This is a genomic window from Pseudomonas sp. GW821-FHT07F01, from assembly GCF_059418825.1.
The window spans coordinates 280631-393856 of the sequence record NZ_JBWKQO010000003.1 but is presented as its reverse complement, the minus strand read 5'-3'; the positions used below and the strand labels follow the sequence as shown (position 1 = coordinate 393856).

Here is a 113226-nt window from a genome sequence, read left to right as displayed (position 1 = left end):
CAGCAACTTCTTCATGCGCAGGGTCTTGCCCATGCCGATCAGCTGGCTGAACAGCTTGCCCACGTCCTCGCACAAGGCATCGTCGGAGGTCAGCAGACTGTAGTCGGTGTACAGACGGGCGTTGGCCGCGTGGTAGTTGCCGGTGCCCAGGTGCGCATAACGCACGATCTCGCCGGCTTCGCGACGCAGGATCAGCATCATCTTGGCGTGGGTCTTGAACCCCACCACGCCGTAGATCACCACCGCACCGGCCGCCTGCAGACGGCTGGCCATCTGCAGGTTGGACTCTTCGTCAAACCGCGCACGCAATTCGATCACCGCGGTGACCTCCTTGCCGTTGCGCGCCGCGTCCACCAGGGCGTCGACGATCTCCGAGTTGGCACCACTGCGGTACAGGGTCTGGCGCACTGCCAGCACATGCGGGTCCTTGGCAGCCTGGCGCAGCAGGTCGACCACCGGGGTGAAGGATTCGAACGGGTGCAGCAGCAGGATGTCCTGCTTGCTGATGACGCTGAAGATGTTCTCGCTGTTCTGCAGCAGCTTGGGGATCTGCGGAGTGAACGGGGTGTATTGCAGCTCCGGGTGGCTGTCCAGGCCGGTGATGCTGAACAGCCGCGTCAGGTTCACCGGGCCGTTGACCTGGTACAGCTCGGTCTCGTGCAGGTTGAACTGCTTGAGCAGGTAGTCCGACAGGTGCTTGGGGCAGGTGTCGGCCACTTCCAGGCGCACCGCGTCACCGTAGCGACGGGAGAACAGCTCGCCGCGCAGCGCACGGGCCAGGTCTTCGACGTCCTCGGTGTCCACTGCCAGGTCGGCGTTTCGGGTCAGGCGGAACTGATAGCAGCCTTTTACCTTCATGCCCTGGAACAGGTCATCGGCGTGGGCGTGGATCATCGACGAGAGGAACACATAGTTGTCGCCAGGGCCGCCGACTTCTTCCGGCACCTTGATGATCCGCGGCAGCAGGCGCGGCGCGGGGATGATCGCCAGGCCCGAATCGCGCCCGAAGGCGTCGATGCCTTCCAGCTCGACGATGAAGTTCAGGCTCTTGTTCACCAGCAATGGGAACGGGTGCGTCGGGTCCAGGCCGATGGGGGTGATGATCGGCGCGATCTCGTCGCGGAAATAGCGGCGAACCCAGGTCTTGAGCTTGGTGGTCCAGTAGCGGCGACGGATGAAACGGATCTGATGTTTTTCCAGTTCCGGCAACAGGATGTCGTTGAGGATCGCGTACTGGCGGTCGACATGCCCGTGCACCAGTTCGCTGATGCGCGCCAGCGCCTGGTGCGGCTGCAGACCGTCGGCACCGGCCTGTTCGCGAGCGAAGGTGATCTGCTTCTTCAGGCCCGCCACGCGGATCTCGAAGAACTCGTCCAGGTTGCTGGAGAAGATCAGCAGGAACTTCAGGCGCTCCAGCAACGGATAGGACTCATCCAGTGCCTGCTCCAGCACGCGGATGTTGAATTGCAGCTGCGACAGCTCGCGGTGGATGTACAGGCTGCTGTCATCCAGGTTGGGAATGACGATGGCCGGTGCCGGTTGCGTCTCGGCCACCGCGGCCGGGGCCACTGGCTCCAGTTCCGGCGGGGTCTCCACCACTTGCTCGACCACCGGCTGAGCTTCTTTTACGGCAACTTCTGAGAGTCCTTCAGTATTCATCGCGTGTTCCTGGGAGGGCTATTTTTGCTCTCGTAACAATTGAGCAGCACGAACGGCAAAGTAAGTCAGGATGCCATCGGCACCTGCACGTTTAAAAGCGGTCAGGGATTCAAGAATAACCCCCTCACCCAACCAACCATTCTGGATTGCTGCCATGTGCATGGCGTATTCGCCGCTGACCTGATAGACAAAGGTCGGCACCTTGAATTCATCTTTGACCCGCCAGAGGATGTCCAGGTACGGCATGCCCGGCTTGACCATGACCATGTCCGCGCCTTCGGCGAGGTCCGCCGCCACTTCATGCAGGGCTTCCTGGCCGTTGGCCGGGTCCATCTGGTACGAGGCCTTGTCGGCCTTGCCCAGGTTCAGCGCCGAGCCCACCGCATCGCGGAAGGGGCCGTAGTAGGCGCTGGCGTACTTGGCCGAGTAAGCCATGATGCGCACGTTGGCATGCCCGGCCAGTTCCAGGGCCTCGCGGATCGCCTGGACCCGCCCGTCCATCATGTCCGACGGTGCCACCACCTGGGCGCCGGCCTCGGCATGGGACAGGGCCTGGCGCACCAGGGCGTCGACGGTGATGTCGTTCTGCACATAACCCTGTTCGTCGAGGATGCCGTCCTGGCCATGGGTGGTGAACGGGTCCAGGGCCACGTCGGTGATGACGCCCAGCGCCGGGAAGCGTTCGCGCAAGGCGCGGGTGGCGCGCTGGGCAATACCTTCAGGGTTCCAGGCCTCGGCCGCATCCAGGGACTTGAGCCCGGCCGGCGTCACCGGGAACAGCGCCAGGGCCGGAATCCCCAGATCGACCCAGAGCGCCGCCTCTTCCAGCAGCAGGTCGATGGTCAGGCGCTCGACCCCGGGCATCGAAGCCACCGCCTCGCGGCGATTCTCACCCTCGAGCACGAACACCGGCAGGATCAGGTCATCCACGCTCAGGCGGTTTTCCCGCACCAGACGGCGGGAAAAGTCATCGCGACGGTTGCGCCGCAGACGAGTGGCTGGAAACAGACGGTTGGCGGGGGTAAAGCTCACGGCGGACTCCAGGGCTCGCGCTGGCGGACGAGCGGGACAGTTATAAGCGGGCATTATGACGAACAGATGACAGTTGTGCTCAAGCTGTTGACCGGCAGCAACACTCATTGTCATTGGCCGGATTGTTCACGTCGAGACACATTTCGATACTTTCCCGAACGTCGTTGAAGGGGTAGGCTGCGCGTTCATTTCGCCAGCATCCAGACAATGCTCCAACAATTTCTTCAGGATTTCGGCTACTTCGCCCTCTTTCTCGGCACGTTTTTCGAAGGCGAAACCATTCTGGTTCTTGCCGGATTTCTCGCGTTCCGCGGATACATGGATATCAACCTGGTGATGGTGGTTGCCTTCTTCGGCAGCTACGCCGGTGACCAGCTGTGGTACTTCCTGGGGCGCAAGCATGGCCGCAAGCTGCTGGCGCGCAAACCGCGCTGGCAAATGATGGGTGACCGGGCGCTGGAGCATATCCGCAAGCACCCGGATATCTGGGTACTGAGCTTTCGCTTCGTCTACGGGCTGCGCACCGTGATGCCGGTGGCCATCGGCCTGTCCGGCTATCCGCCGGGCCGCTACCTGCTGCTCAACGGTATCGGCGCAGCGATCTGGGCCATAGCCCTGGCCCAGGCGGCCTACCATTTCGGCGCAGTCATGGAAGGCATGCTCGGCAGCATCAAGAAGTACGAGCTGTGGGTGCTGGGCGCCCTGCTGGTCCTGGGCTTCGGCCTGTGGCTGCGCCGGCGCTTCAAGAACGCACGCCTGGCCAAGCAGATCTACGAAGCCGAACAGGCCTCCGCCCGGGAACCTAAGACGCCAGCCGAGTAACACGCGAGCCGCAGCAATACAGCCCGCAGACACTCAGCAGGCTGTAGCTGCCCAGCGCCACCCAGGCCAGGGGGCTGGCCGGCCACAGACCGACCAGCGGCGCCAGCCATACCAGGGGCAGATTCAGCAGCAGCCGCGCCCCTTCCAGTTTCAGGCTCCAGGGCCGATCCTCCAGAGCCGCGCCCAGTACGAACAGACCCAAGGCCATCGCGCCCCAGCCCAGCAGCAGTGCCTGGACCGACAGGCTGCTCTGGGCATTCATCAGGTAGCTGCCCAGGGCTACATACACCGCGAACTGCAGCACCACGTACACCTGACGCCGCACATCCAGGGCCACCTCGAATTTGCGAAACTGGCTCAGCTCCGTCTTGGCCAGGGGATAACGGGCCTGCACATCCGCCGGGCGCCAGCCGGTGCGCATGAACCAGATCCGCAGCTTGTCCCGCATATGCTCGGTGCGCCGGGCATCATTCCAGAGCTGGGCATAGAACTGCAGATTGGCCCACAGCGGGTTCCAACTGGCCAGCGGGGTCGTCACGCCGAACACCACGGGCTCGTTGTCGTCCTCTTCCTGGTAGGTGCCGAACAGCCGGTCCCAGAGAATGAACACCCCGCCGTAGTTGCGATCCATATAAAGAGCGTTCTGCGCGTGATGGGCCCGGTGATTGGAGGGAGTCACGAAGAACCATTCGTACCAGCCCAGCTTGCCGATGTGCCGGGTATGCACCCAGAACTGATACAGCAGATTGAGGGCTGCCACCGTGACGAACACCACCAGCGGCACCCCGAGTACCGCCAGGGGCAGGTAGAAGATCCAGCTCAACAGGAAGCCGGTGCTGGTCTGGCGCAGAGCCGTGGAGAGGTTGTAGTCCTCGCTCTGGTGATGCACCGAGTGAGCGGCCCAGAGGATATTGCGTTCATGACCGCAGCGATGCAGCCAGTAGTAGCAGAAGTCGTACAGGACAAAGGCCCCGATCCACACCCAGAGGCTGTGCGCCGACAGCTCGAACAGCCCCCAGTGCTGGAGGGCGAAGGTATAAGTGACCAGGCCCAGCCCCTTGGTCAGCAGGCCCGTGGTGGTGGACAACACGCCGGTGCTGATGCTATTGACCGCATCGGCAACCCGGTAGTTATTCACTCCCCGCCAGCGATCGGCCAACAATTCAGCAACAATCAACACAAAGAAAAACGGCACCGCATAGAGGATGAGGTTCATGGCACGACCCGATCGATATCGATAACCAAGATTAGGTCCGGCAACTCCATCCCCCTATGGCCAGGTGTGACAAACAGGCGGACATTTAGCGCCATGAATCTGGAGAAAAACCCATGAGCAAAAAAGTTGCAGTGATCCTTTCCGGTTGCGGCGTGTTCGACGGCGCCGAAATCCACGAAAGCGTGATCACCCTGCTGCGCCTCGACCAACGCGGCGCCCAGGTGCAGTGCTTCGCCCCGAACATCCCCCAGATGCATGTGCTCAACCACCTGACCGGCGAAACCATGACCGAGACCCGCAACGTGCTGGTGGAATCGGCGCGCATCGCCCGGGGTGAGGTCAAGGACCTGCGCGAAGCCCGCGTCGAAGACTTCGATGCGCTGATCATTCCCGGTGGCTTCGGGGCAGCCAAGAACCTCTCCAGCTTCGCCACCGAAGGCGCTGCCTGCACAGTCCAGGCCGACGTCCTGGCCCTGGCCGAAGCCTTTGCCGAAGCCGGCAAGCCGGTGGGCCTGATGTGCATCGCCCCGGCCATGGCCGCGAAGATCTACGGCCCCGGCGTGACCTGCACCATCGGCAACGATGCCGACACCGCAGCCGCCCTGGGCAAGATGGGCGCCACCCACGCCGAATGCGCAGTGGGCGAGATCATCGAAGACAAGGCGCGCAAACTGGTGAGCACCCCCGCCTACATGCTGGCGAAATCCATCAGCGAAGCGGCCTCGGGCATCAACAAGCTGGTGGACCGGGTGCTGGAGCTGACCCACGAAGGCGACAAGTGAGCCTCTAGCGAGCGCCCCTCAGGCCTGGCGCGCCAAGCGCGTCAGGATGCGGTCCAGGGCGTTGGCGAAGGCCTGTTTTTCCCGGTCGCCATAGGGCGCTTGCCCACCACTGACCTGCCCCTGTTCACGCAGGTCGGTAAACAGGTTGCGCACCGCCAGGCGCTCGCCCATGTTCTGTGCGTCGAACTCCTTGCCCCGCGGGTCCAGGGCCGCCACGCCCTTTTTCACCAGGCGGTCGGCCAGCGGCACGTCACTGCAGATCACCAGTTCACCGGGCACTGCGTGCTCCACCAGGTAATCGTCGGCGGCATCCAGGCCGCTGGGCACCACGATCAGCCTGACGCAGGCGAAGGCCGGCTTGATCTGCGCCTGTCCGGCCACCAGCACCACTTCAAACTGGCGCTTCAGGGCGAAGCGCACTACTTGATCCTTGGCCGCCTTGGGGCAGGCATCGGCATCGATCCAGACACGCATTGAATGTTCTCCCTCCAGAATGCAGAACGGGCAAGCCGCCCCTTCAGGAGCGGGCTTGCCCGCAATCAACTACGCCGGCTCAGGAAGCCTGCACGCGGCGCTTCTCACTCATGCGGCTGCGGCTGTAGAGCACCACGATCGCCAGGATCGCCACCGCCTGGGCACCCAGCGAGTAGGCGTCGGCATGAATACCCAGCCAGTCGAAGTCGAAGAACGGCACTGGCCGCGTACCGAAGATACCCGCTTCCTGCAACGCCTTGACGCCGTGCCCGGCGAACACCACCGACAAGGCGCAGAGCAGTGCCGCGTTGATGCCGAAGAACAGCGCCAGGGGCAGCTTGGCCGAGCCCCGCAGGATCACCCAGGCCAGCCCCACCAGCAGCACCAGGGCGGTGGCGCCACCGGCCAGTACCGCGTTGTGCCCGGCAGGGCCGGCCTGCAGCCACAGGGTTTCGTAGAACAGAATCACTTCGAACAGCTCGCGATAGACCGAGAAGAACGCCAGCACCGCAAAGCCGAAACGCCCGCCGCCGCCCACCAGGCTGCTCTTGATGTAGTCCTGCCAGGCCGCCGCATGCCGGCGGTCATGCATCCACACCCCGAGCCACAGCACCATGACACTGGCGAACAGCGCGGTAGCGCCTTCGAGCAGTTCACGCTGGGAACCGCTGACATCGATCACGTAGGCCGCCAAGGCCCAGGTACCCAGGCCGGCCAGCAAGGCCAGGCCCCAGCCGACGTTGACACTGCGCACCGCCGATTGCTGGCCGGTGTTACGCAGGAAGGCGAGGATGGCCGCCAGCACCAGGATCGCTTCCAGGCCTTCGCGCAGCAGGATCAGCAGGCCGGAAATAAAGCTCAGAGACCAGCTCAGGCTGTCGCCGCCCAGAAGCTCGGCGGACTCCTTGAGTTTGGCCTTGGCCGCGTCCAGACGCTGTTCGGCCTGGGCCACCGGCAAACCGTCCTGCAACGACTGCCGGTAGGCCATCAGGGCCTTTTCGGTGTCTTTGCGGACGTTGGCATCGACGTTGTCCAGGGAGCTTTCTACCAGCTCGAAACCTTCCAGGTACGCCGCTACCGACAGATCGTAGGCCTGTTCGTGATCACCGCTGCGATAGGCCGCCAGGCTCTTGTCCAGGGTCGATGCGGTGTAGTCCAGCAACTGCGCCGGCCCCCGCTTGACCTGAGGCGGCTGGGCACGCTGGGCACGGAAAGTCGCGGCTGCCTGCGGTCCCTGGGCGGCCAGTACTTCACCCGGTGTCTGCCGGGCCAGGTCGGCCAGATTGAAGCTCTGCTCGCCCTTGGCGGCCGCAGGGTCGGCGCTGAAACTGGCGATGTAGGTGGCCAGGTCCCAACGCTGGCGATCATCCAGTTGATCAGCGAAGGACGGCATGTCGGTGCCTTCCACGCCCAACCCCAGGGTGTTGTAGATGGCATACAGGCTCAGGCGGTCGAGACGTTCGACATCCCGCAGGTTGGCCGGTGGCGGGGTCATGCCCACGCCCGCCGGACCATCGCCGGCGCCCTGCTCGCCATGGCATACCGAGCAGTGCTGGGCGTACAACGGCGCGCCACGGGTCGGATCCGGGGTGATGATCGGCGCCTGGCTGACCTCATAGGCTACCGCCAGCCGGGCCCCCATCTGCCGCGCCTGGCGAGCTACCTGATTGCCATCGACGCGGTCATCCACCGCTTTGCGCAGGCTGACAACGCCTTGCTCCAGTTCAGCCTTTTCCGGTTTGGCCGGCAGATCGGCGATCAACCCCTGCAGGACGCCGAGAAACTCCACCTGCTCACGGTACTCGGACTCGTCAATGACCTTGCCCCCCTCGACCGTGGCGGGATAGTCCGCGCCAATGTAATCCAGCAGATGCAGGGCCTTGGGCGCGCCGTCGACGGTATCGGCCAGCAGGTTGAAGCTGAAAAGCGCCAGCACCGGCAACACTAGCAACGCCAGTAAACGGGAAGGGGCAATCATGAATAAATCTCAAAGGGAAATAAGAAGTAACATATTGTTCCCTCCCAACGAGTTTCACTCAAGGCTTATCAGCCCCGCTGAAACATCTTCGCTCACAGGCCACCAGCCTCACGCCCAGCTAGCACCCGCTCCCCTGCGTGCGCAAAGTGTCCAAGCCCCTGGGCGAAGACGTCACCCGGCAGTTGGGTCGTGACAGCTGCGAGCAACCGCGCCAAGCGCCGATGCGCAACAACCAGCCGCCGGACACGGCGCCAGTGACCCTGCGCTAAACCGCACGCAAACGAAAAAGGCGACCCGGTGGGTCGCCTTTTCTTGTTCCTGCAAACCTAGGCCGCCGCTTTGCGGATAGTTGCCAGAAAACCCGCGGCGCCGAGGAACAGGCCGGCGAAGGTGCGGTTCATCCGCCGCTGCTGGACCGGGGTGCGCAACAGGCGCAGGACCTTGGACGCCAGCCCCGTATAGCCGGCCATGACGATCAGGTCGACCACGATCATGGTGGCGCCGAGAATCAGGTACTGCTTGACCAGGGGGGCATGGGGATCGATGAACTGCGGCAACACCGCCAGCATGAACACCAGCGCCTTGGGGTTGCTGATGTTTACCAGGAAACCGCGAAACACCAGGGCCAGGGGCTTGCCGATGGGGCGAATGGCGGCGTCATCACTGAGGTCGCTGGGCAGCGCGCGCCACTGCTTGACCGCCAGGTACACCAGGTAGGCCACACCGAACCACTTGATGGCATAGAAGGCCGTGGCAGAGGCCGCGAGAATGGCCCCGACACCGGCCGCGACAATGGCAATCTGCATGGCCAGGCCCAGTTGCAGCCCCAGGGCGTTCCAGTAGCCGCGCCAGAAACCGTATTGCAGGCCGCAGGACATCGACGCAATGGCGCCGGCGCCCGGGGAAAGACTGATTACCCAACTGGCGGCAAAGAACGCCAGCCATGTCTCAAGCACCATCGCACACCTCGGATCGAATTGGTCGTGACTGCCTAAGCTAATCCTCCGCTTGGCGGCTGACCATATTTTTTTCGCCCAAAGGTGATGCAACGGCTACAGAGGAAGGGGTTACTTTTCGCCGCTGCCCACGGGCAGCACATCAGTGCCACGCCAGCGGCGCACCGAGCGCTGGAAGAACAGGCTGTTGGGCACCTGGACCATGGCGCTGCCGGTGCCGGCTTCCTCGGCTTCGATCAGGGTGGTGTACAGCAGGTTGATCGCCACGACCCGGCCCTTGACCCCAGGCTTGTCGACGGTGTCCACCAGCTCCACCACGTCACCCAGGCGGAACGGGCCAACCGTGAAGATCAGGATCGCGCAGAGCAGGTTGGAGAGCACGCTCCACATGGCGAAGAAGGCCACCGCCGCCACGGCGACGAAGCCTGAAAGGGCGGTCCACAGCACCGTGGCGGAAACCCCCAGGCGCTCCAGCACGAAGATCACCGCGCTGCCCATGATCAGCCAGCGCAGGCCGCCCCGCAGGGGCATCAGCAACTGCGGCGGGAACGGGTAGCGCTCGCCCAGGCGGGTCAGGCCACGAGCCACGAAGCGCTGGGCCAGGTAGCCCGCCAGGAGGATCAGCAGGATCTGCACGCCAATCCACAACGGGCCGATCCACTGGGCCGGCAACGGTAATTGCAGCGCCTCCATCAGGACAGCGCCTCCAGCTCGGCCTGCATGCTTTCCAGCAGTTCCAGGGCCTCCATCCAGGCTTCTTCCAGCTCGGACTCACGGGTCTTGAGCTTGGCCTGCTCGGCCAGCAGATCCCGCAACTCATCCTTGCGCGCAGCCTCGTACAAACCGCTGTCGCCCAGGCTGGCCTCGATCTTGGCCAGGCGCTCATGCACCTTGCCCAACTCGGCTTCCAGCTTGTCGGCCTCGCGCTTGTGCGGTGCCAGTTGCTGACGCAACGCCGCGGCGGCCTGGCGCTGGGCCTTCTTGTCGGTCTTGTCCGGGTTCACCGGCGTGTTGCTGACCGGGGCATTGCGCTGGCGGTAATCCACCAGCCAACGGGTGTAGTCGTCCAGGTCGCCGTCGAACTCTTCGACCTTGCCGTCGGCCACCAGGAAGAAGTTGTCGGTGGTGCTCTTGAGCAGATGGCGATCGTGGGAGACCACCAGCACCGCACCACTGAACTCTTGCAGGGCCATGGTCAGGGCCAGGCGCATCTCCAGGTCCAGGTGGTTGGTGGGTTCGTCGAGCAGCAGCAGATTGGGCCGCTCCCAGGCGATCAGCGCCAGGGCCAAACGGGCTTTTTCACCGCCGGAGAAGTTCAGCACCGGCTCGTCGATCCGTGCGCCGCGGAAGTCGAAGCCGCCGAGGAAGTCGCGCAGGGTCTGCTCGCGCTCGGTGGGCGCCAGGCGCTGCAGATGCAGCAAGGGGCTGGCCTTGGAGTCCAGGGAATCGAGCTGATGCTGGGCGAAGTAACCGACAACGGTGTTCTCGCCCCGGGTCAGGCGCCCGGACAGCGGCTGGAGTTCGCCGGAGAGGTTCTTGATCAGGGTCGACTTGCCGGCGCCGTTGGGCCCCAGCAGGCCGATCCGCGCGCCCGGAGTCAGCTGCAGCTTGACCTTCTCCAGGACCGCACGCTCGCCATAGCCCAGGCGGGCATCGGAGAGGTCGATCAGCGGGCTGGAGATCTTCGTCGACTCACGGAAGGTGAAATCGAAGGGCGAATCGACGTGGGCCGCCGACAGCTCCTCCATGCGTTCCAGGGCCTTGATCCGGCTCTGTGCCTGCCGGGCCTTGGTGGCCTGGGCCTTGAAGCGGGCGATGTAGCTTTCCATGTGCGCGCGCTGCGCCTGCTGCTTCTCGTAGGCTTGCTGCTGCTGGGCCAGACGCTCGGCACGGGCGCGTTCGAAGGCGCTGTAGCCACCGCGATAGAGGGTGATCTTGCGCTGGTCGACGTGGGCCACGTGATCGACCACGGCATCGAGGAAGTCCCGGTCGTGGGAGATCAGGAGCAAGGTGCCGGGGTAACCCTTGAGCCACTCTTCGAGCCAGATGATGGCGTCGAGATCCAAGTGGTTGGTAGGTTCGTCGAGCAGCAGCAGGTCCGAGGGACACATCAGCGCCTGCGCCAGGTTCAGGCGCATCCGCCAGCCCCCGGAGAAGTCGCCGACCTGACGGTCCATCTGCTCGTTGGTGAAACCCAGGCCAGCCAGCAGCTTGCGCGCCCGCGCATCGGCGGTGTAACCGTCGGCGCTGTCCAGCTCGGCATGCAAGCGCGCTTGCGCGGCGCCGTCCTGGGCCGCTTCTGCAGCGGCCAGGTCACGCTGCACCTGGCGCAGGCGCAAGTCGCCGTCGAGCACATAGTCCACCGCCAGGCGCTCGAGGGTATCGACCTCCTGGCGCATGTGGGCGATGCGCCAGTCGGCCGGCAGGAAGCAGTCACCCGAGTCCGGGTGCAGCTCACCGCGCAGCAAGGCAAAGAGGCTGGATTTGCCGGCGCCGTTGGCACCGATCAGGCCGGCTTTCTGGCCGGCGTGCAGGGTTAGCTCGGCGTCTTCTAGCAGACGTTGCGGGCCACGCTGTAAAGTCAGGTTCTGAAGTCGAATCATAATGGCGGCGGAGTCTACCAGCTTCGTTAGCAACTGGCGCGAGTAGCAATATGTCCCCTGACCTGTGGAGCTTTGCCCTGAAGACTTACGCCCTGCCCGGTGTGCAGGAGGCCTGCCTGCAACTGCAGGATGGCGGGGCCAATGTCTGTCTGTTGCTCTGTGGCGCCTGGCTTGGCCAAAGGGGGGTCGACTGCGATAAACAGCGCCTGCAAGCGCTCGAAGAGTTGGCTGCGCCCTGGTATCAGGAGGTGGTCGAACCCCTGCGCAAACTGCGGATTGAGTGGCGAGCCGCCGCGGCCAGCGACGTGCAACTGAGCACCTTGCGCGAACAACTCAAGGCCCTGGAACTGGATGCCGAACGGCAGTTGCTGCTGCGTCTGCAGGAAGGGGCACGAAAGTGGCCCGAAGCTCAGGCCCGGAGCCTGAATGACTGGCTGGAAGGACTGGCGGCCGAAGCCGCCGTCCGGAACCGCAATGCGCTGCAGGTACTGCGCATCGCGGTGGCCGGCGCTTAGGAAGCGCTGGAAGGGTTGCTGGCTGGAGCCGACGCAGGAACAGCGGGTGCACTTGCAGCTGGTGCCGGCGAGGCAGCCGGAGCAGGAGTTGCAGGCTTGGCCGCTGCGGGCGCGGGAGCTGCAGGTTTGGCAACTGGAGCAGTTGGCTTGGCTACAGCAGGCTTGGCGGCTGCGGGCTTGGCGGCTGCGGGCTTGGCAGCAGGCTTTTTCGCGGCCGGCTTGGCAGCGGGTTTTGCTGCGGGTTTGGCGGCAGCAGGCTTGGCGGCAGGCTTGGCCGCCGATGCCGCGGCTGGCTTGGCAGCTGCAGGTTTGCTCGCGGGTTTGGCCGGAGCTTTTGTAGCGGCGGGTTTCGCTGCTGGTTTAGCGGCCGGTTTGGCGGCAGCCGGTTTAGCCGCAGCGGTCTTGGTGGCAGCAGGTTTCGCTGCTGGCTTGGCGGCTACGGGCTTAGCGGCAGGTTTAGCAGCTGGCTTGGCCGCAGCGGCTTTGGTCGCAGGCTTCGCAGCGGGCTTGGCGGCTGGCTTGGCAGCTACCGGTTTGGCAGCCGCCGCTTTGCCGGCCACAGGCTTGGCCGCTGGTTTGGCAGCAGGCTTGACGGCTGCGGTTTTGGCCGCGGCGGGCTTGGCTGCACTGGCAGCAACAGGTTTTTTCGCCGCCGGCTTGGCAACAGCTTTGGCCGGTGCCTTGGCAGCAGGCTTGGCCGCTGGTTTTTTAGCTGCTACCGCTGCCGGCTTGGCATCACGAGAGCTCAATGCCTTGCCTACCGCTTCCTTCACACGACCCACGCCTTGAGCCAGTTTCAGGCTCTCCTGGGCATCGCGCTTGAGTTGCAGAATGTAGCTGCGGGTTTGTGCCTGACGCTCTTTCAGGGCGTCCAGCAAGTCTTCGAGTTCCTTGACCGCGGTCTTCGCCTTGGCTTGTGCCTTGGCCTTGCCGGCCGCCGCAGCGTCCTGCAGTTTGGTGCGCGATTTGTGCAGTTTTTCCTGCGCCTTGCCCCGTTGTTTTTCCAGCTTGGCGAGCAGTTTTTCAGCATCAGCCAAGGCTTGGGAACAAGCGTTTTCCAAATGTTCGAGCAAGCTGCCCGACAGCTGTTGGAGCAAATGCAACGGAGTATTTACAGGCTTCTTATTGGCCGACATGGTTTACCTCCTGGCTGACGTGAGTTGCGGCTCATACTAGACCTCTGCTGCTACCGCCGCTAGGGCATGTTGACAGTATCGAAAGCCTGGCGTTGCAGCCGAACGAAAATGTTCTTCGCCCCCATCGAAGTTGCTCACCAACGAGCGCTTTGTCGCTGGCATAATCCACCGCAACTCAGGCCGGAGAGTGCCCATGTCGCGTTACCTGTTTTTATCCTTGAGCCTGTTCTTGCCACTGGCTCAGGCGGCTGCCGAAGCACCATCCAACAACGCTCACGATCTTGCCTACAGCCTGGGGGCAAGCCTCGGTGAGCGCCTGCGCGATGAGGTGCCCGACCTGCAGATCCAGGCCCTGGTCGAAGGCTTGAGGGCCGCCTATCAAGGCAAGCCTCTGGCGCTGAAAAGCGAACGCATCGAACAGATCCTTGCCGAGCACGACGCACAGATCAGCGAACAGTCGGCCAAGTCTCAGACAGAGATCGCGCTGAAAAACGAACAGCGCTTTCTCGATGAAGAAAAGGCCAAGCCCGGGGTCCGCCAACTGGCAGACGGCATCCTGCTGACCGAGTTGAGCCCTGGCAGCGGCAACAAGGCCAGCCCCAACGGCTCGGTCCAGGTGCGCTACACCGGGCGCCTGCCAGACGGCACCGTGTTCGATCAGACCCAGCAGCCGCAATGGTTCCGCCTCGACAGCGTGATCGCCGGCTGGCGTAGCGCACTGTCGCAGATGCCCACTGGAGCCCGGTGGCGCCTGGTAATCCCGTCGAACCAGGCCTATGGCACCGAAGGCGCCGGGGACCTGATCGCGCCCTACACCCCACTGGTGTTCGACATCGAATTGCTCGGTGTCGCTGGCTGAAGCACCACAACGAAAAACGGCACGCCGAGGCGTGCCGTTTTTCCTGGTAGGTTCCTGTGCTCAGGCCTGAGCCACAGCTTCCTGCTTGTGGGCGTTGTGCAGCACTTCGATCAGGCAGTCTTCCAGCTCGAAGCGTTCATGCAGCAGGCCACCGAGTTCCTTGAACTTCTGCGCCACGCACTGGCCGGCGTCGCACAGGTCATTGAACGCCAGGAGCTTTTCGGTGATCACGTCGATGCGTGGGTAGAGGGTGTCGGCCAACTCCAGCCCGCGCTTGTCGCCAAACGCCTTGGCTTCGCTGGTCAGCTGTTCGTAGATTTCAAAATGGCCGGCGGAGACGTAGTCCACCAGGATCCCGCAGAATTCCTGCAGCGGCTTCTTGCTCTCACTCAGTGCCTCGGGCTCCGCGCCCAACGCATCATAGGCTCGAACCAGTTCGTGACGCTCCTGCAACCAGCGGTCGATCAGCAGATGCACTCCACCCCAGCGTTCCTGAGCATTCTGACAACTTTCGAGCATGGTGATCTCTCTTCCCTTATGGGTCATGCCGCTTGCCCGCCGCTCCTTTCTGGAGACTCTGGATCCGGTCAGGCACAACAGCATCGAGCAACATAATTCCAGTGACAGGTGCGGGCCAGATTATGCCCGCTCGACTACAGCATCAAGGTACGCAGGAGATAAAGTTCATACAAGCGTTTAATCCCCGCCCTCCTGCCAAACACTGACTCAGGGCAACGCCACGGCCTTGCGCGCGCCCCGTAGCTGACGCCACAGGCGGTAGCCGCTAAAGATCAGCATGATCACGAAAAACAGCAGGCTCCACTCCGGCAAGCTCATGTCCAGCAGGGTCCAGGTGACCTCAGCGCAATCGGAGGTGCCCATGAAAGTCAGCTTCAACGCCTGCCACCAGGACAACTGGCGGAGCATGAAGGACATGTCCGGCAGGCAGGCCAGCAACTGTTCGGAAGGAATGTTCTGCAACAGCACATGGCGTCCCGCGGTGACCACCCCCAGCAGGCCCAACAGCAGGTTGAGCCCCCAGTAGACCGCCCGCCCCACGCGCCCTGGCCCCTGGATCACGGCCAGCAGATTGACCCCACCCAATGCCAGCAACAGCAGGCGCTGCACGCCCCACAGCGAACAGGACTCGAGGCCGCCACCCGTTTGCAGGTTGAACGCCGCCCACGAGGCCAAAGCCCCCACCAGGAACACCAGGGAGAACAGCAAGCGGGAGCCGGCCAGCGACATGAGATATCCGTAACGGGAGAAACAGGCAGCCACGGTAGAGAAAGCGCTCGCTGCTTTCAAGAAGCGCTATGTCGCAACCGATCGACAACAGCGCCGCAGGTACAGCAGCAAAAGGGCCGGTTGCCTGAAACAGGCAACCGGCCCCGGGACACCTCAGGCCCGCACCGGGACCGGCAGCGGTGAGGCCAGCAGGCGCTCATCGAGCATGCCCAGACCTTCCTGGAACAGCTGGTTACTGCGTTCGGTATCCCCCAGTTGAGCCAGCAGGCGCGCCAGTTCCGCACAGGCTTCGGGGTTGCGTTGCAAGCGCAGGCTGCTTTCCAGATAGTCCCGGGCCTTGCCCCACAAGCTGTTCTGCAGGCACAGGCGGCCCAGGGTCAGCAGCAGGCTCGGATCGTCCGCATGCTCCTTCAGCCAGTGCTCGGCGGTCTGCAACTGGCGCGACGGATCGCTGCCACGCACCAGGCCATAGAGCCGTGCCAGGTGGCTTTCGTACTTACGCTTGATTGCCGTGCGCAGGGCCTCTTCCGCCTCGGCCCCCGCGCCCAGTTGACGCAGTTGTTCGGCATAGGCCAGCACCAACTGCGGCTCCTGGCGCTGTGCCGAGGTCAACTGTTGCCAGGCACGATTGAGAGATTGCAGGCCGGCAACCTCATCTTCTTCATGACGCGCGGCCAGGGACAGGTTTTCACCCCAGGCCCGACGTTCCAGTTCCTGCAGTTCGCTGGCCGGCAGCGCCTTGTCCTTGCGCAACTCGGGCAACAGACGGATCAGGGCCGACCAGTCGCCACGCTGCTGATGCAGGCGCTGCAACTGGCGCAGCACCTGGACACTATGGGGATGGCGCTCATGCATGGCCTGCAGGGTGCTCAGGGCTCCCTCGGTATCGCCGCGATCCGTCTGCAGTTGGGCGTGGCTCAGGGCCACGGCCAGCTCTGCCTGGGGCTGGCGGGTCAGCGCCCGCTCCAGCAACCGGTCGCATTCTTCATAGTGGCCCTGCTCGTTGGCCGCCCGGGCAGCGCCGAGGTAGTAGAGCAGCGGCTGGCGCTCGGCCTCGGCGGCACGCTGCAGGTGCTTTTGCGCGCTGGCCCAGCGCCCTTCGGCGAGGTCCATCTGGCCCTGCTCGATGGCGATCTGCACCCGGCGGCTGCGATTGCGCCGTGACCAGGGATTGACTACACCACCGGACACCATCACCAACTCGATCAGCAGCTTGATGCCCCAGACCACCAGCCAGACCAGCGCCACCAGGGCCAGGGTTGCCCACAGGCTCGATTCGTAACGGAAGTTGCTGTAGGCGATCAGTACGTACCCGGGATGCTCGGCAATGGCCAGACCCAGCAGGCCGATGGCCGCAATGACCAGCAGGACGATCACATAGGTACGCTTCATGGGCTCGTCTCCTGGGCGTTGTTCGCCGCAGGTTTGGCCAGAGGCTTGACCGACTCTTCGACATTCAGGTTACGCCGCTCCAGGTAGGCCTGGACCGTACTCAAGGTCTTGGCCAGGTCCGGGGTGACGACCGTCACCGGCTGCTTGCTCAGCTCGGCCAGGCGCTCGAGCATGATCTTGCTTTGCGGGTTGTCCTGATTGAAGTTGCCGGTGAGCACGTCGCGGGCTTCGGTCAACGCCTGGGTATAGACCGCGGCCTGGCCGTTCAGGGCAGCCCACTGCGCCTGCTCCAGCGCCAGGCTCAGGGCCAGGCGCACTTGGGTCAGGCCCTGACCGGCCAGCAAGGGACGGATGTTCTTGTCGGCGTTGAAGTCGATGCGGAAATAGCGCGAGATCTGATCCCACCACTGGGCCCAGCGGCTGGCGCCGTCACCATCGGCTGTCAGGCCGAGCAGCGATTCACCGCGGTCCTTGTACTCCGGAGCCACGGCGCTCAGTTCCAGCACCTGGTCACGCAAAGCCCCCAGTTGCAGGAACAGCCCGGTGCGGTCCGGCTGCTCGGTGCTGCGCAGGGCCGCCAGACTCTTGGCCAACTGCTCGCGGGCTGCGAAGGCTCCCGGATCGTTTTGTTCCCGCAGGATATCGTCGGCGCCCTGGACCAGGGCCCTAGCGCTGCTGATGTCCTGCAGCGCCGAAAGACGCAGGCTGGCCAGGCGCAACAGGTGCTCGGCTTCCGCCAGGCGCCAGTCCTTGCGGCTGGCGCCCAGTACTGTTTCCAGGCGCTGGTTCAGGCGCTGCTGGTCACCCTGCAACTGGGCCACCAGACGCCGCCGGTCTTCCAGCTCATCGGCCGCGGGCAGTTGTTCCAGGCGTTCGCTCAAGCGCTGTTCGCTGAGCTTGAGACTCTGGGCCTGATCCCCCAGGGCCTGCAACTGACTGAACTGCTGCTGGTTATTGGCTTGCAGGTGGCGCACCTGCCAGATCCCCCAGCCACCAACGGCGACGCCCGCCGCCCCCAGCAGCAGGGCCAGAATTGCCAACCCGTTGCCACGACGCTCAACGGTTGGTTTCGTGGGTTCAGCAGGTGTCTCGGGCACCGGCTGGGCTTCATCTTTAGGCAAGGCTGTTTCGCTCACGTATCCATCCTTTGCGTTTAGAGAACGGGCACGGGTTGCTCCCGTAACGCCGTTAGCAAAGCCGCGGCACTGGCGCCGCGACAATCCACAACTTTTTCCGCCCCTGCGGCGTGCGCCATGTCGGCGACCCGGGGGCTTGGAACAAACAACGGCATCTTCGCCAGTTGCGGCCAGGCGGGCCCCGCCAGCTGCCGCAAGTGGCTGAAACCTTGTCCACTGCTGACCACCAGCCCGTTCAAGCGTTCCACTTCAATCCGCTGGAGCAACGCGCCTTCGGCGTAGTGCGGCAGGCAGCGGCGGTAGAGTTCCAGATAATCGACACTAGCACCTAGGGCGCGCAAGCGCTCAGAGAGCAGCTCGCGCCCCCCCTCCCCGCGCACGATCAACACCCGTGGATCAGGCCGGCGGATAGCCTCGCGCAATTGGGGAAGTTCAAGCAAGGCTTCACTGTCATCGCCCTGCTGGGGATAGGCCACTGGCAAGCCGGCATCCGCAAGGATCTGCGCGGTAGCGGCGCCTACGGTGAACCAGGCCTGGTCTGGTGGTTGCGGCCAATACTGGCGCAACAGCTCCAGGCCAAGATGCGCCGCCGGCTTGCTGACCACAATCACCGCACAGTACTGGTCGAATGCCAGCAGGGTAGCCCGCTGCGAGTCACTGACCGGCAACGCCTGGATTTCCAGCAATGGCAGGCTGCTGCTCAAAATCTCGGACTGCGCCAGGATCGCCGCCAGCGCGGCGCAGTCCTCGGCCGGCCGGGTCAGCAGCAGGCGCCAGCCAGTCACTCCTCGCCCGCCTCGCCGTAGACCGCGCGCAGAATGTCATCGGCGCCCTGGGCCAGCAGGGCATCCGCCACTTGCACACCCAGCTCGGCGGCCGATGCGCGAGGGCCACGAGCTTCGGCGCTGAGCAGCAGGCCGCCGCTAGGCTCGCCCACCAGGCCGCGCAACCAGATCTGCTCGCCTTCCAGCACCGCATAGCAGGCAATCGGCACCTGGCAACCACCGTTGAGGTGCTTGTTCAGTGCGCGCTCGGCGGTTACCCGGCTGGCCGTGTCGGCGTGATGCAGGGGGCCCAGCAAGGCGTGGATTTCAGTATCGGCACTGCGGCACTCGATGCCGACGGCGCCCTGGCCACCGGCGGGCAGGCTGTCGTCGACACTGATGGAGGAACTGATGCGATCCTCGAATCCGAGGCGGATCAGACCGGCGGCCGCGAGGATGATGGCGTCGTATTCGCCAGCGTCCAGCTTGGCCAGACGGGTATTGACGTTGCCCCGCAGAAAACGGATCTGCAGGTCGGGGCGACGGGTCAGTAACTGAGCCTGACGGCGCAGGCTGGAGGTGCCCACCACGCTGCCTTCAGGCAACTCGTCGAGGCTGGCGTAGGTGTTGGAAACAAAGGCATCACGCGGGTCTTCGCGCTCGCAGATGCAGAACAGACCCAGGCCTTCCGGGAAGTCCATGGGCACGTCTTTCATCGAGTGCACGGCGATATCGGCCTGGTTTTCCAGCAGCGCGGTTTCCAGTTCCTTGACGAACAGACCCTTGCCACCGATTTTCGACAAGGGCGAGTCCAATAGTTTGTCGCCGCGGCTAACCATGGGCACCAGGGTCACGACAAGACCCGGATGGGCGTCTTGCAGACGGGCTTTGACGTATTCGGCCTGCCACAAGGCCAGAGCACTTTTGCGGGTAGCGATGCGGATTTCGCGAGAGGACATGGATCAATCCGTACTGAATAGATACGGCAGATAATAACAGCTCAACCAAATCAGCTTTGACTTGTATCAGAAACCTAGCCTCCTCCCGACGCCAGGCTTCACCCATTGCAGGGGTCAAACCCTGGCCTAGAGCTGTTGCATCATCTTGCGCACGCCCGCCACATGCCGCCGGCTGACAATCAGCGCATCGCCATTGAGGCCCTTGAGGTACAACTGGAAGTGCCCCAACGGTGTGCGCTGCAGACGCTCGATACGCTCGCGGGCCACCAGCGCATTGCGGTGGATACGCACAAAGCGGTCGCCGAATTCATCTTCCAGAGCCTTCAGGGGCTCATCCAGAAGCACCTCGCCGCCCTCGTGGCGCAGGGTCACGTATTTATGGTCGGCGATGAAATACACCACCTGAGCCAGTGGGATGAGCTCGATGCCTTTGCGCGTACGGGCGCTGATATGGCTGCGCGGGCCGTTACCGCTTTCGGCCGCGGGCCGGGTCAGTGCCGCCAGTTGTACACGGTTGGGCTTTTCGGCCTTTTTCAAGGCCTCCAGCAACAGCTCGGAGCGCACTGGCTTGACCAGGTGGACGACGCCGCTGGCCTCGAAGGCCTCCAGGGCGAATTCGTCCGGCGCAGCGCAGAACACCAGCGCCGGAGGCGTCTCGCGCTCGCACAGCTTGCCGGCGACCTGCAGACCGTCCAGCCCTGGCATGCGGACGTCGAGCAAGACGATATCCGGCTTCAGGCTGTCGATCAGGCTCAACGCCTCTTCGCCATTGGTGGCGCTAGGCTCCAGGACACTGTATCCCTCGAGCTCACTGACCATCCGGCTCAGGCGCTCGCGGGCTAGGGGTTCGTCATCAACGATCAGGACATTCATATTGCGCTGGATTCCTGCGTGAGTCTCGCACAAGGATAGCGTAGACAGGTGGAGTGACGTCCGTCACCGCGATCCACGCTAAGACTAGTGCGAAGGCCAAAAAGTGCCGCAAGTCGGGCACCAATATTTGCCCGTGCCTGCCCGATACCGCTCAAGGTCGGCTGATGCGCGACGACGTCGCAGGGAATGCTGGTATTCAACACAAAGCCCCCCTCGTGATTGTGGTCGCCGCCCACCCTGCCCGCACCCGTCTCGTTTGGTGGACGGATTGCCTGGCCCTGTGCGGTGTGAACTTGCTGGAGGGGCCCACTGCGAACACGCGAGGGGTGTTACGCAATTGTGCCGGTCCTCCTGTCCAACTGTAGACGGTTGCCAAGACGATATTGCTCAATCGATAAATATCGTTTGACCGATATCACCTTCCGCACTCAAGGCGCTCACCTCGCAAGAAGCACCTACGACTGCGCCGACCTCAGTCTCTGCGCCCCCGAGGCCGGCGACAAGCCGCCCAGGTGTCCGGCGCAGAAAAAAGCTGCCGACCAGCGCCAGCGACAGCCCGGGCAACCCTGTTATTATCGGCGCCTGTTTTTCACGCCATCTTCCTTCAGCAGATCACGAGCGAATTCATGAGCACTGACAAGACCAATCAGTCCTGGGGCGGCCGCTTCAGTGAACCCGTCGACGCCTTCGTCGCCCGCTTCACCGCCTCTGTCACTTTCGACCAGCGCCTGTATCGCCATGACATCATGGGCTCCATCGCCCACGCCACCATGCTGGCCAAGGTCGGCGTGCTCACCGATGCCGAGCGCGACAGCATCATCGACGGCCTGAAGACCATCCAGGGCGAGATCGAGGCTGGCCATTTCGACTGGCGCGTGGACCTCGAAGACGTGCACATGAACATCGAAGCGCGCCTGACCGACCGCATCGGCATCACCGGCAAGAAACTGCACACCGGCCGCAGCCGCAACGACCAGGTGGCCACCGACATCCGCCTGTGGCTGCGGGACGAGATCGACCTGATCCTCGGTGAAATCACCCGCCTGCAAAAAGGCCTGCTGGAGCTGGCCGAGCGTGAAGCCGAGAGCATCATGCCGGGCTTCACCCACTTGCAGACCGCCCAACCGGTGACCTTCGGCCACCACATGCTGGCCTGGTTCGAGATGCTCAGCCGTGACTACGAGCGCCTGGTGGACTGCCGCAAGCGCACCAACCGCATGCCCCTGGGCAGCGCCGCGCTGGCCGGCACCACCTACCCGATCGACCGCGAGCTGACCTGCCAGTTGCTGGGCTTCGAAGCCGTGGGCGGCAACTCCCTGGACAGCGTTTCGGACCGGGACTTCGCCATTGAATTCTGCGCCGCTGCCAGCGTGGCGATGATGCACCTGTCGCGGTTTTCCGAAGAGCTGGTGCTGTGGACCAGCGCGCAATTCCAGTTCATCGACCTGCCGGACCGCTTTTGCACCGGCAGCTCGATCATGCCGCAAAAGAAAAACCCCGACGTGCCGGAACTGGTACGGGGCAAGAGCGGCCGGGTATTCGGTGCGCTGATGGGCCTATTGACCCTGATGAAAGGCCAGCCCCTGGCCTACAACAAGGACAACCAGGAAGACAAGGAACCACTGTTCGACGCCGCCGATACCCTGCGCGATTCGCTGCGGGCCTTCGCCGATATGATCCCGGCCATCAAGCCCAAGCACGCCATCATGCGCGAGGCGGCCCTGCGCGGTTTTTCCACCGCCACCGACCTGGCGGACTACCTGGTACGCCGTGGCCTCCCGTTCCGCGACTGTCACGAAATCGTCGGCCATGCGGTGAAGTACGGCGTGGAAACCGGCAAGGACCTGGCGGAAATGAGCCTGGAAGAGCTGCGCAAGTTCAGCGACCAGATCGAACAGGACGTGTTCGCCGTGCTGACCCTGGAAGGCTCGGTGAATGCCCGTAACCACATCGGCGGCACCGCACCGGCCCAGGTCCGGGCGGCAGTGGCCCGCGGCCAGGCCCTGCTGGCCAGCCGCTAAGCCCTTGCGAGCCTGCCCGCGCCGGCATCCTCTGCCGGTGCGAGCAGGTTCCTAGCGCCCTGACCTTCTGGCGGCCATCAGTGCCGCCTTGTCAGCGGCGATGCGCCGGGCGTTGGGGGTCTGCTCCAGGCGCTCGAGCAAGGCCCGGGCCTCGGGCATCTCGGCCAAAAAATCGATTCCGAACAACTTGTCCCCGACTATCAGGGCAAGGTTCACGCTGTACTGAAAATACAGGTCCGCCACACTCAGGCTGGCGCCCGCTACATAGGGGGCGAACCGGGCATGCCGGCGCAATGCGGCAAAGCCTTGTAGCAATTCGATCCCGGCCTTCTCCTTGATCGCCTCGGGCAGGGTCGCGCCGAAGAACGCTTCGGGGAAACAGGCCCGGGCCGGCAGCTCGATGTACAGTTCGATCTCCTTGGCCAGTGCCAGCACCTGGGCACGTTCGAACGCGTCCTTCGGCAGCAGCGCCGGCGCCGGCCGCACCTGCTCCAGGTAATCGAGAATCGCACTGGTTTCGCTGATGAAGCCCTGCTCCACCTCCAGTACCGGAACCTTGCCCCGAGGGCTGATAGCCAGCGCCTCGGGGCTCTGGCCGGCGTAGAACAGCACCTCTTCGAAAGGCAGCCCCTTCTCCAGCAAGGCCAGCTTGACCATGTTGTAGTAGTTGCTGATGGCGAACCCATAGAGCTTGAACATCCCGTAGCCTCCAGGCCGTGCAGGGGTTGGCAGGTTTTTTTTATAGAAGGTTAATCCCACTCTGGCCAGCAGCATCGAGCCGCTGAATACGAGTAAACTGGCGACCTTTCCTTGAGGAGCCTGCCATGAGCGAGCCAACCGATATCGACACCGACGAAGAAGAGTTCGCCGAAAATACCCTGATCGAAGCGATCGAGAACCAGATCGAAAGCGACAACCCACCAGCGGCCAAGGCCACGTTCAACAAGCTCACCCTGGTGGGCTACGAGCGCGAGGAAATCCTCAATCTGATGGCCCATGTACTGGCGATCGAGATCGACGCCATCCTCGAACAGGACCGCGCCTTCGACACCCAATGGTACGAAGCCGCCCTTCGCGCCCTGCCGGAACTGCCTCCCGAAAAGCAGTGACACCGCGCTGCCGGAGCGCAGGCTCCGGCACTCTTTCCCGCCCGTGCCTCGCGCCCCGACTACACTGCCACCACCCTGCGGCCAAATACCGCTGCACCCGGGGATAAAACTCCTCAGCGAACGCTGGACACGCCGCCTTTCTGCGTTCACCTTAAGAACGCTGACCTCTAATTCCTAGAAAGTCTGGAGTCCTTATGTCGTATACCCCTGAGTTGGTTGCCGAACTGGAAATCCTTGCACTCTTCAACCTGGACAACTCCCAGGAAGGCCTGAAAATCCATCAGACCGCCGCCCCTTCTGCCATCGCCGCCGCCCAACGCCTGTTTGACAAGGAACTGATCACCCAACCCGATGGAGGCTATCTGACCAGCCTCGGGCGGGACGCCGCTGAACATGCCCAGGGCCTGCTGACCATCCTGAACGTCAAAGAAGTCGCCTGAACAACCTGCATCGGCCTGCGGGGTTCCCGTCTGTCGGATTCCGTAGGCGCCTCCTTCTGAATACGCTAGAAATCTGGCGTCAAAAAATAAAATCAGTTTAAGGCTGAGCCCTGTCTGACGGTAAACTGCTCGCCGTCTTCAATACCGCCACGTTCGAGCTCCGCTTGAAATGCCCCATACCCATGAAATCCGTCCCGATCTGGATGAAGGAATCGATCGCAAGGTTCTCAGCCAACTGCGCGCGCGTTTCCTGAAGCTCAATGAAGGGCGCATGGCCCGGGCAATGGAAGGGCTGTCGACACGCCAGCAGTTGGTCCTCAACCTGTTGCCGCTGTTCTTTCACGTCAATCACCCGTTGTTGCCCGGCTATGTATCCGGAGCCACCCCGGCGGGGCTTTCCTGCTACGAACCCGACCCCCAGGCCCTGGCCGAAGCCCAGCGCCTGACCCGATCGTTTTCCTACAAGCCGCGCCACGGCAACCCGCCACGGCCGATTCATGGCCTGTTTCTCATGGGCAGCCTGGGGACCCTGGCCCAGGCAGACCAGAGCGACATGGACGTGTGGGTGTGCCATGCGCCGGATCTGGGCGAAAACGAGCTGGCCGAGTTGCAGAAGAAGTGCCAATTGCTGGAGACCTGGGCGGCCGGCCAGGGTGCTGAAGCTCATTTTTTCCTGATCGACCCCAATCGCTTTGTCCGCGGGGAGCGGGACACTCAGCTGAGTTCGGACGACTGCGGCACCACCCAGCACTACCTGCTGCTGGACGAGTTCTACCGCACCGCGATCTGGCTGGCCGGGCGCACGCCGTTGTGGTGGCTAGTACCGGTGTACGAAGAACGCCGTTACGAACAGTACATCGACACCCTGCTGTCCAAGCGCTTTGTCCCCGCCGAGGAAAACCTCGACCTGGGCCACATGGCACGCATTCCGCCCGGCGAGTTCATCGGCGCCGGGCTGTGGCAACTGTTCAAGGGCATCGAGTCGCCCTACAAGTCCGTACTCAAGCTGCTGCTGATCGAGGTCTATGCCAGCGAGCATCCCAAGGTCCAGTGCCTGAGCCTGCGCTTCAAGCAGGCGGTGTTTGCCAACCGCCTGGACCTGGATGAGCTGGACCCCTACATCGTGGTCTACCGGCGCATCGAGGAATACCTCAAGGCTCGCGGCGAGCCGGAGCGCCTGGAGCTGGTACGACGCAGCCTGTACCTCAAGGTCAACCGCAAGCTTACCGTCGGCAACGCCACCCGCAGCCCGAACTGGCAGCGCGCTCTACTGGAGCGCCTGGCCAGTGAATGGGGCTGGGACCAACGCCAACTGGCCTTGCTGGACAGCCGCAGCCAGTGGAAGGTGCGCCAGGTCAGCAGCGAGCGCCGGGCCCTGGTCAACGAGCTCAACTACAGCTATCGCTTCCTGACCCAGTTCGCCCGCACCGAGCAGGCCGCCAGCCTGATCAACAAGCGTGACCTGAATGTCCTGGGCCGGCGCCTGTACGCGGCCTTCGAGCGCAAGGCCGGGAAGATCGAGTTCATCAACCCCGGCATCGCCCCGGACCTGGCTGAAGACACCCTGACCCTGGTGCAGTCACCGAACAAGAAGGAACCCGGACAGAACCATTGGGGACTGTACAACGGCAGCCTGACCGCCCTGGAGTGGGAGCATTTCGCCCCGATCAAGCGCAGTCGCGAGCTGCTGGAGCTGCTTACCTGGTGCCATCGCAACGGCGTGATCGACAGCAGTACCCGCCTGGCCCTGCATCCGGGCAGCAGCGACCTGAGCGAATTCGAACTGTTCAACCTGCTGGGCAGCCTGCAGCAGACCGTGCCACTGCCTTTGACGACGGTCAGCGAGGAACAGTTGCTGCACGCCGCCGTGCCCGGCGAGGTGCTGATCCTGGTGAACGTCGGAGTCGACCCCCTCAAGCACCACCGCGACCTGAACATTCTGATGACCACCGAGCGCACCGACTCCCTGAGCTATGCCGGGGTACGCGAGAATCTGGTGCTGACCCTGGATCAGGTCACCCTCAATAGCTGGAACGAGGTAATGGTCGGCCGCTACGACGCCGAGCATGCGCTGCTCGACTGCCTGCGGGACTACCTGAACAACCTGCCGAGCGGCACGCAGCCGCGGCTGCGGGTACGCTGCTTCTGTCACAACCGCGCGCAATTCATTGCCCGCCGGGTGGAAGAACTGTTCGAAACCGCGCACAACCTGTTGCTCAGCCAGCTCAACTACCGCTACCTGATCCAGGTGCAGCAGCACTACCACGTGCTTGAACTGGTGCCCGGGCAGGTTCGGCACCAGGCCATGGCAACCCCTGCCGCATTGCTGGAGTACCTGGGGCAGGAGCAGAGCCGCTACAGCCCACTGCACCTTGACCCGATGGCCCTGGAAGACCACGACCTGGCGCTGATCCTGCCCATGGGCCAGCCGGACTGCATCCAGGTGTTCTATCGGATCATCGACGAGTACGCGGAGCTTTACGTGCTCGATGAGTACAACGCGCTGTGGCAGCAGACCCTGCCCTATCACGACGAACACAGCCTGCTGGTGCCCCTGCAGCGCTTCCTGCAGTCGATTCTCTACCGCCGCGAGGCGCTGCTGCCGATGGACAGCAACCAGCCCGAGAAACCTTTGGACACACTCTACTTGCAGATTCTGCCCTCAGGCACGGGCCGCGCACGTCGGGTAGAGCCGCGGCCAGCCCCACCGACGCCGGTGGACAAAGCCTTCTATGACGTACAGGCGATCATCGGCAAGGCCGCACCGGGCCAGGTGCAGGTCTCGCTGTACTGCAATCAACGGGAGTTTTCCGATCTGGAATATGGCGATCAACTGTTCGCCGCGGTGGCCCAGGAAATCGTCGGGCAGCGCCATGAAACAGAGCGCTATCGCTGCTACATCACTGACCTGGATCTTTCAGGGCTGCTCGGTGACGTGCAAAGCCCGAGCATCCTGTATCTGCGCTACAAGGCCAGCCTGGAGCGCGCACTGAACGACGCGCTCGAGCAGGTCTAGCCAAGGATCAGAGGTGGTAGTCGCCTGCGGCTTCCGGCTGGTATTCAACTTCCAGCAGGGTCAGCTTCAAGGTCTTGCCACCCGGAGCCGGCCAGTCGATGTACTGGCCTACCTGCAGGCCCAGCAGAGCGCTGCCCACCGGTGCCAGGATGGAAATCTTGCCTTCGTCGGCGTTGGCGTCCTGTGGATACACCAGGGTCAGGTGGTAGTCCTTGCCGCTGCTTTCTTCACGGCAATGCACACGCGAATTCATGGTTACGACACCGGCCGGTACTTCATCGTGACCCACCAGCGTTTCGGCACGATCCAACTCGGTTTGCAGTGCAATGACACCTGGCAGCGAGTCGTCCAGACTGTCGATCAGGCGCTCCAGACGTTGCACGTCAAGGCGGGTAAGGATGATGGATGGTGCAGTACTCATGATCCTGGCTGACTCCTATTTTTTCTGCACAAAAAAGCAAAACCCCGCCAAATAAGACGGGGTTCTCACCGGCCTCGATGTAGCGAGGCGAAGCTGGACACTATCACAGCACACTGAATAAACAAACCGTACGAGTACGAAGCTAAATCTCGCCTGCCGCCGCACTCTGTTTGCGCTGCAGCGCCTGGGCGCAGATCACTCGCCGGCGCTGATCATCGGCCGAACGCCATTCACGGATGTCCTCCACATGGCGAAAACAGCCGCGACAGACCTTCTCCTCATCGAGGCGACAAAGGCTGATGCACGGTGAACTCACCGCCGGGCTGACGTTGCTGTAGAGCGGCTTGGGCGGTCGGGCCGGGGCGGGCTGGGTCACGGTATCAGAGCCCTTCGAACTCAAGCTTGATGTCGGCCTGCTCCAGGACAATGCGTTCCAGCATTTCCCCCAACTGCTCTTCGCTCTTGTCGCACATCCAGCGCTCGCTTTCCTCGTCGTAGTCGAAGTGGAAACCACCCGAACGCGCGGCCAGCCAGAGTTGGCGCAAAGGCTCCTGGCGACTGAAGATCACCTGGCTGCCGTTGTCGAACTTGACGGTGAGCACCCCGGCCGAGCTTTCCAGGTCGATGTCCAGGTCGCTCTCATCGAAAATATCCTCCAGCGTCTGCTGGGTGGCATCCACCAGGTCGTGAAAACGGGCTTCGGTCAAACTCATTGCGGGAACCTCGAAAAGTGTCTACTCACGCTCAAGCGCCGCAAGATACGGGCGCTCCCCGGCGAATGCAAAGGATACCGAACGAGGAAATAAATGCGACGCCCATTGCACGACCGCCCGACCAAAGCCACCGGCCGGGCCTTGGCAAAGGCCCGCTGGACGGGAGTTACGCTGCATAGGCAAGCTGCCGGGTGGCCGGTATACTCGGGCGCAATTTACGCATTCTCAAGGATTTCGCCATGAAGCGCCTGATCTCTTCCCTTGCTGCGCTCGTCGCGGTTGCTTGCCTCGTTACCGCCTGCGGCCAGAAAGGCCCGCTGTACCTGCCTGATGACAGCAAATCCCCTGAAGAGCAGGCGAAGTCGCAATCGCAGTCGCACAAGCACGACACCTACTAAGGGCAAACCATGGACGCTTTTAACTACCGCGACGGGGAGCTGTTCGCGGAAGGCGTAGCCCTGTCCGCCATTGCCGAACGTTTCGGTACGCCCACCTACGTCTATTCCCGTGCGCACATCGAAGCCCAGTACCAGGCCTATGCCCAGGCCCTGGCCGGCATGCCGCACCTGGTCTGCTTCGCGGTAAAAGCCAACTCCAACCTGGGCGTACTGAATGTCCTGGCGCGCCTGGGCGCCGGTTTCGATATCGTCTCCCGGGGCGAGCTGGAGCGGGTCCTGGCTGCGGGCGGGCAAGCCGACAAGATTGTCTTCTCCGGTGTTGGCAAGACCCGTGACGACATGCGTCGTGCCCTGGAAGTCGGCGTCCACTGCTTCAACGTCGAGTCCGCCGAAGAGCTGGAGCGCCTGCAGCTGGTAGCGGCCGAGCTGGGCGTTCGTGCACCGGTCTCGCTGCGGGTCAATCCGGACGTGGATGCCGGTACCCACCCGTATATCTCTACCGGGCTCAAGGAAAACAAGTTCGGCATCGACATTGCCACCGCCGAGGACGTGTACATCCGCGCCGCGCAGCTGCCGAACCTGGAAATCGTCGGTGTCGACTGCCATATCGGCTCGCAACTGACCACCCTGGAACCCTTCATCGACGCCCTCGACCGCCTGCTGGACCTGGTGGACCGCCTCGGTGAATGCGGCATCTACCTGCGCCACATCGATCTGGGTGGCGGCCTGGGCGTGCGCTATCGCGACGAAGAGCCACCGCTGGCCGCCGACTACGTCAAGGCCGTGCGCGAGCGCCTGGACGGTCGCGACCTGGCCCTGGTATTCGAACCGGGCCGCTTCATCGTGGCCAACGCCGGCGCCCTGCTGACCCGGGTCGAATACCTCAAGCACACCGAACACAAGGATTTCGCCATCGTCGACGGCGCCATGAACGACCTGATCCGCCCGGCGCTGTACCAGGCCTGGATGGATGTCAGCGCCGTGCGCCCGCGAGATGCCGAACCCCGTACCTACGACATCGTCGGCCCGATCTGTGAAACTGGCGACTTCCTCGCCAAGGAACGCACCCTGGCCCTGGCCGAGGGTGACCTGCTGGCGGTGCATTCCGCTGGTGCCTATGGTTTCGTCATGAGCTCGAACTACAACACCCGCGGCCGTGCCGCAGAAGTACTGGTCGATGGTGACCAGGCTGTTGAAGTACGTCGCCGCGAGACGGTAGCCGAGTTATTCGCTGGCGAAAGCCTGCTGCCGGAGTAAGACCATGCTGCTGCGTTTTACCAAGATGCACGGCCTGGGCAATGACTTCATGGTTCTCGACCTGGTCAGCCAGCACGCGCATATTCTGCCCAAGCACGCCAAACAATGGGGTGATCGCAATACCGGGATTGGCTTCGATCAGTTGCTGATCGTCGAGGCCCCGAGCAACCCGGATGTGGATTTCCGCTACCGGATCTTCAACTCCGACGGCTCCGAAGTGGAACAGTGCGGCAATGGTGCACGCTGCTTTGCCCGCTTCGTGCTGGACAAGCGCCTGACCACCAAGCGCCAGATCCGCGTCGAGACCAAGAGCGGCGTGATCGAGCTGGATATCCGCAACGACGGCCAGATCAGCGTCAACATGGGCGCGCCGCGCCTGGTACCGGCGGACATTCCGTTCCAGGCCCCGGCCCAGGCCGACAGCTACACCCTGGACGTCGATGGCCGCCAGGTGCAGTTGGCCGCGGTGTCCATGGGCAACCCCCACGCCGTGTTGCGGGTGGATGACATCAACAGCGCGCCGGTGCACGAGCTGGGTCCGAAGATCGAACACCACCCGCGCTTCCCGGCGCGGGTCAACGTCGGTTTTCTCCAGGTCCTGGACCGCCAGCGCGCGCAACTGCGGGTCTGGGAACGCGGCGCCGGGGAAACCCAGGCCTGCGGCACCGGCGCCTGCGCTGCTGCTGTGGCCGCGATCAGCCAGGGGTGGATGGATTCGCCCCTATTGATCGACCTGCCGGGCGGGCGCCTGTCCATTGAATGGGCAGGCCCTGGCCAACCGGTGATGATGACCGGCCCGGCAGTGCGCGTATACGAAGGACAGGTGCGTCTTTAAGTGAGCGAAATCCATGACTGATCAGCCGCAGGTTCCTGCCGAAACGCCCGACCAATCACCGTCCGAAAACCTGGAGGCGGCAGCCGTCGCCGCCTACCTGGAGGCCCACCCGGACTTCTTCGTCGACCACGATGAACTGCTCCCGGCCTTGCGCATTCCCCATCAGCGCGGCGACACCGTATCGCTGGTGGAGCGGCAGATGAAGATCCTGCGCGAGCGCAACATCGAGATGCGCCATCGCCTGTCGCAGCTGATGGACGTGGCCCGGGACAACGACCGGCTGTTCGACAAGACCCGCCGCCTGATCCTCGCGCTGATGGACGCCACCAGCCTGGAAGAAGTGGTGATGAGCGTCGAAGACAGCCTGCGCCAGGATTTCCAGGTGCCCTTCGTCAGCCTGATCCTGTTCAGCGACAGCGCCATGCCGGTGGGTCGCTGGGTCTCCGCCGCCGAAGCCCAGGGCGCCATCGGCGGCCTGTTGTCCGAAGGCAAGAGCGTCAGCGGCAGCCTGCGCGAACACGAGCTGGATTTCCTTTTCGGCGAAGAGCAGCGCAAACAGATCGGTTCTACCGCTGTGGTGGCCCTGGCACATCAGGGCATGCATGGCGTACTCGCGATAGCCAGCCGTGATCCGCAGCACTACAAGAGCTCGGTGGGCACCCTGTTCCTCAACTACATCGCCGAAGTCACCGGCCGCGTTCTGCCGCGCTTCACCCACTCGCTGCGCTCGGTACGCTGACCATGCAACAACAGCTGGACGCCTACTGCGCGCATCTGCGCAGTGAGCGCCAGGTGTCGCCCCACACCCTGCAAGCCTACCGGCGCGACCTCGAGAAGGTGCTGGGGTTCTGCGAGAAAATGCAGGTGCGCAGCTGGACCGACCTGGACATCCAGGGCCTGCGCAGCCTGATTGCCCGCCTGCACCAGCAGGGCCAGTCGTCCCGCAGCCTGGCGCGCCTGCTGTCAGCGGTACGCGGGCTCTACCACTACCTGAACCGCGAAGGCTTGTGCACTCACGACCCGGCCAACGGCCTGGCGCCGCCCAAGGGCGAACGACGCCTGCCCAAGACCCTGGACACCGACCGCACCCTGCAGTTGCTCGATGGCGCCGTGGAAGACGACTTCCTGGCCCACCGCGACCAGGCGATTCTCGAACTTTTCTACTCCTGCGGCCTGCGCCTTTCCGAACTGACCAGCCTCAACCTCGATCAGCTGGACCTGGCGGACGGCCTGGTGCAGGTCCATGGCAAGGGCAGCAAGACCCGGGTCCTGCCGGTGGGCAAGAAGGCTCGGTCAGCCCTGGAGCAATGGCTCCCCCTGCGCGCCCTGAGCAACCCGCCTGATGGTGCCCTGTTCGTCAGCCAGAAGGGCCGGCGCCTGGGGCCGCGGGCCATCCAGCTGCGGGTCAAGGCCGCCGGCGAGCGCGAACTGGGGCAGAACCTGCACCCGCACATGCTGCGCCATTCCTTTGCCAGCCATTTGCTGGAATCCTCCCAGGACCTGCGCGCCGTGCAGGAACTGCTGGGGCATTCGGACATCAAGACCACGCAGATCTACACCCACCTGGACTTCCAGCACCTGGCGGCGGTCTACGACAGCGCCCACCCACGGGCCAAACGCAACAAAGGCGGTGAGTAATGACCATCAAGCTGATCACCTTCGACCTCGACGATACCCTGTGGGATACCGCCCCGGTCATCGTCAGTGCCGAAGCCACCCTGCGCCAGTGGCTGACCGAACACGCACCGAATCTCGGAGGCGTGCCGGTGGAGCATCTGTGGGCCATTCGCGAGCGGGTGCTGCTCGCCCAGCCGAACCTCAAGCACAGGATCAGCGCCCTGCGCCGCCAGGTGCTGTTTCATGCCCTGGAAGAAGCCGGGTATGACCATGCCCAGGCCAACCAGTTGGCCGACCAGAGTTTTGAAGTTTTCCTGCATGCCCGGCATCAGCTGGAGATCTTTCCAGAAGTCCAGCCGACCCTGGAAGCCCTGGCCAATCACTTCGCCCTTGGCGTGGTCACCAACGGCAACGCCGACGTGCGCCGCCTGGGCCTGGCGGACTATTTCAAGTTCGCGCTGTGCGCCGAGGACATCGGCATCGCCAAGCCCGACGCCCGGCTGTTCCACGAAGCCTTGCAGCGTGGCGAAGCGACTGCCGACACCGCCGTGCATATCGGCGACCACCCGGGGGATGACATTGCCGGCGCACAGCAGGCAGGGCTGCGTGCGATCTGGTTCAATCCCAACGGCAAGACCTGGGAAGCCGAACGCGCTCCAGACGCCGAGATCCGCAGCCTGATTGAACTACCCGGGCTGCTTGCCCGCTGGCATCGCGGCGCCTGAACCGGCGCTTTCGCGAGCAAGCTCGCTCCTACAGCAAGCGCCGGCGCTCGGGGCCGTTTCCGAGAAGGGTGCCCATGAAAAAGCCCGCAGCGACGGCGGGCTTTTTCAGCAAGCAAGGTGCAAGGCTCAGATAGGCCGGCTGCCGTACTTGTTATCAGGCTTCTTGGGCGGATCGGCGACCACGTTGGCCTCGACTTCCTGCACTTTGCCGCCACGGGCCAGGAACTCTTCCATGGCACGCGCCAGTGCATCACGCTCCTTGTTCTTGGCTTCTACACTCGGCAGCTCGTCTACCGAGACGGCAGCCTTGGCCTTGCCTTTGGCGGTTGGAGCAGGAACATCACTGCCATCGTCTTCCGCCACATCGTCGGCAGCCGCTTCAAGACCTTCTTCGGTTTCGTCTTCGTCACCTACTTCGAGGTCGTCGTTTTCCAGATCATCGTCGCTCATGTTCTACCTCATGACTTGCGAAAAGCAGATTAGTTATAGCCCAGCTGTGCCGACTGTCGAAGGCCGCTGGAAAAAAATCAACGTCCACTGATACTCAGCGGCTTATGCCTTATCACCGTGCAAGGTGGCAAGGACTTTGCGAGCACCGCCATGATCGCGATGCTCGCCCAGATAAACGCCTTGCCAGATGCCCAACGCCAGACGCCCCGCCGCTACCGGCAAAGTCAGCTGACAGCCTAGCAAACTGGCCTTGAAGTGCGCCGGCAGGTCATCCGCGCCTTCGTCGTTATGTTCGTACCCGGCCATGCCTTGAGGCACCAGGGTGTTGAAGTAACGCTCGAAGTCACGCCGTACCGCCGGATCGGCGTTCTCGTTGATGGTCAACGAGGCCGAGGTATGTTGCAGCCACAGATGCAGCAGACCAACCCGACATGCCTTCAACTCAGGCAGGCCGGCGAGCAACTCGTCCGTCACCAGATGAAAGCCCCGGGGCCTGGCCCGCAGGGTAATCAGGGTCTGTTGCCACATACCGATCTCCACGCTTCGGCGCGCATTCTAGCGCGCTCAGGGAAAAAACAAAGCGCCGAATAATCCTGCTTTAGTGTAAGCATTTGCCCTGCCGGAAATCGTCACGGCAAACACGCCAATGCTTGTCAGAAAATCCTTTCAGCCTTTCTCAATGACAAACATCAGGCAAAAAAATGCCCGGCCGGAGCCGGGCTTTTTTTTCTTGCGCGATTACAGGTTGTAACCACGCTCGTTGTGCTGTGCCAGATCGAGGCCGACCGCCTCTTCTTCCTCGCTCACCCGCAGCCCCATGACCGCGTCCAGAACCTTGAGGATGATGAAGGTGACGATCGCGGTGTAGATCACCGTGAAACCCACGCCCTTGGCCTGGATCCAGACCTGAGCGGCCACATCGGTCACGGTGCCGAAGCCACCCAGGGACGGAGCAGCGAACACACCGGTGAGGATCGCACCGAGAATACCGCCGATGCCGTGCACGCCAAAGGCGTCCAGGGAGTCGTCATATCCCAGCTTGCGCTTGAGGCTGGTGGCGCAGAAGAAGCACACCACACCGGCCGCCAGACCGATGATCAGGGCGCCCATCGGGCCAACGGTACCGGCAGCCGGAGTGATTGCCACCAGGCCTGCGACCACACCCGAAGCGATGCCCAGCGCGCTAGGCTTGCCGTGGGTGATCCACTCGGCAAACATCCAGCCCAGGGCGGCGGCAGCCGTCGCGATCTGCGTTACCAGCATGGCCATGCCGGCGGTGCCGTTGGCGGCAGCGGCGGAACCGGCGTTGAAGCCGAACCAGCCGATCCACAGCATGGCTGCGCCCATCAGGGTGTAACCCAGGTTGTGTGGCGCCATCGGCGTGGTCGGGAAACCCTTGCGCTTGCCCAGCACCAGGCAGGCCACCAGGCCCGCGATACCGGCGTTGATGTGCACTACGGTGCCGCCGGCAAAGTCCAGCACGCCCCAGTCGCCCAGCAGCGAGCCCGGACCGCTCCAGACCATATGGGCGATCGGCGCATACACCAGGGTGAACCACACGCCCATGAAGATCAGCATGGCGGAGAATTTCATCCGCTCGGCGAAGGCACCGACGATCAGCGCTGGAGTGATGATGGCGAAGGTCATCTGGAAGGTGACGAACACCGCTTCAGGGAACAGCGCAGCCGGGCCGGTCAGGCTGGCCGGGGTGATGCCCGCCAGGAAGGCCTTGGAGAAGCCGCCCACAAAGGAATTGAGGTTGACCACGCCAGCTTCCATCCCGGTGGTGTCGAACGCCATGCTGTAGCCGTAGATGAACCACAGGACAGTGATCAGGCCGGTAATGGCGAAGCACTGCATCATTACCGAAAGAATGTTTTTCGACCGCACCATGCCGCCGTAGAACAGCGCCAGGCCAGGAATGGTCATGAACAGCACCAGGGCTGTGGAGGTCAGCATCCAGGCGGTATCGCCGGAGTTGAGGACTGGAGCCGCCGCTTCGTCTGCCGCCATGGCCAGGCCTGGCATTACGAGGGACAAAAGGGCTCCTAGCCCTGCGAATTTACGCAGAGTCATATTGTTTTCTCCTGGGGCGTTGGGTTTGGCGGCTTAGATTGCGTCGGTATCGGTTTCGCCGGTACGGATGCGAATAGCCTGTTCCAGATTGACCACGAAGATCTTGCCGTCACCGATCTTGCCGGTGTTGGCGGCCTTGGTTATCGCCTCGATAACCCGGTCAAGATCCTTGTCGTCAATGGCGACATCGATCTTCACCTTGGGCAGGAAATCCACCACGTACTCCGCACCGCGATACAGCTCGGTGTGACCCTTCTGCCGGCCGAAGCCTTTGACTTCAGTGACGGTAATGCCCTGCACGCCGATCTCGGACAGCGACTCGCGCACGTCGTCCAACTTGAACGGCTTGATGATGGCAGTGACTAGCTTCATGAAACTCTCTCCCGAATTGGTGGACTTGCCCCAGGAAAACAAACCCGACTCAAGTCTAAGCGCAGTGCCTGGCTTTGTAACGCACCGTCGGCCTTCCTCAGCCCGACCGACGCCAGCTAACCGCTGTCTGACGAAACACTCCCCGCTCCGCCTGCCGCACTGCATTCGTCACAGCGACTGCATCAGTGCATGGGTCACCAGGGTCTAAGCAGAAAGCTTGCCAGCTCGGGAAAAATCAGTGATTTCAGTCCCTTGCCCCGAGCCGGCAGGGAATGCGGGAAAACGGCACCCGGGATACGCACAAAAACGGTGCGCTGGCGCCCGGCCAGATGCGCGAAAAACGTGCAACCCGGGGCCACCTGGAGCGTCGTTGCTGCGTGATACACTGCGGGCCGACTGCAATTCAGGACTCTCCCATGCTCGCGCCCAAAGACCTTCTCGACGCCCTGAGCGGCCACGCCTCGCGGTTGCTCAGCGGTGAAACACCCCTGCCCCGCAATGAAATCGAAAGCCAGCTCAAGGCCCTGCTACAAAGCGGCTTCAGCAAGCTGGACCTGGTCAGCCGGGAAGAATTCGACAGCCAGATGGTGGTCCTGGCCCGCACTCGCGCGCGCCTGGAAAGCCTCGAAGCCAAGGTGGCGGAGCTGGAAGCCCGGCTGAACCCGGCAGCGCAATGATCTGAATCCGAGTTCGCCGGCAGGCCGGCTCCTACAGACCTGTCCTGTAGGAACTGGCTTGCCGGCGAAGGCTCGCGCACCGACGACATATCCTGTGCCCATTCGGGCGCTCCTCTGGCCAGCCCCCTCATCTATCCTTGCAGCACCGCAGGACGCGATTCCCGCTGTCGCAAGGAAGCTCTCCCCATGTCCCTGGCAATCATCCACAGCCGTGCCCAGGTCGGCGTCCAGGCTCCGGCTGTCAGTGTTGAAGTGCACCTGGCCAACGGCTTGCCGAGCCTGACCCTGGTGGGCCTGCCGGAAGCCGCGGTCAAGGAAAGCAAGGACCGGGTGCGCAGTGCAATCCTCAATGCCGGGTTCAACTTTCCGGCCCGGCGCATCACCCTCAACCTGGCGCCGGCGGACCTGCCCAAGGACGGCGGGCGCTTCGATCTGGCCATCGCCCTGGGCATCCTTGCCGCCAGCGTGCAGGTGCCGGCCCTGGCCCTGGACAACATCGAATGCCTGGGGGAGCTGGCGCTCTCCGGCGCGGTGCGCCCGGTACGCGGCGTACTGCCCGCCGCACTGGCGGCACGCGACGCCGGGCATACCCTGCTGGTGCCCCGGGCCAATGCCGAAGAAGCCTGCCTGGCCAGCGGCCTAAAGGTGATCGCGGTGGATCATCTGCTGGAGGCTGTTGCCCATTTCAACGGCCACGCGCCGATTGCGCCCTATGTCAGCGACGGCCTGGTGCAGAGCCACTTCCCCTACCCCGACCTCAGCGAAGTGCAAGGCCAGCTCGCCGCCAAGCGCGCCCTGCTGATCGCCGCGGCGGGCGCCCACAACCTGTTGTTCAGCGGCCCGCCAGGCACCGGCAAGACCCTGTTGGCCAGCCGCTTGCCCGGCCTGCTGCCACCGTTGCAGGAAGATGAAGCCCTGGAAGTCGCGGCGATCCAGTCGGTGGCCAGCCACAAGCCCCTGCGCTACTGGCCACAGCGGCCGTTTCGCCAGCCCCACCATTCGGCTTCGGGTGCGGCGCTGGTCGGAGGCGGCTCGAAACCCCAGCCCGGGGAAATCACCCTGGCCCATCACGGCGTGCTGTTTCTCGATGAACTGCCGGAGTTCGACCGCAAGGTCCTGGAAGTGCTGCGCGAGCCCATGGAGTCCGGGCAGATCGTCATTGCCCGAGCCCGGGACCGGGTGCAGTTCCCGGCACGCTTCCAATTGGTGGCAGCGATGAACCCCTGCCCCTGTGGATATCTTGGCGAGCCCAGCGGACGCTGCCGTTGCACACCGGAGCAGATCCAGCGCTATCGCAACAAGATATCCGGGCCGCTGCTGGATCGCATCGACCTGCACCTGACCGTGGCCCGCGAAGCCACCGCCCTCAACCCCGAGCCGCAACCGGGCAATGATAGCGCCGCAGCCGCCACCAGGGTCGCCGGGGCTCGCGAGCTGCAACGCGAGCGCCAGGGCTGCGCCAACGCCTTTCTCGACCTGCCCGGCCTGCGTCGCCACTGCAAATTATCCACAACCGACGAGCGCTGGCTGGAAGCGGCCTGCGAACGCCTGGGCCTGTCGTTGCGGGCCGCTCACCGTTTGCTCAAGGTGGCGCGTACCCTGGCGGACCTGGAACAGGCCGCGCGAATCAGCCGCGAGCACCTGGCCGAAGCCCTGCACTACCGGCCCAGCGCCGATTGAAGGTTCATTCCCGGGACAGGTCTACCAAGGGTGTTGGCCGCACTTCGGTCTGACGCCCATCCTGGATCTGGCTGACACGGCTCAGGGCTTTATCCACCGCGGCTTTATCGGCCAACAGGCTGTAGCGAATCTGGAATTGCCGCTGCTCCTTGGCGCCAATGCTCGGCACTAGATGCAACGGGCGCTGGTAACGGCGGTTGTAGGAAAAGCTGGTGCCCGGTTCCAAACCCGTCACATAACCCTGGCCCTGGGTGTCGGTGTTTTTCCACAGGGAAAACACCGGCAGTTGTCGAGTGTTGAAGCCCAGGGAAACACCCAGGCTCCCGGCCTTGTTATGCAACACCGCCAGGGTCTCGCCCTGAGCGTCGGCGTAGGGCACGAGGTTGTACACGGTTTCGTCGTAGTCGCGGGTCGGGCCGCGATAGGTCTGCCAGTCCGCCAGGTCGGCCCGGGCCTTGTCATTGAACGGCGAAACCTGCTTCACCGGCGCGGCGAACTTCGCCCCCTGCTCCAGGAACGGCGTGCTGAAGTTACTGTGGTAGAGCGCCTGGTATTCCTTGGGGTAGTCGCCGTTGTTGGTCAGGGTGTCGTTGAGCGCAAACCGGGTGCTGCCGGGTTCGGTCACCAGTTCGGTGGCGACACTGAAATCCACCTTCTTGAACGCCTGTTCCTTGAGCTCGCCCCGCAGGTGAATGGCATACGGCGGTTGCTCGTCGATATGCAGCGTGACCTTGCTCGCCGGGATGTTGGCCGCACGACCGTGCAGGGTCAGCAGTTCGCCATTGTCCAGGCCCGGGTGCCCGACCCACTCATAGCCACAGCGGGCCACCAGTTCGTTGAAGCCCTCCAGCCAGCCCAGGCCGCCGCGGCCGTTAAGCTCGATGAAGGCCGGATTGACCACCTCCTTGACCGGCGAATCCCAGCCCAAGCGCACCTCGCCCACCGAAGCCTGCAGCACGTTCATGCCCCGGGTCGGCACCACCGAGAGCTGCATCACGCCGTTGTCGATGTCGACGATGCTCACCCCCTCCTGGCGTCCGCCATGCAGGGTGCGCAGGGTCACGGAAAACGGCCGCTCGGTCTTGACCCCCAACTGTTCACTGGTCAGGTGCAGGTTGCGGGGAGCCTTGTCGGTATCGAGCAATACATAGTCCCAGGCCATGGCGTGGGAGGTGGCGGCCAGCGCGCCAAGGGTGACCAGCAGTTTCAGCGGAGTCATGCAGGAGTGCCTTTTTTGGAGTTGTGCGGTTTTTATAGCCCTGAAGAATCGTTTCAGCAAGGCCAAAAATCCCAATTAGCCGGACAAACTCCACTCCACTGGCCGTTTCCTGTCAGCCCTCGAATCCCAGCAGCAGGCCAGCCACTTCCATGACTTCCTGCAACGCCGCCTGGGCAGCTTCGGGGGAAGCCCGCAGCAACAGGTCATCGGCGTAACCCATGGTCTGGGCGAACAGTTGCCTTGCCGCGCGCTCGGGGCTGGCGCAGCGGAATACCCCCGTGCGGACCCCATCGGCAATGATCGCCGCCAGCATGTCCCGCCACTGACCGTTGATCCTCAGGTAGGCCTGCGCCAGCTCGGCGTCATGCATGGCTTCGTCCCAGGCATCGAGCCACAGCGCCCAGCCGGCTTCGGCGGAATCGGGCAGGCAGTCACGGAGAAACCCCAGCAAGGCGTCCATGGGCGCGGCACCGCGCAGGGGCTGGCCCACCGCCTCCAGCTGGTCATCGGCAAACCGCACGAAGGCTTCGCGGCGCAGCCCCTTCCAGTCACTGAAGTAGTGATAGACGTGGCTGCGAGACAGCCCCGCATGCTCGGCCAGGTCACGGGTGGAAACCTCGGCGAAACCCTTGCTGCGGAATAATTCCAGGGCCGCCTGGATGATCTGGTCTTTACGGTCGTTACGCGACATGTGCAATCAGGCCTCTTGGCGCCAGGATGGACGGCGCTTGCATTTTGAGCGTTCGCTCAAAGATAATTGAGCAGTCGCTCAATATTAACCGTTATCACTCTTGTGGTGCACTCATGTCCGCCGTCACCCCACTCATCGTCGTGGATCCAACCCAGAAAATCGGCCAGCAGACCGCCAGCCAGACCCTCAAGGCCATTGCCCGGGCCTATCCGGGCAAGCTGTTCGTCACCTTGTCCCTGGTGGCCCTGGAAAACGCCCTGCTGCTGGCCTACCCGCTGTTCGCCGGCTTCGCCGTGGATTCGATCCTGCGGGGCGACGCTGCCCATGCGCTGATCTATGCCCTGGTGGTGCTGGGCTTCTGGGTAGTGGGTGCGGCGCGGCGTGCGGTGGACACCCGTACCTTCACCCGCATCTACGCGGACCTGGCGGTGCCGGTGATTCTCAACCAGCGCCTGCAACAGCAGGACACCTCCACCGCCGCGGCGCGGGTGGTGCTGGCCCGGGAGTTCGTCGACTTCTTCGAAAAGCACGTGCCGACCATCGCCACGGCCCTGGTGTCGATCGTCGGGGCGGCAGTGATGCTGCTGGTGATCGAACCCTGGATCGGCCTCGCCTGCCTCACGGCGCTATTGCTGTGCATGACCCTGCTGCCACGTTTTGCCCGGCGCAACCAGCAACTGCACGAACGCCTGAATAACCGGCTGGAAAAGGAAATCGGCCTGGTGGCCAGGGTCGGCGCGGTCTCGCTGCAGCGTCACTATCGCCTGCTGTCGCGGCTGCGCATCGGGCTCTCGGATCGGGAAGCCGCGGCCTATCTGTTCCTTGGCGCTGTGGCAGCGGTGCTGTTCGTCATTGCCATCAGCCAGTTGGCGCTGTCGCCCGAGATCAAGGCCGGCCATGTGTATGCGGTGATGACCTACCTGTGGACCTTTGTCAGCAGCGTCGATGAAGCACCGACCATGGTCGATCAGCTGGCGCGCCTGCGGGACATCGGCAAGCGCGTGGACCCGGGGCTCGGTGAACCGACCGAACCCCGGTGAAGCTCAGAACGGCCGGATGCGATAGCCGCCGGCGTTCTGCTCGGCGAACTTGTAGTAGGCCGAGAGGTTGACCTTCTCGCTGATGTGCTGGGCGAACGACACCCCGTCATCGCCCCAGACCCGGCCCACATGGCTGTAGGCAAAGGCCTGGGCCGCCCACTTCTTGTCGCCCTTGGACATGTTGTTCATGGCCACGTAGCCGGACGACTGGCCGGACATGCCACTGACCTTGCCGCTGACATCGTTCTGGCCATTGGTCACCGGCGAGATGAACACCTTGGCGCTGGAAGTCCGGGCCTCGGCGTACTGCGAGAGCTTCTGGTTTTCCGAGTGGTTGAGCACCAGCAGGACCTTGCCCTGAAGCTGGCTGGCGGTGGGCCAGGACTTGCCCTTGAGGTTGCCCTGCAAGGCGCCCGCGCTGCTGCCGATGTGCGTGGCCAGGTCCTGGGGGGTATAGAGCTTGCCCTGGAAGCCCCGGGTCACCAGCTCATCGAAATCCTTGGGCGTGCGCCCCGAGCTTTCCTTCGACCAGCCCTGCTTCTTGTCGAGGATCACCGTGATGGGAAAGTGCCCGGGGTGGTTGTCGCTCCAGTTCTTGACGTCGTTGAGGCAGGCTTCGAGATCGTTCTTGCCGGTGCCATCGCCCGTGCAATTGTTGTCGTTGCCGGACTGGAACAGGGTGCCGGGGTTGTGCCGCACGAACCAGTGCCGGGGCGAGCCGCCGGTCACCGCATCGCGCTGGTCCCAGAAGTCCAGTTCCAGGGTGCGCACACTGTCGAGCACGCTGCTGAAGGTGCTTGCGTATTGCTTCTCGTAGCAGTTGTGACAGGCCACCTGGGCGATGCCGTTGAACGGGGTATTCCAGGTAGCCGGGGCGATGAACGCCGGGCTTTCCTGGCTGAACGCCGCCGGGCTGAGCAAGAGTGCCGACAGCGCCAGGGCGCGGGGGACGAAACGGGAAAGATGAGTCATGCCAGCTCCTGCTGAAAGGGAGGTCCTTGGGGCAAACCACTGCTCATCTGTTTTAGTCGAATCAGGCCTCATTGCAACTTTCGCCCCCCAACCCGGATTGAGGGGCGAGGCGGCAGCCGTCAGCGGAAGCGATCGACTTCCTGGCGCAGGTCCGCGGCCAGGGTTTCCAGCTCACGAGCAGTGACCGCCAGGTTGGACACCACTTCACGCTGCTCGCTGTTGGCCTGGGCAATGCTCTGCAGATTGCTGCTGAGTACCGTGGCGGTGCTGCTCTGCTCCTGGGTCGCGGTGGTGATGGCGGCAAACTGCTCGCCGGCGCTGCGGCTCTGCTCGTCGATCAGGGCCAGGGCCGAGGCCACGTCGGCGTTGCGCGACAGGCCTTCCTGCATCAGGCGGTTGCCCTGCTCCATGGTCTGGATGGCGTGGCCGGTTTCCTGCTGGATGCTGGTGATCATCTGGGAAATTTCATCCGTGGCTTCACGGGTACGCGAGGCCAGGTTGCGTACCTCATCCGCCACCACGGCAAAACCGCGGCCCTGCTCACCGGCCCGGGCGGCCTCGATAGCGGCATTCAGGGCCAGCAGGTTGGTCTGGTCGGCAATCGCGGTGATCACTCCGACAATTCCGCCGATCTCCTGGGAGCGCTGGCCCAGGGTGTTGATCACCGTGGCCGTGCTGTTGAGGGCTCCGGCGATCTGTTCCAGGGAAGACGAGGCCTCTTGCATGGAGGTGCGGCCAATATGGGTCTGCTGGGCGTTTTCCTGGGCCAGGCGCTGGGTACTGCCCATGTTGTCGGCGATGTTCAGCGAGGTGGCGCTGAACTCCTCCACCGCCCCGGCCATGCTGGTGATCTCGCCGGACTGCTGCTCCATGCCTTCATATGCACCGCTGGACAAGCCGGACAGCACCTGGGCCCGGCCATTGACCTCGGCGGCAGAGCGGCGGATGTGCTCGACCATGGTCGACAGGGCTTCGCCCATCTGGTTGAAGCTGCGGGCCAACTGGCCGATTTCGTCATGGCTGGCAACGTTCAGCCGTGCGCTCAGGTCACCGCCGCCCAGGGCCTGGGCCTGGCGCACCAGGTCGCTCAGCGGTGCCAGCTTGCTGCGCAGCAGCCAGACCGTAGCGCCCACCGCCAGCAGCATGGCCAGCAGGCTGCCGATCACCAGCCGAATACCAACGCTCCAGGTCACCGCGCGGATCTCTGCCTTGGGCATGCTCGCCACCACCGACCAGGGGCCCCCCTCGAACGGCACTGCCAGGCTGTAGAAGTCTTCGCCCTGATCACTCCAGAAACGCCCCTTGCCCGGCTCCTTGGCCGCTTGCGCCATGACCTGCGCCGCCTGCTCCGGCGCCTGCACGCCGGCCGGTGGCACCAGCCACTTGTTCTGCTCGTCGAGCAGGGCCAGGGAGCCGCTCTGGCCGATGCGGAAGCGCTTGAGGTTGGCGAACTGGGCATTTTGCGCATCGGTGTAATCGAAGCCGACAAACAGCACCGCGATGACCTTGCCGCTGCGGTCCAGCACCGGGGTGTACTGGGTCATGTAGAAGCGTTCGAAGAGCAAGGCCCGGCCCACATAACCCTGGCCCGCCATGAGTTTCTGATAGGCCGGGTGGGCATGGTCGAGCAAGGTGCCGATGGCACGGCTGCCATCCTGCTTGCTCAGGGAGGTACTGACCCGCACGAAGTCATCGCCACTGCGCACGAACAAGGTCGCCACACCGGCGGTCATCTGCTTGAACTGGTCGACTTCGGCGAAGTTGTTGTTCAGCACCACATCCCCCAGGTGCAATCCCGGGGTCTGCACCCCGGCCACGCTCACCGGTTGTTCCGGATGCAGGCTCAGGCCGCTGCTGAAGCGGTTTTCAAACAGGCCGCTGAGGCGCTGGGTGCTCTCGCGCAGGCTGCCGTGGAACGTGTTGAGCTGATCGGCCAGCAGACGGGCTTCACTGGCCAGGTGTTCCTCTCGGGTGTCGAGGTTCGCCGAGTCCAGCGAACGCAAGGCGAACAGGGTGCTGCCGCTGATCACCAGGGCGAGTATCAAGGCAAGGGCGAGCCCTAGCTGAGAGGCTATGCGGGCACGGGGTTGGGACATGATGGCTCCTTGCCGAGAAGGCGGATCATCCTGATCGGTCAGCACCCTCGGCAGTCATAATTCTAAGATTTTTAATCAGTTAGGACCTTCCTGAACGCTGGTTCCATAACCCATGGATTCGGCGGCACGAGCCAATACTTGAGCGCTTTGCAGGGATATTTGCACGCCCCGCCAGCCGGGTACTGCAACGTTTCAGCCCAGGCGCTCTACGGCGGGCAGTTGCATGGCCTGGACCTCGCCCTGAAGGAAGTCGCTGAGGCGCCGCAAACGCTCGCCTCCGGGCCGGGTCCTGGGCCACACCAGATAGTAGTTCAGGCCACTGGCCACCGCTGTCGGCCAGGGCAGGCTCAAGCGACCCTGGGCCACATCCTCGGCCACCATCAGCAAGTCCCCCATGGACACGCCATAACCCCGCGCAGCGGCAATCATCCCCAGCTCCAGGGTGTCGAACACCTGCCCGCCCTTGAGGGACACCTGGTCGGTCAGGCCCATGTGCTCCAGCCAACTGCGCCAGTCGCGGCGGTCCGGGGTCGGGTGCAACAGCTCGGTGGCGGCCAGGCGCGCCACGTCCCAGGGCTGATCATTGAGCAGGTTCGGCGCGCCCACCGGAATCAGCAGTTCGGGAAACAGGTAGCTGGCCTCCCAGTCCGGGGGGAAGTGGCCATTGCTCAGCAGCACCGCGCAGTCGAAGGGCTCCTGGTTGAAGTCCACCGAGTCCACGTCCATCCAGGCACTGGTGAGCTGCACCTCATTGCCCGGCTGCAAATGGCGGAAGCGGCTGAGCCGCGCCAACAGCCAGCGCATGGTCAGGGTCGAGGGCGCCTTCATGCGCAAGATGTCATCTTCGGCACGCAGGGTATTGCAGGCCCGTTCCAGGGCACCGAAGCCCTCGCGTATCCCCGGCAGCAGCAAGCGCGCCGCCTCGGTCAGTTGCAAGTTGCGCCCGCTGCGCTGGAACAGCCGGCAAGCGAAGTGATCCTCCAGGGTCCGGATATGCCGGCTGACCGCGCTCTGGGTGATCGACAGCTCTTCGGCTGCCCGGGTGAACGAGCTGTGCCGGGCCGCTGCCTCGAAGGCGCGCAGGGCATACAGCGGAGGAAGACGACGGGACATGCAGGCACTCCAGAACGTGACAGGGCCACGCTACCAGAAAGTGCTTCGCATGAGTTTTAATCATGCCAGCAATCGTTTTTATCCCTTTGTGCTATGGGCCAAGAGCGCCGAGAATCAGCGCTCTCCCGGACTTTCCCCTGATCGAGCCTGATGACCATGCAGCATCCAGCACGTACCGAACTCTGGGCCATCCTGCGGCTGGCGGGGCCGCTGATCGCCTCGCAGCTGGCGCACATGCTGATGGTCCTCACCGACACCCTGATGATGGCCCGCCTGAGCCCCGAGGCCCTGGCCGGCGGCGGCCTGGGTGCGGCCAGCTACTCCTTCGTATCAATCTTCTGCATCGGCGTGATTGCCGCGGTGGGCACGCTGGTAGCGATCCGCCAGGGCGCTGGCGACATCGAGGGCGCCGCGCGCCTGACCCAGGCCGGGCTCTGGCTGGCCTGGCTGATGGCCCTGGTGGCCGGCCTGCTGCTGTGGAACCTCAAGCCGCTGCTGTTGCTGTTCGGCCAGACCGAAAGCAACGTCCACGCCGCCGGCCAGTTCCTGCTGATCCTGCCGTTCGCCCTGCCCGGCTACCTGAGTTTCATGGCCCTGCGCGGCTTCACCAGCGCCATCGGCCGGGCCACGCCGGTGATGGTCATCAGCCTGGGCGGCACCGTGGCCAACTTCCTCCTCAACTACGCGCTGATCACCGGCATGTTCGGCCTGCCGAAACTCGGCCTGGTGGGCATTGGCCTGGTGACCGCCATCGTCGCCAACTGCATGGCCGTGGCCCTGGCCTGGCACATCAAGCGCCACCCGGCCTACGCCGCCTACCCGCTGCGCCAGGGCCTGTCCCGGCTGAACACCCATTACCTGCGGGAACTGTGGCGCCTGGGCCTGCCCATCGGCGGCACCTACGCGGTGGAAGTCGGGCTGTTTGCCTTCGCCGCCCTGTGCATGGGCACCATGGGCAGCACGCAACTGGCAGCGCACCAGATCGCCCTGCAGATCGTCTCGGTGGCGTTCATGGTGCCGGCGGGGATTTCCTACGCCATCACCATGCGCATCGGCCAGCATTACGGCGCCGGGCAATTGCTCGATGCACGATTGGCCGGGCGCGTGGGCATCGCCTTTGGCGCGGTGGCGATGCTGGGGTTCGCCATGATCTTCTGGCTGCTGCCGAACCAACTGATCGGGCTGTTCCTCGACCACAACGACCCGGCCTTCGCCGAGGTGATCCGGCTGGCCGTGAGCCTGCTGGCGGTGGCCGCCTGGTTCGAGCTGTTCGACGGCACCCAGACCATCGCCATGGGCGCGATCCGTGGCCTCAAGGATGCCAAGACTACCTTCCTGGTGGGTCTGGGCTGCTACTGGCTGATTGGCGCACCTTCGGCCTGGCTGATGGCCTTCACCCTGGGCTGGGGGCCGACCGGTGTCTGGTGGGGCCTGGCCCTGGGGCTCGCGTGTGCGGCCATCAGCCTGACCCTGGCATTCGAGTGGCGGATGCGCCGCATGATCCGGCGTGAGCCGCCCGTGCCGGCCATGACTCTCCAGGCCGGCCAGGCGGATTGAGCCCGAACCGACGCCGGTTTAAACCGTCCCTTCCTGCAGCGCCTGCTGGCTGCTGCCGAAGGTCAGATAGTCCATCAGTTCCGCCAGGGGCAGCGGCTTGCTGATCAGATAGCCCTGGGCCTGGTCGCAACCAAAGCCCCGCAGCAAGGCCAGCTGTTCCGCCGTCTCCACGCCTTCGGCCACCACATTCAGGTTCAGGTTATGGGCCAGGTTGATCATGGCGTGGACCAGTTTGCGGTTCTCTTCGCGCTGCTCCATGCCGCCGACAAAGCTCTTGTCCACCTTGAGCAGGGTAATGGGCAGGCTGTTGAGGTGGACGAAGGAAGAGAAGCCGGTACCGAAATCGTCCAGGGAGAAACGCACTCCCAGGCGCCCCAGGGCATCCATGGTCTGCTTCACCAGGTCACTGCGGCGCATCACTGCGGTCTCGGTCAATTCGAATTCCAGCCACTGGGCCTCGACTCCGCGTTCGGCAATCAGGCGGCTCAGGGTCGAAAGCAGTTGGCTGTCCTGGAACTGGCGGAACGACAGGTTCACCGCCATGTGCAACGGCGGCAGGCCGCGTTCGCGCAGGGCCTGCATGTCCCGCAGGGCTCGGGAAATCACCCAGTAGCCCAGGGGCACGATCAGCCCGCTCTGCTCGGCCAGGGGCACGAACTCGCTGGGCGGCAACAGGCCGCGCTCGCCATGGCGCCAGCGCACCAGGGCTTCAAGGCCCACGATCTTGCCGTCATGCAGGTTCAGCCGGGGCTGGTAGTGCAGCTCCAGTTCGTCGCGGCGCAGGGCCCGGCGCAGTTCGCTTTCCAGGTCGGCCAGGCTGCGAGCGTTGCGATTGATCCGCTCGTTGAAGATATGAAAGGTGCAGCCCTGGGTGCTCTTGGCCTGTTGCATGGCGATGTGTGCATGCCACATCAGCGGGTCGGCACCGGCATTGGCCCGGGCATGGGCAATCCCCAGGCTGCAGCCGATCAACAGGCTTTCGCCATCGACCCAATAGGGCTCGGCCATGGCTTCGGTGATGCGCTCGGCCATCCACTCGGCCCGCTGTGGAGCGCGGCGGGTGTCGATGAGCAAGGCAAACTCATCACTGCCCAGGCGGGCCAGTTGATCGCCGGCCTCAAGCTGGCTTTTCAGGCGCGAGACCACCTGCAGGATCAGCCGGTCGCCGGCCTGGTGGCCCAGGGCGTCGTTGGCGTGGCGGAAATTGTCCAGGTCGAGATGGCCCAGGGCCAGGCCACGGCCTTCGTTTTCCGCCAGGCGCGCGGCCAGCAAGGTCTGGAACCCCTGGCGGTTGGCGATGCCGGTCAGGGGGTCCTGCTCTGCCAGGCGCTGCAGGGTGTTTTCCAGCAGGCCGCGCTCACGTACATGGCGCAGGCAACGGCGCAGGGCATCGGTACTCAGGCAGGAACTCACCAGCCAGTCGCTGACGCCTACAGGGGCTACGGGCGGTTCCTGGTCCAGCAGCAACACGGTGGGCAGGCTGCAACGCCCGGGGCCGGGCTGCAAATGAGGAAGGGTCAACAGGACCGCGTTGCGGTCGTCTTCAAACAAACGGCTGACAGACTCCCAGCTGGGAGCACTGATCAATACCACCGAGTCTCCCAACGGAGCGACACACTCGCGCAACAACGCTGTCCACACCGGCTCTTCAGCCAGTAGCAGCAAACGCAAGGGTTCGACAGGCTTAGACAAGCTAGCTCCCTAGACTCTGCAAATTAAGTTGGCGGCGGGCATTATGGCGCGCAAATAAACAATAACAATTGATATTGATTATCATACGCAATTTCTTGTACCGCTCTAACTCGAACATTAGACGCATATTCAGCGCGCATCCTGAGGGAAAGTATCAAAACCGGCAAATTTAGATCGCGTTGTGCGTCACAAGTCGGACAGAGGCAGCAGAATCCGTCCAGCCTGTTAAAATGCCCGCCCTTTTCGTAACCGATCCCTTTTTACCGTCATGTCCCGACTCAATCCCCGGCAGCAAGAAGCCGTGAACTATGTCGGCGGCCCTCTTTTGGTGCTCGCCGGCGCAGGCTCCGGCAAGACCAGCGTGATCACCCGCAAGATCGCGCACCTGATCCAGAATTGCGGCATCCGCGCTCAGTACATTGTCGCCATGACCTTTACCAACAAGGCCGCGCGGGAAATGAAGGAGCGGGTCGGCACCCTGCTGCGCAGTGGCGAAGGCCGTGGCCTGACGGTCTCGACCTTCCACAACCTGGGCCTGAACATCATCCGCAAGGAGCATGTGCGGCTGGGCTACAAGCCGGGCTTCTCGATCTTTGACGAGACTGACGTCAAGGCCCTGATGACCGACATCATGCAGAAGGAGTATTCCGGGGACGACGGCGTCGACGAGATCAAGAACATGATCGGCTCGTGGAAGAACGACCTGATCCTGCCCGCCGAGGCCCTGGAAAACGCCCGCAACCCCAAGGAACAGACCGCCGCCATCGTCTACACCCACTACCAGCGCACGCTCAAGGCGTTCAACGCAGTGGACTTCGACGACCTGATCCTGCTGCCGGTGAAGCTGTTCGAAGAGCACGCCGACATCCTGGAGAAATGGCAGAACAAGGTGCGCTACCTGCTGGTGGACGAATACCAGGACACCAACGCCAGCCAGTACCTGCTGGTGAAGATGCTGATCGGCAAGCGCAACCAGTTCACCGTGGTGGGCGACGATGACCAGTCGATCTACGCCTGGCGCGGCGCACGCCCGGAAAACCTGATGCTGCTCAAGGACGACTACCCGTCCCTGAAAGTGGTGATGCTGGAGCAGAACTACCGCTCCACCAGCCGTATCCTGCGCTGCGCCAACGTGCTGATCTCCAACAACCCCCACGAATTCGAAAAGCAGCTGTGGAGCGAGATGGGCCACGGCGACGAGATCCGCGTGATCCGCTGCCGCAACGAAGATGCCGAGGCCGAACGGGTGGCCATGGAAATCCTCAGCCTGCACCTGCGCACCGACCGCCCCTACAGCGACTTCGCCATTCTTTACCGGGGTAACTACCAGGCCAAGCTGATCGAACTGAAGCTGCAGCACCACCAGGTGCCCTATCGCCTGTCCGGCGGTAACAGCTTCTTCGGACGCCAGGAAGTAAAGGATCTGATGGCCTACTTCCGCCTGATCGTGAACCCGGATGACGACAACGCCTTCCTCCGGGTGATCAACGTGCCGCGCCGGGAAATCGGTTCCACGACCCTGGAAAAACTCGGCAACTACGCCACCGAACGCAAGATCTCGATGTACGCCGCCACCGACGAAATCGGCCTGGGCGAACATCTGGACAGCCGTTTCACCGACCGCCTGGCGCGCTTCAAGCGCTTCATGGACCGGGTCCGCGAACAGTGCGCCGGCGAAGACCCGATTTCCGCCCTGCGCAGCATGGTCATGGACATCGACTACGAGAACTGGCTGCGCACCAACAGCTCCAGCGACAAGGCGGCGGACTACCGGATGGGCAACGTCTGGTTCCTGATCGAGGCCTTGAAGAACACCCTGGAAAAAGACGAAGACGGCGAGATGACCGTCGAAGACGCCATCGGCAAGCTGGTCCTGCGCGACATGCTGGAACGTCAGCAGGAAGAGGAAGACGGCGCCGAGGGCGTGCAGATGATGACCTTGCATGCCTCCAAGGGTCTGGAGTTTCCCTACGTGTTCATCATGGGCATGGAAGAGGAAATCCTCCCGCACCGCTCCAGTATCGAAGCCGATACCATCGAGGAAGAACGACGCCTGGCCTATGTGGGCATTACCCGCGCGCGTCAGACCCTGGCCTTTACCTTTGCGGCCAAGCGCAAGCAGTACGGTGAAATCATCGACTGCGCGCCAAGCCGCTTCCTCGATGAGCTGCCCCCGGACGATCTGGCCTGGGAAGGCAACGACGACACCCCGACCGAAGTGAAGGCCGTTCGCGGCAATAGCGCCTTGGCGGATATACGCGCGATGTTAAAGCGTTAAAATCGACTATTTTTTAACAGACCTTTGGCCCAGACGTGGCCAGTAGAGGAAGCTCCGTGGAAGCACTGCACAAGAAAATTCGCGAAGAAGGCATCGTGCTTTCCGATCAAGTACTGAAGGTCGACGCCTTTCTGAACCATCAGATCGACCCGCAGTTGATGAAGTTGATCGGCGACGAATTCGCCACGCTGTTCAAGGATTCGGGCATCACCAAGATCGTCACCATCGAAGCCTCAGGGATAGCCCCGGCGATCATGACCGGTCTGAACCTGGGCGTGCCGGTGATCTTCGCCCGCAAGCACCAGTCCCTGACCCTGACCGAGAACCTGCTGTCGGCCACCGTGTACTCCTTCACCAAGCAGGTGGAAAGCACCGTCGCCATTTCCCCGCGGCACCTGACCAGCAGCGACCGCGTGCTGATCATCGACGACTTCCTGGCCAACGGTAAGGCGTCCCAGGCACTGATCTCGATCATCAAGCAGGCCGGCGCCACCGTGGCCGGCCTGGGCATCGTCATCGAGAAGTCGTTCCAGGGCGGCCGTGCCGAACTGGACTCCCAGGGCTACCGCGTGGAATCCCTGGCCCGGGTCAAATCCCTGGCCGGCGGCGTGGTCACCTTCATCGAGTAACCCCGCCCGCCAGAGCAACAGATTTGTGTAGGAACTGGCTTGCCAGCGAAGACGCCCTTGAGAGCAAGGCCCATTCGCCGGCAAGCCGCCTCCTACGACAAGGTGGGGGCCGTGGCCTGCAGACCCGCCAGCAGGAACCGCTGGTACAGGTCTTCACGCAGGCCTTCGGGTTTCTCCAGCCCCATGCGCTCCAAGTGCTCGGCAAACGCCGCGGGCTCCGGTGCGTCGAGTGCCGCCTTGCCCAGCTCGAGGATCTCGCTGAGCTTGAACTTGCTCTTGAGCCAGTTCAGCGCCCGCAGCAGGTCGCGCTCCTGGGCGCTGAAATCACTGCCCAGCGGATACTCCGGGAACAGGTGACGATGACGCGCCTGAATGTTCTGCAAACGCTGTGGGCTGTTGTCGGCAAAACGCGGTTCCAGACGAAAGTCCTTCGCCAGCTTGCCGGCTTTCTGTGCCTGCTCGATCAATCCGGCCTGGAAGCGTGAATCGCTGATATTGAGCAACGCCTCGATCACCTTGGCGTCCGTCTTGCCCCGCAGATCGGCGATGCCGTACTCGGTGATCACGATGTCCCGCAGGTGACGGGGGATGGTGCAGTGGCCGTATTCCCAGACAATGTTGGAGCTCACCTCCCCCGCCGACTCGCGCCAGCTGCGCAGGATCAGCACCGAGCGGGCATCCGCCAGGGCATGGCCCTGGGCGACGAAGTTGTATTGCCCGCCCACCCCGCTCAGCACGCGCCCGCCCTGCAACTGGTCGGACACCGCCGCCCCCATCAGGGTCATGGTGAAGGCGCTGTTGATAAAGCGCGCATCCCGGCGTTGCAGACGCTTGAGCTCCTCATGGCCATACAGCTCGTTGATGTAGCTGATGGCGGTCATGTTGAACTGCGCCAGCCTGCTCTTGGGCAGCTCCCGCAGGCGCTGATAGAAGCTGCGCGGGCCAAGGAAGAAACCGCCATGGATCGAGACCCCGCCGACAGCCGAATCCGGATCCAGGGTGCCGGCATTGGCTTGCTCTTGCAGCGCCACGGTCGGGTACACCTTGCGCCGCACGATGCCCGCGTCGGCCAGGGCCAGCAGGCCGTTGACGAACATTTCGCTGCAGCCGTAGAGCCCCTGGGCAAAGGGCTCGATACCCCCTTCGCGATCGATCAGCGGCTGCCAGTAATCCACCTGCAGGTCTGCCAGCAGTGCGCGGTAGCCCTCGTTGTCCGCCTGCCGTGCGAGCAAGGCCGCGGTCAGCGCATCGCCCATGGAGCCAATGCCGATCTGCAGGGTGCCGCCGTCGCGCACCAAGGTGCTGGCGTGCAGGCCTATGCAATGGTCCTGGATGCCCACGGGCATGTTCGGCGTGGAGAACAACGTACTGCGTTCCTCTTCGTCGATCAGCAGGTCGAGGTCCGCGGCATCGATTTCCGAGTCACCCGGCATATAGGGCAGGTCGCTGTGGACCTGGCCGAGGATCAGGATGGTTTCCCCCTGCGCCCGGCGCTTGGCAATCATCGGCAACATGTCGAGGGTGATGTCCGGGTTGCAGCTCAGGCTCAGGCGTCCCGGGTCTCGCGGGTCCCTGGCCAGCAGTTGCGCCACCAGGTTCAGACCGGCTGCGTTGATGTCCCGGGCGGCATGGCTGTAGTTGCTGCTGACGTAGTCCTGCTGCGCCGGGGCACTGTGCAGGAGGCTGCCGGGCTGCATGAAGAACTGCTCGACGCGAATGTTCGCCGGCAGGCTGTCGCGATGCAGGTCAGCGAGAAAATCCAGCTCCGGGTAGTCACCGAATACCCGTTCGACGAAGGGTTCGAGAAAGCGCTTCTGCAAACCGTCGCCCAGGGCCGGCCGGCCCAGGCTCAAAGCGGTGTAGATTGTCAGCTGGCGTTCCGGCATCCCGGCGATGCGCCGGTACAGGGCATTGGCGAAACGATTGGGTTTACCCAGCCCCAGGGGCATGCCCATGTGAATGTGTTGCGGCAAACGCGCGAGCACTTCATCCACCGCATGCTCGATAGAACAGGATTGCAGCATCTGACCCTCCGGGGACCGTCCATGAATTGAGGTTGGACCGAGCTTGCCGGGAGTTTGCTGCATTGACCAGTACACAGGGCAAATTACGCCCACAAAAAAGCCGCTCGTAAGCGGCTTTTTCGCTGAAGATGGCGGCTTATTTCAGGCCGGACATCTTCTGGATTGCACCTTTGAGCTCGTCATCGGAGCAATCGGCGCAAGTGCCTTTAGGCGGCATTGCGTTGATCCCGGTGATGGCCTTGGCCAGGATGCCGTCGAGGCCGCCCTGGTGATCGGCGCGCTCTTTCCAGGCTGCGGTGTCACCGATTTTCGGTGCGCCCAACAGGCCGGTGCCGTGGCAAGCGTTGCAGTGCTTGGCGATCACGTCATCCGGGGATTTCGCGCCACCGCCACCGCCCGCAGAGGCGGCCACTTCCATACCCTTGCATTCCTGCCCCTGGACGCAGACCTGGCCGACAGGCTCAAGACGCTTGGCAATATCATCATTAGTCGCAGCTTGAGCGCTGACTGCCCAAAGGGCCAATACGGTTGCTGGTGCGGCCAGCATTTTCATAATTAGGTTCACGCGTACACCCTCAATGGTGGCTAGTCACGCCTGCGGCCACGGTTTCGCAGGCGGGCGAAAGTATAACGGTTAGCCCGCCACACTGAAACAACCCCAAAGTCGAAGGGGTCTTATTCGCGGCAAAATGTCGCTGGGGGCCTCTCTGCAAGCCTTGCAGGACGCCTCTTGATCTAGAAGTTCGCCGGAGTGGCTGCGCTGATTAGCCGCGCCGGAACATCGAACGGATTACGGAAACGGTGCGGCTTCGTACTCTCAAAGTAGTAGCTGTCGCCGGCTTCGAGGACAAATGTTTCAAGCCCTACCACCAGTTCCAGGCGCCCCTCGAGGAGAATCCCGGTTTCCTCGCCGTCGTGGGTGAGCATCTCTTCACCGGTATCGGCACCCGGCGGGTAGATCTCGTTGAGGAAGGCAATGGCGCGGCTCGGATGAGCCCGGCCCACCAGCTTCATGGTCACCGCACCATCGGAGATATCGATCAGTTCGTGGGCCTTGTAGACGATCTGAGAAGGCGTTTCCTGGAGAATTTCCTCGGAAAAGAACTCCACCATGGACATGGGAATGCCGCCCAGCACCTTGCGCAGCGAGCTGATCGAGGGGCTGACGCTGTTCTTTTCGATCATTGAAATGGTGCTATTGGTGACGCCCGCACGCTTGGCGAGTTCACGCTGGGAAAGACCTTTCAGTTTACGGATGGATTGCAGTCGTTCACCGACGTCCAATGCGGCAGCCTCCTAGGCGGGAATCAGGCGTTGTTGTAATTGAGCGTTATCATGGCGACAGCGTTCAGTATTTACAACACTTGCTCCCGATTCCCCCCGGGAAGGCGACTTTCGGTACAGCCCACGGAATCTCAGCCTTCGCAGTACACCAACGGCACCCGGCGCAGGTTGCAGAACAGCTGATAAGGGATGGTATCGGCGGCCTGCGCAACATCGCTGGCGAGGATGTTCTTGCCCCACAACTCCACGGTCGAACCAAGACCGGCCTGGGGCACGTCCGTCAGGTCGACACACAGCATGTCCATGGACACCCGGCCCAGCAGGCGGCTGCGCTGGCCGGCCACCAGTACCGGCGTACCAGTAGGCGCATGGCGCGGATAACCGTCGGCATACCCCATGGCCACCACGCCGATGCGCATTGGCCTGTCGGTGATGAACCTGGCGCCGTAGCCCACCGGCTCGCCGGCCGGCAGTTCACGCACGCAGATCACCTTGGACTCCAGGGTCATTACCGGCTGCAAGCGCGCGGCAACCGAGTTGTTTTCTTCGAACGGCGTCGAACCGTAGAGCATGATGCCCGGGCGTACCCAATCGCTAGGGACGCTGGGCCAGCCCATGACCGCCGGCGAATTGCGCAGGCTGATTTCCGCTCCGAGGCCCTGGCGAGCCGCTTCGAATATCGCCACCTGCTCGCTGCTACGCGGGCAGTCCAGTTCATCGGCGCGGGCAAAGTGGCTCATCAGCACGATCTTCTCGACCTTGCCGCTGGCCTGCAGGCGCTGATACGCCGCCTGGTAATCCTTGGGATGCAGGCCGACCCTATGCATGCCCGAGTCCAGCTTGAGCCAGACCGTCAGTGGCTTGGCCACGGCCGCCTGCTCGATGGCTTCGAGTTGCCACAGCGAATGCACCACGCACCAGAAATCATGCTCGACGATCAGCGCCAGCTCGGATGCTTCGAAAAAACCTTCCAGCAGCAGCACCGGCGCACGAATGCCCGCGGCGCGCAGCTCCAGGGCTTCTTCGATGCAGGCCACGGCGAAACCGTCGGCCTCGCCTTCCAGCGCCTGGGCGCAGCGCACCGCGCCATGGCCGTAGGCATCGGCCTTGATCACCGCGAGAGCACGAACTCCCGAGGTTTCACGGGCCAGTTGGTAGTTGTGACGCAGGGCTTGGAGATCGATCAGGGCACGGGCAGGGCGCATGGCGGCAGACTTCTAGGCGGTCATGGGGAATAAAAAACCGGTGCTGGATAACGGCGAGCCGCCACCGGCACCGGGAGAGGGATCTTGTCGTTTAAGGCAGAGCGGCCACTACGGACAGCTCGACCAGGATTTCCGGTTCGCACAGCTTGGCTTCGACCGTGGCCCGGGCCGGCGCCACGCCTTTTGGCAGCCACTGGTCCCAGACACTGTTCATGCCAGCGAAGTGGGCATCGATGTCCTTCAGGTAGATGGTCACCGACAGCAGCTTGCTCTTGTCGGTACCGGCCAGGTCCAGCAGGCGTTCGATGTTGGCCAGGGTCTCGCGGGTCTGCTGTTCGATCCCGGCCTGCATGTCATCGCCGACTTGCCCGGACAGATACACCGTACCGCCGTGGACAACAATCTGGCTCATGCGCTCATTGGTGAGCTGGCGCTGGATTGACATGTTTAGCTGACTCCTGAGGGTTACCGTAACGGGAAATATCGAGGCCTTCGGCGCTGATCTGCGGCTTTTTCTTGGCCATCAGGTCCGCCAGCAGGCGACCGGAACCGCAAGCCATGGTCCAGCCGAGCGTACCGTGGCCAGTGTTCAAGAACAGGTTGCGGAACGGCGTGGCGCCCACAATCGGCGTGCCATCCGGGGTAGTGGGACGCAGCCCGGTCCAGAAACTGGCCTGGGACAGGTCGCCGCCCTGAGGATAGAGATCGTTGACGATCATCTCCAGCGTTTCACGCCGGCGCGGATTGAGCGAGAGGTCAAAACCGGCTATCTCCGCCATGCCGCCGACCCGGATCCGGTTGTCGAAACGGGTGATCGCAACCTTGTAGGTTTCGTCGAGGATGGTGGAAGTCGGGGCCATGGCCGGGTTGGTGATCGGCACGGTCAGGGAGTAACCCTTGAGCGGGTACACCGGCGCCTTGATGCCCAGCGGCTTGAGCAATTGCGGCGAGTAGCTGCCCAGGGCCAGCACATAGCGGTCGGCGGTTTCCAGCTTGCCGTCGATCCACACGCCGTTGATCCGGTCACCGGCAAAGTCGATGCGCTGGATGTCCTGGCCGAAGCGGAATTCCACACCCAGCTTGCTGGCCATTTCCGCCAGGCGCGTGGTGAAGATCTGGCAGTCGCCAGTCTGGTCGTTGGGCAGGCGCAGGGCACCGGCGAGGATGTCAGTGACGTTGGCCAGGGCCGGCTCGACCCGGGCGATGCCTTCGCGGTCCAGCAGTTCGAACGGCACGCCGGATTCCTTGAGCACGGCGATGTCTTTCGCCGCGCCGTCCAGCTGCGCCTGGGTGCGGAACAGCTGGGTAGTGCCCAGGCTGCGGCCTTCGTAGGCAATGCCGGTTTCCGCTCGCAACTCGTCGAGGCAGTCACGGCTGTATTCGGACAGGCGCACCATGCGTTCCTTGTTCACCGCATAGCGGCTGGCGGTGCAGTTGCGCAGCATCTGTGCCATCCACAGGTACTGGTCGATGTCGGCCGTGGCCTTGATCGCCAGTGGCGCGTGGCGCTGCAGCAGCCATTTGATGGCTTTGAGCGGTACACCCGGAGCGGCCCAGGGCGACGCATAGCCAGGCGAGACCTGGCCGGCGTTGGCGAAGCTGGTTTCCATGGCGGCGGCCGGCTGACGGTCCACTACGGTCACTTCAAATCCGGCTCGAGCCAGATAATAGGCACTGGTGGTTCCGATAACGCCACTGCCCAAGACCAGAACGCGCATTTTCATATCCTCATCGCGGCTTGACCGCTGACGTTTGTTATTCAGAGCAAAGATGGGCGCAGTGTAAGAAACATTGAGCAGTGATTTTCACTATATAACCGCCTATATTTGGCGAGAATTCTCGGCGATATTGCTTTTCACGGAGGGGCATCCCCTATGCGCACCAACCATCAGACCCGTCGGGCCCTGGACAAGATCGATCGCAATATCTTGCGGATACTCCAGGCCGACGGACGCATTTCCTTCACCGAGCTGGGGGAGCGAGTGGGCCTCTCCACCACCCCCTGCACCGAGCGCGTGCGCCGCCTGGAGCGCGAAGGGATCATCATGGGCTACAACGCGCGGCTCAATCCGCAGCACCTCAAGGGCAGCCTGCTGGTGTTCGTCGAGATAAGCCTGGACTACAAGTCCGGCGATACCTTCGAGGAGTTTCGCCGGGCGGTGCTGAAGCTGCCCCACGTGCTGGAGTGCCACCTGGTGTCCGGCGACTTCGACTATCTGGTCAAGGCGCGGATCTCGGAAATGGCGTCCTACCGCAAGTTGCTGGGGGACATCCTGCTCAAGCTGCCCCACGTGCGCGAGTCCAAGAGCTACATCGTCATGGAAGAGGTGAAGGAGAGCCTGAGCCTGCCGATTCCGGATTGAAGCGAGAGGGTGCAGCCTTCGCCGGCAAGCCGGGGTGCTCGGGGCTAGACCAGGACCTGGCGAGTGCTGGCCATGTAGTCGTGGATCTGTTTTTCGACCCGGGGGTGGATCATCTCCACCGGGCGCCGGCCGTTGGGGCAAGGCAGGCTCGGCGTGGTGCCGAACAGGCGGCAGATCAGCGGACGCTCGTCATACACGGTGCAACCGTTGGGCCCCAGGTGCACGCAGTTGAGCTCGTCCATGGCAGCTTCCTGCTCGGCAGCGGTCTTGCGCGGCAGGCGAGACATTTCCTCCGGCGAGGTGGTCACCGGGCCGCAGCAGTCGTGGCAGCCGGGAACGCACTCGAAAGAGGGAATCTGCTGACGCAGGCTGCGGACGATTTGACGGTTACAGCTCATGAAAAAGACTACCGGGGCATGAATAACCGTGAATTCTGCCCTAAATGCCTGGCGGCAGACAGGACCGGGCGTCCTGCGGTTGCCCCGGCGCAAAGGCCCGACTTATGCTCCGCGCATTTTTACCGACACCATCATCAGGACGCATCCCATGCCCGCCAGCCTTCAGCACGCCGCTTCCTACTATGCCGCCAGCAGCCTGCCGCAACCTGACTACCCAGCGTTGGCGGGCGATCTGACAGCCGATGTGTGCGTGGTCGGGGGCGGTTTTTCCGGGCTCAACACCGCGCTGGAACTGGCCGAGCGTGGCCTCAGCGTGGTCCTGCTGGAGGCGCACAAGATCGGCTGGGGCGCCAGCGGGCGCAATGGCGGGCAGTTGATTCGCGGCGTCGGCCACGGCCTCGACCAGTTCACCAAGGTGATAGGCGAGGACGGAGTGCGGCAGATGAAGCTCATGGGGCTGGAGGCGGTGGAGATCGTCCGCCAACGCATCGAGCGTTTCCAGATCCCTTGCGACCTGACCTGGGGCTACTGCGACCTGGCCAACAAGCCGGCCGACCTTGCCGGCTTCGCCGAAGACGCCGAGGAACTGCGCAGCCTCGGCTATCGCCACCAGACCCGGCTGCTGCAGGCCGATGAAATGCACAGCGTGGTGGGTTCCAAGCGCTATGTTGGCGGCTTGATCGACATGGGTTCGGGCCACCTGCACCCGCTGAACCTGGCCCTGGGCGAAGCCCGGGCGGCGCAGCAACTGGGGGTGCAACTGTTCGAGCACTCTGCGGTGACCCGCATCGACTACGGCCCCGAGGTCAAGGTCCACAGCAGTCGCGGCACCGTCCGGGCCAAGACCCTGGTGCTGGGCTGCAACGCCTACCTCAACGATCTCAATCCGGAGTTGGGGGGCAAGGTGCTTCCGGCCGGCAGCTACATCATCGCCACCGAACCCTTGAGCCCGGCCCTGGCCCAGGAACTGCTGCCGCAGAACATGGCGGTCTGCGACCAGCGCGTGGCCCTGGACTACTACCGCCTTTCGGCTGACCGGCGCCTGCTGTTCGGGGGTGCCTGTCATTATTCGGGGCGTGACCCCAAGGACATCGCCGCCTACATGCGGCCGAAGATGCTGGAAGTGTTCCCGCAACTGGCCGCAGTGAAGATCGACTACCAGTGGGGCGGCATGATCGGCATCGGCGCCAACCGCCTGCCGCAGATCGGCCGGCTCAAGGACCAGCCCAATGTGTATTACGCCCAGGCCTATTCGGGCCACGGCCTGAATGCCACGCACCTGGCGGGCAAGCTGCTGGGCGAGGCCATCAGCGGCCAGCACGGCGGCGGTTTCGATCTGTTCGCCAAGGTGCCGCACATCACCTTCCCGGGCGGCAAGCATCTGCGCTCGCCGCTGCTGGCCCTGGGCATGCTCTGGCACCGCTTGAAGGAACTGCTCTGACCCTCCCCGTGACTGCGCGGCGTCGGCCTACAGCCGCCAGAACGGCTTGAGACCTTCGGCCCGCGCCTCTTCCCGGCTCAGGCCGACATCGCGCAACTGCTCGGCAGTCAGCTCCAGCAACGACTTGCGCGTGCGCAGCCGATGCCAGTACAGACCCAGCGGGCTCAGCCCGGGCGGTGCGGAGCGTGGCAGGCGTGCCGCCAGTGCCTGCTCCTGCTCTGCCTGCAGCTCCTGACTCCGTAACGACAGACGCACATCGCTCAAGCCGTTCATCTGTATTGCTCCTGTTTGCTCAAAGTTGCCATGAGCCAATAGGATGCTTGGTGCGCAAAAACCATTACAGACTCAATACAGCGGTATTAACTCCATACAGTTTTGCCAAAAATCCTGCTGAATCCTGTATTTTTGCCCCATCTGTACCGGTCCTCGCGTCCCCCACTACGAGCCAATGCCATGACCCTCTACGTCAACCTCGCCGAACTCCTGGGCACCCGCATTGAGCAGGGCTTCTATCGCCCCGGCGATCGGCTGCCCTCAGTGCGCGCCCTGAGCGTCGAGCACGGGGTCAGCCTGAGCACCGTGCAGCAGGCCTACCGCCTGCTGGAAGACAACGGCCTGGCGATGCCCAAGCCCAAGTCCGGCTACTTCGTGCCGCCCAGCCGCGAACTGCCCGCCCTGCCCGCCGTTGGCCGCCCGGCCCAGCGACCGGTAGAGATCTCGCAGTGGGACCAGGTGCTGGAACTGATTCGCGCCGTGCCGCGCAAGGACGTGGTGCAACTGGGCCGCGGCATGCCGGACATCACCACACCCACCCTCAAGCCTCTGCTTCGGGCCCTGGCCCGCCTCAGCCGGCGCCAGGACATGCCAGGCCTGCACTACGACAACATCTACGGCGTACTGGAGCTGCGCGAGCAGGTCGCGCGACTGATGCTGGATTCCGGCTGCCAGCTGGGGGCCGGCGACCTGGTGATCACCACCGGCTGCCACGAGGCGCTGTCCACCAGCATTCGCGCCATCTGCGAACCGGGGGATATCGTCGCCGTGGACTCGCCGAGCTTCCACGGCGCCATGCAGACCCTCAAGGGCCTGGGCATGAAGGCCCTGGAGATCCCCACCGACCCCATTACCGGAATCAGCCTGGAAGCCCTGGAACTGGCTTTGGAACAGTGGCCGATCAAGGCCATACAGTTGACGCCCAACTGCAACAACCCCCTGGGCTACATCATGCCGGAGCCGCGCAAGCGGGCACTGCTGACCCTGGCCCAGCGCTTCGACGTGGCGATCATCGAGGACGATGTGTATGGCGAACTGGCCTACACCTACCCGCGCCCGCGCACCATCAAGTCCTTCGACGATGATGGCCGGGTGCTGCTGTGCAGCTCGTTCTCGAAAACCCTGGCCCCAGGCCTGCGCATCGGCTGGGTGGCGCCCGGTCGCTACCTGGAACGTGTACTGCACATGAAATACATCAGCACCGGCTCCACGGCCCCGCAGCCCCAGGTAGCCATCGCCGAGTTTCTCAAGAGCGGCCACTTCGAGCCACATCTGCGCAAGATGCGCACCCAGTACCAGCGCAATCGTGACCTGATGCTCGATTGGGTCAGCCGCTACTTCCCCGCCGGCACTCGCGCCAGCCGGCCACAGGGCAGTTTCATGCTGTGGATCGAACTCCCCGAGGGCTTTGATGCTCTGAAGCTCAACCGAGTGCTGCTCGAGCAAGGGGTGCAGATTGCCGTGGGCAGCATCTTTTCCGCCTCGGGCAAGTACCGCAATTGCCTGCGGATGAACTACGCTGCCAAGCCAACCGCGCAGATCGAAGACGCGGTACGCAAGGTCGGCGCTGCAGCCATCAAGCTGCTCAGTGAAACCTCGGACTGACCCCGATCCGAAGCAGGAAGCCAGCCGTCCCATGCCAACCCGTGCCGTGATGCGAGATGACCTGACTTGAACCCTATACAGGCCTTCACCTGGCTTCTGCTGCTGAGCCTCGGGCTGGGCGGCTGCGCTACCCGCGAGGTGCCGTACCAACCCAGCCAGGCCCTGCCCGCCCGTGATTCGGGCTTTGCCCAGTCGATCCGGGCCCAGGCCGCGCCCTACCAGGGGCGTTCCGGCTTTCGCCTGCTACCCAACAGCACCGAAGCGTTCATGGCCCGCGCCGAGCTGATCCGCAACGCGCAAAGCAGCCTCGACCTGCAGTACTACATCGTCCACGACGGCATCAGCACCCGCATGCTGGTGGACGAGCTGCTCAAGGCCGCCGACCGTGGCGTGCGGGTACGCATCCTGCTGGACGACACCACCAGCGACGGCCTGGACCAGATCATCGCCACCCTGGCCGCCCATCCGCAGATCCAGATCCGCCTGTTCAACCCTCTGCACCTGGGCCGCAGCACTGGCCTGACCCGGGCCATGGGCCGCCTGTTCAATCTGTCGCAGCAGCATCGGCGGATGCACAACAAGCTCTGGCTGGCAGACAACAGCGTGGCCATCGTCGGCGGGCGCAACCTGGGGGATGAATACTTCGACGCCCAGCCCAACCTGAATTTCACCGACATCGACATGTTCAGCGTGGGTCCGGTGGCCGAGCAACTGGGCCACAGCTTCGACCAGTACTGGAACAGCGCCCTGAGCCGCCCCATCGGCGAGTTCCTGTCCAGCACACCTTCCGCCAAGGCACTGGACAACACCCGGCTGCGCCTCGAGGAATCCTTGCAGGACAGCCGCCGGCAGAACCAGGCGCTGTACCGGCAACTGATGACCTACCAGACCCAGCCGCGCATGGACATCTGGCGCAAGGAACTGATCTGGGCCTGGAACCAGGCCCTGTGGGACGCTCCGGCCAAGGTCCTGGCCAAGGGTGCCCCCGACCCGCACCTGCTGCTCACCACCCAGCTGGCACCGGAACTGAGCGGGGTCGGCAAGGAGCTGATCATGATCTCGGCCTACTTCGTTCCGGGGCAGCCCGGGCTGGTGTACCTGACCGGGCGCGCGGACGCCGGGGTCTCGGTGAGCCTGTTGACCAACTCCCTGGAAGCCACCGACGTGCCAGTGGTGCATGGCGGCTATGCGCCCTATCGCAAGGCATTGCTGGAACATGGAGTGAAGCTCTACGAACTGCGCCGACAACCCGGCGAGCGCGGTGGCAGCGGGCCGCACCTGTTCCACAGCGGCTCCTACAAGGGCTCCGACTCCAGCCTGCACAGCAAGGCGATGATCTTCGACCGACGAAAGAGCTTCATCGGCTCGTTCAACTTCGACCCCCGTTCGGTGCTGTGGAACACCGAGGTCGGGGTGCTGGTGGACAGCCCCGAGCTGGCTGAACATGTCCGCGCCCTGGCCCTGCAGGGGATGGCGCCGGCCCTGAGCTACCAGGTCAAGCTGCTGGACGGCAAGCTGGTCTGGGTGACCGAGGACCAGGGCCAGTTGCACAGCCTGGGCCATGAACCCGGCAACTGGTGGCGCCGCTTCAATGCCTGGCTGAGCACCCGCATCGGCCTGGAACGCATGCTCTGAGTGGCTACAACGCAGCCTGGGCTTCGCCAAAGGCCCCCTGGCGCAGCAGCAGGACAAGCAAGCCAAAAGCCCCGGCCGCCACCAGCAGCAACATGGCGTGGCCGCTCACCCACTGGCTGCCGGCCCCTGCCACCAGCGGCCCGATCAGGCAGCCAATGCCCCAGAGCTGCGCCACATGGGCATTGGCCCGCACCAGTGCGTCATCGCGGTAACGCTCGCCGATCAGGATCAGCGACAAGGTGAACAAGCCCCCGGCGCTGGCCCCGAACAACACCCACAGTGGCCAGATCAGCACGGTGCCCAGCAACAGCGGAATGGCCAGGCTGGAACACAGCAGGATCACCGCGCAGCCGGTGAACAGGCCGCGCCGGGAAATCCGATCCGCCAGGGCGCCAATCGGCAGTTGCAAAAGTGCATCCCCCACCACCACGGTGCTGACCATGGCCAGGGCAATGTCTTCGGTGAACCCCTGGCTCAGGCAATACACCGGCAGCAGGGTCAGAATCAGCGCCTCGAAAGTAGCGAACAATGCAACTGCCCAGGCAATCGCCGGCAACTTCTGACAAAAGTGCCACAGGTCAAACAGAGTCACGCTGCACGACTCGGTGCTCGGCGCCCCGCTGCGCCCCAACAGCAGGAGCGGTGATACCACCAGCAAACCCACCGCGATCCAGAAGCCGTAATCATGCTCAGTACCCAGCACGCCCAACAGCAGGGGCCCGGCCAGCTGGCTCAAGGCATAGCTTGCGCCATACAGCGCCACCAGCCGGCCACGCCACTGCTCCACCACCAGCTGATTGATCCAGCTTTCCCCCAGAATGAAGATGATGGTCAGGACCACTCCCAGTATCAGGCGCAGCACCAACCACAACGGATAGCTGGGCAGCAGCGCCAGCAAGGCAATGGAGATCGCCCCACCCCACAGGCACAGGCGCATCAGGCTGGCGGTGCCGAAGCGCGCCGCCAGGCGGCTGGAGATCTTCGCCCCGAGCAACACGCCAATGGCCGGCATCGCCGCCACCACGCCAATTGCAAAAGGCCCGTAGCCCCAGCTTTCGAGACGAAACGACACCAGGGGCATGGTCACGCCCAGGGCCAGGCCGACACTCAAGACTGCGGCCAAAACGGCGAAATAGGTCGCCCAACGCATTTCCACGCTCCTGTGGATCATTGTTTCGCAAGGCACAGACAACACAGCCGGACTCCCCTTGCGGAAAGTCCGGCTGCGCTATGGATCGACATCAGGCGGGGCACTGCCCCGCCTCAAACGACAAGACTCAGAGCTTGATCCAGGTGGCTTTCAGCTCGGTGTACTTGTCGAACGCATGCAGCGACTTGTCGCGACCGTTGCCCGACTGCTTGAAGCCGCCGAACGGCGCGGTCATGTCGCCGCCGTCGTATTGGTTGACCCAGACGCTGCCGGCACGCAGGGCCTTGGCGGTCTGGTGGGCCTTGGAGATGTTGGCGGTCCACACCGCAGCTGCCAGGCCGTAAGGCGTGTCGTTGGCAATCTGGATCGCGTCTTCCACGCTGTCGAAGGCGATCACCGACAGTACAGGGCCGAAGATCTCTTCCTGGGCGATTTTCATCGCGTTGCTGACACCATCGAAAATGGTCGGCTCGACGTAGGTGCCACCGGTTTCTTCCAGGGTGCGCTTGCCACCGGCCACCAGCTTGGCGCCATCGGCATGCCCGGCTTCGATGTAGGACAGCACGGTGTTCATCTGCTGGGTGTCCACCAGGGCACCGACATTGGTGGCCGGATCCAGCGGGTTGCCCGGCTTCCAGCCCTTGAGGGCCTCGATCACCAGCGGCAGGAATTTGTCCTTGATAGAGCGCTCCACCAGCAGGCGCGAGCCGGCGGTGCAGACTTCGCCCTGGTTGAAGGCAATGGCGCTGGCGGCGGATTCGGCGGCGGCCTGCAGGTCCGGAGCATCGGCGAACACGATGTTCGGGCTCTTGCCGCCGGCTTCCAGCCACACGCGCTTCATGTTGGATTCGCCGGAGTAGACCAGCAACTGCTTGGCGATCTTGGTGGAGCCGGTGAACACCAGGGTGTCCACGTCCATGTGCAGGGCCAGGGCCTTGCCGACAGTGTGGCCGTAGCCTGGCAGTACGTTGAACACGCCCGCCGGAATCCCGGCTTCCACTGCCAGGGCAGCGATGCGGATGGCGGTCAGCGGGGATTTTTCCGAAGGCTTGAGGATCACCGAGTTACCGGTGGACAGCGCCGGGCCCAGTTTCCAGCAAGCCATCATCAGGGGGAAGTTCCACGGCACGATGGCCGCGACCACGCCTACCGGCTCACGGGTGACCAGGCCCAACTGGTCGTGAGGGGTGGCAGCGACTTCATCGTAGATCTTGTCGATGGCCTCGCCGCTCCAGCTCAGGGCCTGGGCGGCGCCGGGAACGTCGATATCCAGGGAGTCGCTGATGGGCTTGCCCATGTCCAGGGTTTCCAGGAGCGCGAGTTCTTCAGCGTGCTGCTTCAACAGGCCGGCAAAGCGGATCATCACCGACTTGCGCTTGGCCGGCGCCAGGCGCGACCAGGCGCCGGAGTTGAAGGTGGCGCGGGCGTTTTCCACGGCGCGCTGGGCATCGGCGGCATCACAGCTGGCGATGGTCGCCAGTACGCGACCGTCTACCGGGCTGATGCATTCGAAGGTGTCGCTGGAAGCCGATGCGGTGTATTCGCCGTTGATGTAGGCACGACCTTCGATTTTCAGGTCGCGGGCACGTTGTTCCCAGTCGGCACGAGTCAGGGTGGTCATACGAGTGTCCTCCTCTTATTTGTATACAAGCGCCATGCGAACTACGCCGGCACTGCTGAAGAATTCTGCCCGGCCAGCCTGTTTTCGGCCAAAGGCACCCGCCACCCTAAACCAGCGACACCTGTACTTTCAATATATTTGACAAAGCCCGGGCAAACGCCATTGCTATGTGCATTTTAATAAACATAGACTTTGGCCTTCATAGCCACTCGCGCCGCAATCACGGGGGAATACAACAATGAGCATCCACAACGTCGTCGACTTCAGCCAGGCCACCACCGAGGGCGAACGCTACCGCCCCGCTGCGGAAAAAATCCTCAAGGGCGACCCCGAGCAGGCGGTGTTCAACCATTACGCCAGCCCGTGCGGCCAGCTCAATGCCGGGATCTGGGAAGGCGCCGTGGGCCAGTGGACGGTGAACTTCACCGAACACGAATACTGCGAGATTCTCCAGGGCGTATCGGTACTGCGTGATCACGACGGCAATGCCAAGACTCTGCGGGTCGGCGACCGCTTCGTGATCCCGGCCGGCTTCAAGGGCACCTGGGAAGTGCTGGAGCCCTGCCGCAAGGTCTATGTGGCCTTCGAACAGAAAGCCTGAATCCCGGGCACAAAAAAACCCGCTTGAAGGCGGGTTTTTTTGTCAGAAGAAAAATCAATTACTTGATTTTGCCTTCCTTGTAGATCACGTGCTTGCGAACAACCGGATCATATTTCTTGATCTCGATTTTGTCCGGAGTAGTACGCTTGTTCTTGTCGGTAGTGTAGAAGTGACCAGTACCGGCGCTCGAGATCAAACGAATCAATTCACGCATGATTAGCTCCCTTAAACCTTGCCGCCATCGCGACGGATTTCGGCCAGCACGACATCAATGCCGCGCTTGTCGATGATACGCATGCCTTTGGCAGATACGCGCAGACGCACAAAACGTTTCTCGGACTCAACCCAGAAGCGGTGATGCTGCAGGTTCGGCAGGAAACGACGACGGGTTTTGTTGTTTGCGTGGGAAATGTTATTCCCAGTCACCGGACCCTTACCGGTAACTTGACAGACTCTAGACATGCCTCAGCCCTCTAAAACCACATGCCCAACCCGGCATGGGTTGGCCGCTTAATCTCTCAGTCATTTGGCGCCAGGCGCCGCGTTTCTTTAGGGTCTTACCGGCTACACCTACAAGCGAAGGAACCGGGCCCCTAGAAAAGAGCGCTGCTTTATACCAGAAAGACCCCAGAGCAACAACAACCGCTGTGCCCAGGATGACGAAAAGTCCTGATTTTCTTGCGCCGGACGCCTGCGGCAAAGGCTACCGCAGAAATCTACCGCTCGTCGCAGAATATATTTCTCCCGAAACCCCAGGCACAAAACCGCCATAGAACGCGGTCATGCCTGCGGAGAATCACGCCTGGAACCCCGGCCGAGCCCGAGGTTTCGTCACTCGATACAAAAGGGATAGTCATTTTACAAAGAGCCCACTAGGGTAAGGCATTTCCAGACTGCACTCGCAGATGGGCTTTCGATCTGCACAAGGAACCCGACCATGCGTCTTGCCGCCCTCCCGCTCCTGCTCGCCCCTCTCCTGAGCCCCCTGGCCCAGGCTGCCGCGCTGAGCGTCTGCACCGAAGCCAGCCCGGAGGGCTTCGACGTGGTGCAGTACAACTCACTGACCACCACCAACGCATCCGCCGACGTGCTGATGAACCGCCTGGTGGAGTTCGACGCCGATAGCGGCAAGGTAGTCCCCAGCCTTGCCGACAGCTGGGAGGTCTCTGCCGACGGCCTGACCTACGTGTTCAAGCTGCACCCGAAGGTCAAGTTCCACCGCACCGAGTATTTCAACCCCAGCCGCGAGCTGACCGCCGAAGACGTCAAGTTCAGCTTCGAGCGCATGCTCGATCCGGCCCATCCGTGGCACAAGATCGCCCAGAGCGGCTTTCCCCACGCCCAATCCCTGCAGTTGCCCAGCCTGATCAAGAAGATCGATGCCCTGGACCCGCTGACCGTACGCTTTACCCTGGACCACGCCGATTCGACCTTCCTCGCCACCCTGAGCATGGGCTTCGCCTCGATCTACTCGGCGGAGTACGCCGAGCAACTGCTCAAGGCCGGCACCCCGGAGAAGCTCAACAGCCAGCCGATCGGCAGCGGCCCATTCATCTTCGGGCGCTTCCAGAAAGACGCCTCGATCCGCTACAAGGCCAACCGCGACTACTTTGCCGGCAAGCCTGCGGTCGATTCGCTGATCTTTGCCATCACCCCGGACGCCAACGTGCGCCTGCAGAAGCTGCGCCGCAACGAGTGCCAGATCGCGCTGTCGCCCAAGCCCCTGGATGTCCAGGCCGCCAGCGAGGATCCGGCACTGAAGGTCGAGCACACCGCAGCCTTCATGACCGCCTTCGTCGCCATCAACAGCCAGCACCCACCCCTGGACAAACCCGAGGTACGCCAGGCAATCAACCTGGCCTTCGACAAGGGCAGCTACCTCAAGGCGGTCTTTGAAGGCACCGCCGAAGCCGCCAACGGCCCTTACCCGCCCAATACCTGGAGCTACGCCAAGGACCTGCCCGGGTACGCCCACGACCCGGAAAAGGCTCGCCAACTGCTGGCCAAGGCTGGCCTGAAGAACGGCTTCCAGACCACCATCTGGACCCGCCCTTCTGGCAGCCTGCTCAACCCCAACCCCAGCCTGGGCGCACAGTTGCTGCAATCGGACCTGGCCCAAGTGGGGATCCAGGCGGAAATCCGCGTGATCGAATGGGGTGAACTGATCCGCCGCGCCAAGGCCGGCGAGCACGACCTGCTGTTCATGGGCTGGGCTGGCGACAACGGCGACCCGGATAACTTCCTCTCGCCACAGTTCACCTGCGCCGCCGTCAAGTCCGGCACCAACTTCGCCCGCTACTGCGACCAGAACCTGGACAAGCTGATCACGGCCGGCAAGACCACCAGCGAACAGGGTGTGCGCAGCAAGCTGTACCAACAGGCCCAGACCCAGATCCAGCAGCAGGCGCTGTGGCTGCCCCTGGCACACCCGACCGCTTTCGCCCTGACTCGCAAGCAGGTCGAGGGCTACCAGGTGAGCCCCTTCGGGCGCCAGGACTATTCGAAAGTCAGCATCAAGTGAACTGCCGGCCGGCTTCAAGGCCCACCCAGGCCTTGAAGCCGGCTGCATTCAGATCCAGCCGTACTCGGCCATCGACAGCGGGTCGCCCTCCCCCACGATGAAGTGGTCCAGCACCCGCACATCGATCAACTCCAGTGCCTCCTGCAAACGTCGGGTCACTACCCGGTCGGCCGGGCTGGGCTCGCAAATGCCTGACGGATGGTTGTGGCAGAGGATCACCGCCGCTGCATTGTGCGCCAAGGCGCGCTTGATCACCTGCCGCGGGTACACCGTGGTGCTGTCGATGGAGCCCTGAAACAGCACTTCGAAGGTCAGTACACGATGCCGCGTGTCGAGAAACAGGCAACCGAACACTTCATGGGGCTCGTGGCGCAGCATCGACTTCAGGTAATCGCGCACCACCAGCGGGTTCTCCAACGCGGACTGGCGATGCAGTTTCTCCGCCAGATGCCGGCGGGCCATTTCCAGCACCGCCTGCAACAAGGCGTACTTGGCCGGGCCCAGCCCCAGTTGGCGGGTGAAGGTCAGTTGATCGGCCTCCAGCAGCCTGCGCAGGCTGCCAAAGCGCCGCAACAGATGCCGCGCCAGGTCCACCGCGCTTTTACCGGCCACCCCGGTGCGCAGGAAAATAGCCAGTAGCTCGGCGTCGGAAAGGCTGATGGCGCCCTGCTCCAGAAGCCGTTCCCGCGGACGCTCCGCCGCGGGCCAGTCACGAATACTCATCACACCTCCCTGTGCATGGCGCCGCTGTTCGACAGCGGGCGCTGTGCTATCTTAGCCCCCTCTTTTTTGCGTGGTATTTCACCTGGGGAGGGGGCATGCCACGCAGCAATCACTGAACGGAAAGACAGGCCTATGCAGCGGCTGTATCGGAAACGCATCGTGCTCGGCGTCGGCGGCGGCATTGCCGCCTACAAGAGCGCGGAGCTGGTTCGCCGACTCCTCGACCAGGGCGCCGAAGTGCGCGTGGTCATGACCCGGGGCGGCAGTGAATTCATTACCCCGCTGACCATGCAAGCGCTCTCCGGGCACCCGGTCCACCTCGACCTGCTGGACCCGGCTGCCGAAGCCGCCATGGGCCATATCGAGCTGGCCAAGTGGGCCGACCTGGTGCTGATCGCGCCGGCCACCGCGGACCTGATTGCCCGCCTGGCCCAGGGCATTGCCGACGATCTGCTGACCACCCTGGTGCTGGCCACCGATGCCATCGTCGCCATCGCCCCGGCGATGAATCAGGCCATGTGGCGCGACCCTGCCACCCAAGCCAACACCCAACTGCTGCAAAGCCGTGGCCTGAAGGTCTTCGGCCCGGCTTCCGGCAGCCAGGCCTGTGGCGATGTCGGCCTGGGCCGCATGCTGGAGGCCAACGACCTGGCCCAGTGCGCCGCCGATTGTTTCCAGCATCTGGCGCTGACCGGCAAGCACCTGCTGATTACCGCCGGGCCGACCCAGGAAAACATCGATCCGGTGCGCTACATCACCAACCATAGCTCAGGAAAAATGGGCTTCGCCCTGGCCGAGGCCGCGGTTGAAGCCGGTGCCCGGGTGACCCTGATCACTGGGCCGGTACACCTGCCAACCCCCGATAGAGTCACGCGGATCGACGTTGTCAGCGCCCGGGACATGCTCGCGGCCTGTGAGTCGGCGATCCCATGCGACGTTTTCATCGCCTCTGCGGCGGTCGCGGACTACCGACCGGAAGTCGTCGCCCCACAGAAATTAAAGAAAGACCCTACGAAAGGTGACGGCCTGTTGCTGCAGATGGTGCGCAACCCGGACATCCTGGCCACCATTGCCAGCCGTCCGGATCGGCCTTTCAGTGTCGGTTTCGCCGCAGAAACCGAAAACTTGCTCGACTACGCTGCACGTAAATTGAAGGACAAGAACCTCGACCTGATCGTCGCCAACGACGTTGCCAACCCGAGCATTGGCTTCAACAGTGAGGAAAACGCCTGCAGCGTGATTGACCGGGAGTTGCACGCAACTCTCTTCGCCCAGACCAGCAAGGGCAAGATTGCCCGCCAGCTGATCTCTTTTATCGCCGAACGGCTGAACCAGGTTTAACTCGCATGCACGCTTTACAAGCCAAGATCCTCGACCCACGCATCGGCAACGAATTCCCTCTGCCGCAGTACGCCACGCCGGGCTCCGCCGGCCTCGACCTGCGAGCCATGCTCAAGGAAGACACCCTTCTGGAGCCAGGCCAGACGCTGCTGATCCCTACCGGGCTGTCGGTCTACATTGGCGATCCGGGCCTGGCAGCGCTGATCCTGCCGCGCTCCGGCCTGGGCCATAAGCACGGCATCGTGCTGGGCAACCTGGTGGGCCTGATCGACTCGGACTACCAGGGCGAACTGATGGTGTCCTGCTGGAACCGTGGCCAGACCGCCTTCAACATCGCCGTCGGCGAGCGCATCGCCCAACTGGTGCTGGTGCCTGTGGTCCAGGCGCATTTCGAAGTGGTCGAAGCCTTTGATGAAAGCCAGCGCGGCGCAGGTGGCTTCGGCCACTCCGGCAGCCACTGATCTGCCTCTCGGAGTGGGCAGCCTGCCTGCTCCGCCCCCTTGCGAGAGCAATCAAGGACCGAGGACCAGCATTTTTTTGCAGGGCGCCTGGCCCCCGCCAGGCCGGGCTGCTGACCGGTTCCGGAGGGGACGGAGCCCGTCAGATGGCACTTTCGCAGTACGAACTCTATGCTGAAAACGCCGTCATACCCTTCAGTTTGAGCCTGCCGGCCTGTCCTCCCACGGCCGTACTGCACCCCTTCAGATGGAGCACCCTCAGTGATGAGCAACGCAGCTAAAGTCGCCCCGAAATTCCCCGACAGCATCTTCCGCGCCTACGACATCCGCGGCGTTGTACCGCAAACCCTGACCGCTGAAACCGCCTACTGGATCGGCCGCGCCATCGGCTCCCAGAGCCTGGCCCAGGGTGAACCGAACGTCTCCGTGGGCCGCGATGGCCGCCTGTCCGGGCCGGAACTGGTGGCGCAACTGATCCAGGGCCTGCACGACAGCGGCTGCCACGTCAGCGACGTCGGCCTGGTGCCGACCCCGGCCCTGTATTACGCGGCCAACGTACTGGCCGGCAAGTCCGGCGTAATGCTCACCGGCAGCCACAACCCCTCGAACTACAACGGTTTCAAGATCGTCATCGCCGGCGACACCCTGGCCAATGAACAGATCCAGGCCCTGCACGAGCGCCTCAAGAGCAACAACCTGAGCAGCGCCCAGGGCAGCGTCACCCAGGTCGACATCCTGCCGCGCTACGCCGAGGAGATCATCCGTGACGTCAAGCTGGCCCGCCGCCTGAAAGTCGTGGTGGATTGCGGCAACGGCGCCGCCGGGGTGATTGCCCCACAGTTGATCGAAGCCCTGAACTGCGAAGTGATCCCGCTGTTCTGCGAAGTGGACGGCAACTTCCCCAACCACCACCCGGATCCGGGCAAGCCCGAGAACCTCGAGGACCTGATTGCCAAGGTCAAGGAAACCGGCGCCGACCTGGGCCTGGCCTTCGACGGCGACGGCGACCGCGTCGGCGTGGTGACCAACACCGGCAGCATCGTCTTCCCCGACCGCCTGCTGATGCTGTTCGCCAAGGACGTGGTGGCGCGCAACCCGGATGCGGAGATCATCTTCGACGTCAAATGCACCCGACGCCTGATTCCACTGATCAAGGAATATGGCGGTCGCCCGCTAATGTGGAAGACCGGTCACTCGTTGATCAAAAAGAAAATGAAGCAGACCGGCGCTCTGCTGGCCGGCGAAATGAGCGGCCATGTGTTCTTCAAGGAACGCTGGTTCGGCTTCGACGACGGCATTTATAGCGCCGCACGGTTGCTGGAGATCCTCAGCAAGGAAAAATCCACCGCGGAAGAGCTGTTCGCCACCTTCCCGAACGATATTTCTACGCCGGAAATCAATATCCATGTGACCGAAGAGAGCAAATTCAGCATCATTGACGCCCTGCACGACGCGCAGTGGGGTGCAGGCGCCGACCTGACCACCATTGACGGGGTGCGGGTCGACTATGCCAAGGGCTGGGGCCTGGTTCGCGCCTCCAACACCACCCCTGTGCTGGTGCTGCGCTTCGAGGCTGATGATGCAGCCGAACTGCAGCGCATCAAGGATGTGTTCCACACCCAGCTGAAACGTGTTGCACCTGATCTCCAACTACCGTTTTGATTGTTTGAAGCACCGGAGCCCTGAATGACCATCGAACGCGATGCCGCCGCCAATACCGCCAAGGTCCTATCCGAAGCGCTGCCTTATATTCGCCGCTATGTCGGCAAGACCCTGGTGATCAAGTACGGCGGCAACGCTATGGAAAGCGAGGAGCTGAAAACCGGCTTCGCCCGCGACATCGTGCTGATGAAGGCTGTCGGGATCAACCCGGTAGTGGTGCACGGTGGCGGCCCGCAGATCGGTGACCTGCTCAAGCGCCTTTCCATTGAAAGCCACTTCGTCGATGGCATGCGCGTGACCGATGCGCAAACCATGGACGTGGTGGAGATGGTCCTCGGTGGCCAGGTCAACAAGGACATCGTCAACCTGATCAACCGTCACGGCGGCAGCGCCATCGGCCTGACCGGCAAGGATGCCGAGCTGATCCGGGCGAAAAAACTCACCGTGACCCGCCAGACGCCGGAAATGACCACCCCGGAAATCATCGATATCGGCCATGTGGGCGAAGTGGTCGGGATCAACACCGACCTGCTGAACCTGCTGGTCAAGGGTGACTTCATCCCGGTGATCGCACCGATCGGGGTCGGCGCCAACGGCGAGTCCTACAACATCAACGCCGATCTGGTGGCTGGCAAGGTGGCCGAAGCATTGAAAGCCGAAAAGCTGATGCTGCTGACCAACATCGCCGGCCTGATGGACAAGTCGGGCAAGGTCCTCACCGGCCTGAGCACCCAGCAGGTCGACGAGCTGATCGCCGACGGCACCATCTACGGCGGCATGCTGCCGAAAATCCGCTGCGCGCTGGAAGCCGTGCAAGGCGGGGTCGGCAGTTCGCTGATCATCGACGGTCGCGTGCCCAACGCGATTCTGCTGGAGATCTTCACCGATACGGGGGTCGGTACCCTGATCAGCAACCGCAAGCGTCCTTAAGCACCAGGTACAAAAAAGCCCCCGCCCGGGATCCCGGGCGGGGGCTTTTTTATCGACGCAATCTTTGTGGGAGCCGGCTTGCCGGCGAAGGCACTCACGCGGGCAACTCAAGGCCCAAAGGCCTCTTCGCCGGCAAGCCGGCTCCTACAGGTCAGATTCCGTACTGCGCGCGGTAGGCTTCCACCGCCGGCAGATGCTGCTTGAGCGCCGGATCATCCGCCAGGAACTGCAGGACCTGGGTCAGGGAGACAATGCTCACCACCGGAATGCCGAAGTCACGCTCGACCTCCTGGATCGCCGACAACTCGCCGTTGCCGCGTTCCTGACGGTTCAGGGCGATCAGCACCCCGGCCGCTTTGGCGCCGTCCTGGGACTCGATGATCTGCATCACTTCGCGGATCGCCGTGCCGGCGGTGATCACGTCGTCGATGATCAGCACATCGCCGGTCAAGGGAGCCCCCACCAGGCTGCCGCCTTCGCCGTGAGCCTTGGCTTCCTTGCGGTTGAAGCACCAGGGCAGATCGCGCTGGTGATGCTCGGCAAGCGCCACCGCAGTGGCCGCCGCCAGAGGAATGCCTTTATAGGCCGGGCCAAACAGCACATCGAAGGGAATGCCGCTTTCGACGATCGCCGCGGCGTAGAAACGCCCCAGCTGGGCCAGCGCCGAACCGCTGTTGAACAGGCCGGCATTGAAGAAGTAAGGGCTGGTGCGCCCGGACTTCAGGGTGAACTCACCGAAGCGCAAAACCCCGCGATCGATGGCAAAACGAATGAAATCGCGCTGATACGCCTGCATGAAAAAACCCCAGATACCACGGATTTAGCTAATTAGGTAGAGCTCGGGTATCATACACGCACGTGATTTTTGGGGCCATTTATGCGGATCATCAGTGTGAACGTCAATGGTATTCAGGCTGCAGTGGAGCGTGGTTTGCTCAGTTGGCTGCAGGCACAGAATGCCGACGTCATCTGCCTGCAGGACACCCGCGCCTCTGCCTTTGAACTGGACGACCCAGCCTTCCAACTGGATGGCTACTTCCTTTATGCCTGCGATGCCGAAGTCCCTGCCCAAGGCGGTGTGGCTTTGTATTCGCGGTTGCAGCCGAAGGCGGTCATCAGCGGCCTCGGCTTCGAGACAGCCGATCGTTACGGGCGCTACCTGCAAGCCGATTTCGACAAGGTCAGCATCGCGACCTTGCTGCTTCCATCAGGGCAGAACGGCGATGAAGACTTGAACCAGAAGTTCAAGCTAATGGACGATTTCGCCCGTTATCTGGATAAACAGCGGCGCAAACGTCGCGAGTACATTTATTGTGGCTCGCTGTACGTGGCGCAACAGAAGCTGGATATCAAGAACTGGCGCGACAGCCAGCAATCTCCGGGCTTCCTGGCACCTGAGCGTGCCTGGATGGACGAGATCATTGGCAACATGGGTTATGTCGACGCATTACGTGAAGTCAGCCGTGAAGGCGACCAGTACAGCTGGTGGCCGGACAACGAACAGGCCGAGATGCTGAACCTGGGCTGGCGTTTCGACTACCAGTTGCTGACTCCCGGCCTGCGTCGCTTTGTCCGCAGCGCTCGCCTGCCGCGCCAGCCACGCTTCTCGCAGCACGCACCGCTGATCGTGGACTATGACTGGACGCTGACCATCTAAGCGTCCTTTCACCGCCACAAAAAAGCCGACATCGCTGTCGGCTTTTTTGTGCTTGCTCGAGCTACTTGATCAGGCGCCAGGTGAAGGGGTAGCGATAAGGCACCCCTTCGCCAGCCTTGACTCCGCCGATGATGGTCAGCACCAGGGCTCCGATCGCCAGCAGGCCGAACATGAAGAACCCGATCACCACGATCATCAACAGGAAGCACACCGCCGACGCAATGGCGACGGTCAGCTGGAAGTTCAGTGCTTCCTTGCCCTGGGCATCGATAAAGGGATCGGTTTCGCGCTTCATCTGCCACAGAATCAACGGTCCGATCAGTGTGCCGAAAGGAACCCAGATCCCCAGCAAGGCGGACAGGTGACAAAACATCGCCCATTGCCGGACTTCGTGACTCGGCGTAGGCAGCGGCAGTTGTTCATCACTCATGGTGCTCTCCTTGCTGAAGACCTGCGCCCATCAATCGGCGAGCGCGGCTTGCTGCAGTTGGAAAATCTCGTTCATGCCTTGCTGGGCCAGGGCCAGCATCGCATTCAGTTCAGCCGGCTGGAACGGCGCACCTTCGGCAGTGCCCTGCACTTCGATGAAACCACCGGTGCTGGTCATCACAACGTTGAGGTCGGTTTCGGCAGCCGAGTCTTCCAGATAATCCAGGTCCAGGACCGGTTCGCCCTGGTACATGCCGACGGATACCGCGGCAATCATCTGCTTCAGCGGATCGCCGCCTTTCAGGCCACCGCGCTTCTTGATCACTTTCAAGGCGTCGACCAGGGCCACCATGGCGCCAGTGATCGATGCGGTACGAGTACCGCCGTCGGCCTGGATCACGTCGCAATCGACATACAGGGTGACGTCGCCCAGCTTGGACATGTCCAGTGCGGCGCGCAGCGAACGGCCGATCAGGCGCTGGATCTCCAGGGTCCGACCGCCCTGCTTGCCACGGCTGGCTTCGCGCTGGTTACGCTCGCCGGTAGCCCGCGGCAGCATGCCGTACTCGGCAGTCAGCCAACCCTGGCCCTGGCCCTTGAGGAAGCGCGGCACACCGTTCTCGACGCTGACCGTGCAGATCACTTTGGTATCACCGAACTCGACCAGTACAGATCCCTCGGCGTGTTTGGTGTAGTTGCGGGTGATGCGGATCGAGCGGAGCTGATCGGCGGCGCGACCACTTGGACGTTTCATAGGGGAACACCTGTACGGGGACGGAAAACTGCCGAGCATTATAAAGCCCGCAACCGCGCCAGGGCACGCCTAAAAAGGTCAAAGGCGCATTTACACCGCGGATGAGTCCTGTTGCGACGAGCTGCAATTCATTGGCAGCACCAGGGTTTGGGGGCTCCGACCGCACTGCGCTACAATCCTGCGCCTTCGCAGCCTGTCGGCTTCAATTCATCTTTATCAGGCCCGCCCAACCCCCTCACGGTTGGCGCCGGCGCTGAATCGGAGGTACCTCCATGGTGCACAGCATGACCGCCTTCGCCCGGGTAGAACGGGCAGGCACTCAGGGCACCCTGAGCTGGGAACTGCGCTCGGTCAACAGCCGCTACCTGGAGCCGCACCTGCGTTTGCCGGAAGCCTTTCGCGACCTTGAAGGCGCGGTCCGCGAAGCCCTGCGCCAGGGCCTGTCCCGCGGCAAGGTCGAGTGCACCTTGCGCTTCATCGAGGAAACCGCCGGCAAACCGCTGCAGGTCGATCGCGAGCGCGCCGCGCAACTGGTCGCCGCCGCCGAATCCGTCGCCAGCCTGATCAAGCAGCCGGCCGCGCTCAACCCGCTGGAAGTCCTGGCCTGGCCGGGTGTACTGGTGGCCGACGCCACTGACCCGCAAGCCTTGAACAGTGACGCCCTGGCCCTGTTCAACCAGGGCTTGAAGGAACTGAAGAATGGCCGCGAACGGGAAGGCGCCGAACTGGCCAGGCTGATCGACGAACGCCTGTCCTCCATCGAGGAAGACGTGGCGACCCTGCGTGAACTGGTCCCGCAGATGCTCGCGACCCAGCGCCAGAAGATCCTCGACCGCTTCGCCGACATGCAGGCTGAGCTGGATCCGACCCGTCTCGAACAGGAGATGGTGCTGCTGGCACAGAAAAGCGACGTCGCCGAAGAACTGGACCGCCTGAGCACCCACATCATTGAAGTACGTCGCGTGCTCAAGTCCGGCGGCGCGGCCGGGCGGCGCCTGGACTTCCTGATGCAGGAACTCAACCGCGAAGCCAACACACTGGGCTCCAAGGCCTTCGACCCGCGCAGCACCCAAGCTGCGGTCAACCTCAAGGTGTTGATCGAGCAGATGCGCGAACAAGTGCAGAACATTGAGTAAGGCAACTGACATGACCCACAGCACCGGCACCCTGTACATCATTTCCGCGCCGTCGGGCGCGGGCAAGAGCAGCCTGGTCAAGGCCCTGACCGACGCCAAACCGGAGATTCGCGTCTCGGTCTCCCACACCACCCGTGCCATGCGCCCCGGTGAGGTGGACGGCGTGAACTATCACTTCGTCTCCCGCGAGACGTTCGTGAAGATGGGTGAGCACGGGGACTTCCTGGAGCGCGCCGAAGTGTTCGGCAACCTCTACGGAACCTCGCAAAGCCACCTGCAGCAAACCCTGGACGCAGGCCACGACCTGATTCTGGAAATCGACTGGCAAGGCGCGGAACAAGTACGCAAGCTGATGCCCCAGGCCCGTTCGATCTTCATCCTGCCACCGTCCTTGCAAGCCCTGCACCAGCGCCTGACCAACCGTGGGCAGGACAGTGACGAGGTCATCGACGGGCGGATGCGCGAAGCCGTCAGCGAAATGAGCCACTACGTCGACTACGACTATCTGATCATCAACGACGATTTCGCCCACGCGCTGGGCGACCTGAAGGCGATTTTCCGCGCCAATCAGTTGCAACAGAAACGCCAGCAGCAGCGTTTCGGCAAATTGCTGGCTGAACTCCTGGGTTAAAACAGCACTTCCCAAAACCGCTGCAAGCGCTTTACATTGGCACTTGCAGCGCGTTGAAGGGCTTGGTTAAAAAATCAGCGCTTCCCTTAACGCTGGTGATTTTTTAAACTGTTGAGTCCGCTCGCCCATCCGGGCAGCGCGCATATTGCATTTGCTACGAGGAAGACCATGGCCCGCGTAACCGTTGAAGACTGCCTAGAACACGTGGATAACCGCTTTGAGCTGGTCATGCTCTCTACCAAGCGTGCCCGTCAACTGGCCACCGGCGGCAAAGAGCCGAAAGTAGCATGGGAAAACGACAAGCCTACCGTTGTCGCCCTGCGCGAAATCGCTGAAGGCCTGATCGACTACGCAGCCATCGCCGAAGCCGAAATCGTTGAAGATGAGCCGCTTTTCGCTGCTTTCGAGGACGAGTCCAACGAGGCCGTCTGAGCCTATGCCTGGTCGACGTAGCACGGCGCGGGATCACAGCTTACGGCAGGAGACATCATGCCGAGCATAGACGCCCTCGCCGATCGCTTATCGACCTATCTCGGCACGGACCAGGTCAATCTGGTCCGCCGAGCGTATTTCTACGCCGAACAAGCCCATGACGGTCAACGCCGTCGCAGCGGCGAGGCGTACGTCACGCACCCACTCGCGGTAGCGAACATTCTTGCCGACATGCACATGGACCATCAGAGCCTGATGGCCGCGATGCTGCATGACGTCATCGAAGACACCGGCATCGCCAAGGAAGCGCTCAGCGCGCAGTTCGGCGAAACCGTGGCCGAATTGGTGGATGGGGTCAGCAAACTGACCCAGATGAACTTCGAAACCAAGGCCGAAGCCCAAGCGGAAAACTTCCAGAAGATGGCCATGGCCATGGCCCGCGACATTCGCGTGATCCTGGTCAAGCTGGCCGACCGCCTGCACAACATGCGCACCCTGGAAGTACTTTCCGGCGAGAAGCGTCGGCGGATCGCCAAGGAAACCCTGGAGATCTACGCCCCCATCGCCAACCGCCTGGGCATGCATGCCATCCGCATCGAATTCGAAGACCTGGGCTTCAAGGCGATGCACCCGATGCGTTCCGCGCGGATCTACCAGGCGGTCAAGCGCGCCCGGGGCAACCGCAAGGAAATCGTCAACAAGATCGAGGAATCCCTCAGCCACTGCCTGGCCATCGACGGCATCCAGGGCGAGGTCAGCGGTCGCCAGAAGCACCTGTACGGCATCTACAAGAAGATGCGCGGGAAGCGTCGGGCCTTCAACGAGATCATGGACGTCTATGCGTTCCGCATCATCGTCGACAAGGTAGACACCTGCTATCGCGTACTCGGCGCTGTACATAATTTGTACAAGCCGCTGCCGGGACGCTTCAAGGACTACATCGCCATTCCCAAGGCCAACGGCTATCAGTCGCTGCATACCACGCTGTTCGGCATGCACGGAGTACCGATCGAGATCCAGATTCGTACCCGGGAAATGGAAGAAATGGCCAATAACGGCATCGCCGCCCACTGGCTGTACAAATCCAGTGGCGACGAACAGCCCAAAGGCACTCACGCCCGCGCCCGCCAATGGGTCAAGGGCGTGCTGGAAATGCAGCAACGCGCCGGCAACTCCCTGGAATTCATCGAGAGCGTGAAGATCGACCTGTTCCCGGACGAGGTCTACGTGTTCACGCCCAAAGGCCGGATCATGGAGCTGCCCAAAGGCTCCACCGCGGTGGACTTCGCCTACGCGGTACACACCGACGTCGGCAACAGCTGCATCGCCTGCCGGATCAATCGTCGCCTGGCGCCGCTGTCCGAACCCCTGCAAAGCGGTTCCACAGTGGAAATCGTCAGCGCCCCGGGCGCGCGCCCGAACCCGGCCTGGCTGAATTTCGTGGTCACCGGCAAGGCCCGCACCCATATCCGCCATGCTCTCAAGCTGCAGCGCCGCTCCGAGTCCATCAGCCTCGGCGAACGCTTGCTGAACAAGGTGCTCAACGGCTTCGACAGCTCCCTGGAAAAGGTCCCGGCCGAACGCATCCAGGCGATTCTCCAGGAATACCGCCTGGAACTGATCGAAGACCTGCTGGAAGACATCGGCCTGGGCAATCGCATGGCCTACGTTGTGGCGCGCCGCCTGCTGGGCGAAGGCGAACAGCTGCCAAGCCCGGAAGGCCCGCTGGCAATCCGCGGCACCGAAGGCCTGGTGCTGAGCTACGCCAAGTGCTGCACGCCGATCCCGGGCGACCCGATCGTCGGCCACCTGTCCGCCGGCAAGGGGATGGTGGTGCACCTGGACAACTGCCGCAATATCAGCGAAATCCGCCACAACCCGGAAAAGTGCATCCAGCTCTCCTGGGCCAAGGATGTCACCGGCGAATTCAACGTCGAACTGCGCGTAGAACTGGAACACCAACGCGGCCTGATCGCGCTGCTGGCCAGCAGCGTCAACGCCGCCGACGGCAACATCGAGAAAATCAGCATGGACGAACGCGATGGTCGCATCAGCGTGGTCCAACTGGTGGTCAGCGTGCACGACCGCGTACACCTGGCCCGCGTGATCAAGAAACTGCGCGCCCTGACCGGGGTCATCCGCATCACCCGCATGCGTGCGTAGCCCGTCCATTACAAGGAGTCATTCATGACCAAGACAGTTATCACCAGCGACAAGGCACCTGCTGCCATCGGCACCTACTCCCAGGCGATCAAGGCTGGCAACACCGTCTACATGTCCGGCCAGATCCCTCTGGACCCCAAGACCATGGAGCTGGTGGAAGGCTTCGAAGCCCAGACCGTCCAGGTGTTCGAAAACCTCAAGTCGGTAGCCGAGGCCGCTGGCGGTTCGTTCAAGGACATCGTCAAGCTGAACATCTTCCTCACCGACCTGAGCCACTTCGCCAAGGTCAACGAGATCATGGGCAAGTATTTCCAACAGCCTTACCCAGCCCGCGCCGCCATTGGCGTGGCCGCCCTGCCAAAGGGTGCACAGGTTGAAATGGATGCCATTCTGGTCATCGAGTAACACCCGCGGCGCAGCCCTCAAGGCTGCGCCGTTTTCGTTCTGAAAGGATTTCGTCATGCGCCAAGCGCTAGCTGTTTCGCTGCTCGCCGTACTGCTCGGCGGTTGTGCCAGCGACCCCGCCAAAAACGATGTGGGCGGCATCTGGATCAATCAGGTAGCGATCGACGCAGCCTCCAAGGGCGGCCCTTTGCGTGAAGCCCTCCAGGCCTACGGCCCGAACCTGGAATGGGAGCTCAATACCAAGGCTGGCCAGGCCCGCTACACCAACGGTTTCGAAACCGTCGAAGGCAAGATCATCGGCGACGGTTCCAGCACTGCAAAAGTCGAGTTCTATGGCAGCGCCGCCACCGACTTGAAGCGCAACGGCAAGCAACTGCTGCAAGTGGCCAACGACAATGAGCCCGAGCAGGTCTTCGACCGCCCCAAAGACCCCGCCCCCGAAGGCGCGCCGCTAGGCGCCAACTTCGAGCGCGCCTTGTACTCGGCGTACCTGGGTGGCAAGTGGAAGATCGTCAACGGACCGGGCCTGGGCAACGAAGTGCAGTTCCAGGCAAACGGCGCCGTCCAGGGCCTACCGGGCGCCGATCGCTACGCCTTGTGCCTGGCTGGCGACTGCGCCTCGATGAGCGGCGGCAACGATAGCATCTGGCTGCAGCTCAACGGCCAGGGCAACTCCTGGATCTTCGTGCGCAAGGATCAACAGCTGGAGATCTTCCAGGCGGTGAATACCGCCCTGGCGGATGAAGTGCCCTCGCTGACGCCGGGCAGCCAGCAGTGGTTGCTGGAAAAGCAGTAACTACCCTGTAGCCGCTGCCGCAGGCTGCGACAAGGTCCACCGGACCTTCGGCCTGTCGGCAGCGACGCCCTCGGGAAGCCGGTCGCAGCCTTCGACCGCGACCCCAAGCTGCTCGGGCAACTTAGCCCTGCGTCGTCAGAATCGCAGCATAACCTTCGCGATAACTCGGATAGCGCGGCACCCAGCCCAGCGCCCTGGCCCGGGCATTGCTGCAACGCTTGCTGCCGGTACGACGCACGCTGGCATCGTCCGCCCATTCGGTGACGCCCAGGTAATCGCGCAGCCAGTCGACGACCTCCGCCAGAGGCGCGGGCGCATCGTCCACGCCGATATAGCAATCATCCAGCGCCGTGCCACTGCGGTCCGCCTTGATCAGGAACGCCAGCAGGCCCGCGGCATCGTCCGCGTGAATACGGTTGCCGTACAACGGCGGCTCGATCGCCACGCGATAACCCCGGCGCACCTGGGTCAGCAGCCACTCGCGACCCGGGCCATAGATGCCGGTCAAGCGCACCACAGTGGCGGGAATACCGCTGCCCAGAGCCACCTGCTCGGCTTCCAGCATCATGCGTCCGGAGTAGGCCTGGGCCTCGGCCACGGAAGTCTCGTCCACCCACTCACCGTCCTTCTGCTCATAAACGCTGCTGCTGGAGACAAACAGCAAACGCTTGGGCGCCTGGCCGCGCTGCTTGAGCCAGCCCAGTACATGCTGCAGACCATCGACATAAGCCGCGCGATATCCGGCTTCGTCATGCTCGGTGGCCGCCGCGCAATACACCAGATAGTCCGGCGACTTCTGCGGCCATTGCCCGGGGCATTGCTCGCTGAACAGGTCACCTGCAATGCCCACCACCCCCTGTGGCAAGCGCGATACGTTGCGACGCAGGCCGTAAACCTGCCATTGCTCGGCCAGCAGTTGAGTCGCCAGGCGACTCCCGACATCACCGCAACCGGCGATCAATACAGAGGGGGAGGACATCAGAAAACTCCTTTGGGAAAGGTCAAGACTAGCCCTCGCACTGGACGAACGGCTAGCAATCAAGGAAAAAAAGATACTCTATTACTTCTGTTAACAAGAATTACTTGCAATAATAACCGCCCATTTTGTTCTCGGCCCTGCGAGGCCTAGAAGGACATTTCACCCTTTTCTCCTCTCAGGTCCGGCCAGCATGACAAGCAACCAACTCTCCGTCTCGCCAACCAAACGCCCAAGCCCGCTGCGCGCCATGAGCGCGGTTGCAGCGCTGTTGTGCAGCCTGCTGCTGGCACCGACCGCAGCCTTTGCCGACCAGCACGCCCCAGCCACCGCCGCAGCCCCTGCCGCGACCGCTCCAGCCGCTGAACATACGGCCACCGACCCGACCGCTCCAGCCGCAGCCCCAGTGGCCGGCGAGCCAGTCCAGGCCGAAGGCCAGCCCGCTATCGGCGAAGACGCTCCTGAAGTCCTGGAGGCCGACAACACCCTGGGCATGGCCCATGACCTGTCGCCGTGGGGCATGTACCAGAACGCCGACATCATCGTGAAACTGGTGATGATCGGCCTGGCCATCGCCTCGATCATCACCTGGACCATCTGGATCGCCAAAGGCTTCGAGCTGATGGGTGCCAAGCGCCGCCTGCGCAGTGAAATCGCCGCACTGAAAAAGGCCACCACCCTCAAGGAAGCCAGCGCCACCGCCACCAAGGAGGGCACCCTGGCCAACCTGCTGGTGCACGATGCCCTGGAAGAGATGCGCCTCTCGGCCAACAGCCGCGAGAAGGAAGGCATCAAGGAGCGCGTCAGCTTCCGCCTGGAGCGCCTGGTGGCTGCCTGCGGCCGCAACATGAGCAGCGGCACCGGCGTGCTGGCTACCATCGGTTCCACCGCGCCGTTCGTCGGCCTGTTCGGCACCGTGTGGGGCATCATGAACAGCTTCATCGGCATCGCCAAAACCCAGACCACCAACCTTGCCGTGGTTGCCCCGGGTATCGCCGAAGCCCTGCTGGCCACCGCCCTGGGCCTGGTTGCCGCGATTCCCGCGGTGGTGATCTACAACGTCTTCGCTCGCTCCATCACCGGCTACAAGGCCCAGGTCACCGACGCCTCGGCCGAGGTCCTGCTGCTGGTCAGCCGCGACCTGGATCACCAGCCGAACGAGCGCTCCGCACAACCGCACATGGTGAAAGTGGGGTAATCAGCCATGGGCTTGCATTTGAAAGAAGGCGCAGGCGACGACCTGGCCGAAAACCACGAGATCAACGTCACGCCGTTCATCGACGTGATGCTGGTGCTGCTGATCATCTTCATGGTGGCCGCACCGCTGGCCACCGTGGACATCAAGGTCGACCTGCCCGCCTCCAGCGCCAAACCGGCGCCGCGGCCGGAAAAACCGGTGTTCCTCAGCGTCAAGGCCGACAAGCGCCTGTTCCTCGGCGAAGACGAAGTCAAGGCTGAAACCCTTGGCGCCATCCTCGAGGCCCGGACCCAGGGCAAGAAAGACACGACCATCTTCTTCCAGGCCGACAAAGGTGTGGATTACGGCGACCTGATGAGTGTGATGGACACCCTGCGGGCGGCCGGCTACCTGAAAGTCGGCCTGGTCGGACTTGAGACGGCAGCCAAGAAATGATCACGACGCGCCAAAGACTGACGCGTTACAGCGGTAGCCTGGCGGTGGTGTTGGGCGTCCATGGGTTGGCGATCCTGCTCGCCCTCAACTGGTCCAAGCCACAGCCCATGCCCATCCCCCCCCAAGCCATGGTGGTGGAATTGGCACCTGCCCCTGTGCCGCCTCCACCGGCGCCGCCGAAAGTGGTGACCCCACCACAACCGCCGGCCCCCGTGGAAGAACTGCCGTTGCCGAAACTGGCCGAAGCGCCGAAGCCGACCATCTCGGTACCCAAGCCGGTGAAGCAGAAGCCCAAGCCGCAACCGCCAAAGCCGGTGGTCAAGCCTGAGCCGCCCAAGGAAAAGCCTTCCGAGGAAAAGCCCAGCGACGCCCCGGTCACACCGGCTCCGTCCAAGCAGCCCGCTCCTGCGACCCCTGGCCCGTCACCGGCCCAGGCCGCCGCCAAGGCTAACTGGCAGGGGGAATTGCAGGCGCACCTGGCCAAGTACAAGCGCTATCCGAGCGAGGCTCAGCGTCGAGGCAAGGAAGGCACCAACTCCCTGCGCTTCGTCGTCGATGCCGAAGGCAAGGTGCTGTCCTATGAGCTGGTAGGCAGATCGGGCAATGCCGATCTGGACCGGGCCACCCTGGACATGATCCGTCGTGCCCAGCCGCTGCCCAAGCCACCGGCAGACATGCTCAACAACGGCAGCGTGGAAATCACCGCCTCGTACAACTACGAGATCGACCGCAGCCGCGGCCGCCGCTGATCCACCGCAAGGGCACCTTCAAGGTGCCCTTCGCGTTTGTGCCGCCTGAAGCAGGCATTGGCGGGTGTCGCATTCCACCCTCGGTCTGATAACGTGCGTCTATCGATTGCAGCCGTTATGCTTGGCCGCAACCTCACGGACGCCCGCTATGACTCTTACAGAATTGCGCTACATCGTTACCCTCGCCCAAGAGCAGCACTTCGGCCATGCCGCCGAGCGCTGCCATGTCAGCCAGCCCACCCTGTCGGTCGGCGTGAAAAAGCTTGAAGACGAACTCGGCGTGCTGATTTTCGAGCGCAGCAAGAGCGCCGTGCGCCTGACCCCGGTGGGCGAGACCATCGTCGCCCAGGCGCAAAAGGTCCTGGAGCAGGCCCAGGGTATCCGTGAGCTGGCCCAGGCCGGCAAGAACCAGCTGACCGCACCGCTCAAGGTCGGGGCGATCTACACCGTCGGCCCCTACCTGTTCCCGCACCTGATTCCCCAGCTGCACCGGGTCGCCCCGCAGATGCCGCTGTATATAGAAGAGAACTTCACCCACGTACTGCGCGACAAACTGCGCAACGGCGAGCTGGACGCGATCATCATCGCCCTGCCGTTCAACGAGGCCGATGTCCTGACCCTGCCGCTGTACGACGAACCCTTCTATGTGCTGATGCCCAGCGGCCACCCCTGGACCAAGAAGGAAACCATCGACGCCAACCTGCTCAACGACAAGAGCCTGTTGCTGCTGGGCGAAGGCCACTGCTTCCGCGACCAGGTCCTGGAGGCCTGCCCAACCCTGACCAAGGGCAACGACGGCGCCAAGCACACCACCGTGGAATCCAGTTCCCTGGAAACCATCCGCCACATGGTCGCCTCCGGCCTGGGCATCTCCATCCTGCCGCTGTCGGCCGTGGACAGCCATCACTACGCCCCCGGGGTGATCGAAGTCCGCCCCCTGACCCCGCCCGTGCCGTTCCGCACCGTGGCCATCGCCTGGCGCGCCAGCTTCCCGCGGCCCAAGGCCATCGAGATCCTCGCCGACTCGATCCGCCTGTGCTCGGTGGCCAAGCCGCCCGCCGCGAGTTAAGCGCTCGCAATGACTGAGCTGTCGAAAGTGCCGGTCACGGCACTCAAGGGCGTCGGCGAAGCCATGGCCGAGAAGCTGGCCAAGGTCGGCCTGGAAAACCTTCAGGACGTGCTGTTCCACCTGCCCCTGCGCTACCAGGACCGCACCCGCGTGGTGCCGATCGGCGCCCTGCGCCCTGGCCAGGATGCTGTGATCGAAGGCACCGTCAGTGGCGCCGATGTGGTCATGGGCAAGCGCCGCAGCCTGCTGGTGCGCCTGCAGGACGGTACCGGCGGCCTGAGCCTGCGCTTCTACCATTTCAGCAATGCGCAGAAGGACGGCCTGAAGCGCGGCACCCGTGTGCGCTGCTATGGCGAAGCCCGGCCCGGCGCCTCGGGCCTGGAGATCTACCACCCGGAATACCGTGCCATCAGTGGCGACGAGCCGCCGCCGGTGGACCAGACCCTGACACCGATCTACCCCCTGACCGAAGGCCTGACCCAGCAGCGCCTGCGCCTGCTGTGCCAACAGAGCCTGGCCCTGCTGGGCCCGCGCAGCCTGCCCGACTGGCTGCCGGAAGAGCTGGCCCGGGACTATCAGTTGGCGCCCCTGGACGATGCGATCCGCTACCTGCATCACCCGCCGGCGGACGCCGATGTCGACGAACTGGCCCTGGGGCACCACTGGGCCCAGCACCGCCTGGCGTTCGAGGAATTGCTGACCCACCAGCTGTCCCAGCAGCGTCTGCGCGACAGCCTGCGCTCACAGCGCGCCCCGGTGCTGCCATTGGCCAGGAAACTGCCGGTCAAGTACCTGAAGAACCTGGGCTTCGCTCCCACCGGCGCGCAACAGCGCGTGGGCAACGAGATCGCCTACGACCTGAGCCAGCCCGAACCCATGCTGCGGCTGATCCAGGGCGACGTGGGCGCCGGCAAGACCGTGGTCGCCGCCCTGGCCGCCCTGCAGGCACTGGAGGCCGGCTACCAGGTGGCACTGATGGCGCCGACGGAAATCCTCGCCGAGCAGCACTTCATCACCTTCAAGCGCTGGCTCGAGCCCCTGGGCCTGGAAGTCGCCTGGCTGGCAGGCAAGCTCAAGGGCAAGGCCCGCAGCGCAGCCCTGGAACAGATTGCCGGTGGCGCACCGATGGTGGTGGGCACCCACGCGCTGTTCCAGGACGAAGTGCAGTTCAAGAACCTGGCCCTGGTGATCATCGACGAACAGCACCGCTTCGGCGTGCAGCAGCGCCTGGCCCTGCGCCAGAAAGGCGTGGGCGGCCGCCTGTGCCCGCACCAGTTGATCATGACCGCCACGCCGATCCCGCGAACGCTGGCCATGAGCGCCTACGCCGACCTGGACACCTCGATCCTCGACGAACTGCCTCCCGGTCGCACCCCGGTGAACACCGTGCTGGTGACCGACAGCCGGCGCATCGAAGTCATCGAGCGGGTACGCGCCGCCTGCGCGGAAGGGCGCCAGGCCTACTGGGTCTGCACCCTGATCGAAGAGTCCGAGGAACTGACCTGCCAGGCCGCGGAAACCACCTTCGAAGACCTTTCCAGCGCCCTCGGCGAATTGCGCGTAGGGCTGATCCACGGCCGCATGAAGGCCCCCGAGAAAGCCGCGGTGATGGCCGAGTTCAAGGCCGGCAACCTGCAACTGCTGGTGGCCACCACGGTGATCGAGGTCGGGGTCGACGTACCCAATGCCAGCCTGATGATCATCGAAAACCCCGAACGCCTGGGCCTGGCCCAGTTGCACCAGCTGCGCGGCCGGGTCGGGCGCGGCAGCGCCGCCAGCCACTGCGTGCTGCTCTACCACCCACCGCTTTCACAGATCGGTCGCCAGCGCCTGGGCATCATGCGTGAAACCAACGACGGTTTCGTCATCGCCGAAAAGGACCTGGAGCTGCGCGGCCCCGGGGAAATGCTCGGCACCCGGCAGACCGGCCTCCTGCAATTCAAGGTCGCCGACCTGATGCGCGACGCCGACCTGCTGCCGGCGGTACGCGATGCCGCCCAGGCCCTGCTGGAGCGCTGGCCGGACCATGTCAGCCCGTTGCTGGAGCGCTGGCTGCGCCACGGACAGCAATACGGCCAAGTGTGAACCAACACTCAGTTAGTGAACCCTCGCCATAACCAAGCTGGTTATACTCGTCAAATTGTAGAAAAACGGATACCAGACCATGACAGAAGTTGCCCTCGACATTGCAACCCCACACGCTCCGTCTGTTATCCGGTTGCTGCTCGGCAAGCTGGCCATCAGCTACAACGAAGTGATCGACCAGCCGGGCCTGCCGGCTGCGCGCAAGGTCCAGGCGGTACTGCTGGACGACGCCGTCGGCGCGCTGATGGTGCTGTTCCCGCAGAGCCAGTTACTGGACCTCAACCGCCTGGCCGAACTCACCGGCCGCCGCCTGACCGCCGTTTCCACCGAACGCCTGGAGCGCATGCTCGGCAAGCACAGCCTGAGCCTGCTGCCCGGCCTGCCGGCGCTCACCAGCTCACCGTGCCTGTACGAAGAAAGCCTGCTGCGCGAGCCCTGCCTGCTGATCAACTCCGGCGAGCCCGGGGTACTGCTGGAGATCACCAGCGAAGCCTTCAAGAGCATGCTCAGCAAAGCCAGCGCCGGCAACTTCGGCGAGCCCCTGAGCAGCATTCGCCCCAACCTCGACCGCCCGGACGATGACCGCGAGGAGATCTCCCAGGCGATGCAGGCCTTCACCGCGCGGCGCATCCAGCAGCGCCTGGAAGCCACCATCGAGATCCCGCCCCTGGCGGAAACCGCACAGAAGATCATCAAGCTGCGGGTCGACCCCAACGCCACCATCGACGACATCACCGGTGTGGTGGAAACCGACCCGGCCCTGGCCGCCCAGGTGGTCAGCTGGGCCGCCTCGCCCTACTACGCCTCGCCCGGCAAGATCCGCTCGGTGGAAGACGCCATCGTCCGCGTGCTGGGCTTCGACCTGGTGATCAACCTGGCACTGGGCCTGGCCCTGGGCAAGACCCTGAGCCTGCCCAAGGACCAGCCGCAGCACGCCACGCCTTACTGGCAGCAGTCGATCTACACCGCCGCGGTGATCGAGGGCCTGACCCGCGCCATGCCCCGTGCCCAGCGCCCGGAAGCCGGCCTGACCTACCTGGCCGGCCTGCTGCACAACTTCGGCTACCTGCTGCTGGCCCACGTGTTCCCGCCGCACTTCTCGCTGATCTGCCGGCATTTGGAGGTCAACCCGCACCTGTGCCACAGCTATGTCGAACAGCACCTGCTGGGTATCAGCCGCGAACAGATCGGCGCCTGGCTGATGCGCTACTGGGACATGCCGGAAGAGCTGTGCACCGCCCTGCGCTTCCAGCACGACCCGAGCTACGACGGCGCCTATGCCGAGTACCCGAACCTGGTGTGCCTGGCCGTGCGCCTGCTGCGCAGCCGGGGCATCGGCTCCGGGCCCCACGAGGATATCCCCGACGCCCTGCTGGAACGCCTGGGCCTGACCCGGGACAAGGCGGACGACGTGGTGAGCAAGGTGCTGGAAGCCGAAGTACTGCTGCGGGAACTGGCTTCGCAGTTCAGCCAGGCCTGAGCCCATTCGCCGGCCAGCCCGCTCCTGCAGGAGGCGGCTTGCCGGCGAAGTTTCCCGGTCAAGCCTTGGGCTTGGCCTTTTTCGGTTTCAGGTACTTGGTCAGCCCCTGGAACCAGATCACCAGGGCCGGGTTGCCCTTGATCTGGATCGACTTGTCCTGAATACCGGTCATGAATGCCAACTGCTTGTTCTTCGCCTGCAGGGTGGCGAAGCCGTAGGCGGCATCCTTGAAGGCGATGGCGAATGCCGGCTCGGGATAGAACCCCGAACGGCTGGTGACGCGCTGGTCCTTGACGAAAAAATGCCGAGCAACCTTGCCGTCGAGCGTCTGCAGCTGGAACACCAGCTCCTTGTCACCCAACTGTTGCTGGAAAGCAGGATTGTTGCGGCTGGCTTTGCCCATCAACAGGCCAAGCACCCAGAGAAGAAAACGGAATTTCATGCACGGCGCCTCAGTGGAATTATTGGATGGCCGGCGCAGTTTAACCTGTAACTCGAAGAGCGCCAGCCGATCTGTTCGATTGCTCGGAGATCGGCTGGCGTTCAACGCTTATCGCGACATCTTGTCAGACAATCGCCAACTCAGACGTTAGGGCAAGGCACCGGTGCCCAGTCACCCAGGTCCGGGTTCTTGCACATGCTGTTGACCTGGGTCTGGCCGGTGGTCGCGACCTTGTTGCTCTCGGCCTGCTTGATCTTGGCATCCTGGATCGACCTCTCGGTGCTCACCGCTTCCTGAGGCACGGTCGGCAGCTTGGGCTGCTTGACCTTCTGTGGCTGTTTTCTCTTGCCACCGGTGGTCACCGTGGTGGTATCGGCGGTGGCGACTTTCACCACGTCGGTACGCTGCACGCCCACTTGCTGCAGATCCTGCTCGTAGGCCTGGTTGTACTTGCTCAGGTCTTCGCTGGCACGGCCGTTCACCGCGGTGATCAGGTCGTTGGACTCCTTCAGGCCGCTGACGATTTCCGCCAGGCGCTTGCGCCCTTCCACGTCATTGATGGTGTTGGCCTTGCGGGAGCTGATCAGGCTGTCGAAGGCGCGCTGGTAGCAGGTCTGGGAAGCGCGGGCATAGGCCGTGCTGCGGTCGATGTCGGCCGCGCTCTTGTTGACGTCGGCAGCGTAGGAAGCGATGCGCTGGTTGTCGTCGGCGATCTGCTTCTGGCGCTCGGTGTAGTAACCGGCTGCGCCACCGGCCAGGGCACCGCCTGCGGCACCGATGGCGGCGTTGCGGCCACGGTGGTCGCCGTCACCGGTCAGGGCACCGAGCAAAGCGCCGCCGGCAGCGCCCAGGGCAGCACCGGTGACCACCGACTTGGTCATGTCCGAATCCGTGGCGCGCAGGTGCTGCACCGGCTCGTAGCAGCTCGGGTAGTACTCGACCTTGGTGGTCGAGGCGACCTTGGACACCGGAGAGGTCGCGCAACCGGTCAATACGGTGCTGAACCCGGCGGCAACCAACAGCAGGTGACGCTTGGACGTTGAAGCAAATGGGTTGCGGGAAAAAAGCATGTTCGTGATCTCGATTAAGTTTGACCAACTCGGCGCGACGCAATGTCGTCCGAGATCCTCCAGGCTCGACAGACAGCGGCCGGTCATGACTTCTGACCGGTCGATGCGAGCAGTTCCTTCAAAATCGTCGCCGGGTCGGCTCGCCGTTGCTGGCGATAATTCCCGACATGGCGAACGAATAACGTAGCGCGCGTCACCAGGCTCTTGCCGAGCACCGGCTTGCGATTGAGCTCTTCCTTGATTCGTTGAAATTGCGCCTGGATCACCGCGTCGGTGTAACGGGTGCCCGTGGCCAGGTTGTCGATGTAGATCGCCACCGCCCCGTCCAGCGCGCTGCGGCCGTTGTCGATGGCTTCGGCGAACAGCTTGGCGCTGGGCTGGTCCTTGGCATCGATGGCCTGCTGCTGGCTCTTCTTCAGGTTGGTCAGGCGGATGTTGTAGTTGTTGATGGTCTCGGCCACCAGGGCCGACGACTGGATCAGGTTGCCGGCCGCTTCCTCGCGCTGCTGGGCGATCAGCGAGACGTTGCGCTTGAGCTCTTCGTTGACCAGCCCCAGCTCCGCCTGCAGGCGCGGGTCGACGCTGGCGGCGATGATGGCGTCCAGGCGCTTGGTGGGGTCCTGGGCGTCGTCGATGGCATCGGTCAGGGACGCCAGGCGGCCTTCCTTCTGCCACTGGGCGAACAGCTCCTTGTAGCGCGAACGGGGCGCCGACAGCGCGCCGATGGCCACCCGGAAACCGGTGGTTTCGTTGCTCTGCTCAGTGCCGTCGGCGCCAAACAGCGGGTACTCGCGGCGCATCCCGGTGAACAGCGTGCCTTCGCCTTCCAGGTAGTTGCCGCCCTTGACCACGAAACCGCCGTAGGTGCCCTGGCGGCGCCCGGCGCGCACCAGCTGGAAGGACTCCTGGACCATCTCGGCGGCGTTGCCGATCACGTCGAACATGCCGATGGGGTTGGGCAGCTTGGTGCCGATGGGCATCAGGCGCGCGGCCTGGCCGGTGCCGCCGGCCACCTGGTTGAACACCGCCCAGTCCGCCAGCGGGCCGTCGTCTTCGCTGCCCTCCACGCGCCGCGGGAACAGGCGGCCTTCCAGCTCCTGGCGGCTGACCGCCTGGCCGCCGCGGGCGGCGTATTCCCACTCCACCTCGGTGGGCAGGCGCACAAAGCCCAGGCCACCGTCTTCCGAGGAACTGCCACGGCCGCTGACCGGCAGCAGGTCGCGGTGGTTCTTCATCAGCCAGGCGCTGTACACCGCGGCAAAGCGCTCGGCCTCGAAGCGCGACAGCTTGACCTTGGGCAGGCGCCCCTGCAGGCCATCCGGCGCCTCACAGGCCGGGGCCGGATCACCGCTGGCCAGGGACTGGGCCTGGGCCATGACCTGAGCGTACTGGCGGGCAGTGACCTCGTACTTGCCGATGAAATACAGCATTGGCTTGAGGGGCACCCCGGCGCCACTTTTCGGCAGCGCCGGGCCAATGGTCTTGCCCCAGGCGCCAGGCAGGTCCTTGAGGGTGAACTGGCCGTTGATGTAGTCCCGGCGATAGCCGGAAATGAACGACTGCTGGTAACCGCTCTCACCCTCGCTGAAGGGGTAGCCGAGGTTCACCTCACGGTCGTCCAGGGTGCCCTGGGCCAGCACGTAGACGTAGCGGAACACCATCTCGCCGTCGCAGGGCAGCGGCAGGCTGACGTCGTCCGGCAACGGCTTGGGGTTGTCCATCTTGTTCGCCGGTTCTTCGGCCCACACGGCCCCGGCCAGGGTCATGGCCAGCACGGTGCTGATCAACTTATACATCGCGAATTCCTTCACAGGCTTCTATGCGCGACACCCGCCAGCCGCCCAGCGCGGCGGCCAGGGTACTGACGCCCAGCGTCGCCAACAGGGCCAGCCCGTAATGGGCCGGCAGCAGGTGGCTGGCGTATTCGCCGGGCGCCTGCATGAACAAATGATTCAGCCCGGCCTGGGCCAGGCCATACAGGGCGCCGCTCAACAGCGCGGCAAAACCGGCGCTGTACAGCGCCTGGGCCACCACGAACAGCAGCAGCGCACCGGTGGAAAACCCGAGCAGGCGCAACACCGACAGCTCCCGGCGCTTGCGCTCCACCGCCGCCAGGGCCCCGGCGAAGATCGCCGCGAAGGCACCCGCCAGGGCCAGCCCGGCGATCACCCAGAAGACGATGGCCAGGTTGCGGCTCAAGGACTGCACCTGGGCTATGGTCTGGGCCTGGGTCGACACCAGCAGGCCGCGCTCGGCGAAATACAGACGCAATGGCTCGACATCCCCCAGGTCGCGGGCATACAGGCGAAACGCCGGGTAAACCCGCTGCCCGGCAGTTGCCTGGGCATCGCCGAGCCAGCCCAGGGCCGCCACAGCGCGTCCGTCGCGGTAATCCTCGGCGGCTTCCAGCAGCGCCAGCGGGGCGAACAGCGCGTCCCGGGCAAAGGCCTCCAGCGGCAGAACGCCCTCCACCTGGACCCGGGTCCGCTGTACCTCGCTGCGCCCCGCCACCTGCCGGCCAAAGGTCGCCTGCAACCAGTCCCCCGGCTGCACCCCAAGCTTCTCGGCGGCGGTGCGGCTGAGCAGCACGCCACTCATGCCCCGGGGCGCCGGCAAGCGCCCGAGCAAGGGGTCGCCGGCCGCGGTGGGGAGCATTTCCACGGTCAGGCCGATATCCCCCGTGCCCCGGGACAGGTCCGCGGTGGCGGCGATCTGCCGGGTACGCGGCAAGGCAAAGGCCACGTCCGGACGCTGCCCCAACTGGGCGATGAAGTCGGCGCTGAAGCGCCCGCCGCCCAGGGGAATGATCTCGCGCACCGCCGGGTCCTTTTCCAGGCGCTCGGTGAGGCTGCTCACCAGCCCGAACTTGAGCCCGAACAGCACCAGCAAGGGGGCGATCACCGCCACCAGGGCCAGCACCGAACAGGCCGACAGCCAGCTGTCGGCCCGGTAGTCCTGCCAGGCCAGTGCCGCGGTCAGGGAGGCGCGCATCAGCAGGCCTCCCCAAGCGTGGCAGTGACTCCGCCATCGGCGTCGCGCTGGCAGGCGATGCGGCGCACCTGCAAGCCGTTGGCCCGGGCCAGGGGTTCGTCGTGGGTGGCGATCACACAGCACACCCCCTGGTCCCGCGACTGCTGCACCAGCAGTTGCATCACCCGCTGAGCGTTCAAGGGGTCCAGGGCCGCTGTCGGCTCGTCCGCCAGCAATACCTGAGGGTTGTGGGCCAGGGCCCGGGCGCAGCTGACCCGCTGGCGCTGGCCCACCGACAGCGCGGCGGGTTTCTTGTGCAGCTGGTCGGCGATCTCCAGGCGCTCGGCCAGGCGCCGGGGAATGCCCTCGTCCGCCAGCCCCAGCAACTGCCGGGGCAGGCTGATATTCGCGCGCACGTCGAGAAAGCCCAGCAGGCCGCCGGTCTGCAGCACATAACCCAGGTGCCGGCTGCGCAACTGCGCCAGCGCGCTGTGGCCGTCGCCGCGCCAGATCCCGGCAATGTCGATGGCATCCCTGGCCGGGGAGAACTCGAAGCGCGCCGCCGAATCCGGGGCCAGCACCAGCGCCAGCAGGTCCAGCAGCGTGCTCTTGCCGCAACCGCTGGGGCCGACCACCGCCAGTTGATCACCGGCACGCAGTTGCAGCCTGGGGATCACCAGGCTGTAGCGTTGGCGACCCTCGCCGCGGCTCTTGTGCACCTGCGCCAGATTGAGCATCACGGCAGGGTCGACAACGGAACGCGGTACAGGGCATCACCCGGCTCGGCATCACCGAAGCGCACCCAGTTGGCCAGATCGTTATGGAAGGTTTCGTAGAGGCGGATCTTCGAATCCAGCTCGTCGATGAAGTCTTCCTGCTCGGCCACGCTCAGGGACAGCCACAGGTCCTGGGTCATGTTCAGCGACTTGCTGCGGTACGGCAGGCCTTCCAGGTACTCCCCCAGCACGCCGCCGTCGGCCAGGTTGCCGCCCTTGCGCAGGGCCGACGGGTCGCGGCTCATGTAGGCACTGGCGCTGGCGATTTCCTGGAAGAAATCCTTGGGCGAGGTCTGGGTCTTGCGCGCCGCGTCGACGATCAGTTTCAGCGACTGCTGCAAGTCGTTGAGTTGCAGCTTGGTGAGCATCACACAGACCTGGAACGCCGGCAGCGCCGGGTTGGTCAGGTCGCGGTCGGCGGTCCAGGCGCTGACCAGCTGGGGCGCCTGGCTGGCGGACTTGCGGCCGAGAAAATCCATGTGCATGGCGTAGCCGATGGCCGCCGACTTCTGCGCGATGCTCGGCGCCGCCGCCAGCACCGGGACTTCCTGGCTCTGGTTGCTGCGCACCTGATGCACCAGGTCGGCGAACACCGTGCCGATCTCGTCGACCCGCTCGCCAAACTTGCCCACATCGCCGCCGGGCACCGGAATGTACAGGTCGCCGATCTTCGGGTTGGCGTCGGCGGTCAGCACCCGGTACTGGGTTTCCGCCTGGGCGTGGTTCTTCTTGCCGGCATCGGTGCGCAGGTGCAAGGCGTAGATCTTGATCTGCTTGCCCAGGGCTGCCTGGCGCACTTCCGCCTCGTTCATCTGGGTGCGGCTGTAAGGGTCGTTCTTGCGCAGCGCCCCGGCATCGCTGACCAGCAGGATCAGGCGGCCGCCATAGCCCTTCCAGTCCATGCCCTCCACGGCCTGCATCACGCCGGCAAAGGCGTCTTCGTTGAACGAATGGCTGGAGACACTGGTGGCCTTGACCTGGCTCACCAGCTCCTGGAAGCGCTGGGGATCGCGACCCTGGTCCAGGGTCACCAGGGTCTTGGTCACGTACTCCAGGCCCGGGGTCTTGCTGGTGTTGTTGCGAAAGCCCACCAGGCCGAAGCTGACGCTGTCCAGCTCGCCGCGCTGGGCGATCTTGCTTTGCAGCTCGTGCACCACATCGCGCACCTGGTCGATGTAGGGCTGCATCGACACCGAGGTGTCCACCACCAGCACCACCGCAGTGCGGAAGGCATCGCCGGCCGCCGGAGGAGTATTGGCCGGCAGGCGCTTGCCGCTACTGTCACTGATGCTCTGCGGGCTGTTGCCCGGGTCGATGGAAGCCACATTGAGCAACTGCACCGGCTGGCCGTTGTCGTCGAAACTCTCCTTGGAATCGAAGATCGGCAGCAGGTAGAACTGGTCCTGTGGCACCGCGCTGGCGTTGGGTTCCAGGGCCAGCACCTGCTGTTCGTCCTGGGGATTCTTCTGTGCCTTGAGCAGCAGGTTCTTGGCCGCCGCAGGGTCCGCCAACAAACGCTCCAGCTCGCTGGCCTGACGCACGAACATCACCGGTGCACGACCGGAACGCTCGGTGAATTTCAGCACCAGGCTCTGCTTCCAGTCGCTGACCTGTTCGGCCGGCAACCAGCCGGCGCTGCGACCGTCACTGGCGGCCCCCAGGCGCAGCCAGGAGCGGCCGTCGAGGTTCTTGCGCTGATACACGTAGAGCACCGAGAACGCCGGCACCGCCTGGCCCGGCGCAGCCCCAGGCTCGCTGGAGAAACTCGCCCCTGGCTTGCTCAGCACCCGCTGGAACAGGGTTTTCTTGCCCGGCATCAGCAGCGGTCGCTGGCCGCCGTCGACATCCGCGGCCACCGGCTGACTGGCCGGGGGCGCCACCACCGCAGGCGTGGTGCCGGCTGTCGAGGCGGTCTTGGGTTCTGGCGCCGGGCTGTCGCCCGACAGCCACCAGTAACCGGCGCCCGCCACTGCCAGGGCCACCGCCACGGCGACCCCGGCCAGGGCCAGCACTGGGCCGCGCCGCTGTTCGGAAGGCCCGCTGCCGGCTGGCGGCAGATTGGCCGTGCGCGGCGGCGCGGGCGGCTCCTCGGGCGGCTCGCGGCGCGGCGCCGGTCGGGGCGCCTGCTGCGGGATCTCGATGGACACCGGGGTCAGCCCGGCCAGGTCGTTGCCCTGAGGTACAGGCTGCGACGCAGCCTGGGGTGGCAGCGGCAAGGGCTGGATCAGCGTCGCTTCCACCTCGGCGGTGGCGGCCGGCAGGTTGTCCAGGGCCGCCAGCAAGGCGGCGGCATCCGGGTAGCGCTCGGCCGGGTCCTTGGCCAGCAGCTTGCGCAGGATGTGCTGGTAGCGACCGTGGTGCAGCGGCAGCTCCGGCAGCGGCTCGGTCAGGTGGGCCAGGGCCGTGGACAGCGCGTCGGTGCCGTTATAAGGCAGCTCGCCCACCAGGATTTCATACAGCACCACCCCCAGGGCATAGAGGTCGGCGCGGCCGTCGATGTCCTGGCCACGAGCCTGTTCGGGGCTCATGTAGCTCGGGGTGCCCACGGCAAAACCGGCCTGGGTGAACTGGGTGCGGTCGTCCAGGGACTTGGCGATGCCGAAGTCCGAGAGCACCGCGGTGCCGTCGGCGCGGAACAGGATGTTGGCCGGCTTCACATCGCGGTGTACCAGCCCCTGGGCATGGGCATAGCCCAGGGCCGAGGCGATCTGGCGGATATAGGTCAGGCCCTGCTCCGGGGTCAGCCCGGCGGCGATGCGCTCTTTCAGCGTGCCGTTGGGCAGGTACTCCATGGCCATGTAGTACAGCTCGCCGACATTGCCGATGTCGTGGATGGTCACGGTGTGCGGGTGCGACAGCCGCGCCAGGGTCTTGCCCTCGCGCAGGAAGCGCTCGCAGAAGCTCGGGTCGGCGGCCAGCGCCGCGGCCATCACCTTGAGTGCCACCTTGCGTTCCAGGGAACGCTGGGTCGCCAGGTACACGCTGGCCATGGCGCCTTCGCCAATTTCGCCCTGGATGTCAAAGCCGGGAATCAGAATGTCCATGGTCAGTGTCCTGCGGCCTTGATCACGATGGCGGTGATGTTGTCCGGAGCGCCCCGGGTCAGGCCCAGGTGGATCAGGCTGCGCACCACGTCATTGGGCTCGCTGTGGCTGAGCACGTCACGCAGCTCAAAGTCCTCGGCGGTCTTGTTCAGGCCGTCGCTGCACAGCAGGAAGGTGTCGCCGTCCTGCACCTGCAGGTCGACCTGGGACAGCTCCAGCTGGGCCTCGACGCCAATCGCCCGGGTCACGATGTTGGCCCGCGGGTGCACCCGCGCCTCGGCCTCGCTGAGCAGGCCGCTGTCCTGCAGGTCCTGGACGTAGCTGTGGTCCCGGGAAATGCCTTCCAGCTGTTCGTCCCGCAACCGGTACAGGCGGCTGTCGCCGGCCCACAGGCACACGGCCCGGGCCCCGCGTACCGCCAGCAGCACCACGGTGCTGCCCATCATGGTCACCCCACGGTTGGCGGTTTCCTCGCGCACCGCGGCGTTGACCGCGGCCAGGCCGTTGCGCAGCGCGGCGACATAGTCGTCCAGGCTGTCGGCGGCCGGAACCGCCCGCAGGCTGTCGACGATCAGGCTGCTGACATAGTCCCCGGCGGCGTGCCCGCCCATACCGTCGGCCACCAGCCACAGGCCGGTCTCCGGGGCTTCGAGCCAGGCGTCTTCATTGATTTTCCGCACCATGCCGACATGGCTGTAGCTGGCGGACTGGTAGGACAGTTGCGGCGCTGAACGCATTTAGACGGCACCCTCTTGTCCGAGCAAAAATTGCGCAAATTCACTGGCCGGCGGCAAGCCCTGGCAGCGCAACAGCATTGGGCTGATGTACTGCGAACCGCGCCCCCACCAGGCACTCGATCCCGCGCAGGCCTGGGCCGCGAGTACCGCGCCCCGGGCCTGTGGATCGCTGACGTAAAACCGCTGCAGGCCGGCGTAGTGGCTGCCTTCGATCCGGCTGGCCGGGCTTGGCGCGCCCAGGGCCTGCAAGCCCTCTTCCAGGGCTTCGAAACTGGCGCCCTCTTCCAGGGTCGCCAGCAACAGCTCTTCCACCTGTTCGAACCACTGCTCCGGGCCGCCGACCAACGAAGCCAGGTCAGCCTCGGGCTCCAGCAGTGCAGCCACGGTCAGGGGGAAATAGCGCCCCACCCGGTCGATGCTCGGCATCACCACCCCGACCGCCGCCTGGGGCCCGCAGACCCCGGGGGCCAGGGCGAAGCGCCACAACGGGCTGATCAGGTAGGCGTTCAGCCACTGCTCGCCCAGGGCGTTCTGGCTGGCCAGCAGCCCCGCCGCCAGCCAACTGTCCCAGGGGCCGATGAAACTCTGCGGCAGGCCACGGCTGACAAAATCGCCGCGGCTGGCCAACTTGCCGTACAGGCCCGGCGCCGTCATAGCCGCTCCGGCAGGCTGAAGCCACTGAGCACCCGGCTCTTGAACGGGTTGAAGGCGCTGCTGGCCCGCAGCTCGTAGGAAATGCTCGCACCGTCCACCCGTAGCCGCAGGTTGAAGCGGTCCGGCGAATTGGTGGCGGTCAGGTCCGACTGCTCCAGCAGGCGGAACCAGGCCCAGGGGCCATCCAGGGTGATCCCGGAACGCCCGGTGGCCGAAGGCGGCATGATCGACAGGCGCACCACGCCGATGCTCCCCGGGTTGGGCCATTGCATGGCCACCGGCCGGCTCGGGCCGTGGTCGTAGCTCAGTTGCTGGCCGTCCAGGTCGAGGAGGAACTGGCTGATATTGGCGTCCATCGCCACCGGCTTGAGTTCGAAACGCACGGCCGGCTGGGTACCGCCACTGGAGCGGAAGAAGGCGTCGCGAATGTTCGAAGCGCGCTGGAAGGTCTGCAGCACGCCAGGGGAAATCCCCAGCTTCTGCGCCGCGCCTGGCTGCCAGCTCCAGGTGGTGGTCGAGGTGTTGACGTAGGGCTGCAGGTACTTGCGGAAGTAGTTGTCCATCACCCCGCCGGTGCCGAAGAACTGGCCGAAGTCTTCCAGGGTCGCGTCCCGGGAGCTGCCCGGCGACATCGGGTAACGGCCGCTCAGGGACTGGCGATAGACGTTCACCACTTCGCTGACCCAGGCCGCGTTCAGCTGGTTGCGCACCCCGCCCATCATGGTGTTGGTGGTGGAGCCCACCACCGACTTGACCAGCCCCTGGACCACCGGAGGCTGGCGCTCGGCGGTCAGGCTGACCCGCGCCGCAGCGGCGCTGGCTTGGTTCTTGGCCTCGCCCAGCAGCGCGTCGCCGCTGGCCCCGACCATGGCGCTGACCTGCACGTACAGGGCGTTCATGTCCGCCAGCAGGCCGTCGATGGCCGCCGGCTCGCCCTCGCCCTTGCTCACCAGGCTGTTGAGTTCGGCGAAGTGCGCGCTCACCGGGTCTTCGCTGCTGGCCACGGCAGCCGGGTTGGCCGACTGTTCCTGGCCCAGCAGGTTACCCAGGCGTTGCTTGAGCTGGTCCACACCGCCCTCGACCTTCTGGCCCTGGGCCGCCAGCAGGCGTTCTTCCTGTTGCAGGTCGGTTTCCTTGGCCACGGCCACCAGCAGCTTCTTCAGCGGCGAAGTGGGCCCGGAAAGAATCCGCAGCACGTCGGCGGCCTGGGCCACGCTGGTGATCGGCACGAAGTCGATGTCCGCCAGCAAGGCGTCCCACTGGCGCAGGTAATCCTGGAAGTACAGGCGGCGCACGTCGGCGGCAAGGCTGGCGACGTTCTGCTGGTCGGCCTGATCGCGACCCAGCACCCACTGTTCTTCCGCCAGGGTGCCTGCCTGGTTGAGGCTGGCCAGGAGGAAGCCCTGGCGGTAGCCCTTGGCGGTGAACAGCCCGCTCAGGGGCTCGCTCAACGGCTTGCCGCTCTTGCGGGTGAACACCAGCGCGGCGTCACGGCCACCGGCCTCGCTGAGGCGAAAGTCCGGCACGCCGTCCGGCAGCTTGGCGCGCTTGACCCGGTCATACACCCGCTGGGCCACCGGCAGCTGCTGCAGCTGGCGGCGCAGGTCGTCGATCAGGCGCTGGTCCAGGCGTGCGTTGGGCGGATGCTTCTCGAACAGCGCCTGCAGGTGGCCGGTCAGGGCCTGGCGTTGCTCGGGCGGCAGGTCGCGGGCCAGGGTGTGATCCCAGTCCAGGGTGATCCAGGCCTTGATGAAGTCCGGGTCGTAGTGCTCGCTGTCCGCCAGCATCAGGTAGGCCTTGAGCCCCTCGTAGAGGAAGTCCGAGTTGCCGCCGCTGTGCAGTTGCTCTTCGATGCGGGTCATCAACCGTGGGGCGAACACCGCCACCAGCAGCTTGCGATAGACGCTGGCGGACTCGGCTTCGAGCATGTCGCCCTGGTACAGGCCCAGGCCTTCGGCCCAGCCCGGGGCGTCGCCGGCCAGGTGGCGGGTGGCGTTGAGCAGCGGCAGCACCGCCAGCACATCGCGCTGGGCCGGGCTGAGGTTCTGCACGTCCTGGCGCACCGGGCCGACGCGCTGGTCGACCTGGGCAATGTAGGCCTGGTTGGCCCTGTAGCTGATGATCCACAAGGTGCTGACCACCAGCACCAGGGCTACGGTGCCAGCCAGGGCGCCACGGGCGATCCATTTGCGCCGGCGCTCGACCTTGGGGTTGACCCCCACCAGCCCGCGCTCGGCAAAGGCCACGGCACTGAACAGCTTCTCGATGAAGTAGCTGCGCCCGGTGCCGGTCTGCCGCGCCAGGTGCTGGCGGTCCAGGTTCATGCTCTGGGCCATGGCGCCGATCAGGCGGTCGATCGGGCTGCCTTCCTGGGTGCCGCTGGTGAAGTACACCCCGCGCAGCAGTACCCGCTCTTCGAAGGCATTGGGCTTGAACACCCCTTCCAGGAAGCTCTGCAAGGATTCCTTGAGCGCTGCGAACTGCTGCGGAAAGCCGTAGATCAGGTCGCGCCGCGCCGGGTCGCGTTCCTGCTGCAGGCGTTCCACCAGGCGCTCGTTGAGCCGCTGCTCCAGGGCCGCCAGTTCCGCCGGCAGGTGGGCCAGGGGGCTGTCACCGCTCTTGCCGTCGTCCAGGGCGAAGGTCATGCCCCAGACCTGGGCCCGCTCTTCCTTGCTCAGGGAGTCGAAGAACTCCATGAAACCCGGCACCAGATCGAGCTTGGTGAGCATCAGGTAGATCGGGAAGCGCACTCCCAGCTGGGTGTACAGCTCCTGGATCCGCAGGCGGATCGCTGCGGCGTGGGCAGCGCGCTCCGCTTCGCTGCCGAGCAGCAGGTCGGAGAGGCTGATGGCAACGAAGGCGCCATCGATCGGCCGCCGCGAGCGCTGGGTTTTCAGCAGGTCGAGAAAGCCCAGCCAGGCCGCCTTGTCCACCGTGGCGTGGCTGTCCTGAGTGGTGTAGCGGCCGGCGGTATCGAGCAGCACGGCCTGGTCGGTGAACCACCAGTCGCAGTTGCGGGTGCCGCCCACGCCGCGTACGGCACCGGCGCCCAACTGGGCGGCCAGGGGGAAATGCAGGCCGGAATTGACCAGTGCGGTGGTCTTGCCGGAACCCGGCGGACCGATGATCACGTACCACGGCAGCTCGTAGAGATTGCGTCGCTCGTCACCGCCGAGCTTGGCCTTCTTCAGCAGCGCCAGGGCTTCGTCCATGCGCTGGCGCAGGGCGGCCAGTTCCTCGGCAGTGGCCACGCTGTCCGGGTCCGGCGGGGTGTCGGCGGCCAGGCTCTGCAAGACCTTGGCCGCATTCCGACGGGCCTGGATGATGCAAAACACCCGGTAGCCGATCCATAGCGCGAAGATGAAAATGATCAGCGCCCAACGCCGGCCTTCCGGTACCAGGAACTCCAGCAACGGGCCAATGAACCAGATGATCAGGCTCAGGGCGATCAGCCCCAGCAGCGGGATCACCCAGCGAATCACAAAACTGAAAAACGCCTTCACTCGACCCCCTCCGCCAATACGCTGATTTCTACCCGACGATTACGTGCCCGCCCTTCGGCGGTGGCATTGGTTGCCAGTGGCTCGGTGTCGCTGCGGCCTTCGGCGCTGAAGCGCTCCGGCTGCCCGGTCTTCGCCGCGAGGATCTGCAGCACCGATTCGGCGCGCGCCTGGGACAGCTTCCAGTTGGACGGGAAGCGCAAGGTGGCGATCGGTCGGTTGTCGCTGTGGCCGGTGATCCGCACCTGGCCCTTGACCTTGCGCACGGCGTCGGCGATGCGCAGCATCAGCGGCTGGTAGTCGTCGAGGATGCTGGCGCTGGCCGAGGCGAACAGCTCGTCGCCACGGATGGTCACCACCGAACGGTCGACGGCATCTTCCACCGCCACCCGCCCGGCCTTGATGTCCTCGGCGAGGAAGCCCGCCAGGCGCGGACGCTCGACAATCTTCGGCTGGATCACCGGGCGGTCCAGGGTCTGCACCGGGATCTCGCCCAGGGCATGGATGTTCTTGAACACCGGCTCGGCGTCCGCCGCCAGTTTCAGGCGCAGGCCGAACAGCAGCGCCAGGAGCAGGGCCACGCCGATGGCGATGCCGACCCAGGGCGGCATGAACTGGGCCAGCCGGTCACGGGCCACGGTGACCCCGCGCCAGTGTGGCGACAGCTCGCGCTCGTGCTCGCCACGGGCGCTGCGGATGGTGGCCGCGGTGCGCTCGCGCAAGGCCTCGAGCTGGCTGCGACCATCGATCATCACCCGGTAGCGGCCTTCGAAACCCAGGCACATGCACAGGTACAACAGCTCCAGCAGGTACAGGCGCTCGCGCGGGCTTTGCAGGCAGTGCTCCAGCAGCTGGAAGACCTTCTCGCCGCCCCAGGCCTCGTTGTGCACGGTGATCAGCAGGCTCTGCTTGCCCCAGTCGCTGGTGCTGCCCCAGGGCGTGCTCAGCACGGCTTCATCCAGGGCAGTACAGAGCGCATAGCGCGCCAGCAGCACGTCGTTGCGCGGCACGCCGGCCGCTTCCGCGCGCTCCTCGAACTGGCGCAGGTAGGCCAGCAGTTGCGCCCGCAGGCTGGCCGGCGCCGGGTGCGCCAGGGTGCTGCGCAGCCTTGTGAGCAAGGCCAGCAGTGGGCCCGCGGCGCTTTCCAGGGGGTTCAGGCCACGGGCCTGGCCGGCCGGCAGCGGCGCCGCCGGCATGGCCAGCGACGGCGCGGGCGCAGCAGCCGGGCGCCCGGGCTCGGGAGCACGGCCACCGGGGCGCGGCATGAATTGGGTACGGTCGTTGGGCGGGGACGGCTGCCCTGGCGAATCGTCGAAAGGATGCATCGCGACTTATCCTCGAATGGCCCAGAAGGCCAGGTTCAAGCCCGGGAATTCTCCCGCGACGTGGAACGCGAAGCCGCCGGAGTGAACCAGTTGTTTCCAGTGCTCGCTGCCACGGTCCAGCTCGTAGTAGGTCGAGCCTGCGTGGTACGGCAGTTGCCGCGGCGCCACCGGCAGCGGCAGCAGGCCGATACCCGGCAGCTGCAGGTTGACCAGGTCGCGGATGTGCTCCACCGAACCCACCTTGCTCTGCTGGGCGAAGCGCCCGCGCAGGGTTTCGCCCGGCACGTCGGCACGCACCACCAGGATGAAGCTGGCGTTCTCCAGCAGGGTGCGGTCGGCCAGCATCGCCACGTGTACGCCGTAGGCTTTCTCGACGATGGGGATCGGCGTTGCCTTGCTGTCGATCAGCATCGACAGCGCTTCACGCAGGGCCTGCATCACCGGGGCGAAACTCATGGCCAGCTCATCGTGCTGGTACTGCGGGTATTGCTCAGGGCGCCGGGCGCTGTGGGTGAAGGTCGAGAACTCGCCGGCCAGGCTCACCAGCTCGCTGAACAGGCGCTCGGGGTGCAGCGGGCTGATCTGGCTCAGGTGGTTGACCAGGGGCTGGGCGCGGTTCACCAGCTGCAGGAGCATGAAGTCGGCGATTTCCGAAGCGCCCCCCGCGCCCGATGCCACCACGCGCCCGGCCAGGGCCTCGCCGCGCTGGTGCAGCAGGCCCAGCAGCTCGCTGCGAAAGGCGCTCAACGGCTTGGACGCGGCCACGTCCAGCACCGGCGGAATGTAGCTGTCGTCCAGCACCAGAGCACGGTCGGCGCGTTTCTCCTTGACCCGCACCACGCCAATGGCGGCGTAGTCGCTGAGGCCGTCCTGGGCGGTGAGCAGGCGCAGGGCCCGAGAGCCCACGGCCACCGGCGCGCGGTTCTCGAACGGTGCGTTGTCGTCACGCACCTCGCGCACCTGGCTCAGGTAGCGGGCACCGCCCAGCTCTTCGCCCTCGTCCACGGTGTCCCGGGCGCCGGCGCGCTTGAGGGGCAGCGCCAGGTACACCAGGCCGTCACGCAGGTTGTCGTCGATGCACAGCGGGCTGGGCGCCAGGTCGTCATGGGGAATGTTGAACGGCGTGCCGTCGGGCAGCAGGCCACGGGCGCTGACGATGGCCAGCTTGCCCTGGGCCAGCAGGCCCTGATCGATACGCAGCTCGGAGAACCCCCAGGCTCCCGTCGACAGCGGGCGGCTGCGGGCGTCGATGAGGTTTTCCAGGTAACGGTCATGCTGCTGGAAGTGCTGGGTTCCAATGAACATGCCTTCCGACCAGACCACGCGATTGTTCCAGGACATGGTTGCTCCGATTGCCTATTGGGCAGGGCTGGATGGGGATGCCACGAGCTCGGCGCTGACCGCGCGGACGTCGAGGACGATCTGATATTGGTTGCTCAGGCGCTGCGCGGTGTTGACCCCGACCCGCCACAGGGCCTGGTCCACTTCGCGATAGCCCACCAGCAGGCCGACCTGACGGGTGGCCGGGTCCAGGGTGCGCTTGAGGGTGAACTGGTCGCCGGGCTTGACCAGCACTTCATCCTGGTCGATCAGGTCCGGGCCGAGGGTAGCCGGCGCCCGCTCCGCCAGGGCGAAGTAGTCGGCGCGCATGAAGGTGGCCGGATTCTTCAGCTCGAAGATCCGTACCCGCACCGGCGTGCTCTGGCCATCAGGCCCGGGGTTGAGCCCGCTGACCGCCTGGAAATGCAGCTCCACAGTCGTGGCGCCGGGCGCTTCCTTGGCCGGTTCGCCGGGAGGTGGTGTGTCCTTGGCACAGGCCGCCAGTACCAGCATGGCAACCAATGTCAGCAATCGTTGAATCATCCTGCGTCCTCAATGACGTATCAGCTGTCCGTGTATCCGTGTTTTTCGGGTGTTCCAGGCGCGCTCAGGAACGGCGCAGCCGGTGGGTGTGTTCTTCATAGGCGCGGCTGAACTCACGACCGAAGAGGTCCTGGAAATCGTCCTGGGCCTCTTGGGAAATCTGTTTGTAGAGTGCAGTGAACTGCTGCCAGTTCTGCGCCTGGCGCGAGCCGCTGAACAGGTTGCCCAGGCCGCCGGGGCGAGCCATGCGGGCTTCCAGTTCAGTGGGCTCGAAGCGCCCCAGCAGGTGCTTGATGGCCGCTTCCACACCGGCCATGACCGCCAGCTGGTGCGCCCGCAGGTCATCGAAACTGTCCTGCACGGCCTGATCCGGAGCCATGAATGCCTGGTTGCTGTGGCGCAGCAGCAGGAGCATGGCCTCGTCCACATTGGGGGCGAACTTCAGCGGGTTGTTTTCCACCGGGCGGATCATCGTCTGCTGCATGCGGAACTCGCCCTTGAGGCTGCTGCGGGCACGCAACACATCGATCAGGCCCTCGACCATCAACCGGTAGCTGCGACCCAGGCTTTCCATCTGGGCCTGGGCCTGCTGCGGCTCGATACGCAGTTGATCGAGCCCGGCCCCGCGCAGGAAGGCCTGGAGCAGATCCCCCTGGGGGGCGACCGGGGCCGGCGCGGGCGTGACAACAGGAGCCAGCTCCACTTCGGAAACCACCGGTGCCACGGGCGCCTGGGCGATCGGCTGCGGCTGCGCGGGTTCTGGCGCGAACGAGGCCTGGTGGGCAATCGGCGCGGCGGCAACCACCGGCGGGGCAACCACGGGCGGCGCACTGGGCACTGGCGCAGGGCTTGCGGGCGTCGAGCCGAACAGGTCCCAGTCCTCCGGAATCATCGCCCCGCCCTGGGGCGCCGATGGCTCTGGTGGTGCCACGGGCTGGGGCACCGCGGTGGGGGTCGGCGGGCGAAAATCGTGCTGCTCGGCCGGCACGTGGTCCGGCTGGGTGGCCGGCGGGGTCGCGCTGGGGGCGAGAAAGTCGAACAGATCGGGAAAGGTGTCCTGGGCCGAGGCACCCTGGAAGTGCGCCACCGGGGCCATGGAAATCGGTTCGATAGGGGTCGGCGACGCCGCCTGACGCCCCATCAGCGCCTCGAAACTATTGGAGCTGTCCCCGGAAAAGGGTTCAGCCCCCGGGCGGTTCAGACTGAAATCGATGCGCGCACTGATTTCATAATCGCCAATGCGAATAACCTCGCCATCTTCCAGTGGCTCGCTGCTACCCCGGCGCATACGAATACCGGCACGGACTAACTCCACACCATTAGTACTGTTATCGGTCAAATAATAACGGCCATCCTTGTATTGGATGACACAGTGCCGCGCGGAAACTAAGCGTTCGGGATCAGGAAGTACCCAGTCATTATCGGAACTGCGGCCAATTGCCATCATTCCCTGGTCCATTAGTTTTTCAGGGCATTGACCAGGGGTAATCTTGTGATAACTAGTGATAGTCAAACACAGCGACATCGCGCCTCCTTGCTGTACTTCCGCGTGCGAACCGGCGAAGGGAAAAAAGTTCCGTGAAAAAATGAAAAGTCCGCAAAAAATCCTTTAAACAGCGCCGTTCACAGCATGATCGCTCAACTTAAACTACACGCATGACAAAAGCCTTTCGTACCGCCCCGATCTGACTCGCCGGTCAAGGAACTAATAAGGCGACATAACACTGTCATGCGGGGCGAATAGCTTACCTTGACAAGGCACAACTACTACACCAAAAATGCACAACTTCTTGAACACGGATGATGGCTCACTAGTATCAACGAGTCCATATAAACCAAGAAATGTGCGCGAGTTCACAAACAAACTAGTGCATTAATTGCCTGACTGTCCTGCAGGCTGATAGGGAGATCAAACCAGGTGGATGTACCGATGTTGCTCGCCGCGGTTTCAGCAACTTCGCCTTGTGGCGAAGACCTGGAATATGACGCGGATTTCTTGCACTTGGAGCGGGCCGCACAGGGCCAGCCCGAGCGCAGCATGGGCGACTCGATCCTGCCGGCCGAGCCGCCGGACTGGCGCAGCATCCAGCAACAGAGCCTGGACCTGCTGGCGCGCAGCAAAGACCTGCGCATCACCCACTTCCTCCTGCAGAGCACCCTGGCCCTCGAAGGCCTGCCGGGCCTGGCCACCAGCCTCGAACTGATCGACGGCCTGCTCCGGGATTACTGGGCGGACCTGCATCCGCGCCTGGACGCCGACGACGACAACGACCCCACGGTGCGTATCAACGCCCTGGCCGGCCTGGCGTCCGACACCACCATCGGCCTGCTCCGCGAAGCCATCCTGACCCGTTCCCGGACCTTCGGCCCGGTGAGCCTGCGAGCCGCGCTGAACGCCGCCGGCCTGCAGCACTTTTCCGGCGAGAGCCTGGGCTCCGACCACCTGGCCGGCGCCCTGCAAGACAGCGACCCCGAGCACCTGGATGCCATTCGCAGCGCCTTGAGCGCAGCCCGCTCGGCGGCCGAAAGCATAGAGAAACAGGTCAGCGAACAAGTAGGGTCAGCCAGCGGTGTAGACCTCACGGCCCTCAAGCAACCCCTGCGCCTGGCGCTGCAGGTGCTGGGCCAGCACGCCCCGCAAGGCGCGCAGAACGCGGTCGAGGAACACGCCGATGGGCCGTCCACCGAAGAGCCCGGTGCGCCCGCAGCGCCAGCCCCGGTACGGGTTTCCGGCGAGATCAGCAGCCGCGAAGACGTGCTGCGCAGCCTTGACCGGCTGCTGGCCTACTACAGCCGCCACGAGCCTTCGAGCCCGTTGCCGGTGCTGCTCAACCGGGCCAAGAACCTGGTCAACGCCGACTTCGCGGCCATCGTGCGCAATCTGATTCCCGACGGCATGTCCCAATTTGAAAACCTGCGCGGCCCTGAATCCGACTAACCCCGGAACAGCCGAGCAGTATCGTCAGCGGCAACCACCGACCGACGCCAACACCGTCGCAGCAGCGACCAGGAGCACAACGTGGCGAAGCAAAGTTCTCAAAAGTTCATCGCGCGCAACCGCGCGCCCCGGGTGCAGATCGAGTACGACGTCGAACTCTACGGCGCCGAGAAAAAGGTCCAGCTGCCCTTCGTCATGGGCGTGATGGCCGACCTCGCCGGCAAGCCCGTGGAACCCCTGGCGGCCGTGGCCGATCGCAAGTTCCTGGAAATCGACGTCGATAACTTCGACTCGCGCCTCAAGGCCATGCAGCCTCGGGTGGCCTTCCACGTGCCCAACGAACTGACCGGCGAAGGCAACCTGAGCCTGGACATCACCTTCGAGAGCATGGACGACTTCAGCCCGGCGGCCGTGGCGCGCAAGGTCGATTCGTTGAACCAGTTGCTGGAAGCCCGCACCCAGCTGGCCAACCTGCTGACCTACATGGACGGCAAGACCGGCGCCGAAGAAATCATCATGAAAGCCATCAAGGATCCGGCGTTGCTCCAGGCCCTGGCCAGTGCGCCAAAGCCTGCTGACTCCGAGCCGAACGCGTAAATCAGGACCAACGATCATGACCGAATTGATGCGTGACAATCAGGCGCAACCCGGCGCCACCGAGCAGGCCAGCGAATTCGCATCGCTGCTGCTGCAGGAATTCAAGCCCAAGACCGAGCGTGCTCGCGAAGCCGTGGAAACCGCGGTGCGGACCCTGGCCGAACAGGCCCTGGCGCAGACCGACCTGGTGTCCAACGACGCCATCAAGTCGATCGAGTCGATCATCGCCGCCATCGACGCCAAGCTCACCGCCCAGGTCAACCAGGTGATCCATCACCCGGAATTCCAGAAGCTGGAAAGCGCCTGGCGCGGCCTGCACTACCTGGTGAACAACACCGAGACCGACGAGCAGCTCAAGATCCGCGTGCTCAACATCTCCAAGCCGGAGCTGCACAAGACCCTGAAGAAATTCAAGGGCACGGCCTGGGACCAGAGCCCGCTCTTCAAGAAGATGTACGAAGAGGAATACGGCCAGTTCGGCGGCGAGCCTTACGGCTGCCTGGTGGGCGACTACTACTTCGACCAGTCGCCACCGGATGTCGAGCTGCTGGGCGAGCTGTCCAAGGTTTGCGCCGCCATGCACTCGCCGTTCATCGCCGCGGCTTCGCCGACCGTGATGGGCATGGGCTCGTGGCAGGAACTGTCGAACCCGCGCGACCTGACCAAGATCTTCACCACCCCGGAATACGCCGGCTGGCGCTCGCTGCGTGAATCGGAAGACTCGCGCTACATCGGCCTGACCATGCCGCGCTTCCTGGCGCGCCTGCCATACGGCGCCAAGACCGACCCGGTGGAAGCCTTCGCCTTCGAGGAAAACACCGACGGCGCCGACAGCTCCAAGTACACCTGGGCCAACGCCGCCTACGCCATGGCCGTGAACATCAACCGTTCGTTCAAGCATTTCGGCTGGTGCTCGCGGATCCGCGGCGTGGAGTCCGGTGGCGAGGTGGAAAACCTCCCGGCCCACACCTTCCCCACCGACGACGGTGGCGTGGACATGAAGTGCCCGACCGAGATCGCCATCTCCGACCGTCGTGAAGCGGAACTGGCGAAGAACGGCTTCATGCCACTGCTGCACAAGAAGAACACCGACTTCGCCGCCTTCATCGGCGCCCAGTCGCTGCAGAAGCCGGCCGAATACGACGACCCGGACGCCACCGCCAACGCCAACCTGGCCGCGCGCCTGCCGTACCTGTTCGCCACTTGCCGCTTCGCTCACTACTTGAAGTGCATCGTGCGCGACAAGATCGGCTCCTTCAAAGAGAAGGACGAGATGCAGCGCTGGCTGCAGGACTGGATCCTCAACTACGTCGACGGTGACCCGGCGCACTCCACCGAAACCACCAAGGCCCAGCACCCACTGGCCGCGGCAGAGGTGGTGGTCGAGGAAGTCGAAGGCAACCCCGGCTACTACAACTCGAAGTTCTTCCTGCGCCCGCACTACCAGCTCGAAGGGCTGACCGTGTCGTTGCGCCTGGTATCCAAACTGCCGTCCGCCAAGGGCGCCTAACCCATAACCGACTCAAACCTGCGGCCGCAGCCACAGGCCGCGCGAGGTCCACAGGGCCTCGCGCAGCGGCGACAGAAGCTGAATCAACATCGTGGCAAGTGCCACACAGGGAGAAAACATGGCTGTTGATATTTTCATCAAGATCGGTGACATCAAGGGCGAGTCCATGGACAAAGCCCACAAGGACGAAATCGACGTGTTGAACTGGAGCTGGGGCATGTCCCAGTCCGGCAACATGCACGTTGGCGGTGGCGGCGGCGCGGGCAAGGTGAACATCCAGGACCTGTCGCTGACCAAGTACGTGGACAAGGCATCGCCGAACCTGATGATGCATTGCTCCAGCGGCAAGCACATCGACAAGGTGCGCCTGACCGTGCGCAAGGCCGGCGGCGAAAGCCAGGTCGAGTACATGATCATCGACCTGGAAGAAGTGCTGATCACTTCGCTGAGCACCGGCGGTTCGGGCAGCGATGACCGCCTGACCGAAAACATCACCCTGAACTTCGCTCAGGTGATGGTCGAGTACCAGCCGCAGAAAGCCGACGGCACCAAGGACGGCGGCCCGATCAAGTACGGCTGGAACATCCGCTCCAACACCAAGCGCTGATCCGCTTCGGTCGCCGCCCCGTGGCGGCGACCGGCCCGGCCCTGGGGTTTCTCCTGGCGCAACAC

General features: G+C 63.9%; 107 protein-coding genes and 2 pseudogenes (1 of these 109 running past the window's edge). 48 read left to right on the top strand and 61 right to left on the bottom strand.

All coding sequences use genetic code 11. From position 1 onward, the window contains the following. On the bottom strand, positions 1 to 1659 hold the 5' portion of the coding sequence (gene ppk1 / locus AC07R1_RS12375) for a polyphosphate kinase 1 (RefSeq protein WP_015637439.1). It extends 561 nt beyond the left edge of the window; the window shows 1659 of its 2220 coding nt (coding positions 1-1659); it begins with the start codon at positions 1657 to 1659; its stop codon lies beyond the left edge, outside the window. Positions 1660 to 1677: 18 nt separating this feature from the next. After that, entirely contained in the window at positions 1678 to 2691 is a 1014-nt protein-coding gene (hemB, locus tag AC07R1_RS12370) for a porphobilinogen synthase (RefSeq protein ID WP_220223431.1), read from the bottom strand. Positions 2692 to 2898: 207 nt separating this feature from the next. Here hemB and AC07R1_RS12365 point away from each other — a divergent pair, with 207 nt between their 5' ends. Further along, positions 2899 to 3513, top strand: coding sequence for a DedA family protein (locus AC07R1_RS12365; RefSeq protein WP_011064160.1), 615 nt, complete (start codon positions 2899 to 2901; stop codon positions 3511 to 3513). Here the strand turns inward: AC07R1_RS12365 and AC07R1_RS12360 are convergent. After that, the gene (locus tag AC07R1_RS12360; protein WP_495110566.1) at positions 3494 to 4729 is read right to left on the bottom strand and encodes a sterol desaturase family protein; all 1236 of its coding nucleotides are present in this window, start codon (positions 4727 to 4729) and stop codon (positions 3494 to 3496) included. The two genes, AC07R1_RS12365 and AC07R1_RS12360, sit on opposite strands and share 20 nt — an antisense overlap. Before the next feature lie 113 nt (positions 4730 to 4842). Here AC07R1_RS12360 and elbB point away from each other — a divergent pair, with 113 nt between their 5' ends. Continuing rightward, complete coding sequence (elbB, locus tag AC07R1_RS12355) at positions 4843 to 5511, top strand: isoprenoid biosynthesis glyoxalase ElbB (RefSeq protein ID WP_495110565.1); 669 nt, start codon at positions 4843 to 4845, stop codon at positions 5509 to 5511. Between the two features lie 18 nt (positions 5512 to 5529). Here the strand turns inward: elbB and AC07R1_RS12350 are convergent, their stop codons facing one another. Continuing rightward, positions 5530 to 5985, bottom strand: a complete 456-nt coding sequence (locus AC07R1_RS12350; RefSeq protein WP_220223433.1) for a YaiI/YqxD family protein — start codon at positions 5983 to 5985, stop codon at positions 5530 to 5532. A gap of 79 nt (positions 5986 to 6064) precedes the next feature. Beyond that, entirely contained in the window at positions 6065 to 7963 is a 1899-nt protein-coding gene (locus tag AC07R1_RS12345; protein WP_011064163.1) for a cytochrome c/FTR1 family iron permease, read from the bottom strand. A 146-nt stretch (positions 7964 to 8109) separates the two neighbouring features. On the opposite strand from AC07R1_RS12345, the gene AC07R1_RS12340 reads away from it, so the two are divergent. Next, positions 8110 to 8232: a hypothetical protein gene (locus AC07R1_RS12340; RefSeq protein WP_370505706.1), complete on the top strand. Its 123-nt coding sequence runs from the start codon at positions 8110 to 8112 to the stop codon at positions 8230 to 8232. Between the two features lie 57 nt (positions 8233 to 8289). Here AC07R1_RS12340 and AC07R1_RS12335 read toward each other — a convergent pair whose 3' ends face one another. The 3 genes from AC07R1_RS12335 to AC07R1_RS12325 all read right to left on the bottom strand — a co-directional run bounded on the left by AC07R1_RS12335 (position 8290) and on the right by AC07R1_RS12325 (position 11522). After that, positions 8290 to 8922 carry a LysE family transporter gene (locus AC07R1_RS12335; RefSeq protein WP_011064164.1) on the bottom strand — a complete coding sequence of 211 codons (633 nt, stop codon included), beginning with the start codon at positions 8920 to 8922 and terminating at the stop codon, positions 8290 to 8292. Between the two features lie 108 nt (positions 8923 to 9030). Then, positions 9031 to 9612, bottom strand: coding sequence for a mechanosensitive ion channel family protein (locus AC07R1_RS12330; protein WP_011064165.1), 582 nt, complete (start codon positions 9610 to 9612; stop codon positions 9031 to 9033). Continuing rightward, positions 9612 to 11522 carry an ATP-binding cassette domain-containing protein gene (locus AC07R1_RS12325; protein ID WP_011064166.1) on the bottom strand — a complete coding sequence of 637 codons (1911 nt, stop codon included), beginning with the start codon at positions 11520 to 11522 and terminating at the stop codon, positions 9612 to 9614. The genes AC07R1_RS12330 and AC07R1_RS12325 overlap by 1 nt, the downstream gene beginning before the upstream one ends. 50 nt (positions 11523 to 11572) lie before the next feature. Here AC07R1_RS12325 and AC07R1_RS12320 point away from each other — a divergent pair, with 50 nt between their 5' ends. Further along, positions 11573 to 12037 (top strand): TIGR02444 family protein, encoded by a 465-nt coding sequence (locus AC07R1_RS12320; RefSeq protein ID WP_011064167.1) that lies wholly within the window; start codon positions 11573 to 11575, stop codon positions 12035 to 12037. Here AC07R1_RS12320 and AC07R1_RS12315 read toward each other — a convergent pair. Continuing rightward, on the bottom strand, positions 12034 to 13173 hold the full coding sequence (locus AC07R1_RS12315) for an AlgP family protein (RefSeq protein WP_495110564.1): 1140 nt from the start codon (positions 13171 to 13173) through the stop codon (positions 12034 to 12036). The two genes, AC07R1_RS12320 and AC07R1_RS12315, sit on opposite strands and share 4 nt — an antisense overlap. A 193-nt stretch (positions 13174 to 13366) precedes the next feature. Here AC07R1_RS12315 and AC07R1_RS12310 point away from each other — a divergent pair, with 193 nt between their 5' ends. Then, positions 13367 to 14032 (top strand): FKBP-type peptidyl-prolyl cis-trans isomerase, encoded by a 666-nt coding sequence (locus AC07R1_RS12310; protein ID WP_015637447.1) that lies wholly within the window; start codon positions 13367 to 13369, stop codon positions 14030 to 14032. Positions 14033 to 14092: 60 nt separating this feature from the next. Here the strand turns inward: AC07R1_RS12310 and AC07R1_RS12305 are convergent, their stop codons facing one another. The 7 genes from AC07R1_RS12305 to AC07R1_RS12275 form a co-directional block, all read right to left on the bottom strand. Beyond that, a complete protein-coding gene (locus tag AC07R1_RS12305; RefSeq protein ID WP_011064170.1) occupies positions 14093 to 14551 on the bottom strand; it encodes an Rsd/AlgQ family anti-sigma factor in 459 nt (152 codons plus the stop codon). A gap of 207 nt (positions 14552 to 14758) precedes the next feature. After that, entirely contained in the window at positions 14759 to 15280 is a 522-nt protein-coding gene (locus AC07R1_RS12300) for a disulfide bond formation protein B (RefSeq protein ID WP_053160388.1), read from the bottom strand. 153 nt (positions 15281 to 15433) lie between these two features. Beyond that, on the bottom strand, positions 15434 to 16672 hold the full coding sequence (locus AC07R1_RS12295; protein ID WP_065365044.1) for a heme biosynthesis protein HemY: 1239 nt from the start codon (positions 16670 to 16672) through the stop codon (positions 15434 to 15436). Beyond that, positions 16669 to 17808: a uroporphyrinogen-III C-methyltransferase gene (locus AC07R1_RS12290; protein WP_011064173.1), complete on the bottom strand. Its 1140-nt coding sequence runs from the start codon at positions 17806 to 17808 to the stop codon at positions 16669 to 16671. The genes AC07R1_RS12295 and AC07R1_RS12290 overlap by 4 nt, the downstream gene beginning before the upstream one ends. Before the next feature lie 17 nt (positions 17809 to 17825). After that, positions 17826 to 18593, bottom strand: coding sequence for a uroporphyrinogen-III synthase (locus AC07R1_RS12285; RefSeq protein ID WP_011064174.1), 768 nt, complete (start codon positions 18591 to 18593; stop codon positions 17826 to 17828). Next, a complete protein-coding gene (gene hemC, locus AC07R1_RS12280) occupies positions 18590 to 19531 on the bottom strand; it encodes a hydroxymethylbilane synthase (protein ID WP_495110563.1) in 942 nt (313 codons plus the stop codon). Before hemC ends, AC07R1_RS12285 begins: the two co-directional genes overlap by 4 nt. Positions 19532 to 19657: 126 nt before the next feature. Next, a complete protein-coding gene (locus AC07R1_RS12275) occupies positions 19658 to 20404 on the bottom strand; it encodes a LytR/AlgR family response regulator transcription factor (RefSeq protein WP_072451848.1) in 747 nt (248 codons plus the stop codon). Positions 20405 to 21030: 626 nt separating this feature from the next. Here AC07R1_RS12275 and argH point away from each other — a divergent pair. Then, positions 21031 to 22425, top strand: a complete 1395-nt coding sequence (argH, locus tag AC07R1_RS12270) for an argininosuccinate lyase (protein ID WP_041120368.1) — start codon at positions 21031 to 21033, stop codon at positions 22423 to 22425. A gap of 51 nt (positions 22426 to 22476) precedes the next feature. On the opposite strand, the gene AC07R1_RS12265 is transcribed toward argH, so the two are convergent. Continuing rightward, entirely contained in the window at positions 22477 to 23124 is a 648-nt protein-coding gene (locus AC07R1_RS12265) for a glutathione S-transferase (RefSeq protein ID WP_011064178.1), read from the bottom strand. 125 nt (positions 23125 to 23249) lie between these two features. Between AC07R1_RS12265 and AC07R1_RS12260 the strand changes: the two genes are divergently transcribed. The 3 genes from AC07R1_RS12260 (at position 23250) to AC07R1_RS12250 (ending at position 26990) form a co-directional block, all read left to right on the top strand. Beyond that, the gene (locus tag AC07R1_RS12260) at positions 23250 to 23534 is read left to right on the top strand and encodes a hypothetical protein (RefSeq protein WP_011064179.1); all 285 of its coding nucleotides are present in this window, start codon (positions 23250 to 23252) and stop codon (positions 23532 to 23534) included. Positions 23535 to 23728: 194 nt separating this feature from the next. Beyond that, on the top strand, positions 23729 to 23974 hold the full coding sequence (locus AC07R1_RS12255) for a TIGR02647 family protein (RefSeq protein ID WP_011064180.1): 246 nt from the start codon (positions 23729 to 23731) through the stop codon (positions 23972 to 23974). Between the two features lie 169 nt (positions 23975 to 24143). After that, complete coding sequence (locus AC07R1_RS12250) at positions 24144 to 26990, top strand: class I adenylate cyclase (protein ID WP_495110562.1); 2847 nt, start codon at positions 24144 to 24146, stop codon at positions 26988 to 26990. Between the two features lie 7 nt (positions 26991 to 26997). Here the strand turns inward: AC07R1_RS12250 and rnk are convergent, their stop codons facing one another. From rnk to cyaY, 3 genes are all read right to left on the bottom strand, one after another. Further along, positions 26998 to 27411: a nucleoside diphosphate kinase regulator gene (rnk, locus tag AC07R1_RS12245; protein WP_011064182.1), complete on the bottom strand. Its 414-nt coding sequence runs from the start codon at positions 27409 to 27411 to the stop codon at positions 26998 to 27000. Positions 27412 to 27553: 142 nt separating this feature from the next. Then, positions 27554 to 27787 carry a DUF1289 domain-containing protein gene (locus AC07R1_RS12240; protein ID WP_015637452.1) on the bottom strand — a complete coding sequence of 78 codons (234 nt, stop codon included), beginning with the start codon at positions 27785 to 27787 and terminating at the stop codon, positions 27554 to 27556. Between the two features lie 4 nt (positions 27788 to 27791). Beyond that, the gene (gene cyaY / locus AC07R1_RS12235; RefSeq protein WP_011064183.1) at positions 27792 to 28124 is read right to left on the bottom strand and encodes an iron donor protein CyaY; all 333 of its coding nucleotides are present in this window, start codon (positions 28122 to 28124) and stop codon (positions 27792 to 27794) included. Positions 28125 to 28363: 239 nt separating this feature from the next. On the opposite strand from cyaY, the gene lptM reads away from it, so the two are divergent. Genes lptM through AC07R1_RS12205 form a run of 6 tightly spaced genes read left to right on the top strand, consistent with a single transcriptional unit; the run spans position 28364 to position 32956 of the window. Further along, a complete protein-coding gene (gene lptM / locus AC07R1_RS12230) occupies positions 28364 to 28522 on the top strand; it encodes an LPS translocon maturation chaperone LptM (protein WP_011064184.1) in 159 nt (52 codons plus the stop codon). A gap of 9 nt (positions 28523 to 28531) precedes the next feature. After that, the gene (lysA, locus tag AC07R1_RS12225) at positions 28532 to 29779 is read left to right on the top strand and encodes a diaminopimelate decarboxylase (RefSeq protein WP_210672056.1); all 1248 of its coding nucleotides are present in this window, start codon (positions 28532 to 28534) and stop codon (positions 29777 to 29779) included. A 4-nt stretch (positions 29780 to 29783) separates the two neighbouring features. After that, positions 29784 to 30614 (top strand): diaminopimelate epimerase, encoded by an 831-nt coding sequence (gene dapF / locus AC07R1_RS12220; protein ID WP_011064186.1) that lies wholly within the window; start codon positions 29784 to 29786, stop codon positions 30612 to 30614. A gap of 13 nt (positions 30615 to 30627) precedes the next feature. After that, on the top strand, positions 30628 to 31353 hold the full coding sequence (locus tag AC07R1_RS12215; RefSeq protein ID WP_011064187.1) for a DUF484 family protein: 726 nt from the start codon (positions 30628 to 30630) through the stop codon (positions 31351 to 31353). A 2-nt stretch (positions 31354 to 31355) separates the two neighbouring features. Then, positions 31356 to 32252, top strand: coding sequence for a tyrosine recombinase XerC (gene xerC / locus AC07R1_RS12210; RefSeq protein ID WP_011064188.1), 897 nt, complete (start codon positions 31356 to 31358; stop codon positions 32250 to 32252). Next, positions 32252 to 32956: an HAD family hydrolase gene (locus AC07R1_RS12205; RefSeq protein ID WP_015637455.1), complete on the top strand. Its 705-nt coding sequence runs from the start codon at positions 32252 to 32254 to the stop codon at positions 32954 to 32956. Before xerC ends, AC07R1_RS12205 begins: the two co-directional genes overlap by 1 nt. A gap of 126 nt (positions 32957 to 33082) precedes the next feature. On the opposite strand, the gene sutA is transcribed toward AC07R1_RS12205, so the two are convergent. The 4 genes from sutA to glnK all read right to left on the bottom strand — a co-directional run bounded on the left by sutA (position 33083) and on the right by glnK (position 35854). Further along, positions 33083 to 33406: a dormancy-specific transcriptional regulator SutA gene (gene sutA, locus AC07R1_RS12200; RefSeq protein WP_007926654.1), complete on the bottom strand. Its 324-nt coding sequence runs from the start codon at positions 33404 to 33406 to the stop codon at positions 33083 to 33085. Positions 33407 to 33508: 102 nt separating this feature from the next. Beyond that, complete coding sequence (locus tag AC07R1_RS12195; protein ID WP_011064190.1) at positions 33509 to 33934, bottom strand: secondary thiamine-phosphate synthase enzyme YjbQ; 426 nt, start codon at positions 33932 to 33934, stop codon at positions 33509 to 33511. 210 nt (positions 33935 to 34144) lie between these two features. Beyond that, the gene (locus AC07R1_RS12190; RefSeq protein ID WP_011064191.1) at positions 34145 to 35482 is read right to left on the bottom strand and encodes an ammonium transporter; all 1338 of its coding nucleotides are present in this window, start codon (positions 35480 to 35482) and stop codon (positions 34145 to 34147) included. A 33-nt stretch (positions 35483 to 35515) separates the two neighbouring features. Then, entirely contained in the window at positions 35516 to 35854 is a 339-nt protein-coding gene (gene glnK / locus AC07R1_RS12185; protein WP_002555808.1) for a P-II family nitrogen regulator, read from the bottom strand. Positions 35855 to 36270: 416 nt separating this feature from the next. Here glnK and AC07R1_RS12180 point away from each other — a divergent pair, with 416 nt between their 5' ends. After that, entirely contained in the window at positions 36271 to 36531 is a 261-nt protein-coding gene (locus tag AC07R1_RS12180; protein WP_011064192.1) for an accessory factor UbiK family protein, read from the top strand. A gap of 186 nt (positions 36532 to 36717) precedes the next feature. Then, the gene (locus AC07R1_RS12175; RefSeq protein ID WP_495110561.1) at positions 36718 to 38211 is read left to right on the top strand and encodes a YifB family Mg chelatase-like AAA ATPase; all 1494 of its coding nucleotides are present in this window, start codon (positions 36718 to 36720) and stop codon (positions 38209 to 38211) included. 4 nt (positions 38212 to 38215) lie between these two features. Here the strand turns inward: AC07R1_RS12175 and AC07R1_RS12170 are convergent, their stop codons facing one another. Both AC07R1_RS12170 and AC07R1_RS12165 read right to left on the bottom strand, forming a co-directional pair. Continuing rightward, on the bottom strand, positions 38216 to 39430 hold the full coding sequence (locus AC07R1_RS12170; protein WP_495110560.1) for an aldose 1-epimerase family protein: 1215 nt from the start codon (positions 39428 to 39430) through the stop codon (positions 38216 to 38218). Between the two features lie 112 nt (positions 39431 to 39542). Then, positions 39543 to 40121 carry a TetR/AcrR family transcriptional regulator gene (locus tag AC07R1_RS12165; protein ID WP_015637458.1) on the bottom strand — a complete coding sequence of 193 codons (579 nt, stop codon included), beginning with the start codon at positions 40119 to 40121 and terminating at the stop codon, positions 39543 to 39545. 113 nt (positions 40122 to 40234) lie between these two features. On the opposite strand from AC07R1_RS12165, the gene AC07R1_RS12160 reads away from it, so the two are divergent. After that, entirely contained in the window at positions 40235 to 41161 is a 927-nt protein-coding gene (locus AC07R1_RS12160; RefSeq protein WP_170866332.1) for an ABC transporter six-transmembrane domain-containing protein, read from the top strand. A 3-nt stretch (positions 41162 to 41164) separates the two neighbouring features. Here AC07R1_RS12160 and AC07R1_RS12155 read toward each other — a convergent pair whose 3' ends face one another. From AC07R1_RS12155 to AC07R1_RS12140, 4 genes and pseudogenes are all read right to left on the bottom strand, one after another. Continuing rightward, positions 41165 to 42133 carry a Ca2+-dependent phosphoinositide-specific phospholipase C gene (locus AC07R1_RS12155; protein ID WP_495110559.1) on the bottom strand — a complete coding sequence of 323 codons (969 nt, stop codon included), beginning with the start codon at positions 42131 to 42133 and terminating at the stop codon, positions 41165 to 41167. Between the two features lie 119 nt (positions 42134 to 42252). After that, entirely contained in the window at positions 42253 to 42975 is a 723-nt protein-coding gene (locus tag AC07R1_RS12150) for a methyl-accepting chemotaxis protein (protein WP_370505725.1), read from the bottom strand. Positions 42976 to 43107: 132 nt separating this feature from the next. Further along, a pseudogene (locus tag AC07R1_RS12145) lies at positions 43108 to 44229 on the bottom strand (Cache 3/Cache 2 fusion domain-containing protein); the annotation flags it as partial. A gap of 192 nt (positions 44230 to 44421) precedes the next feature. After that, positions 44422 to 45342 (bottom strand): LysR substrate-binding domain-containing protein, encoded by a 921-nt coding sequence (locus tag AC07R1_RS12140; RefSeq protein ID WP_011064199.1) that lies wholly within the window; start codon positions 45340 to 45342, stop codon positions 44422 to 44424. A 150-nt stretch (positions 45343 to 45492) separates the two neighbouring features. Here AC07R1_RS12140 and AC07R1_RS12135 point away from each other — a divergent pair, with 150 nt between their 5' ends. After that, the gene (locus AC07R1_RS12135; RefSeq protein ID WP_011064200.1) at positions 45493 to 46899 is read left to right on the top strand and encodes a NorM family multidrug efflux MATE transporter; all 1407 of its coding nucleotides are present in this window, start codon (positions 45493 to 45495) and stop codon (positions 46897 to 46899) included. 18 nt (positions 46900 to 46917) lie between these two features. Here AC07R1_RS12135 and AC07R1_RS12130 read toward each other — a convergent pair whose 3' ends face one another. After that, a complete protein-coding gene (locus tag AC07R1_RS12130; protein WP_011064201.1) occupies positions 46918 to 48591 on the bottom strand; it encodes a putative bifunctional diguanylate cyclase/phosphodiesterase in 1674 nt (557 codons plus the stop codon). 268 nt (positions 48592 to 48859) lie between these two features. Here AC07R1_RS12130 and rep point away from each other — a divergent pair, with 268 nt between their 5' ends. Beyond that, the gene (rep, locus tag AC07R1_RS12125; RefSeq protein WP_011064202.1) at positions 48860 to 50869 is read left to right on the top strand and encodes a DNA helicase Rep; all 2010 of its coding nucleotides are present in this window, start codon (positions 48860 to 48862) and stop codon (positions 50867 to 50869) included. Between the two features lie 56 nt (positions 50870 to 50925). Then, positions 50926 to 51498, top strand: coding sequence for a xanthine phosphoribosyltransferase (locus AC07R1_RS12120; protein ID WP_011064203.1), 573 nt, complete (start codon positions 50926 to 50928; stop codon positions 51496 to 51498). Positions 51499 to 51590: 92 nt separating this feature from the next. Here AC07R1_RS12120 and AC07R1_RS12115 read toward each other — a convergent pair whose 3' ends face one another. The 6 genes from AC07R1_RS12115 to dadA all read right to left on the bottom strand — a co-directional run bounded on the left by AC07R1_RS12115 (position 51591) and on the right by dadA (position 57729). After that, positions 51591 to 53522 (bottom strand): acetyl-CoA hydrolase/transferase C-terminal domain-containing protein, encoded by a 1932-nt coding sequence (locus tag AC07R1_RS12115; RefSeq protein WP_495110558.1) that lies wholly within the window; start codon positions 53520 to 53522, stop codon positions 51591 to 51593. A gap of 136 nt (positions 53523 to 53658) precedes the next feature. Further along, complete coding sequence (locus AC07R1_RS12110; RefSeq protein WP_011064205.1) at positions 53659 to 54075, bottom strand: c-type cytochrome; 417 nt, start codon at positions 54073 to 54075, stop codon at positions 53659 to 53661. 182 nt (positions 54076 to 54257) lie between these two features. Then, positions 54258 to 54806 (bottom strand): cupin domain-containing protein, encoded by a 549-nt coding sequence (locus AC07R1_RS12105; protein WP_015637462.1) that lies wholly within the window; start codon positions 54804 to 54806, stop codon positions 54258 to 54260. A 131-nt stretch (positions 54807 to 54937) separates the two neighbouring features. Beyond that, positions 54938 to 56011 carry an alanine racemase gene (alr, locus tag AC07R1_RS12100; RefSeq protein WP_053154539.1) on the bottom strand — a complete coding sequence of 358 codons (1074 nt, stop codon included), beginning with the start codon at positions 56009 to 56011 and terminating at the stop codon, positions 54938 to 54940. A 91-nt stretch (positions 56012 to 56102) separates the two neighbouring features. Further along, a complete protein-coding gene (locus AC07R1_RS12095; protein ID WP_011064208.1) occupies positions 56103 to 56456 on the bottom strand; it encodes a RidA family protein in 354 nt (117 codons plus the stop codon). Next, positions 56428 to 57729 (bottom strand): D-amino acid dehydrogenase, encoded by a 1302-nt coding sequence (gene dadA / locus AC07R1_RS12090; protein WP_011064209.1) that lies wholly within the window; start codon positions 57727 to 57729, stop codon positions 56428 to 56430. Before dadA ends, AC07R1_RS12095 begins: the two co-directional genes overlap by 29 nt. A 156-nt stretch (positions 57730 to 57885) precedes the next feature. On the opposite strand from dadA, the gene AC07R1_RS12085 reads away from it, so the two are divergent. Next, positions 57886 to 58374, top strand: a complete 489-nt coding sequence (locus tag AC07R1_RS12085; RefSeq protein WP_011064210.1) for an Lrp/AsnC ligand binding domain-containing protein — start codon at positions 57886 to 57888, stop codon at positions 58372 to 58374. A gap of 44 nt (positions 58375 to 58418) precedes the next feature. Here the strand turns inward: AC07R1_RS12085 and AC07R1_RS12080 are convergent, their stop codons facing one another. Beyond that, a complete protein-coding gene (locus AC07R1_RS12080) occupies positions 58419 to 58772 on the bottom strand; it encodes a YkgJ family cysteine cluster protein (RefSeq protein ID WP_011064211.1) in 354 nt (117 codons plus the stop codon). Between the two features lie 148 nt (positions 58773 to 58920). Between AC07R1_RS12080 and AC07R1_RS12075 the strand changes: the two genes are divergently transcribed. Next, entirely contained in the window at positions 58921 to 60213 is a 1293-nt protein-coding gene (locus AC07R1_RS12075; RefSeq protein ID WP_011064212.1) for an NAD(P)/FAD-dependent oxidoreductase, read from the top strand. Between the two features lie 27 nt (positions 60214 to 60240). Here the strand turns inward: AC07R1_RS12075 and AC07R1_RS12070 are convergent, their stop codons facing one another. Further along, a complete protein-coding gene (locus AC07R1_RS12070) occupies positions 60241 to 60486 on the bottom strand; it encodes a DUF1127 domain-containing protein (protein WP_065365034.1) in 246 nt (81 codons plus the stop codon). 180 nt (positions 60487 to 60666) lie between these two features. Between AC07R1_RS12070 and AC07R1_RS12065 the strand changes: the two genes are divergently transcribed. Together AC07R1_RS12065 and AC07R1_RS12060 are read left to right on the top strand one after the other, a co-directional pair. After that, a complete protein-coding gene (locus AC07R1_RS12065) occupies positions 60667 to 62091 on the top strand; it encodes an aminotransferase-like domain-containing protein (protein WP_011064214.1) in 1425 nt (474 codons plus the stop codon). 66 nt (positions 62092 to 62157) lie between these two features. Beyond that, positions 62158 to 63726 (top strand): phospholipase D family protein, encoded by a 1569-nt coding sequence (locus AC07R1_RS12060; protein WP_495110557.1) that lies wholly within the window; start codon positions 62158 to 62160, stop codon positions 63724 to 63726. Between the two features lie 4 nt (positions 63727 to 63730). On the opposite strand, the gene AC07R1_RS12055 is transcribed toward AC07R1_RS12060, so the two are convergent. Together AC07R1_RS12055 and AC07R1_RS12050 are read right to left on the bottom strand one after the other, a co-directional pair. Then, complete coding sequence (locus tag AC07R1_RS12055; protein WP_495110556.1) at positions 63731 to 64876, bottom strand: MFS transporter; 1146 nt, start codon at positions 64874 to 64876, stop codon at positions 63731 to 63733. Between the two features lie 127 nt (positions 64877 to 65003). Further along, on the bottom strand, positions 65004 to 66497 hold the full coding sequence (locus AC07R1_RS12050) for an aldehyde dehydrogenase (RefSeq protein WP_495110555.1): 1494 nt from the start codon (positions 66495 to 66497) through the stop codon (positions 65004 to 65006). Positions 66498 to 66735: 238 nt separating this feature from the next. Between AC07R1_RS12050 and AC07R1_RS12045 the strand changes: the two genes are divergently transcribed. Then, positions 66736 to 67098, top strand: coding sequence for a cupin domain-containing protein (locus AC07R1_RS12045; RefSeq protein WP_015637468.1), 363 nt, complete (start codon positions 66736 to 66738; stop codon positions 67096 to 67098). A 58-nt stretch (positions 67099 to 67156) separates the two neighbouring features. Here the strand turns inward: AC07R1_RS12045 and rpmG are convergent, their stop codons facing one another. Then, positions 67157 to 67312: a 50S ribosomal protein L33 gene (gene rpmG / locus AC07R1_RS12040; RefSeq protein ID WP_003177274.1), complete on the bottom strand. Its 156-nt coding sequence runs from the start codon at positions 67310 to 67312 to the stop codon at positions 67157 to 67159. A gap of 11 nt (positions 67313 to 67323) precedes the next feature. Continuing rightward, complete coding sequence (gene rpmB / locus AC07R1_RS12035; RefSeq protein WP_011064219.1) at positions 67324 to 67560, bottom strand: 50S ribosomal protein L28; 237 nt, start codon at positions 67558 to 67560, stop codon at positions 67324 to 67326. Positions 67561 to 68035: 475 nt separating this feature from the next. Here rpmB and AC07R1_RS12030 point away from each other — a divergent pair, with 475 nt between their 5' ends. Further along, complete coding sequence (locus AC07R1_RS12030) at positions 68036 to 69619, top strand: ABC transporter substrate-binding protein (protein WP_011064220.1); 1584 nt, start codon at positions 68036 to 68038, stop codon at positions 69617 to 69619. 48 nt (positions 69620 to 69667) lie between these two features. Here the strand turns inward: AC07R1_RS12030 and radC are convergent, their stop codons facing one another. Next, entirely contained in the window at positions 69668 to 70342 is a 675-nt protein-coding gene (gene radC, locus AC07R1_RS12025; RefSeq protein ID WP_011064221.1) for a RadC family protein, read from the bottom strand. 132 nt (positions 70343 to 70474) lie between these two features. Here radC and coaBC point away from each other — a divergent pair, with 132 nt between their 5' ends. From coaBC to argB, 4 genes and pseudogenes are all read left to right on the top strand, one after another. Beyond that, positions 70475 to 71683: a bifunctional phosphopantothenoylcysteine decarboxylase/phosphopantothenate--cysteine ligase CoaBC gene (gene coaBC, locus AC07R1_RS12020; protein WP_011064222.1), complete on the top strand. Its 1209-nt coding sequence runs from the start codon at positions 70475 to 70477 to the stop codon at positions 71681 to 71683. A 5-nt stretch (positions 71684 to 71688) separates the two neighbouring features. Beyond that, the gene (dut, locus tag AC07R1_RS12015) at positions 71689 to 72144 is read left to right on the top strand and encodes a dUTP diphosphatase (protein WP_011064223.1); all 456 of its coding nucleotides are present in this window, start codon (positions 71689 to 71691) and stop codon (positions 72142 to 72144) included. Between the two features lie 258 nt (positions 72145 to 72402). After that, positions 72403 to 73803 (top strand): annotated as a pseudogene (locus tag AC07R1_RS12010) (phosphomannomutase/phosphoglucomutase); the annotation flags it as partial. Between the two features lie 24 nt (positions 73804 to 73827). Next, positions 73828 to 74733 (top strand): acetylglutamate kinase, encoded by a 906-nt coding sequence (gene argB / locus AC07R1_RS12005; protein WP_011064225.1) that lies wholly within the window; start codon positions 73828 to 73830, stop codon positions 74731 to 74733. A gap of 151 nt (positions 74734 to 74884) precedes the next feature. Here argB and pyrE read toward each other — a convergent pair whose 3' ends face one another. Further along, positions 74885 to 75529, bottom strand: a complete 645-nt coding sequence (gene pyrE / locus AC07R1_RS12000; protein ID WP_011064226.1) for an orotate phosphoribosyltransferase — start codon at positions 75527 to 75529, stop codon at positions 74885 to 74887. An 81-nt stretch (positions 75530 to 75610) separates the two neighbouring features. On the opposite strand from pyrE, the gene crc reads away from it, so the two are divergent. Continuing rightward, a complete protein-coding gene (gene crc / locus AC07R1_RS11995) occupies positions 75611 to 76390 on the top strand; it encodes a catabolite repression control protein Crc (RefSeq protein ID WP_011064227.1) in 780 nt (259 codons plus the stop codon). Positions 76391 to 76451: 61 nt separating this feature from the next. Here crc and AC07R1_RS11990 read toward each other — a convergent pair whose 3' ends face one another. Next, on the bottom strand, positions 76452 to 76820 hold the full coding sequence (locus tag AC07R1_RS11990) for a DUF4870 domain-containing protein (RefSeq protein ID WP_011064228.1): 369 nt from the start codon (positions 76818 to 76820) through the stop codon (positions 76452 to 76454). A 30-nt stretch (positions 76821 to 76850) separates the two neighbouring features. Continuing rightward, positions 76851 to 77573 carry a ribonuclease PH gene (gene rph, locus AC07R1_RS11985; RefSeq protein ID WP_011064229.1) on the bottom strand — a complete coding sequence of 241 codons (723 nt, stop codon included), beginning with the start codon at positions 77571 to 77573 and terminating at the stop codon, positions 76851 to 76853. Positions 77574 to 77845: 272 nt separating this feature from the next. On the opposite strand from rph, the gene AC07R1_RS11980 reads away from it, so the two are divergent. The 6 genes from AC07R1_RS11980 to AC07R1_RS11955 all read left to right on the top strand — a co-directional run bounded on the left by AC07R1_RS11980 (position 77846) and on the right by AC07R1_RS11955 (position 83136). Beyond that, complete coding sequence (locus AC07R1_RS11980) at positions 77846 to 78709, top strand: YicC/YloC family endoribonuclease (RefSeq protein WP_015637471.1); 864 nt, start codon at positions 77846 to 77848, stop codon at positions 78707 to 78709. Between the two features lie 10 nt (positions 78710 to 78719). Continuing rightward, positions 78720 to 79340: a guanylate kinase gene (gmk, locus tag AC07R1_RS11975; protein ID WP_011064231.1), complete on the top strand. Its 621-nt coding sequence runs from the start codon at positions 78720 to 78722 to the stop codon at positions 79338 to 79340. A 168-nt stretch (positions 79341 to 79508) separates the two neighbouring features. Continuing rightward, complete coding sequence (gene rpoZ / locus AC07R1_RS11970; protein ID WP_007921129.1) at positions 79509 to 79772, top strand: DNA-directed RNA polymerase subunit omega; 264 nt, start codon at positions 79509 to 79511, stop codon at positions 79770 to 79772. A gap of 57 nt (positions 79773 to 79829) precedes the next feature. Continuing rightward, on the top strand, positions 79830 to 81935 hold the full coding sequence (spoT, locus tag AC07R1_RS11965; RefSeq protein ID WP_011064232.1) for a bifunctional GTP diphosphokinase/guanosine-3',5'-bis pyrophosphate 3'-pyrophosphohydrolase: 2106 nt from the start codon (positions 79830 to 79832) through the stop codon (positions 81933 to 81935). Positions 81936 to 81959: 24 nt separating this feature from the next. Next, positions 81960 to 82340: a RidA family protein gene (locus AC07R1_RS11960; protein WP_007921133.1), complete on the top strand. Its 381-nt coding sequence runs from the start codon at positions 81960 to 81962 to the stop codon at positions 82338 to 82340. Between the two features lie 55 nt (positions 82341 to 82395). Then, the gene (locus tag AC07R1_RS11955) at positions 82396 to 83136 is read left to right on the top strand and encodes a hypothetical protein (RefSeq protein WP_011064233.1); all 741 of its coding nucleotides are present in this window, start codon (positions 82396 to 82398) and stop codon (positions 83134 to 83136) included. A gap of 121 nt (positions 83137 to 83257) precedes the next feature. Here the strand turns inward: AC07R1_RS11955 and AC07R1_RS11950 are convergent, their stop codons facing one another. After that, positions 83258 to 84115, bottom strand: a complete 858-nt coding sequence (locus AC07R1_RS11950) for an SDR family oxidoreductase (protein WP_011064234.1) — start codon at positions 84113 to 84115, stop codon at positions 83258 to 83260. A gap of 190 nt (positions 84116 to 84305) precedes the next feature. Between AC07R1_RS11950 and exbB the strand changes: the two genes are divergently transcribed. The 6 genes from exbB (at position 84306) to AC07R1_RS11920 (ending at position 91128) form a co-directional block, all read left to right on the top strand. Continuing rightward, complete coding sequence (gene exbB, locus AC07R1_RS11945; RefSeq protein ID WP_011064235.1) at positions 84306 to 85310, top strand: tonB-system energizer ExbB; 1005 nt, start codon at positions 84306 to 84308, stop codon at positions 85308 to 85310. A gap of 6 nt (positions 85311 to 85316) precedes the next feature. Continuing rightward, positions 85317 to 85745: a TonB system transport protein ExbD gene (gene exbD, locus AC07R1_RS11940; protein WP_495110554.1), complete on the top strand. Its 429-nt coding sequence runs from the start codon at positions 85317 to 85319 to the stop codon at positions 85743 to 85745. After that, positions 85742 to 86494, top strand: coding sequence for an energy transducer TonB family protein (locus AC07R1_RS11935; protein WP_011064237.1), 753 nt, complete (start codon positions 85742 to 85744; stop codon positions 86492 to 86494). Before exbD ends, AC07R1_RS11935 begins: the two co-directional genes overlap by 4 nt. Before the next feature lie 148 nt (positions 86495 to 86642). Then, positions 86643 to 87563, top strand: a complete 921-nt coding sequence (locus AC07R1_RS11930; RefSeq protein ID WP_011064238.1) for a hydrogen peroxide-inducible genes activator — start codon at positions 86643 to 86645, stop codon at positions 87561 to 87563. Between the two features lie 9 nt (positions 87564 to 87572). Continuing rightward, positions 87573 to 89648, top strand: a complete 2076-nt coding sequence (recG, locus tag AC07R1_RS11925; RefSeq protein WP_015637474.1) for an ATP-dependent DNA helicase RecG — start codon at positions 87573 to 87575, stop codon at positions 89646 to 89648. Positions 89649 to 89727: 79 nt separating this feature from the next. Beyond that, the gene (locus AC07R1_RS11920) at positions 89728 to 91128 is read left to right on the top strand and encodes an aminoacyl-tRNA deacylase and HDOD domain-containing protein (RefSeq protein WP_011064240.1); all 1401 of its coding nucleotides are present in this window, start codon (positions 89728 to 89730) and stop codon (positions 91126 to 91128) included. A 58-nt stretch (positions 91129 to 91186) separates the two neighbouring features. Here AC07R1_RS11920 and AC07R1_RS11915 read toward each other — a convergent pair whose 3' ends face one another. The 13 genes from AC07R1_RS11915 to tagH form a co-directional block, all read right to left on the bottom strand. Further along, entirely contained in the window at positions 91187 to 91570 is a 384-nt protein-coding gene (locus tag AC07R1_RS11915; RefSeq protein WP_015637475.1) for a hypothetical protein, read from the bottom strand. Between the two features lie 140 nt (positions 91571 to 91710). Then, positions 91711 to 92640: a type VI secretion system-associated lipoprotein TagQ gene (tagQ, locus tag AC07R1_RS11910; protein WP_011064242.1), complete on the bottom strand. Its 930-nt coding sequence runs from the start codon at positions 92638 to 92640 to the stop codon at positions 91711 to 91713. A gap of 83 nt (positions 92641 to 92723) precedes the next feature. Then, positions 92724 to 94406 carry a formylglycine-generating enzyme family protein gene (locus AC07R1_RS11905; RefSeq protein ID WP_495110631.1) on the bottom strand — a complete coding sequence of 561 codons (1683 nt, stop codon included), beginning with the start codon at positions 94404 to 94406 and terminating at the stop codon, positions 92724 to 92726. Between the two features lie 22 nt (positions 94407 to 94428). Next, complete coding sequence (locus AC07R1_RS11900; RefSeq protein WP_015637478.1) at positions 94429 to 95631, bottom strand: ABC transporter permease; 1203 nt, start codon at positions 95629 to 95631, stop codon at positions 94429 to 94431. Continuing rightward, positions 95631 to 96347, bottom strand: a complete 717-nt coding sequence (locus AC07R1_RS11895; protein WP_011064245.1) for an ABC transporter ATP-binding protein — start codon at positions 96345 to 96347, stop codon at positions 95631 to 95633. Before AC07R1_RS11895 ends, AC07R1_RS11900 begins: the two co-directional genes overlap by 1 nt. Beyond that, positions 96347 to 99430 (bottom strand): serine/threonine-protein kinase, encoded by a 3084-nt coding sequence (locus AC07R1_RS11890; RefSeq protein ID WP_072443453.1) that lies wholly within the window; start codon positions 99428 to 99430, stop codon positions 96347 to 96349. Before AC07R1_RS11890 ends, AC07R1_RS11895 begins: the two co-directional genes overlap by 1 nt. Before the next feature lie 2 nt (positions 99431 to 99432). Beyond that, positions 99433 to 100167 (bottom strand): PP2C family protein-serine/threonine phosphatase, encoded by a 735-nt coding sequence (locus tag AC07R1_RS11885; RefSeq protein ID WP_053160444.1) that lies wholly within the window; start codon positions 100165 to 100167, stop codon positions 99433 to 99435. Further along, positions 100168 to 100821 (bottom strand): type VI secretion system-associated protein TagF, encoded by a 654-nt coding sequence (tagF, locus tag AC07R1_RS11880; protein ID WP_011064248.1) that lies wholly within the window; start codon positions 100819 to 100821, stop codon positions 100168 to 100170. Further along, entirely contained in the window at positions 100818 to 104324 is a 3507-nt protein-coding gene (gene tssM, locus AC07R1_RS11875) for a type VI secretion system membrane subunit TssM (RefSeq protein WP_011064249.1), read from the bottom strand. Before tssM ends, tagF begins: the two co-directional genes overlap by 4 nt. After that, positions 104321 to 105646, bottom strand: coding sequence for a DotU family type VI secretion system protein (locus AC07R1_RS11870; RefSeq protein WP_011064250.1), 1326 nt, complete (start codon positions 105644 to 105646; stop codon positions 104321 to 104323). Before AC07R1_RS11870 ends, tssM begins: the two co-directional genes overlap by 4 nt. A gap of 6 nt (positions 105647 to 105652) precedes the next feature. Next, complete coding sequence (gene tssK, locus AC07R1_RS11865) at positions 105653 to 106987, bottom strand: type VI secretion system baseplate subunit TssK (protein WP_011064251.1); 1335 nt, start codon at positions 106985 to 106987, stop codon at positions 105653 to 105655. A 15-nt stretch (positions 106988 to 107002) separates the two neighbouring features. After that, the gene (gene tssJ, locus AC07R1_RS11860) at positions 107003 to 107509 is read right to left on the bottom strand and encodes a type VI secretion system lipoprotein TssJ (RefSeq protein WP_011064252.1); all 507 of its coding nucleotides are present in this window, start codon (positions 107507 to 107509) and stop codon (positions 107003 to 107005) included. Positions 107510 to 107573: 64 nt separating this feature from the next. After that, entirely contained in the window at positions 107574 to 109034 is a 1461-nt protein-coding gene (tagH, locus tag AC07R1_RS11855) for a type VI secretion system-associated FHA domain protein TagH (RefSeq protein ID WP_495110553.1), read from the bottom strand. A gap of 393 nt (positions 109035 to 109427) precedes the next feature. Between tagH and tssA the strand changes: the two genes are divergently transcribed. The 4 genes from tssA (at position 109428) to AC07R1_RS11835 (ending at position 113161) form a co-directional block, all read left to right on the top strand. Next, on the top strand, positions 109428 to 110447 hold the full coding sequence (tssA, locus tag AC07R1_RS11850; RefSeq protein ID WP_011064254.1) for a type VI secretion system protein TssA: 1020 nt from the start codon (positions 109428 to 109430) through the stop codon (positions 110445 to 110447). Positions 110448 to 110528: 81 nt separating this feature from the next. Continuing rightward, positions 110529 to 111044, top strand: coding sequence for a type VI secretion system contractile sheath small subunit (gene tssB, locus AC07R1_RS11845; protein ID WP_011064255.1), 516 nt, complete (start codon positions 110529 to 110531; stop codon positions 111042 to 111044). 16 nt (positions 111045 to 111060) lie between these two features. After that, entirely contained in the window at positions 111061 to 112554 is a 1494-nt protein-coding gene (gene tssC, locus AC07R1_RS11840; protein ID WP_011064256.1) for a type VI secretion system contractile sheath large subunit, read from the top strand. A 118-nt stretch (positions 112555 to 112672) separates the two neighbouring features. Then, positions 112673 to 113161, top strand: a complete 489-nt coding sequence (locus tag AC07R1_RS11835; RefSeq protein WP_011064257.1) for an Hcp family type VI secretion system effector — start codon at positions 112673 to 112675, stop codon at positions 113159 to 113161. Positions 113162 to 113226: the final 65 nt, after the last annotated feature.

Coding starts and splice junctions, on each gene's coding strand:
- AC07R1_RS11990 (WP_011064228.1), bottom strand. CDS start 76,820: ATGAGTGATGAACAACTGCCGCTGCCTACGCCGAGTCACGAAGTCCGG.
- AC07R1_RS12080 (WP_011064211.1), bottom strand. CDS start 58,772: ATGAGCTGTAACCGTCAAATCGTCCGCAGCCTGCGTCAGCAGATTCCC.
- dut (WP_011064223.1), top strand. CDS start 71,689: ATGCACGCTTTACAAGCCAAGATCCTCGACCCACGCATCGGCAACGAA.
- AC07R1_RS12250 (WP_495110562.1), top strand. CDS start 24,144: ATGCCCCATACCCATGAAATCCGTCCCGATCTGGATGAAGGAATCGAT.
- AC07R1_RS12255 (WP_011064180.1), top strand. CDS start 23,729: ATGTCGTATACCCCTGAGTTGGTTGCCGAACTGGAAATCCTTGCACTC.
- tagQ (WP_011064242.1), bottom strand. CDS start 92,640: ATGCTTTTTTCCCGCAACCCATTTGCTTCAACGTCCAAGCGTCACCTG.
- AC07R1_RS11905 (WP_495110631.1), bottom strand. CDS start 94,406: ATGACCCTGGCCGGGGCCGTGTGGGCCGAAGAACCGGCGAACAAGATG.
- cyaY (WP_011064183.1), bottom strand. CDS start 28,124: ATGAGTTTGACCGAAGCCCGTTTTCACGACCTGGTGGATGCCACCCAG.
- alr (WP_053154539.1), bottom strand. CDS start 56,011: ATGCGCCCTGCCCGTGCCCTGATCGATCTCCAAGCCCTGCGTCACAAC.
- AC07R1_RS12085 (WP_011064210.1), top strand. CDS start 57,886: ATGCGCACCAACCATCAGACCCGTCGGGCCCTGGACAAGATCGATCGC.
- AC07R1_RS11900 (WP_015637478.1), bottom strand. CDS start 95,631: ATGCGCGCCTCCCTGACCGCGGCACTGGCCTGGCAGGACTACCGGGCC.
- AC07R1_RS12140 (WP_011064199.1), bottom strand. CDS start 45,342: ATGTCCCGTCGTCTTCCTCCGCTGTATGCCCTGCGCGCCTTCGAGGCA.
- exbD (WP_495110554.1), top strand. CDS start 85,317: ATGGGCTTGCATTTGAAAGAAGGCGCAGGCGACGACCTGGCCGAAAAC.
- AC07R1_RS12030 (WP_011064220.1), top strand. CDS start 68,036: ATGCGTCTTGCCGCCCTCCCGCTCCTGCTCGCCCCTCTCCTGAGCCCC.
- AC07R1_RS12190 (WP_011064191.1), bottom strand. CDS start 35,482: ATGACTCTGCGTAAATTCGCAGGGCTAGGAGCCCTTTTGTCCCTCGTA.
- spoT (WP_011064232.1), top strand. CDS start 79,830: ATGCCGAGCATAGACGCCCTCGCCGATCGCTTATCGACCTATCTCGGC.
- AC07R1_RS12265 (WP_011064178.1), bottom strand. CDS start 23,124: ATGTTCAAGCTCTATGGGTTCGCCATCAGCAACTACTACAACATGGTC.
- AC07R1_RS12110 (WP_011064205.1), bottom strand. CDS start 54,075: ATGAAAATGCTGGCCGCACCAGCAACCGTATTGGCCCTTTGGGCAGTC.
- AC07R1_RS12335 (WP_011064164.1), bottom strand. CDS start 8,922: ATGGTGCTTGAGACATGGCTGGCGTTCTTTGCCGCCAGTTGGGTAATC.
- pyrE (WP_011064226.1), bottom strand. CDS start 75,529: ATGCAGGCGTATCAGCGCGATTTCATTCGTTTTGCCATCGATCGCGGG.
- AC07R1_RS12215 (WP_011064187.1), top strand. CDS start 30,628: ATGACTGATCAGCCGCAGGTTCCTGCCGAAACGCCCGACCAATCACCG.
- AC07R1_RS12075 (WP_011064212.1), top strand. CDS start 58,921: ATGCCCGCCAGCCTTCAGCACGCCGCTTCCTACTATGCCGCCAGCAGC.
- AC07R1_RS12180 (WP_011064192.1), top strand. CDS start 36,271: ATGCTCGCGCCCAAAGACCTTCTCGACGCCCTGAGCGGCCACGCCTCG.
- elbB (WP_495110565.1), top strand. CDS start 4,843: ATGAGCAAAAAAGTTGCAGTGATCCTTTCCGGTTGCGGCGTGTTCGAC.
- glnK (WP_002555808.1), bottom strand. CDS start 35,854: ATGAAGCTAGTCACTGCCATCATCAAGCCGTTCAAGTTGGACGACGTG.
- AC07R1_RS12295 (WP_065365044.1), bottom strand. CDS start 16,672: ATGAAGCGTACCTATGTGATCGTCCTGCTGGTCATTGCGGCCATCGGC.
- AC07R1_RS12300 (WP_053160388.1), bottom strand. CDS start 15,280: ATGTCGCTGGCCGGCTCCCGCTTGCTGTTCTCCCTGGTGTTCCTGGTG.
- AC07R1_RS12360 (WP_495110566.1), bottom strand. CDS start 4,729: ATGAACCTCATCCTCTATGCGGTGCCGTTTTTCTTTGTGTTGATTGTT.
- AC07R1_RS12055 (WP_495110556.1), bottom strand. CDS start 64,876: ATGCGTTGGGCGACCTATTTCGCCGTTTTGGCCGCAGTCTTGAGTGTC.
- AC07R1_RS11935 (WP_011064237.1), top strand. CDS start 85,742: ATGATCACGACGCGCCAAAGACTGACGCGTTACAGCGGTAGCCTGGCG.
- tagH (WP_495110553.1), bottom strand. CDS start 109,034: ATGTCGCTGTGTTTGACTATCACTAGTTATCACAAGATTACCCCTGGT.
- AC07R1_RS12045 (WP_015637468.1), top strand. CDS start 66,736: ATGAGCATCCACAACGTCGTCGACTTCAGCCAGGCCACCACCGAGGGC.
- tssC (WP_011064256.1), top strand. CDS start 111,061: ATGACCGAATTGATGCGTGACAATCAGGCGCAACCCGGCGCCACCGAG.
- AC07R1_RS12310 (WP_015637447.1), top strand. CDS start 13,367: ATGTCGCGTTACCTGTTTTTATCCTTGAGCCTGTTCTTGCCACTGGCT.
- rpmG (WP_003177274.1), bottom strand. CDS start 67,312: ATGCGTGAATTGATTCGTTTGATCTCGAGCGCCGGTACTGGTCACTTC.
- tssJ (WP_011064252.1), bottom strand. CDS start 107,509: ATGATTCAACGATTGCTGACATTGGTTGCCATGCTGGTACTGGCGGCC.
- AC07R1_RS12155 (WP_495110559.1), bottom strand. CDS start 42,133: ATGACTCATCTTTCCCGTTTCGTCCCCCGCGCCCTGGCGCTGTCGGCA.
- argB (WP_011064225.1), top strand. CDS start 73,828: ATGACCATCGAACGCGATGCCGCCGCCAATACCGCCAAGGTCCTATCC.
- AC07R1_RS12205 (WP_015637455.1), top strand. CDS start 32,252: ATGACCATCAAGCTGATCACCTTCGACCTCGACGATACCCTGTGGGAT.
- AC07R1_RS11835 (WP_011064257.1), top strand. CDS start 112,673: ATGGCTGTTGATATTTTCATCAAGATCGGTGACATCAAGGGCGAGTCC.
- rpmB (WP_011064219.1), bottom strand. CDS start 67,560: ATGTCTAGAGTCTGTCAAGTTACCGGTAAGGGTCCGGTGACTGGGAAT.
- AC07R1_RS11960 (WP_007921133.1), top strand. CDS start 81,960: ATGACCAAGACAGTTATCACCAGCGACAAGGCACCTGCTGCCATCGGC.
- AC07R1_RS12330 (WP_011064165.1), bottom strand. CDS start 9,612: ATGGAGGCGCTGCAATTACCGTTGCCGGCCCAGTGGATCGGCCCGTTG.
- AC07R1_RS12195 (WP_011064190.1), bottom strand. CDS start 33,934: ATGTGGCAACAGACCCTGATTACCCTGCGGGCCAGGCCCCGGGGCTTT.
- AC07R1_RS12305 (WP_011064170.1), bottom strand. CDS start 14,551: ATGCTCGAAAGTTGTCAGAATGCTCAGGAACGCTGGGGTGGAGTGCAT.
- AC07R1_RS11890 (WP_072443453.1), bottom strand. CDS start 99,430: ATGGACATTCTGATTCCCGGCTTTGACATCCAGGGCGAAATTGGCGAA.
- AC07R1_RS12135 (WP_011064200.1), top strand. CDS start 45,493: ATGACCATGCAGCATCCAGCACGTACCGAACTCTGGGCCATCCTGCGG.
- exbB (WP_011064235.1), top strand. CDS start 84,306: ATGACAAGCAACCAACTCTCCGTCTCGCCAACCAAACGCCCAAGCCCG.
- AC07R1_RS12050 (WP_495110555.1), bottom strand. CDS start 66,497: ATGACCACCCTGACTCGTGCCGACTGGGAACAACGTGCCCGCGACCTG.
- AC07R1_RS12170 (WP_495110560.1), bottom strand. CDS start 39,430: ATGACTCCGCTGAAACTGCTGGTCACCCTTGGCGCGCTGGCCGCCACC.
- AC07R1_RS12260 (WP_011064179.1), top strand. CDS start 23,250: ATGAGCGAGCCAACCGATATCGACACCGACGAAGAAGAGTTCGCCGAA.
- recG (WP_015637474.1), top strand. CDS start 87,573: ATGACTGAGCTGTCGAAAGTGCCGGTCACGGCACTCAAGGGCGTCGGC.
- AC07R1_RS12320 (WP_011064167.1), top strand. CDS start 11,573: ATGTCCCCTGACCTGTGGAGCTTTGCCCTGAAGACTTACGCCCTGCCC.
- hemC (WP_495110563.1), bottom strand. CDS start 19,531: ATGTCCTCTCGCGAAATCCGCATCGCTACCCGCAAAAGTGCTCTGGCC.
- dapF (WP_011064186.1), top strand. CDS start 29,784: ATGCTGCTGCGTTTTACCAAGATGCACGGCCTGGGCAATGACTTCATG.
- rpoZ (WP_007921129.1), top strand. CDS start 79,509: ATGGCCCGCGTAACCGTTGAAGACTGCCTAGAACACGTGGATAACCGC.
- lptM (WP_011064184.1), top strand. CDS start 28,364: ATGAAGCGCCTGATCTCTTCCCTTGCTGCGCTCGTCGCGGTTGCTTGC.
- xerC (WP_011064188.1), top strand. CDS start 31,356: ATGCAACAACAGCTGGACGCCTACTGCGCGCATCTGCGCAGTGAGCGC.
- AC07R1_RS11950 (WP_011064234.1), bottom strand. CDS start 84,115: ATGTCCTCCCCCTCTGTATTGATCGCCGGTTGCGGTGATGTCGGGAGT.
- gmk (WP_011064231.1), top strand. CDS start 78,720: ATGACCCACAGCACCGGCACCCTGTACATCATTTCCGCGCCGTCGGGC.
- AC07R1_RS12115 (WP_495110558.1), bottom strand. CDS start 53,522: ATGCTGCAATCCTGTTCTATCGAGCATGCGGTGGATGAAGTGCTCGCG.
- rep (WP_011064202.1), top strand. CDS start 48,860: ATGTCCCGACTCAATCCCCGGCAGCAAGAAGCCGTGAACTATGTCGGC.
- AC07R1_RS12160 (WP_170866332.1), top strand. CDS start 40,235: ATGTCCGCCGTCACCCCACTCATCGTCGTGGATCCAACCCAGAAAATC.
- AC07R1_RS11885 (WP_053160444.1), bottom strand. CDS start 100,167: ATGCGTTCAGCGCCGCAACTGTCCTACCAGTCCGCCAGCTACAGCCAT.
- AC07R1_RS12175 (WP_495110561.1), top strand. CDS start 36,718: ATGTCCCTGGCAATCATCCACAGCCGTGCCCAGGTCGGCGTCCAGGCT.
- AC07R1_RS11870 (WP_011064250.1), bottom strand. CDS start 105,646: ATGCATCCTTTCGACGATTCGCCAGGGCAGCCGTCCCCGCCCAACGAC.
- AC07R1_RS12095 (WP_011064208.1), bottom strand. CDS start 56,456: ATGTCAATCCAGCGCCAGCTCACCAATGAGCGCATGAGCCAGATTGTT.
- crc (WP_011064227.1), top strand. CDS start 75,611: ATGCGGATCATCAGTGTGAACGTCAATGGTATTCAGGCTGCAGTGGAG.
- coaBC (WP_011064222.1), top strand. CDS start 70,475: ATGCAGCGGCTGTATCGGAAACGCATCGTGCTCGGCGTCGGCGGCGGC.
- AC07R1_RS11955 (WP_011064233.1), top strand. CDS start 82,396: ATGCGCCAAGCGCTAGCTGTTTCGCTGCTCGCCGTACTGCTCGGCGGT.
- AC07R1_RS12065 (WP_011064214.1), top strand. CDS start 60,667: ATGACCCTCTACGTCAACCTCGCCGAACTCCTGGGCACCCGCATTGAG.
- tssK (WP_011064251.1), bottom strand. CDS start 106,987: ATGTCCTGGAACAATCGCGTGGTCTGGTCGGAAGGCATGTTCATTGGA.
- AC07R1_RS12365 (WP_011064160.1), top strand. CDS start 2,899: ATGCTCCAACAATTTCTTCAGGATTTCGGCTACTTCGCCCTCTTTCTC.
- AC07R1_RS12325 (WP_011064166.1), bottom strand. CDS start 11,522: ATGATTCGACTTCAGAACCTGACTTTACAGCGTGGCCCGCAACGTCTG.
- AC07R1_RS11930 (WP_011064238.1), top strand. CDS start 86,643: ATGACTCTTACAGAATTGCGCTACATCGTTACCCTCGCCCAAGAGCAG.
- AC07R1_RS11920 (WP_011064240.1), top strand. CDS start 89,728: ATGACAGAAGTTGCCCTCGACATTGCAACCCCACACGCTCCGTCTGTT.
- AC07R1_RS12350 (WP_220223433.1), bottom strand. CDS start 5,985: ATGCGTGTCTGGATCGATGCCGATGCCTGCCCCAAGGCGGCCAAGGAT.
- AC07R1_RS12315 (WP_495110564.1), bottom strand. CDS start 13,173: ATGTCGGCCAATAAGAAGCCTGTAAATACTCCGTTGCATTTGCTCCAA.
- AC07R1_RS11980 (WP_015637471.1), top strand. CDS start 77,846: ATGGTGCACAGCATGACCGCCTTCGCCCGGGTAGAACGGGCAGGCACT.
- AC07R1_RS11895 (WP_011064245.1), bottom strand. CDS start 96,347: ATGCTCAATCTGGCGCAGGTGCACAAGAGCCGCGGCGAGGGTCGCCAA.
- AC07R1_RS12150 (WP_370505725.1), bottom strand. CDS start 42,975: ATGGCCGGGGCGGTGGAGGAGTTCAGCGCCACCTCGCTGAACATCGCC.
- sutA (WP_007926654.1), bottom strand. CDS start 33,406: ATGAGCGACGATGATCTGGAAAACGACGACCTCGAAGTAGGTGACGAA.
- AC07R1_RS12345 (WP_011064163.1), bottom strand. CDS start 7,963: ATGATTGCCCCTTCCCGTTTACTGGCGTTGCTAGTGTTGCCGGTGCTG.
- tagF (WP_011064248.1), bottom strand. CDS start 100,821: ATGACGGCGCCGGGCCTGTACGGCAAGTTGGCCAGCCGCGGCGATTTT.
- rph (WP_011064229.1), bottom strand. CDS start 77,573: ATGAAACGTCCAAGTGGTCGCGCCGCCGATCAGCTCCGCTCGATCCGC.
- lysA (WP_210672056.1), top strand. CDS start 28,532: ATGGACGCTTTTAACTACCGCGACGGGGAGCTGTTCGCGGAAGGCGTA.
- AC07R1_RS11915 (WP_015637475.1), bottom strand. CDS start 91,570: ATGAAATTCCGTTTTCTTCTCTGGGTGCTTGGCCTGTTGATGGGCAAA.
- AC07R1_RS12275 (WP_072451848.1), bottom strand. CDS start 20,404: ATGAATGTCCTGATCGTTGATGACGAACCCCTAGCCCGCGAGCGCCTG.
- AC07R1_RS12070 (WP_065365034.1), bottom strand. CDS start 60,486: ATGAACGGCTTGAGCGATGTGCGTCTGTCGTTACGGAGTCAGGAGCTG.
- dadA (WP_011064209.1), bottom strand. CDS start 57,729: ATGCGCGTTCTGGTCTTGGGCAGTGGCGTTATCGGAACCACCAGTGCC.
- rnk (WP_011064182.1), bottom strand. CDS start 27,411: ATGAGTACTGCACCATCCATCATCCTTACCCGCCTTGACGTGCAACGT.
- AC07R1_RS12165 (WP_015637458.1), bottom strand. CDS start 40,121: ATGTCGCGTAACGACCGTAAAGACCAGATCATCCAGGCGGCCCTGGAA.
- radC (WP_011064221.1), bottom strand. CDS start 70,342: ATGAGTATTCGTGACTGGCCCGCGGCGGAGCGTCCGCGGGAACGGCTT.
- argH (WP_041120368.1), top strand. CDS start 21,031: ATGAGCACTGACAAGACCAATCAGTCCTGGGGCGGCCGCTTCAGTGAA.